The 114,114-nt window shown below is 60.1% G+C and carries 108 protein-coding genes, 2 pseudogenes and 1 riboswitch (2 of these 111 only partly in view); of the genes and pseudogenes, 55 read left to right on the top strand and 55 right to left on the bottom strand.

The window, feature by feature from the left end:
- On the bottom strand, positions 1–332 hold the 5' portion of the coding sequence (locus tag QRN48_RS12225) for an MAPEG family protein (protein ID WP_037018950.1). 55 nt of this gene lie to the left of the window's left edge; 332 of the gene's 387 nt are visible here — the first part of the coding sequence; its start codon is at positions 330–332; its stop codon lies off the left edge, out of view.
- Between the two features lie 340 nt (positions 333–672).
- On the opposite strand from QRN48_RS12225, the gene QRN48_RS12220 reads away from it, so the two are divergent.
- From QRN48_RS12220 to otnI, 6 genes are all read left to right on the top strand, one after another.
- On the top strand, positions 673–1,494 hold the full coding sequence (locus QRN48_RS12220) for a DeoR/GlpR family DNA-binding transcription regulator (protein ID WP_191944616.1): 822 nt from the start codon (positions 673–675) through the stop codon (positions 1,492–1,494).
- Positions 1,495–1,704: 210 nt separating this feature from the next.
- A complete protein-coding gene (gene ltnD / locus QRN48_RS12215; RefSeq protein WP_285350822.1) occupies positions 1,705–2,727 on the top strand; it encodes an L-threonate dehydrogenase in 1,023 nt (340 codons plus the stop codon).
- Positions 2,728–2,737: 10 nt separating this feature from the next.
- Positions 2,738–4,030: a 3-oxo-tetronate kinase gene (gene otnK, locus QRN48_RS12210; protein ID WP_285350821.1), complete on the top strand. Its 1,293-nt coding sequence runs from the start codon at positions 2,738–2,740 to the stop codon at positions 4,028–4,030.
- Positions 4,031–4,050: 20 nt separating this feature from the next.
- A complete protein-coding gene (gene otnC, locus QRN48_RS12205; protein ID WP_037019279.1) occupies positions 4,051–4,689 on the top strand; it encodes a 3-oxo-tetronate 4-phosphate decarboxylase in 639 nt (212 codons plus the stop codon).
- Between the two features lie 84 nt (positions 4,690–4,773).
- Positions 4,774–6,231 (top strand): GntT/GntP/DsdX family permease, encoded by a 1,458-nt coding sequence (locus QRN48_RS12200; RefSeq protein ID WP_191944619.1) that lies wholly within the window; start codon positions 4,774–4,776, stop codon positions 6,229–6,231.
- A gap of 21 nt (positions 6,232–6,252) precedes the next feature.
- A complete protein-coding gene (otnI, locus tag QRN48_RS12195) occupies positions 6,253–7,044 on the top strand; it encodes a 2-oxo-tetronate isomerase (protein WP_285350820.1) in 792 nt (263 codons plus the stop codon).
- Between the two features lie 217 nt (positions 7,045–7,261).
- On the opposite strand, the gene QRN48_RS12190 is transcribed toward otnI, so the two are convergent.
- A complete protein-coding gene (locus QRN48_RS12190) occupies positions 7,262–7,978 on the bottom strand; it encodes a hypothetical protein (protein WP_285350818.1) in 717 nt (238 codons plus the stop codon).
- A 189-nt stretch (positions 7,979–8,167) separates the two neighbouring features.
- Between QRN48_RS12190 and QRN48_RS12185 the strand changes: the two are divergent.
- Positions 8,168–8,350 (top strand): annotated as a pseudogene (locus QRN48_RS12185) (TIM barrel protein); the annotation flags it as partial.
- Between the two features lie 118 nt (positions 8,351–8,468).
- On the opposite strand, the gene QRN48_RS12180 reads toward QRN48_RS12185, so the two are convergent.
- Positions 8,469–8,873, bottom strand: a complete 405-nt coding sequence (locus tag QRN48_RS12180) for an acyl-CoA thioesterase (RefSeq protein ID WP_285350816.1) — start codon at positions 8,871–8,873, stop codon at positions 8,469–8,471.
- A 196-nt stretch (positions 8,874–9,069) separates the two neighbouring features.
- Positions 9,070–9,177: riboswitch (S-adenosyl-L-homocysteine riboswitch) on the top strand.
- A 22-nt stretch (positions 9,178–9,199) separates the two neighbouring features.
- On the opposite strand from QRN48_RS12180, the gene ahcY reads away from it, so the two are divergent.
- From ahcY to rhlE2, 4 genes are all read left to right on the top strand, one after another.
- Positions 9,200–10,609: an adenosylhomocysteinase gene (gene ahcY / locus QRN48_RS12175; RefSeq protein ID WP_037018935.1), complete on the top strand. Its 1,410-nt coding sequence runs from the start codon at positions 9,200–9,202 to the stop codon at positions 10,607–10,609.
- A gap of 188 nt (positions 10,610–10,797) precedes the next feature.
- Positions 10,798–11,652: a methylenetetrahydrofolate reductase [NAD(P)H] gene (metF, locus tag QRN48_RS12170; RefSeq protein ID WP_285350814.1), complete on the top strand. Its 855-nt coding sequence runs from the start codon at positions 10,798–10,800 to the stop codon at positions 11,650–11,652.
- Positions 11,653–11,793: 141 nt separating this feature from the next.
- Entirely contained in the window at positions 11,794–12,603 is an 810-nt protein-coding gene (locus QRN48_RS12165; RefSeq protein WP_037018933.1) for a substrate-binding periplasmic protein, read from the top strand.
- Positions 12,604–12,882: 279 nt separating this feature from the next.
- Entirely contained in the window at positions 12,883–14,793 is a 1,911-nt protein-coding gene (gene rhlE2, locus QRN48_RS12160) for an RNA helicase RhlE2 (protein ID WP_191944622.1), read from the top strand.
- A gap of 291 nt (positions 14,794–15,084) precedes the next feature.
- Here the strand turns inward: rhlE2 and QRN48_RS12155 are convergent, their stop codons facing one another.
- The 3 genes from QRN48_RS12155 to QRN48_RS12145 form a co-directional block, all read right to left on the bottom strand.
- Entirely contained in the window at positions 15,085–15,681 is a 597-nt protein-coding gene (locus QRN48_RS12155) for a YceI family protein (RefSeq protein WP_037018930.1), read from the bottom strand.
- A gap of 15 nt (positions 15,682–15,696) precedes the next feature.
- On the bottom strand, positions 15,697–16,263 hold the full coding sequence (locus QRN48_RS12150; protein ID WP_285350811.1) for a cytochrome b: 567 nt from the start codon (positions 16,261–16,263) through the stop codon (positions 15,697–15,699).
- Between the two features lie 202 nt (positions 16,264–16,465).
- The gene (locus tag QRN48_RS12145; protein ID WP_285350809.1) at positions 16,466–18,259 is read right to left on the bottom strand and encodes a flavin monoamine oxidase family protein; all 1,794 of its coding nucleotides are present in this window, start codon (positions 18,257–18,259) and stop codon (positions 16,466–16,468) included.
- A gap of 234 nt (positions 18,260–18,493) precedes the next feature.
- Here QRN48_RS12145 and QRN48_RS12140 point away from each other — a divergent pair, with 234 nt between their 5' ends.
- Both QRN48_RS12140 and QRN48_RS12135 read left to right on the top strand, forming a co-directional pair.
- Positions 18,494–19,900: an adenosylmethionine--8-amino-7-oxononanoate transaminase gene (locus QRN48_RS12140; protein WP_191944624.1), complete on the top strand. Its 1,407-nt coding sequence runs from the start codon at positions 18,494–18,496 to the stop codon at positions 19,898–19,900.
- A 172-nt stretch (positions 19,901–20,072) separates the two neighbouring features.
- Positions 20,073–20,795 carry a 16S rRNA (uracil(1498)-N(3))-methyltransferase gene (locus tag QRN48_RS12135; protein WP_285350806.1) on the top strand — a complete coding sequence of 241 codons (723 nt, stop codon included), beginning with the start codon at positions 20,073–20,075 and terminating at the stop codon, positions 20,793–20,795.
- A 159-nt stretch (positions 20,796–20,954) separates the two neighbouring features.
- Here the strand turns inward: QRN48_RS12135 and hydA are convergent, their stop codons facing one another.
- The 8 genes from hydA to trhA form a co-directional block, all read right to left on the bottom strand.
- Positions 20,955–22,391 carry a dihydropyrimidinase gene (gene hydA / locus QRN48_RS12130; RefSeq protein WP_285350805.1) on the bottom strand — a complete coding sequence of 479 codons (1,437 nt, stop codon included), beginning with the start codon at positions 22,389–22,391 and terminating at the stop codon, positions 20,955–20,957.
- 13 nt (positions 22,392–22,404) lie between these two features.
- Positions 22,405–23,301 (bottom strand): allantoinase PuuE, encoded by an 897-nt coding sequence (locus tag QRN48_RS12125; protein WP_191944627.1) that lies wholly within the window; start codon positions 23,299–23,301, stop codon positions 22,405–22,407.
- Between the two features lie 54 nt (positions 23,302–23,355).
- Positions 23,356–24,228 carry a MurR/RpiR family transcriptional regulator gene (locus QRN48_RS12120; protein WP_285350803.1) on the bottom strand — a complete coding sequence of 291 codons (873 nt, stop codon included), beginning with the start codon at positions 24,226–24,228 and terminating at the stop codon, positions 23,356–23,358.
- 18 nt (positions 24,229–24,246) lie between these two features.
- Entirely contained in the window at positions 24,247–25,494 is a 1,248-nt protein-coding gene (locus QRN48_RS12115; RefSeq protein WP_191944628.1) for a cysteine desulfurase-like protein, read from the bottom strand.
- A 21-nt stretch (positions 25,495–25,515) separates the two neighbouring features.
- Positions 25,516–26,250, bottom strand: coding sequence for an amino acid ABC transporter ATP-binding protein (locus QRN48_RS12110; protein WP_037018914.1), 735 nt, complete (start codon positions 26,248–26,250; stop codon positions 25,516–25,518).
- Positions 26,247–26,924, bottom strand: coding sequence for an amino acid ABC transporter permease (locus QRN48_RS12105; protein ID WP_191944630.1), 678 nt, complete (start codon positions 26,922–26,924; stop codon positions 26,247–26,249). Before QRN48_RS12105 ends, QRN48_RS12110 begins: the two co-directional genes overlap by 4 nt.
- Before the next feature lie 64 nt (positions 26,925–26,988).
- A complete protein-coding gene (locus QRN48_RS12100; protein ID WP_037018911.1) occupies positions 26,989–27,765 on the bottom strand; it encodes a transporter substrate-binding domain-containing protein in 777 nt (258 codons plus the stop codon).
- A 1,101-nt stretch (positions 27,766–28,866) separates the two neighbouring features.
- Positions 28,867–29,484 carry a PAQR family membrane homeostasis protein TrhA gene (trhA, locus tag QRN48_RS12095; RefSeq protein ID WP_285350801.1) on the bottom strand — a complete coding sequence of 206 codons (618 nt, stop codon included), beginning with the start codon at positions 29,482–29,484 and terminating at the stop codon, positions 28,867–28,869.
- A 165-nt stretch (positions 29,485–29,649) separates the two neighbouring features.
- Between trhA and QRN48_RS12090 the strand changes: the two genes are divergently transcribed.
- Positions 29,650–30,570, top strand: coding sequence for a LysR family transcriptional regulator (locus tag QRN48_RS12090; protein ID WP_037018907.1), 921 nt, complete (start codon positions 29,650–29,652; stop codon positions 30,568–30,570).
- Positions 30,571–30,743: 173 nt separating this feature from the next.
- Here QRN48_RS12090 and madM read toward each other — a convergent pair whose 3' ends face one another.
- The 10 genes from madM to QRN48_RS12040 form a co-directional block, all read right to left on the bottom strand.
- Positions 30,744–31,508, bottom strand: a complete 765-nt coding sequence (madM, locus tag QRN48_RS12085; RefSeq protein ID WP_037018905.1) for a malonate transporter subunit MadM — start codon at positions 31,506–31,508, stop codon at positions 30,744–30,746.
- A gap of 1 nt (position 31,509) precedes the next feature.
- On the bottom strand, positions 31,510–31,944 hold the full coding sequence (gene madL / locus QRN48_RS12080; protein WP_037018903.1) for a malonate transporter subunit MadL: 435 nt from the start codon (positions 31,942–31,944) through the stop codon (positions 31,510–31,512).
- A gap of 67 nt (positions 31,945–32,011) precedes the next feature.
- On the bottom strand, positions 32,012–32,947 hold the full coding sequence (mdcH, locus tag QRN48_RS12075) for a malonate decarboxylase subunit epsilon (RefSeq protein WP_285350799.1): 936 nt from the start codon (positions 32,945–32,947) through the stop codon (positions 32,012–32,014).
- Positions 32,944–33,576 carry a malonate decarboxylase holo-ACP synthase gene (locus QRN48_RS12070; RefSeq protein ID WP_285350798.1) on the bottom strand — a complete coding sequence of 211 codons (633 nt, stop codon included), beginning with the start codon at positions 33,574–33,576 and terminating at the stop codon, positions 32,944–32,946. The genes mdcH and QRN48_RS12070 overlap by 4 nt, the downstream gene beginning before the upstream one ends.
- Entirely contained in the window at positions 33,570–34,373 is an 804-nt protein-coding gene (mdcE, locus tag QRN48_RS12065; protein ID WP_285350796.1) for a biotin-independent malonate decarboxylase subunit gamma, read from the bottom strand. The genes QRN48_RS12070 and mdcE overlap by 7 nt, the downstream gene beginning before the upstream one ends.
- On the bottom strand, positions 34,370–35,221 hold the full coding sequence (locus QRN48_RS12060) for a biotin-independent malonate decarboxylase subunit beta (RefSeq protein WP_285350795.1): 852 nt from the start codon (positions 35,219–35,221) through the stop codon (positions 34,370–34,372). Before QRN48_RS12060 ends, mdcE begins: the two co-directional genes overlap by 4 nt.
- Positions 35,214–35,513 (bottom strand): malonate decarboxylase subunit delta, encoded by a 300-nt coding sequence (locus tag QRN48_RS12055; protein WP_285350793.1) that lies wholly within the window; start codon positions 35,511–35,513, stop codon positions 35,214–35,216. The genes QRN48_RS12060 and QRN48_RS12055 overlap by 8 nt, the downstream gene beginning before the upstream one ends.
- Positions 35,514–35,515: 2 nt before the next feature.
- Complete coding sequence (locus QRN48_RS12050) at positions 35,516–36,409, bottom strand: triphosphoribosyl-dephospho-CoA synthase (RefSeq protein ID WP_285350791.1); 894 nt, start codon at positions 36,407–36,409, stop codon at positions 35,516–35,518.
- Positions 36,409–38,085 carry a malonate decarboxylase subunit alpha gene (gene mdcA / locus QRN48_RS12045; RefSeq protein ID WP_285350789.1) on the bottom strand — a complete coding sequence of 559 codons (1,677 nt, stop codon included), beginning with the start codon at positions 38,083–38,085 and terminating at the stop codon, positions 36,409–36,411. Before mdcA ends, QRN48_RS12050 begins: the two co-directional genes overlap by 1 nt.
- A 98-nt stretch (positions 38,086–38,183) precedes the next feature.
- Positions 38,184–39,332, bottom strand: coding sequence for a Fic family protein (locus QRN48_RS12040; protein WP_285350788.1), 1,149 nt, complete (start codon positions 39,330–39,332; stop codon positions 38,184–38,186).
- A 185-nt stretch (positions 39,333–39,517) separates the two neighbouring features.
- On the opposite strand from QRN48_RS12040, the gene QRN48_RS12035 reads away from it, so the two are divergent.
- Both QRN48_RS12035 and QRN48_RS12030 read left to right on the top strand, forming a co-directional pair.
- Entirely contained in the window at positions 39,518–39,853 is a 336-nt protein-coding gene (locus tag QRN48_RS12035) for a CopG family ribbon-helix-helix protein (protein ID WP_502944597.1), read from the top strand.
- A complete protein-coding gene (locus QRN48_RS12030; RefSeq protein ID WP_285350786.1) occupies positions 39,831–40,109 on the top strand; it encodes a type II toxin-antitoxin system RelE/ParE family toxin in 279 nt (92 codons plus the stop codon). The genes QRN48_RS12035 and QRN48_RS12030 overlap by 23 nt, the downstream gene beginning before the upstream one ends.
- 173 nt (positions 40,110–40,282) lie before the next feature.
- Here QRN48_RS12030 and QRN48_RS12025 read toward each other — a convergent pair whose 3' ends face one another.
- From QRN48_RS12025 to pilG, 6 genes are all read right to left on the bottom strand, one after another.
- Positions 40,283–40,771, bottom strand: a complete 489-nt coding sequence (locus QRN48_RS12025; RefSeq protein ID WP_285350785.1) for a chemotaxis protein CheW — start codon at positions 40,769–40,771, stop codon at positions 40,283–40,285.
- Complete coding sequence (locus QRN48_RS12020; protein ID WP_285350783.1) at positions 40,764–46,742, bottom strand: Hpt domain-containing protein; 5,979 nt, start codon at positions 46,740–46,742, stop codon at positions 40,764–40,766. Before QRN48_RS12020 ends, QRN48_RS12025 begins: the two co-directional genes overlap by 8 nt.
- Positions 46,743–46,832: 90 nt before the next feature.
- Positions 46,833–48,869: a methyl-accepting chemotaxis protein gene (locus tag QRN48_RS12015; protein WP_191944640.1), complete on the bottom strand. Its 2,037-nt coding sequence runs from the start codon at positions 48,867–48,869 to the stop codon at positions 46,833–46,835.
- 318 nt (positions 48,870–49,187) lie between these two features.
- Positions 49,188–49,727 (bottom strand): chemotaxis protein CheW, encoded by a 540-nt coding sequence (locus QRN48_RS12010; protein WP_037018877.1) that lies wholly within the window; start codon positions 49,725–49,727, stop codon positions 49,188–49,190.
- A 16-nt stretch (positions 49,728–49,743) separates the two neighbouring features.
- On the bottom strand, positions 49,744–50,109 hold the full coding sequence (pilH, locus tag QRN48_RS12005) for a twitching motility response regulator PilH (protein WP_002551739.1): 366 nt from the start codon (positions 50,107–50,109) through the stop codon (positions 49,744–49,746).
- Positions 50,110–50,155: 46 nt separating this feature from the next.
- Positions 50,156–50,566 (bottom strand): twitching motility response regulator PilG, encoded by a 411-nt coding sequence (gene pilG / locus QRN48_RS12000; protein ID WP_037018874.1) that lies wholly within the window; start codon positions 50,564–50,566, stop codon positions 50,156–50,158.
- A 241-nt stretch (positions 50,567–50,807) separates the two neighbouring features.
- On the opposite strand from pilG, the gene gshB reads away from it, so the two are divergent.
- The 7 genes from gshB (at position 50,808) to QRN48_RS11965 (ending at position 57,020) form a co-directional block, all read left to right on the top strand.
- Positions 50,808–51,764, top strand: a complete 957-nt coding sequence (gene gshB, locus QRN48_RS11995) for a glutathione synthase (protein WP_285350779.1) — start codon at positions 50,808–50,810, stop codon at positions 51,762–51,764.
- 303 nt (positions 51,765–52,067) lie between these two features.
- A complete protein-coding gene (locus QRN48_RS11990) occupies positions 52,068–52,970 on the top strand; it encodes an energy transducer TonB (RefSeq protein ID WP_191944642.1) in 903 nt (300 codons plus the stop codon).
- Positions 52,971–53,125: 155 nt separating this feature from the next.
- Positions 53,126–53,695: a YqgE/AlgH family protein gene (locus QRN48_RS11985; RefSeq protein ID WP_037018868.1), complete on the top strand. Its 570-nt coding sequence runs from the start codon at positions 53,126–53,128 to the stop codon at positions 53,693–53,695.
- A complete protein-coding gene (gene ruvX / locus QRN48_RS11980) occupies positions 53,695–54,135 on the top strand; it encodes a Holliday junction resolvase RuvX (RefSeq protein ID WP_037018866.1) in 441 nt (146 codons plus the stop codon). Before QRN48_RS11985 ends, ruvX begins: the two co-directional genes overlap by 1 nt.
- A gap of 78 nt (positions 54,136–54,213) precedes the next feature.
- Positions 54,214–54,735, top strand: coding sequence for a bifunctional pyr operon transcriptional regulator/uracil phosphoribosyltransferase PyrR (gene pyrR, locus QRN48_RS11975; RefSeq protein ID WP_037018864.1), 522 nt, complete (start codon positions 54,214–54,216; stop codon positions 54,733–54,735).
- A gap of 12 nt (positions 54,736–54,747) precedes the next feature.
- Positions 54,748–55,752: an aspartate carbamoyltransferase catalytic subunit gene (locus QRN48_RS11970; protein ID WP_037018862.1), complete on the top strand. Its 1,005-nt coding sequence runs from the start codon at positions 54,748–54,750 to the stop codon at positions 55,750–55,752.
- Positions 55,749–57,020 carry a dihydroorotase gene (locus tag QRN48_RS11965; protein WP_191944644.1) on the top strand — a complete coding sequence of 424 codons (1,272 nt, stop codon included), beginning with the start codon at positions 55,749–55,751 and terminating at the stop codon, positions 57,018–57,020. The genes QRN48_RS11970 and QRN48_RS11965 overlap by 4 nt, the downstream gene beginning before the upstream one ends.
- Positions 57,021–57,202: 182 nt before the next feature.
- On the opposite strand, the gene QRN48_RS11960 is transcribed toward QRN48_RS11965, so the two are convergent.
- Positions 57,203–57,619, bottom strand: coding sequence for an NINE protein (locus QRN48_RS11960; RefSeq protein WP_285350773.1), 417 nt, complete (start codon positions 57,617–57,619; stop codon positions 57,203–57,205).
- Between the two features lie 250 nt (positions 57,620–57,869).
- On the opposite strand from QRN48_RS11960, the gene QRN48_RS11955 reads away from it, so the two are divergent.
- Positions 57,870–58,598, top strand: a complete 729-nt coding sequence (locus tag QRN48_RS11955) for a C40 family peptidase (RefSeq protein ID WP_037018856.1) — start codon at positions 57,870–57,872, stop codon at positions 58,596–58,598.
- A gap of 136 nt (positions 58,599–58,734) precedes the next feature.
- On the opposite strand, the gene QRN48_RS11950 is transcribed toward QRN48_RS11955, so the two are convergent.
- On the bottom strand, positions 58,735–59,769 hold the full coding sequence (locus QRN48_RS11950; protein ID WP_037018854.1) for a type IV pilus twitching motility protein PilT: 1,035 nt from the start codon (positions 59,767–59,769) through the stop codon (positions 58,735–58,737).
- Positions 59,770–59,823: 54 nt separating this feature from the next.
- On the opposite strand from QRN48_RS11950, the gene QRN48_RS11945 reads away from it, so the two are divergent.
- The 8 genes from QRN48_RS11945 to QRN48_RS11910 all read left to right on the top strand — a co-directional run bounded on the left by QRN48_RS11945 (position 59,824) and on the right by QRN48_RS11910 (position 66,250).
- The gene (locus QRN48_RS11945) at positions 59,824–60,510 is read left to right on the top strand and encodes a YggS family pyridoxal phosphate-dependent enzyme (protein ID WP_285350771.1); all 687 of its coding nucleotides are present in this window, start codon (positions 59,824–59,826) and stop codon (positions 60,508–60,510) included.
- A 24-nt stretch (positions 60,511–60,534) separates the two neighbouring features.
- Positions 60,535–61,353 carry a pyrroline-5-carboxylate reductase gene (proC, locus tag QRN48_RS11940; protein WP_191944646.1) on the top strand — a complete coding sequence of 273 codons (819 nt, stop codon included), beginning with the start codon at positions 60,535–60,537 and terminating at the stop codon, positions 61,351–61,353.
- 10 nt (positions 61,354–61,363) lie between these two features.
- The gene (locus QRN48_RS11935) at positions 61,364–61,954 is read left to right on the top strand and encodes a YggT family protein (RefSeq protein ID WP_037018848.1); all 591 of its coding nucleotides are present in this window, start codon (positions 61,364–61,366) and stop codon (positions 61,952–61,954) included.
- Between the two features lie 223 nt (positions 61,955–62,177).
- Positions 62,178–63,317: a homoserine O-succinyltransferase MetX gene (gene metX, locus QRN48_RS11930; protein ID WP_191944647.1), complete on the top strand. Its 1,140-nt coding sequence runs from the start codon at positions 62,178–62,180 to the stop codon at positions 63,315–63,317.
- Positions 63,318–63,324: 7 nt separating this feature from the next.
- On the top strand, positions 63,325–63,945 hold the full coding sequence (gene metW / locus QRN48_RS11925) for a methionine biosynthesis protein MetW (protein WP_285350767.1): 621 nt from the start codon (positions 63,325–63,327) through the stop codon (positions 63,943–63,945).
- Positions 63,946–64,085: 140 nt separating this feature from the next.
- Positions 64,086–64,694 (top strand): RdgB/HAM1 family non-canonical purine NTP pyrophosphatase, encoded by a 609-nt coding sequence (rdgB, locus tag QRN48_RS11920; RefSeq protein ID WP_037019273.1) that lies wholly within the window; start codon positions 64,086–64,088, stop codon positions 64,692–64,694.
- Positions 64,691–65,905, top strand: a complete 1,215-nt coding sequence (hemW, locus tag QRN48_RS11915; protein ID WP_285350765.1) for a radical SAM family heme chaperone HemW — start codon at positions 64,691–64,693, stop codon at positions 65,903–65,905. The genes rdgB and hemW overlap by 4 nt, the downstream gene beginning before the upstream one ends.
- Before the next feature lie 21 nt (positions 65,906–65,926).
- Entirely contained in the window at positions 65,927–66,250 is a 324-nt protein-coding gene (locus QRN48_RS11910) for a DUF3392 domain-containing protein (protein ID WP_191944649.1), read from the top strand.
- A gap of 146 nt (positions 66,251–66,396) precedes the next feature.
- Here QRN48_RS11910 and QRN48_RS11905 read toward each other — a convergent pair whose 3' ends face one another.
- The 5 genes from QRN48_RS11905 to QRN48_RS11885 all read right to left on the bottom strand — a co-directional run bounded on the left by QRN48_RS11905 (position 66,397) and on the right by QRN48_RS11885 (position 69,394).
- Positions 66,397–66,840 (bottom strand): hypothetical protein, encoded by a 444-nt coding sequence (locus tag QRN48_RS11905; RefSeq protein ID WP_285350764.1) that lies wholly within the window; start codon positions 66,838–66,840, stop codon positions 66,397–66,399.
- A gap of 207 nt (positions 66,841–67,047) precedes the next feature.
- Positions 67,048–67,761: a tRNA (guanosine(46)-N7)-methyltransferase TrmB gene (gene trmB / locus QRN48_RS11900; RefSeq protein ID WP_285350878.1), complete on the bottom strand. Its 714-nt coding sequence runs from the start codon at positions 67,759–67,761 to the stop codon at positions 67,048–67,050.
- Between the two features lie 55 nt (positions 67,762–67,816).
- Entirely contained in the window at positions 67,817–68,611 is a 795-nt protein-coding gene (locus QRN48_RS11895; RefSeq protein ID WP_191944651.1) for a thiazole synthase, read from the bottom strand.
- Between the two features lie 65 nt (positions 68,612–68,676).
- Entirely contained in the window at positions 68,677–68,892 is a 216-nt protein-coding gene (thiS, locus tag QRN48_RS11890) for a sulfur carrier protein ThiS (protein WP_338050502.1), read from the bottom strand.
- A gap of 118 nt (positions 68,893–69,010) precedes the next feature.
- The gene (locus QRN48_RS11885; RefSeq protein ID WP_037018835.1) at positions 69,011–69,394 is read right to left on the bottom strand and encodes a DUF423 domain-containing protein; all 384 of its coding nucleotides are present in this window, start codon (positions 69,392–69,394) and stop codon (positions 69,011–69,013) included.
- Between the two features lie 75 nt (positions 69,395–69,469).
- Between QRN48_RS11885 and mtgA the strand changes: the two genes are divergently transcribed.
- The gene (mtgA, locus tag QRN48_RS11880) at positions 69,470–70,180 is read left to right on the top strand and encodes a monofunctional biosynthetic peptidoglycan transglycosylase (RefSeq protein ID WP_037019261.1); all 711 of its coding nucleotides are present in this window, start codon (positions 69,470–69,472) and stop codon (positions 70,178–70,180) included.
- Positions 70,181–70,450: 270 nt separating this feature from the next.
- Here the strand turns inward: mtgA and rpoH are convergent, their stop codons facing one another.
- The 4 genes and pseudogenes from rpoH to ftsY all read right to left on the bottom strand — a co-directional run.
- On the bottom strand, positions 70,451–71,305 hold the full coding sequence (rpoH, locus tag QRN48_RS11875) for an RNA polymerase sigma factor RpoH (protein ID WP_037018833.1): 855 nt from the start codon (positions 71,303–71,305) through the stop codon (positions 70,451–70,453).
- Between the two features lie 141 nt (positions 71,306–71,446).
- Positions 71,447–72,472 carry a permease-like cell division protein FtsX gene (gene ftsX, locus QRN48_RS11870; RefSeq protein WP_037018831.1) on the bottom strand — a complete coding sequence of 342 codons (1,026 nt, stop codon included), beginning with the start codon at positions 72,470–72,472 and terminating at the stop codon, positions 71,447–71,449.
- Positions 72,469–73,140 carry a cell division ATP-binding protein FtsE gene (ftsE, locus tag QRN48_RS11865; RefSeq protein ID WP_037018829.1) on the bottom strand — a complete coding sequence of 224 codons (672 nt, stop codon included), beginning with the start codon at positions 73,138–73,140 and terminating at the stop codon, positions 72,469–72,471. The genes ftsX and ftsE overlap by 4 nt, the downstream gene beginning before the upstream one ends.
- Positions 73,137–74,426: pseudogene (ftsY, locus tag QRN48_RS11860) on the bottom strand (signal recognition particle-docking protein FtsY); the annotation flags it as partial. The pseudogene ftsY and the gene ftsE, both read right to left, overlap by 4 nt.
- Before the next feature lie 556 nt (positions 74,427–74,982).
- Here ftsY and QRN48_RS11855 point away from each other — a divergent pair.
- The 6 genes from QRN48_RS11855 (at position 74,983) to QRN48_RS11830 (ending at position 80,606) form a co-directional block, all read left to right on the top strand.
- Entirely contained in the window at positions 74,983–76,335 is a 1,353-nt protein-coding gene (locus QRN48_RS11855; protein ID WP_285350758.1) for a M16 family metallopeptidase, read from the top strand.
- Positions 76,332–77,828 carry a M16 family metallopeptidase gene (locus QRN48_RS11850; RefSeq protein WP_285350756.1) on the top strand — a complete coding sequence of 499 codons (1,497 nt, stop codon included), beginning with the start codon at positions 76,332–76,334 and terminating at the stop codon, positions 77,826–77,828. Before QRN48_RS11855 ends, QRN48_RS11850 begins: the two co-directional genes overlap by 4 nt.
- Complete coding sequence (gene rsmD / locus QRN48_RS11845; RefSeq protein WP_191944657.1) at positions 77,828–78,448, top strand: 16S rRNA (guanine(966)-N(2))-methyltransferase RsmD; 621 nt, start codon at positions 77,828–77,830, stop codon at positions 78,446–78,448. Before QRN48_RS11850 ends, rsmD begins: the two co-directional genes overlap by 1 nt.
- The gene (locus QRN48_RS11840) at positions 78,435–79,454 is read left to right on the top strand and encodes a hydrolase (protein WP_194734035.1); all 1,020 of its coding nucleotides are present in this window, start codon (positions 78,435–78,437) and stop codon (positions 79,452–79,454) included. Before rsmD ends, QRN48_RS11840 begins: the two co-directional genes overlap by 14 nt.
- A 103-nt stretch (positions 79,455–79,557) precedes the next feature.
- The gene (locus QRN48_RS11835; protein ID WP_037018817.1) at positions 79,558–80,286 is read left to right on the top strand and encodes an AzlC family ABC transporter permease; all 729 of its coding nucleotides are present in this window, start codon (positions 79,558–79,560) and stop codon (positions 80,284–80,286) included.
- Positions 80,283–80,606 (top strand): AzlD domain-containing protein, encoded by a 324-nt coding sequence (locus QRN48_RS11830; protein WP_037018814.1) that lies wholly within the window; start codon positions 80,283–80,285, stop codon positions 80,604–80,606. The genes QRN48_RS11835 and QRN48_RS11830 overlap by 4 nt, the downstream gene beginning before the upstream one ends.
- Before the next feature lie 27 nt (positions 80,607–80,633).
- Here QRN48_RS11830 and QRN48_RS11825 read toward each other — a convergent pair whose 3' ends face one another.
- From QRN48_RS11825 to QRN48_RS11815, 3 genes are all read right to left on the bottom strand, one after another.
- On the bottom strand, positions 80,634–81,488 hold the full coding sequence (locus tag QRN48_RS11825) for a sulfurtransferase (protein ID WP_285350752.1): 855 nt from the start codon (positions 81,486–81,488) through the stop codon (positions 80,634–80,636).
- Positions 81,489–81,551: 63 nt separating this feature from the next.
- Entirely contained in the window at positions 81,552–82,238 is a 687-nt protein-coding gene (locus QRN48_RS11820) for a TetR/AcrR family transcriptional regulator (protein WP_285350750.1), read from the bottom strand.
- Positions 82,239–82,310: 72 nt separating this feature from the next.
- Positions 82,311–83,507 carry an MFS transporter gene (locus QRN48_RS11815; protein WP_285350748.1) on the bottom strand — a complete coding sequence of 399 codons (1,197 nt, stop codon included), beginning with the start codon at positions 83,505–83,507 and terminating at the stop codon, positions 82,311–82,313.
- 177 nt (positions 83,508–83,684) lie between these two features.
- Here QRN48_RS11815 and coaD point away from each other — a divergent pair, with 177 nt between their 5' ends.
- The 3 genes from coaD to ggt all read left to right on the top strand — a co-directional run bounded on the left by coaD (position 83,685) and on the right by ggt (position 86,338).
- Positions 83,685–84,164, top strand: a complete 480-nt coding sequence (gene coaD, locus QRN48_RS11810; protein ID WP_037018805.1) for a pantetheine-phosphate adenylyltransferase — start codon at positions 83,685–83,687, stop codon at positions 84,162–84,164.
- 99 nt (positions 84,165–84,263) lie between these two features.
- Positions 84,264–84,515, top strand: coding sequence for a YfhL family 4Fe-4S dicluster ferredoxin (locus QRN48_RS11805; protein ID WP_191944663.1), 252 nt, complete (start codon positions 84,264–84,266; stop codon positions 84,513–84,515).
- Between the two features lie 80 nt (positions 84,516–84,595).
- Positions 84,596–86,338 carry a gamma-glutamyltransferase gene (gene ggt / locus QRN48_RS11800; protein ID WP_502944596.1) on the top strand — a complete coding sequence of 581 codons (1,743 nt, stop codon included), beginning with the start codon at positions 84,596–84,598 and terminating at the stop codon, positions 86,336–86,338.
- On the opposite strand, the gene QRN48_RS11795 is transcribed toward ggt, so the two are convergent.
- The 3 genes from QRN48_RS11795 to QRN48_RS11785 form a co-directional block, all read right to left on the bottom strand.
- Entirely contained in the window at positions 86,320–86,658 is a 339-nt protein-coding gene (locus QRN48_RS11795; protein WP_037018799.1) for a hypothetical protein, read from the bottom strand. The two genes, ggt and QRN48_RS11795, sit on opposite strands and share 19 nt — an antisense overlap.
- A 167-nt stretch (positions 86,659–86,825) precedes the next feature.
- Positions 86,826–87,638, bottom strand: coding sequence for a bifunctional DNA-formamidopyrimidine glycosylase/DNA-(apurinic or apyrimidinic site) lyase (gene mutM, locus QRN48_RS11790; RefSeq protein ID WP_285350744.1), 813 nt, complete (start codon positions 87,636–87,638; stop codon positions 86,826–86,828).
- 39 nt (positions 87,639–87,677) lie between these two features.
- A complete protein-coding gene (locus tag QRN48_RS11785; RefSeq protein WP_285350874.1) occupies positions 87,678–88,490 on the bottom strand; it encodes an HDOD domain-containing protein in 813 nt (270 codons plus the stop codon).
- Between the two features lie 221 nt (positions 88,491–88,711).
- On the opposite strand from QRN48_RS11785, the gene QRN48_RS11780 reads away from it, so the two are divergent.
- Together QRN48_RS11780 and ilvD are read left to right on the top strand one after the other, a co-directional pair.
- Positions 88,712–89,908, top strand: a complete 1,197-nt coding sequence (locus QRN48_RS11780; protein WP_037018792.1) for a class I SAM-dependent rRNA methyltransferase — start codon at positions 88,712–88,714, stop codon at positions 89,906–89,908.
- 585 nt (positions 89,909–90,493) lie between these two features.
- Positions 90,494–92,341, top strand: coding sequence for a dihydroxy-acid dehydratase (gene ilvD, locus QRN48_RS11775; RefSeq protein WP_037018789.1), 1,848 nt, complete (start codon positions 90,494–90,496; stop codon positions 92,339–92,341).
- An 85-nt stretch (positions 92,342–92,426) separates the two neighbouring features.
- Here the strand turns inward: ilvD and QRN48_RS11770 are convergent, their stop codons facing one another.
- Positions 92,427–92,891 carry a DUF3429 domain-containing protein gene (locus QRN48_RS11770; RefSeq protein WP_285350740.1) on the bottom strand — a complete coding sequence of 155 codons (465 nt, stop codon included), beginning with the start codon at positions 92,889–92,891 and terminating at the stop codon, positions 92,427–92,429.
- Between the two features lie 142 nt (positions 92,892–93,033).
- Between QRN48_RS11770 and QRN48_RS11765 the strand changes: the two genes are divergently transcribed.
- Complete coding sequence (locus QRN48_RS11765) at positions 93,034–94,302, top strand: DASH family cryptochrome (RefSeq protein ID WP_285350738.1); 1,269 nt, start codon at positions 93,034–93,036, stop codon at positions 94,300–94,302.
- Positions 94,303–94,345: 43 nt separating this feature from the next.
- On the opposite strand, the gene QRN48_RS11760 is transcribed toward QRN48_RS11765, so the two are convergent.
- Both QRN48_RS11760 and QRN48_RS11755 read right to left on the bottom strand, forming a co-directional pair.
- The gene (locus QRN48_RS11760) at positions 94,346–95,401 is read right to left on the bottom strand and encodes an HAD family hydrolase (RefSeq protein ID WP_191944669.1); all 1,056 of its coding nucleotides are present in this window, start codon (positions 95,399–95,401) and stop codon (positions 94,346–94,348) included.
- Positions 95,402–95,727: 326 nt separating this feature from the next.
- On the bottom strand, positions 95,728–96,240 hold the full coding sequence (locus tag QRN48_RS11755; RefSeq protein WP_191944670.1) for a dihydrofolate reductase: 513 nt from the start codon (positions 96,238–96,240) through the stop codon (positions 95,728–95,730).
- Positions 96,241–96,372: 132 nt separating this feature from the next.
- Here QRN48_RS11755 and QRN48_RS11750 point away from each other — a divergent pair, with 132 nt between their 5' ends.
- The 3 genes from QRN48_RS11750 to QRN48_RS11740 all read left to right on the top strand — a co-directional run bounded on the left by QRN48_RS11750 (position 96,373) and on the right by QRN48_RS11740 (position 99,707).
- Entirely contained in the window at positions 96,373–97,752 is a 1,380-nt protein-coding gene (locus QRN48_RS11750) for a DUF2868 domain-containing protein (protein ID WP_285350735.1), read from the top strand.
- A 7-nt stretch (positions 97,753–97,759) separates the two neighbouring features.
- A complete protein-coding gene (locus QRN48_RS11745) occupies positions 97,760–99,130 on the top strand; it encodes a GTPase/DUF3482 domain-containing protein (RefSeq protein WP_285350873.1) in 1,371 nt (456 codons plus the stop codon).
- A 121-nt stretch (positions 99,131–99,251) separates the two neighbouring features.
- On the top strand, positions 99,252–99,707 hold the full coding sequence (locus tag QRN48_RS11740) for a YkgJ family cysteine cluster protein (protein ID WP_037018771.1): 456 nt from the start codon (positions 99,252–99,254) through the stop codon (positions 99,705–99,707).
- 207 nt (positions 99,708–99,914) lie between these two features.
- Here QRN48_RS11740 and typA read toward each other — a convergent pair whose 3' ends face one another.
- Positions 99,915–101,735: a translational GTPase TypA gene (gene typA, locus QRN48_RS11735; protein ID WP_037018768.1), complete on the bottom strand. Its 1,821-nt coding sequence runs from the start codon at positions 101,733–101,735 to the stop codon at positions 99,915–99,917.
- A gap of 139 nt (positions 101,736–101,874) precedes the next feature.
- Entirely contained in the window at positions 101,875–103,329 is a 1,455-nt protein-coding gene (gene thiI, locus QRN48_RS11730) for a tRNA uracil 4-sulfurtransferase ThiI (protein ID WP_191944672.1), read from the bottom strand.
- 332 nt (positions 103,330–103,661) lie between these two features.
- On the opposite strand from thiI, the gene glnA reads away from it, so the two are divergent.
- On the top strand, positions 103,662–105,068 hold the full coding sequence (gene glnA / locus QRN48_RS11725; protein ID WP_037018763.1) for a glutamate--ammonia ligase: 1,407 nt from the start codon (positions 103,662–103,664) through the stop codon (positions 105,066–105,068).
- Between the two features lie 220 nt (positions 105,069–105,288).
- Here glnA and QRN48_RS11720 read toward each other — a convergent pair whose 3' ends face one another.
- Together QRN48_RS11720 and QRN48_RS11715 are read right to left on the bottom strand one after the other, a co-directional pair.
- On the bottom strand, positions 105,289–105,699 hold the full coding sequence (locus tag QRN48_RS11720; RefSeq protein ID WP_276209564.1) for a hypothetical protein: 411 nt from the start codon (positions 105,697–105,699) through the stop codon (positions 105,289–105,291).
- Positions 105,686–106,813 (bottom strand): polymorphic toxin type 44 domain-containing protein, encoded by a 1,128-nt coding sequence (locus tag QRN48_RS11715; RefSeq protein WP_285350732.1) that lies wholly within the window; start codon positions 106,811–106,813, stop codon positions 105,686–105,688. Before QRN48_RS11715 ends, QRN48_RS11720 begins: the two co-directional genes overlap by 14 nt.
- A gap of 509 nt (positions 106,814–107,322) precedes the next feature.
- Here QRN48_RS11715 and QRN48_RS11710 point away from each other — a divergent pair.
- The 5 genes from QRN48_RS11710 to ntrC all read left to right on the top strand — a co-directional run bounded on the left by QRN48_RS11710 (position 107,323) and on the right by ntrC (position 111,989).
- Positions 107,323–107,889: a chorismate mutase gene (locus QRN48_RS11710; protein ID WP_285350731.1), complete on the top strand. Its 567-nt coding sequence runs from the start codon at positions 107,323–107,325 to the stop codon at positions 107,887–107,889.
- A gap of 125 nt (positions 107,890–108,014) precedes the next feature.
- Positions 108,015–108,539, top strand: a complete 525-nt coding sequence (locus QRN48_RS11705) for a DUF4124 domain-containing protein (RefSeq protein ID WP_191944674.1) — start codon at positions 108,015–108,017, stop codon at positions 108,537–108,539.
- Positions 108,523–109,167 (top strand): DUF4124 domain-containing protein, encoded by a 645-nt coding sequence (locus QRN48_RS11700; protein ID WP_191944675.1) that lies wholly within the window; start codon positions 108,523–108,525, stop codon positions 109,165–109,167. The genes QRN48_RS11705 and QRN48_RS11700 overlap by 17 nt, the downstream gene beginning before the upstream one ends.
- A gap of 303 nt (positions 109,168–109,470) precedes the next feature.
- Positions 109,471–110,556 (top strand): nitrogen regulation protein NR(II), encoded by a 1,086-nt coding sequence (glnL, locus tag QRN48_RS11695; RefSeq protein ID WP_037018753.1) that lies wholly within the window; start codon positions 109,471–109,473, stop codon positions 110,554–110,556.
- On the top strand, positions 110,553–111,989 hold the full coding sequence (gene ntrC / locus QRN48_RS11690; protein ID WP_037018751.1) for a nitrogen regulation protein NR(I): 1,437 nt from the start codon (positions 110,553–110,555) through the stop codon (positions 111,987–111,989). Before glnL ends, ntrC begins: the two co-directional genes overlap by 4 nt.
- Positions 111,990–112,124: 135 nt before the next feature.
- On the opposite strand, the gene mgrA is transcribed toward ntrC, so the two are convergent.
- A complete protein-coding gene (gene mgrA, locus QRN48_RS11685; protein WP_037018749.1) occupies positions 112,125–113,162 on the bottom strand; it encodes an L-glyceraldehyde 3-phosphate reductase in 1,038 nt (345 codons plus the stop codon).
- A gap of 236 nt (positions 113,163–113,398) precedes the next feature.
- Between mgrA and QRN48_RS11680 the strand changes: the two genes are divergently transcribed.
- On the top strand, positions 113,399–114,114 hold the 5' portion of the coding sequence (locus QRN48_RS11680; RefSeq protein ID WP_285350728.1) for an SDR family oxidoreductase. Its footprint extends 37 nt past the window's final position; only the first 716 of its 753 coding nucleotides appear in the window; its start codon is at positions 113,399–113,401; its stop codon lies beyond the right edge, outside the window.

Below are 114,114 nucleotides of genomic sequence, written 5' to 3'. Positions count from 1 at the left end.
AGCGAGCGCAAGGCGGCAAGATCCGCCAGGTAGAAAATGATGTAAAGCAGCCGGCTCGTCACGAACAATACGGCGAGTACGTCGATGGTCACCAACTGCGCAACGCCGGCAACGTGGGCGATGATGACGCCGGCGGCGAATCCTGGAATTGCTTCGAAGCTGTTTTGCTGCGCGGCGTGGGCGCGACGGGGCAGGCCTTCAAGGTTGTCGAGGAAGTCGCGCGGGTTGTGATTCTGCCGGGCGCCAAACTGTCCGCTGCTGAATTTCGCAATCGAGGTGCAGAGCAGCGGCAACAGGATCACGACCAACACACACCAAAACGCTACGGTCATATCTGCATCCTTTCTTCAGGGTTTGAGCTTCATGAGAAGCATAGTGGCCAATTCAATGCACAGCTAAGAGCCGCAGCCAGCCGAAAGGTTCTTTCAGTCCTGCATGCCCTTTGTAGGACCGGCTTTAGCCGGGAAGGCGTTACCCATCACGCCGCAATTTCGCGGCGCACATGCGGGCCTCTTCCCGGCTAAAGCCAGTCCTACTAAACATCGCATTCAATCAGTTAAACGAGCGTAAATCCGCATCGATTGTTCGTCGTTACTGCCACGGCCGGCACGATTGGCTAAGATGCCAGCCACGCAGCCGACGACGGCTGTATGTCGTTGCCCAGGAGCCTGCATGTCCAGCGAAGATGACGCCACCCTCAGTGGCGCAGCGCCGATGATTCCCGATCAGCGCCGGGAGTTGATGCTGCGTCAGTTGCGCAAGCATCAGGTGCTCAGCGTGCATCAGCTCATGGAAATGTTCGATTGCTCACACATGACGGTCCGCCGCGATATCGCGTTGCTTGAGCAAAGTGGACGCGCCTATTCAGTGACCGGAGGCGTGCGTATCGCCAGTCAGGTGCATAGCGAACCGAGCCATCAGTCCAAGGCGGTGGTGGAGCTTCCGCACAAGCAGGCAATGGCGAAACTGGCCGCCGGCCTGCTGCACCCCGAAATGACCGTCTACCTGGACGCCGGCACCAGTACGCTGGAAATCGTGCCCTATATCGCAGCGCTGGCGGGCATGACAGTGGTGACCAACGATTTTGGCGTGGTCAATGCCCTTGCCGACGCCACCCATGTGGATGTGATTCACACCGGCGGGCTGCTCGATCACCCAAACCGGTCCTGCGTGGGGGGCCTGGCAGCGGCAACACTGCGTCAACTGGCAACCGACGTTGCATTCATGTCCACCAGCTCATGGGATTTCCAGCGCGGCACCACGACACCTTCTGCTCTCAAGGTTGAGGTCAAGCAGGCGGCCATGCAGGCTGCCTCGCGCAGCGTGCTGCTGACGACCAGTTCGAAATACGGCACGTTTGGCATGTACAAGGTTGCTGGCCTGGAGCAGTTCGACACGATCATCAGTGACGAGCACCTAGCCCAAGGTGCAGCGGACAGCATCCGGGCGCTGGGGGTCGAGTTGATGTTGGCATCGGTGGGTCAGCCACGCTAATCGGCGCTGACCTCAATCTGATGACTCAATTTGTAGTAGCCGACCTGCTGGCGAATGCGTTGGGCCAGACGCCCCTCCCCTGAACAATAAACATGGTTCGCTAGCAAGCCGGCTCCTACAGACCCGTTCTGCTCATTCCAGATGGACGTGTTGTTAAGGCCCCGGCAGTGCGCCGGGGCTTTTTATGCCCAAAAAACAGAATGTTAAATTTTGTTAACTCAAAATAGCACTTCACATTATCCGATCACAGGTTCACTATCTTTAACAGATCAGAACAAACACCGTTCGAGTGCTGATGAACGTCGGCGCTCACCCGAGGAGAGATTCATGGATAACAAGAATGTCGGCGTCATTGGTTTGGGCGCGATGGGATTGGGTATCGCACGATCGCTGCTGCGCAGTGGCTTCAACGTTCACGCCTGTGACGTCCGCGCAGCCGTTACACAGCAATTCGCCGGCGAAGGCGGCGTTGCCTGTGAATCTCCCGCCGCAATGGCTGCGGCCTGCGACGTCATCATCACCGTCGTGGTTAACGCCGAGCAAACTGAAACCGTGCTGTTCGGTGACAACGGCGCAGTCGCCGCTCTACGCCCAGGCAGCCTCGTGATCGGTTGCGCCACGGTGGCACCGACCTTTGCCATCGAACTCGGCCAGCGTCTGACTGACAAAGGCCTGCTCTACCTCGACGCCCCGATTTCCGGTGGTGCTGCTAAAGCCGCCGCGGGTGAAATGACCATGATGACGTCCGGCCCGGCTGACTCCTACGCCAAGGCAGACGCCATCCTCAACGGCATGGCCGGCAAGGTTTACCGCCTGGGCGACGTTCACGGTCTGGGTTCAAAAGTCAAAATCATCAATCAGCTGCTGGCCGGCGTGCACATTGCGGCAAGTGCCGAAGCCATGGCGCTGGGCCTGCGTGAAGGCGTGGACGCCGACGCGCTCTATGAAGTCATCACCAACAGCGCCGGCAATTCGTGGATGTTCGAAAACCGCGTGCCGCACATCCTCAAAGCGGACTACACCCCGTTGTCGGCCGTGGACATTTTCGTCAAGGACCTGGGCCTAGTGCTGGATACCGCGCGAGCCAGCAAATTCCCGCTGCCGCTGTCGTCCACTGCCCACCAGATGTTCATGCAAGCCTCCACCGCAGGCTTTGGCCGTGAGGATGACTCGGCCGTCATCAAGATTTTCCCGGGCATCGAACTGCCGACCGCCAAGCCTGAAAACAACTGAGATGACGCTGATGAGTATTACGACTCCGCGCCCTCTGCTGGGCTGCATCGCCGATGATTTCACCGGCGCGACCGATCTGGCCAACATGCTGGTGCGCGGAGGCATGCGCACCGTGCAAAGCATCGGGATTCCAGGCGCTGACAGCCTGGCTGACCTCGATGCCGACGCCATCGTCATCGCGCTGAAGTCCCGAACTACCCCGGCCAAAGAAGCCGTAGAAGAATCTCTGGCGGCGCTGCAGTGGCTGCGCGATCGCGGCTGCGAGCAGATCTTTTTCAAATACTGCTCCACGTTCGATTCCACCGCCAAAGGCAACATCGGACAGGTCAGCGAAGCGCTGCTGAAAGCACTCGACAGCGACTTCACGTTGGCCTGCCCGGCGTTCCCGGAAAACGGGCGCACGATTTTTCGCGGCCACCTGTTCGTTCAGGACCAACTGCTCAACGAATGCGGCATGCAAAACCACCCGTTGACGCCGATGACCGACGCCAATCTGGTGCGTGTGCTGCAATCGCAAACGGTGCAGAAAGTCGGCCTGTTGCGGTATGACAGCATCGCCAAGGGCGTCGATGGCGTGCGTGCGCGTATCAAGGCGTTGCGTGCTGAAGGGGTGGTCATGGCGATTGCCGACGCCTTGTCGGACGCTGACCTGTACACCCTTGGCGAAGCCTGCGCCGACCTGCCGCTGCTGACCGGTGGATCGGGTCTGGCGCTGGGCTTGCCCGGTAACTTCCGCAAGGCCGGAAAGTTGCGCGACATTAATGCCGCTCAGTTGCAGCAGGTTGAGGGCGGCGAAGTGGTTCTGGCTGGCAGCGCGTCGGTCGCCACCAATGGGCAAGTGGCCGCATGGCTTGAGGCCAATCGCCCTGCCCTGCGCATTGACCCTTTGGCGCTGGCTGATGGCAAGCCGGTGGTGGCAGACGCGTTGGCGTTTGCCCGTGACGCTGGGCAAACCGTTCTGATTTATGCCACCAGCAGCCCGGAAGAAGTCAAAGCGGTGCAGCAAAAACTTGGCGTAGAACGTGCCGGGGCGCTGGTCGAGGATGCGCTCGGACAAATAGCCCGCGGCTTGCTGAATGCTGGCGTCACGCGCTTTGTCGTCGCGGGCGGGGAAACCTCAGGTGCCGTGGTTCAGGCCCTGGGCGTGAGCCTGCTCAAGATCGGCACGCAAATCGACCCCGGTGTCCCCGCAACCATCAGCAGCGGCGACAAGCCTCTCGCGCTAGCGCTGAAATCCGGAAACTTCGGTGGCCGCGACTTTTTCGACAAAGCCCTCAAGCAACTGTCGGGAGGTGCCCGATGAGCAATGTGACGAGCAGTTCAGTGAGCGCCGAGAACGACCAGCGTGAAGAAATCTGCCACATCGGCCGCTTGCTCTTCGGGCGCGGCTACACCGTCGGCAGCGCTGGCAACATCAGTGCCCGCCTTGATGATGGCTGGCTGATCACACCGACCGACGCTTGCCTGGGCCGACTGGATCCGGCGGCCATCGCCAAGGTCAATCTGGCCGGTGAGTGGGTGTCAGGGGACAAGCCGTCCAAAACCCTGGCCCTTCATCGCCAGGTCTACGACCGCAACCCCGGTGTAGGCGGCGTGGTGCATACCCATTCCACGCATCTTGTCGCCCTGACGTTGGCAGGGGTCTGGAAGCCGGACGACATCCTCCCGCCTATCACGCCGTATCAGGTGATGAAGGTCGGGCACATTCCGTTGATCGCCTACGAGCGCCCTGGCTCCCCGAACGTGGCCGCCCAGGTCGCAAAACTGGCCAACAGCGTGCGCGGCGTGATGCTTGAGCGACTCGGCCCGGTGATATGGGAAAGCTCGGTTGCCAAGGCTTCCTATGCGCTGGAAGAACTGGAGGAGACGGCCCGCCTCTGGCTGATGAGCAACCCCAAACCCGCGCCGCTGGATGCAGCGGCGCTGGAAGAACTGCGCCAGACGTTCGGCGTGAACTGGTAACCCCAACGGCGTTTTGACCGAATACCGGATTCCCGGTATTCGGCGGACCGGCTTCGCCGGAAAACAATAACAACGGGACACAACATGACTCCTCTATTTCTGATGATGGTCGCCGGGGCCGGCATTGCGCTGCTGCTGCTATTGGTCCTGAAATACAAGTTCCAGCCGTTCGTGGCGCTGATGCTGGTCAGTATCATCGTGGCATTGGTGGCTGGCGTTAAGCCGGCCGACCTGGTCGCGACCATCGAAGGCGGCATGGGCAAAACCCTTGGCCACATTGCGATCATCATCGCGTTGGGCGCCATGATCGGCCGCATCATTGAGCTCTCTGGCGGCGCCGAAGCACTGGCCAAGACACTGATCAACCGCTTCGGCAATCGGCGCACGCCTTTGGCGCTCACCGTGGCGGGCTTCATGGTCGGCATCCCGGTGTTTTTCGAGGTCGGCGTGATCATTCTGATGCCGCTTGCCTACGGGGTTGCCCGTGCTGCACGCAAGCCGCTGCTGGTGTATGCGCTGCCCATGTGCGCCGCGTTGCTGTCGGTGCATGCCTTCCTGCCGCCGCATCCGGGCGCGGTCGCAGCAGCGGGTCAACTGGGTGCAGACCTGGGCCGCGTGCTGATGTTCGGGCTGCCGATGGTGGGCATTCTTTGCTTGATCGGCTACCTGATCGCCGGGCGCATGACCCGCAGGGTCTACCCGATGACCGACGATATCCGCAGCGAAGTGTACGGCCCGCACGTCACCAACGAAGACCTTGTGGCGTGGGCGAACAACGACTATTCGCGCGCCACTGAAGCGACACACACCAAAGAGCTGGGCGCCGAAGAAAACGCCAGCAGTCTGGCCGCACGGTTGCCCAAAGCACCTGCACCGGGCGCAGGCATCATCATCGCGCTGATCCTGCTGCCGATCATCCTCATCCTGTTGGGCACGCTGGCGACCACGCTGTTGCCGGCCGACTCAACGTTGCGCAGCGTACTGACCGTTCTCGGCGCGCCACTGGTTGCCTTGCTCATCGACACGCTGTTGTGCGCCTGGCTTCTGGGCTCGCGGCGTGGCTGGAGTCGCAGCCAGGTGTCCGATGTCGTGGGCTCCGCGTTGCCGGGAGTGGCAATGGTGATCCTGATCGCCGGCGCCGGTGGCGTGTTTGGCAAGGTGCTGGTCGATACCGGAATCGGCGCGGTGGTCTCCGAAGCGCTGCGCAACACCGGGCTGCCGGTGCTCGCTCTGGGCTTTCTGTTGACGCTGTTGTTGCGCGCAGTACAGGGCTCGACCACAGTGGCGCTGGTGACCACGGCCGGTATTCTCAGCCCGCTGATCGCGACCCTGAACCTGAGTGCCAACCACATGGCCCTGCTCTGCCTGGCCATGGGCGGTGGCGGTCTGGCGATGTCGCACATCAATGACGCCGGTTACTGGATGTTCACCAAACTGGCCGGCCTGAATGTCGCCGATGGCCTGCGCACCTGGACTTTTCTGGTGACTGTTCTGGGCACGCTGGGCTTTTTGATGACGCTGCTGCTCTGGCCATTTGTTTAACGGGATTATTGGGAGATAACCATGCCTCGCTTCGCTGCCAACCTCAGCATGATGTATCCGCAACACGACTTCCTGGCGCGTTTCTCTGCTGCGGCGAGTGACGGTTTCAAGGGCGTGGAATACCTGTTTCCGTACGATTTCAAGGCTGAGGACATCAAGCTGCGCCTGGACGACTTCGGCCTGACCCAGGCGCTGTTCAACGCCCCGCCTGGCGACTTCACCAAGGGTGAACGCGGCATCGCTTCGCTGCCCGGTCGCGAGCGCGAATTTCGCGACGGCTTCCAGAAGGCGCTGGACTACGCGGCGGTACTGGGCAACGACCGTATTCACGTGATGGCCGGGCTGCTGCCCAGTGAAGACCTTCGCCAGCAGCACCACGCCGTGTATCTGGAGAACCTGAGCTATGCCGCACAGCAAGCGGCCAAGGTCGGAATCACCGTATTGATCGAGCCGATCAATACGCGTGACATCCCGGGCTTCTTTCTCAACCGTCAGGACCAGGGCCAGGCCGTTCGCAAAGAAGTCGGCGCTGACAACCTGTTGGTGCAATTTGACTGCTATCACTGCCAGATCGTGGAAGGCGACGTGACCAGCAAACTGCGTCGCGACTTTGTCGGCATCGGTCACATCCAGATCGCCGGCGTGCCGGACCGGCATGAGCCGAGCGTCGGGGAAGTGAACTACCCGTGGCTGTTCGAAGAGATTGACCGCCTCGGCTACTCCGGCTGGGTAGGCTGCGAGTACCGGCCGAAGGGCGACACCAGTGAAGGATTGCAGTGGCTGCGGGATTGGCGCGCACACCATCCGGAGTGAGCTTAGATTCAACCTGTAGGACCCGGCTTGCTGGCGAAGACATCGGCACCGTCAGCATCGTCGGCGCTGGACCGACACGTTCGCGGGCAAGCCGGCTCCGACAGAGTGATGGCACAAGAAGACACATTCCTTCGCCGCTAGACACACGCAGCGTATGGCTGCTTTTCGTTGCGAGGAGGGAGCATCGCCAGTAAGGCTCACGATGAGCGAACGAAATTCAAAACAACTCGGGCAGCTCGCAAGTCACGACGTCTCCGTAACCATAGAGGTTAGCTACCTTACTTGTGGCTCCCACCACAAGTTGAAGTGAGTCACCCGATCGTCGGTCACCATAAATCGTTATGTCTTGACGCGGGCTACTAAAATCAAAAGTCTGATAAACCCAACTTCCACTGGAAGACTTGTAGCCAATCGTCGCATACTGCGTCGTGACCGTGTTGCCCGCCATCAAAACGTCAAGTTTGCCGTTGATGAGAAAGCGTGTAGGAGTGTCAGCACGCGCGGCTCCGTCAAAGCGTACATGATAATTAGTGAGCCCGTTATTAGCGGTAAAACTGTACATCGCCGAGACTTTCTGAGGAGGGCCACCTGCAACAGACGTTGTCTTAGCCTTGTTATGAAACTCTCCATTTAACCCTTCGTTAAAGCCCAGACGAAAATCCACTGTATCATTCGGTTCTCTCGTTCCGCTGCCTTTCACAGGAAGCTTTACCAAGTCTGAACCGAAAGTGAATTCCAGCTCCGTATACTCCCCCAACGTGCCGCCATGCCCAAGCCGGACGGTATTCTGGAAAGGTGAACTGGATCTAACCAGCGGAGTGGACGCCGAGAGCATTCCAGAAAACTCATAGCCTGAAATTCCCACCGGCTCCAGCACTCCTTCAAATGAAGCCGATGAATACATATCCTTGTAGGCCAGTTTGATCGATGGCATAAAAAACATCTCCTTATGAAACATCACCCATTCGCCACACATGCAACACATGCAACACATGCAACGCTCGCAAAATTTTCGGCATTGTAACTCCGACCAAGCCCTGTGCTTGAATCGATTAGAAATTAGAGACGGCAATATTATTTCTAATAGAAGTGTTACGCGCTGTTGGAAGACCTGAGGTTGAACCAGATCGCCGGCGTGCCGGACCGGCATGAGCCGAGCGTCGGGGAAGTGAACTACCCGTGGCTGTTCGAAGAGATTGACCGCCTCGGCTACTCCGGCTGGGTAGGCTGCGAGTACCGGCCGAAGGGCGACACCAGTGAAGGATTGCAGTGGCTGCGGGATTGGCGCGCACACCATCCGGAGTGAGCCTAGATTCAACCTGTAGGACCCGGCTTGCTGGCGAAGACATCGGCACAGTCAGCATCGTTGGCGCTGCACCGACGCGTTCGCGGGCAAGCGCGCGCCTACAGACGGCTTTACCCCATCACTCGTTGATCAATTCTTCCTTGAACTGATCTTTCACGTAGGTGATTTCTGTCTTGCCGTGGGGTGCAGGCAAGCCGTCCTCGCCCAGATTAACGAAGACCATCTTCTCAACGGTGAGGATGCTCTTGCGGGTGATCTTGTTGCGCACCTGGCAAGTCAGGGTGATGGAAGTGCGACCAAACTCGGTCGCCGTGATGCCCAGCTCGATGATGTCTCCCTGGCGCGAGGCGCTAACGAAATTGATCTCCGAGATGTACTTGGTGACGACGCGCTGGTTGCCCAGCTGAACAACCGCGTAGATCGCCGCCTCTTCGTCGATCCAGCGCAGCAGGCTGCCGCCGAACAGCGTGCCGTTGGGGTTGAGGTCTTCAGGTTTTACCCATTTGCGCGTGTGAAAGTTCATGGGGGCTCCGGGGTGTCTGGGAGACGATGGTGGGTGTGCCCCAGCTTCAAGCTTCAAGCCTGAAGCTGCAAGTTAAAAGCAGGTCCGCTGTTGTATACCGCCTGCCGCTTGCAGCTTGCCACTTGCAGCTCAAAGAAAGATAATCCCCACCGCTTCAAAAAACGGTCATCACACCTTGTTACCGTTTTCCCGCCACCTGTCCGAGGGGCGCTGCAGCAGGTCAGACCTGTCAGGCTCGGATGGGGCGTTGTTTGATCAGGCTCTCGCCGATCAAGCTTTAAACGCACAACGGCGCCCATTCGCATACTACGAATGGAGAACTCTTGATGAGTGCTGTACTGACGCCCACCGAATTCAACGACTACAAAGTTGCCGACATTTCCCTGGCTGCCTGGGGCCGTCGCGAAACCATCATTGCCGAATCCGAAATGCCTGCCCTGATGGGCCTGCGTCGCAAGTACGCCGGCGAGCAACCGCTCAAGGGCGCGAAGATTCTTGGCTGTATCCACATGACCATTCAGACAGCCGTGCTGATCGAAACCCTCGTTGCATTGGGTGCCGAAGTTCGCTGGTCGTCCTGCAACATCTTCTCGACCCAGGATCAGGCCGCTGCCGCTATCGCCGCAGCCGGTATTCCGGTATTCGCCTGGAAAGGCGAGACCGAAGCCGAGTACGAGTGGTGCCTTGAGCAGACCATCCTCAAGGACGGTCAGCCATGGGACGCCAACATGATCCTCGACGACGGCGGCGACTTGACCGAGCTGCTGCACAAGAAGTACCCGGCCATCCTCGACCGCGTCCACGGCGTCACCGAAGAAACCACCACCGGCGTTCACCGCCTGCTGGACATGCTGGCCAAGGGCGAACTGAAGATCCCTGCGATCAACGTCAACGACTCGGTCACCAAGAGCAAGAACGACAACAAGTACGGTTGCCGTCACAGCCTGAACGACGCCATCAAGCGCGGCACCGACCACCTGTTGTCCGGCAAGCAAGCGCTGGTCATCGGCTACGGTGACGTGGGCAAGGGTTCGGCTCAGTCGCTGCGTCAGGAAGGCATGATCGTCAAGGTCACCGAAGTGGACCCGATCTGCGCCATGCAGGCGTGCATGGACGGTTACGAGCTGGTTTCGCCGTTCATCAATGGCGAAAACGACGGCACCGAAGCAAGCATCGACAAGGCGCTGCTGGGCAAGATCGACCTGATCGTCACCACCACCGGTAACGTCAACGTCTGCGACGCGAACATGCTTAAAGCCCTGAAGAAGCGTGCTGTGGTCTGCAACATTGGTCACTTCGACAATGAAATCGACACCGCTTTCATGCGCAAAAACTGGGCATGGGAAGAAGTGAAGCCACAAGTGCACAAGATTCACCGCACCGGCACTGGCGCGTTCGATCCACAGAACGACGACTACCTGATCCTGCTGGCCGAAGGCCGTCTGGTGAACCTGGGCAACGCCACGGGTCACCCAAGCCGCATCATGGACGGCTCGTTCGCCAACCAGGTGTTGGCGCAGATCTTCCTCTTCGGCCAGAAGTACGCCGACCTGAGCCCTGCCCAGAAAGCCGAGCGCCTGACCGTTGAAGTGCTACCCAAGAAGCTGGACGAAGAAGTGGCCCTGGAAATGGTGCGTGGCTTCGGCGGCGTCGTGACCAAGCTGACCAAGACACAGGCCGACTACATCGGCGTGACCGTTGAAGGTCCGTTCAAGCCGCACGCTTATCGCTACTGATATGTCTGCGGAGCGTGCTCGGCATTCGGGCACGCTGCTCCCGCACGAACGGCCGTAACTTGTAGGAGCCGGCTTGCTGGCGAAAGCGTCAGGTCAGACACTTTGATGTCAACCAAGCTGCCGTTTTCGCCAGCAAGCCGGCTCCTACAGGGTTCGCGTCAGGCTTTTGAGCTTCCAAGGTTATGACCATGTCCCAAGACCGTAGCTACAGCTTCGAATTCTTCCCGACGAAGACCGACGCTGGTCATGAAAAATTGCTGGCCACGGCGCGTACGCTGGCCAGTTACAACCCTGAATTCTTCTCCTGCACCTATGGTGCCGGCGGCTCCACCCGCGACCGCACAATCAACACCGTGCTGCAGCTGGAAAAAGAAGTACACGTTCCGGCCGCTCCGCACCTCTCGTGTGTCGGGGACAGCAAAGCCGATTTGCGCAGCTTGCTTACCCAGTATCGCGAGGCGGGCATCAAGCGCATTGTGGCGCTGCGCGGTGACCTGCCTTCCGGCATGGGCATGGCCAGCGGTGAGCTGCGTTATGCCAATGACCTGGTGACCTTCATCCGTGAAGAAACCGGTGATCACTTTCATATCGAAGTCGCTGCCTACCCTGAAATGCACCCTCAGGCGCGCAACTTTGAAGACGATCTGAAAAACTTCGTCCGCAAGGCCAATGCTGGGGCCAACAGCGCCATCACCCAGTATTTCTTCAACGCCGACAGCTACTTTCACTTCGTCGAGCGCGTGCAGAAGCTGGGCGTAGAGATCCCGATCGTTCCAGGGATCATGCCGATTACCAACTACAGCAAACTGGCGCGTTTCTCTGACGCGTGCGGTGCGGAGATCCCGCGCTGGGTTCGCAAGCAGCTGGAAGCGTACGGCGATGACAGCGCGAGCATTCAGGCTTTTGGCGAACAGGTCATCACTGAAATGTGCGAGCGCCTGTTGCATGGCGGCGCGCCTGGCCTGCATTTCTACACGCTGAATCAGGCTGAACCGAGCCTGGCTGTCTGGAACAATCTGAAGCTCTCTGCCCGAACGGCATGAGCCAGATGTACTGAACGGTGATGCCGGGATGGACAGGTTCTGTCAGACCAAGCCTGTCCATCCGGTCCTTCAGCTGCACAATCGTTTCCAGTTGAGAATCATTGCTTTTATTTAGTCAGCTTGCGTCGTACCCTCGCGCGCATGTCGCCTATTTTCCACATATCCGTCGCAGCCCTTCTGGCCTGCCTCAGCTTCAGCGCTGTGGGCGAGAAACTGCGAATCGTGACCGAGCCCTGGTCGCCCTACGTCATCGTGGACAAAAATCAGGCATCCGGACTGGATTACGACACCACCGCGATCGTATTCCAACGCCTGGGCATCGACGTTGAATGGCAGTTCCTGCCGTGGAAGCGCTGCTTGATGATGTTGCACGACGGGGAAGCCGACGGGGTTCTCGACATTTTCAAGGACGAGGAACAGACGGATTTGTTGTACCCGAGCGAGCCGCTTTCAAGCATCGACTGGGTATTGTTTCAAGCCAATGCCAGGCCGCACGCGGTCACGGGCGTGCAAGACCTGCAGGGGTTGACCGTCGGCGTGTCGCCTGGGTACAGATACAGTGCGGCTTTTGACAGCTCGACCTTGTTCATCCGAGAACCGGCGCCCAGCCATGAAGCAAATTTCGGCAAGCTGGTTCGTGGTCGCATCGACTTGATGGTGACTGACCGCTTGCTGGGCCAGCAGATGATCGAGCGACTCAAGCTGGGCGATCAGGTCAGCGAACTGCCCTTCACCATTAACCATCGAGGGCAGTATCTTGCCTTGCGTCGCAACGCCGGCATGGATCTACTGGCACAGCGGTTTAGCGCCGAGTTGAAGCGATTCAAGCGCGAACCCGCTTACGCGAAGCTGGTGGCCAGGTACACGGGTGAGGCGCACGTCGGCCTTCCTGCAGACGCTGGCAAGGGAACCGATAAAACCGTTGAGCAGCAGGAAAGCAGCGCGTTGTGATTGCTCTGTTATACTCCGGCGTCCCCGCCAGGCTTTCGCCCGGATGCCCGGTCTCTCAGAAGACTTCTCGACACCGTCAGCAGCGCACTTTTAGCGCCCCTGCCTCGAGTTGAACTTACAGACCTCCACAGGACCGGACGCCGTTGCACTCTCCACGGACTGTGCAATTAACGCAGCAGGGCCAAGCGCAGTCACTGTACGTGCAGCACCTTCCAGCCTGCGCCTGGAAGATCATCCCTATTTGGGCCTCATGGGCCCCAACTTAAGACAGGATTACTCATGTCCTTTGCTTCCCTCGGTCTCTCCGAGGCTTTAGTCAGCGCCATCGAGGCTGCTGGCTACACCCAGCCTACTCCGGTGCAACAGCGGGCCATTCCCGCCGTGTTGCAAGGCCGCGATCTGATGGTCGCCGCTCAGACAGGTACTGGTAAAACCGGTGGTTTCGCCCTCCCGATTCTGGAGCGGTTGTTTCCTGACGGTCATCCGGACAAATCCCAGCGTCACGGCCCGCGCCAACCGCGTGTACTGGTCTTGACCCCAACGCGTGAACTGGCCGCTCAGGTTCACGACAGCTTCAAGCTCTACGCCAAGAACCTCAAGTTCGTCAGCACCTGCATTTTCGGCGGTGTGGGCATGAACCCGCAGGTTCAAGCCATGGCGCGCGGCGTTGACGTACTGGTTGCCTGCCCGGGTCGTCTGCTCGACCTGGCCGGCCAGGGCAGCGTCGACTTGTCCCACGTCGAAATCCTCGTACTGGACGAAGCCGACCGCATGCTCGACATGGGCTTCGTTCACGACGTGAAGAAAGTCCTCGCTCGTCTGCCGTCCAAGCGCCAGAACCTGCTGTTCTCGGCGACGTTCTCGTCCGACATCACAGCACTCGCCGGCAAGCTGCTGCATAACCCGGAACGCATCGAAGTCACGCCACCGAACACCACGGTTGAGCGTATCGAGCAACGCGTGTTCCGTCTGCCGGCCAACCACAAGCGCTCGCTGCTGGCGCACCTGATCACTCAGGGCGCGTGGGAACAAGTGCTGGTGTTTACCCGCACCAAGCATGGCGCCAACCGCCTGGCTGAATACCTGGACAAACACGGCCTGAGCGCTGTGGCCATTCACGGTAACAAGAGCCAGAACGCGCGCACCAAGGCGCTGGCTGACTTCAAGGCCGGCACCGTTCGCATCATGGTCGCCACAGACATCGCCGCCCGCGGTCTGGACATCGATCAGTTGCCTCACGTGGTCAACTTCGAGCTGCCCAACGTCGACGAAGACTATGTTCACCGCATCGGTCGTACCGGTCGCGCTGGCCGTAGCGGCGAGGCGATCTCGCTGGTCGCGCCAGACGAAGAGAAGCTGCTGAAAAGCATCGAGCGCATGACCAAGCAGAAGATTGCCGATGGCGATCTGATGGGCTTCGACATCACGGCCGTTGAAGCCGAGAAGCCGGAAGTTCGCGAGCGTCCGGATGTGCGTAACCCACGCAATGCCCGTGGCCCGCGTGGCGATGGTCCGAACGGCGGCGGCGGTGGTGGCGGTCGCAAGGACAAAGGCAAAGACAAAGGCAAGGAGAAGCCGGCAGCTGCGGCCGCATCCGGCGAACGCCCGGCGCGTCCGGCACGTCCGCAAAAGCCTCGTCAGGGCACAGCGTCGAGCGAGTCCCGTCAGGCGCAGCCGGCGACTTCCAATGCGAACCGCGCACCCGACGAGTTCCTGGATGACGAAGTGGACAACTTCGGCAACCGGGCCGACTACGTCAGCCCTTATCAGAACAAGAACCAGAGTCGCGGCCGCCGTCCGGGCGCTCCGGCCACGGGTGCAGCACCTGCACCTCGCGGTCAGGCGCCGGGCCGCAGCGCTCCGCGCAGTGGTTCGGGTACCGGCGCATCGGCCGGAACCGGTACTGCCGCAGGCGCTCCGGCAAAACGCAGCGGGCCTCGCAATGGTTCTGGCCGTGACGGCCAGGCTCGTCGCGACGAGCAGCCGCGCGCTCGTCGTCCGGCGCGTGAGGATCAGCCTGCACGCCAGGAACCAGCGGTTCGCGGCCCTCGCGACGGTCAGCCGGCGCCGAAGATCATGCACAAAGAGTCGAAGTCCGATCGCTTCCCTTCGGCTGAACAACTTGATCAGTTGCCGAGCCGCCCCCGCGGTGAAAAACCAGCCCTGCTGACCCGCAACCGCGAAGGTTAAGCAGCGACGGCAGTTCTGCAACCACTAAAAAGCCCCGACTGGTTCGGGGCTTTTTTGTGTCTGCCGGCTTATGAGTCTGTAGGAGTGAGCTTGCTCGCGATATGCGGTGGGGCAGATACAAAGCGCTGCCTGGTAGATAGCAATCGCGAGCAAGCTCACTCCTGCAGATGCGGTGAGCAGTACATTCTCAGGAGTGCCCCATTGTCATCGCAGCGCAAGCATCGCTGAAAAAGCGCTACACACAAAAACGCCGACCCAAGGGTCGGCGCTTTGTAACCACAACAACTCGTCTTACTTGGCTTTGACGCCTTCGAAAACGATGTCCAGGTCCATGGTGTCGGACTGTGGGCCCAGGTCCATCATCTTGCCGAAATCAGAACGCTTGATAGACGTGGTGCCTTCGAAGCCGGCACGGTAGCCGCCCCACGGATCCTTGCCTTCACCCAGGAAGGTGGTCTTGACGGTGACCGGCTTGGTCACGCCGTGCAGGGTCAGGTCGCCAATCACGTCAGCCGTGGTTTTGCCGTCAGCGTTCTTGCCAACGTTGGTGATCTTGGTAGAGACGAACTTGGCGTCAGGATAGGTCGCGACGTCGAGGAAGTCTTTGCTGCTGATGTGCTTGTCGCGCTCGGCGTGGTTGGTGAAGACGCTGGCGGTTTTGACATCGATGTTGATCTTGCTGTCTTCAGGCTTGGCAGCGTCGAAGCTGAACGTGCCGGTCCAGTCCTTGAAGGTGCCGTAGATGAAGCTGTAGCCCAGGTGGCTGATCTTGAAGTTGATGAAGGCGTGCTGGCCTTCCTTGTCGATGGTGTAATCAGCGGCCATTGCCTGACCGGCCGACAACAGGGCAGTACCAAGAGCCAGTGCAGCCAGTGTCTTTTTCAACATACGTCATCTTCCTTTCTAGTTGATTGGGTATCGGGCCTTGCGGCCAAGCATACGGACAAGCGTGGCATCACGATCAACGAAGTGATGCTTCAAAGCGGCCAGCCCATGAAGCCCGGCGAAAATCACCAGAGTCCAGGCCAGATACAAGTGCACAGTGCCCGCCACGTCCGCCTGGTCTGGCAGTCCGCTGATCAACGCGGGCACTTCGAACAATCCAAACACCGGAATCCCGACACCGTCTGCGGTGGAAATCAGGTAACCGGCAAACATCACCAAAAACAGGTCCAGGTACAGGAAAGCGTGCCCCAGTTTCGCGGCCGTTTTCACAAACCGGCTGTGGGCTGCAGGAGCTGCCGGCGGCGGGCTGACGAAGCGCCAGATCACCCGGATCAGCATGAACAGGAACAACGTGATACCGATGCTCTTGTGCAGGTCCGGGCCAGCTTTGCGCCACGTGTCGTAATAGCCGAGCCCAACCATCCACAACCCTAGCGCAAACATGCCAAACACGGTCAGCGCGACACCCCAGTGTAGAACGATGCTGACCCAGCCATAGCGGGAAGAAGAGTTGCGTAGCTGCATGCCAAATATCCTGTGAGGGCCGAGGCAAAGACTATCGCTTTACCTATCGAAAGAAAGCGCAAAATTTTGCTTTGGAATATCAGGAAATCCGATGGAAATTTCCCGACATATTTTCGTCCGGAAAAGATTAACCCAGCGTTACCTCCGTCCAGACGAAAAAAAGGCGCGGTATCAAGCCGCGCCTTTCTTAAACCCTCACCGATCAGTTTTTGCTGTCGGCTGCGGGTGCTGATGCTGCCGGTGTTGCCGCTTTGTCAGCCGGAGGCTTGGCTGGCGCTTTTTTCGCGGCATCGGTTTTTGCCGGGGCCTTGTGAGTGGCGGCCGGTTTGGCCGGAGCCTTTTTAACGGGCTCCTTCTTCGCCGGTTCTTTCTTGGCCGGTGCCTTCTTGGCAGGCTCCGTCACCGCGGGTTTGGCCGGTTCAACCACTGGTGCCGGCGGTGGAGTCACTGGCGCAGGGGCCGGCGCTGGAGCAGGTGCGACTTCCGGGGCTTTCTCCGCAGGTTTTGGCTCAGGCTTGGAGCCACCGAACAGGTTGGAGAAGAAGCCGCCGATGCCGCCGCTGCTTTCCTTAACGGGTTCAGGCGCTTTCGGCGGCGGCGCTTTGACCGGCTCGTAGGACTTGCCTTCGGAAAGGCCCTGCACCTGAGTGGCCGCGCGCTGACCAGAGCGCAATGCGCCTTCCAGTGTGCCCGGGTACAAGGTGTCGGTGTGCTCGCCGGCAAAGGCTACACGCTGCAGCGGTCTTTCCCACAAACGCCAGTACTTGCTGATCTGGCCCGGGCCGAACGCCAGGTACGCGCCGCCACTTGATGGGTCGATGCTGGAGCGACGCAGCTCATAGCCGGTAAACGCGCCGCGTGCCTGTGGATAAAACGCCTGCATACGGATCAACACTTGGTCGACGAGTTGCTTGTCGCCGAACGCCTGCATGATGCGAGCGTTGTCGCCCGCCAGGTTGATCACCACGTTGGCACCGCCCTTGAGGGCTGGCTCGATCCACAGCATGCCCAGACCGGTGTTGCTATAGATTTCGCCAGACATCCGCGCCTTGCTGTCCCAGACCGGAGTCTTGAACTTGAGCATAATCTGGTCATGCCAGCCGTAGTTGGTGCTCTTGATCGCGCCCAGACGCTGGGCGTCCAGTGCAGGCGTCATCTGGATCTTGCTCAGCGCGCGCAGAGGGACAGCCATCACCACGTACTCGGCCTCGTAACCCACCGAACCCACTTTGACGGTCACACCGTCTTTGTCCTGGTTGATGGCCGACACTGGCGAGTTGGTCTTGATGACTTTCAGTTGTTTGACGAACTCCTCGGCCAATACGGCGCTGCCGCCCGGCAGGCGTGCGGCACGACGGTCGCGGTCATCGACGTCGCGGTTGACTCGTGATTGCTGTGCGAGATACAGCAGCGACAAACGCGAAGGCTCGTCATAGCGCGTACGAATCTGCTGGTTGATCAGCTGGCGCGCGGTCGGCGGCAAGCTCAGACGGTCGAGCCAGTTGGAGACGGTGATCTGGTCCAGCGCGAACAGCGTGCTGTTGGCCGCCGGGTTGTTCGGGTCGGTAATCGAGCGGGCCATGTCGTCCAGCGCCGCTTCGTAACGCTTGATGGCGTCGGCCGTTGCTGGCTGTTTGGTCGCAAGGTCCGCGCCGGTGAAGTATTCACCTTCGATCAGGTAACTGGGGGTACGCACGAATTCCGGCGCGGGCACCGCTTTGATCTTGAAGCGATCAATGTACTGATTGAGCAGCGGCTGAGCCTTGGCATTGCCGATCCACTCGCTGCCGGCCAACCCGGAACGGCCGCCGACGGCGGGTTTGGCTTCCAGCAGGGTCACTTGCCAGCCCTTGCTCTGCAGCTCGTAGGCTGCGGTAAGCCCCGCCAGACCACCGCCCACGACAATCGCCGTATGCGGTTTATCCACGGCGAGCGCTGACGCACTGACCATCCCAACCATCACCAGCGCACAGGCGCGCAGCCAACCAGAAAGCATTCAGCGAACTCCGGAGAAAAACGGGGGGAATTGTCGGATTTTATTGTCCGATTTTTCGAAGAGCGCGAAGGATACGCCAGCCGCGAAACGCCCGCCAGCACTGTCGCTGGCCATGATTTACGCGTACACAATGACCGAAACAACGCGCCAAAGGTTGTCCCGCCAGCATGCATTGCATAGGCTTGCGCGATTGTTTGCCCTCGCGTCACGCGAGCCGCTATGTGGAGAAGAGTAATGGGCCTTAACGACCAGTGGATGCAACGCGACCTGAAGGTCCTTTGGCACCCCTGCACTCAGATGAAAGACCACGAGACATTGCCGCTGATACCGATCAAGCGCGGCGAAGGGGTCTGGCTGGAGGACTTTGAAGGCAAGCGTTACCTGGATGCGGTGAGCTCGTGGTGGGTCAACGTATTCGGCCATGCCAACCCGCGCATCAATCAGCGCATCAAGGACCAGGTGGATCAGCTGGAACATGTGATTCTGGCCGGTTTCAGCCATCAGCCGGTCATTGAGCTGTCGGAACGGCTGGTGGCGATGACGCCTGAAGGCCTGACCCGTTGCTTCTATGCCGACAACGGATCTTCCTGCATCGAAGTCGCGCTGAAAATGAGCTTTCATTACTGGCTCAACCGGGGCAAGCCGGACAAAAAACGCTTTGTCACCCTGACCAACAGCTACCACGGCGAGACCATGGCGGCGATGGCGGTAGGCGATGTGCCGCTGTTCACCGAGACTTATAAAGCACTGCTGCTGGACACCATCAAGGTGCCGAGCCCGGATTGCTATCACCGGCCCGAAGGGGTGAGCTGGGAAGACCACACCCGCACGATGTTCGCAGTGATGGAGCAGACCCTGGCCGAGCATCACGACAGCGTTGCGGCAGTCATCATCGAGCCGCTGATCCAGGGCGCAGGCGGCATGCGCATGTATGACCCGATCTACCTCAAGCTGCTGCGCGAAGCCTGTGATCGGTATGGCGTGCACCTCATTCACGATGAGATCGCGGTCGGTTTCGGCCGGACCGGCACTATGTTTGCCTGTGAGCAAGCCGGCATTCGCCCGGATTTCCTTTGCCTGTCCAAAGCGCTGACGGGCGGCTACCTGCCGCTGGCGGCGTGCATCACAACCGATGACGTTTACGACGCTTTTTACGACGATTACCCGACGCTACGCGCGTTCCTGCATTCCCACAGCTACACCGGCAACCCGCTGGCGTGTGCGGCGGCGTTGGCGACGCTCGACATCTTCGAGCAGGACAATGTCATCGAAAACAACAAGGCGCTCGCCCAGCGCATGAAGACTGCAACGGCGCATCTGGTCGATCACCCGAACGTCGCCGAAGTGCGGCAGACCGGAATGGCGATCGCCATCGAAATGGTCCAGGACAAGGCCAGCAAGACACCGTACCCATGGCAGGAACGGCGCGGGCTCAAGGTGTTCGAGCACGCACTGACCCGAGGCGCATTGCTGCGTCCGCTGGGCAGCGTGGTGTATTTCCTGCCGCCGTACGTGATCACGCCGGAGCAGATCGACTTCCTGGCGCAGGTGGCGACCGAGGGCATCGACATCGCCACGCGCAGTAGCGTGAGCGTGGCCGTGCGGGAGAACTTTCATCCGGATTTCCGTGATCCGGGGTAGCCCTTTACGACCTGCCGTGACTTCCGCACGATGATGGTGATTACACTGTAGGAGCCGGCTTGCTGGCGAACGCGGTGTGTCATTCAACAGAAATGAACATGACCCAACGCGTTCGCCAGCAAGCCGGCTCCTACAAAGTGAGTTCGCGATACCTCTTCAAAGAGAAACAACCATGAGACTGTCCCGCTTTTTCGTTGATGCCACCCTCAGCATCGGGGAGCATGAACTGCCTGAGGCCCAGGCCCATTACATCAGCCGCGTGTTGCGCATGTCTGAAGGTGATGCCGTGCAGCTGTTCGATGGCTCGGGCCTTGAGTTTCGCGCCACGTTGGCAGAGGTCGGGAAAAAACAGGTCCGTGTGCAGGTGACCGAAAGCTTTGCCGGACAACCGGAATCGCCGCTGCAGATCCATCTCGGCCAAGGCCTTTCTCGTGGCGAGAGGATGGATTGGGCCATTCAGAAAGCCACCGAACTGGGCGTGACGCAGCTGACCCCGATCATCAGCGAGCGCTGCGAAGTGCGCCTTAAGGATGAGCGAGCAGAAAAGCGCCAGGCGCACTGGCAGCAGATCGCGATCAGCGCGTGCGAACAGTGCGGTCGCTCGGTGGTGCCGGTCATCAATGCGCCCGTGACGCTGGCCGATTGGCTCAAGCAAACCGACGCGGACCTCAAGCTGGTGCTACACCCGGTGGCTGCGCCACTGAGCAGCCATGAAAAGCCCGGCAGTCTGGCCTTTTTGATCGGCCCGGAAGGTGGGCTGAATGACGCAGAAGTGACACAGGCGCAGGAAGCTGGCTTTCACGCGGCCCGCCTCGGCCCGCGCGTGCTGCGCACTGAAACCGCGCCGGTGGTTGCGCTGAGTATCGCGCAGCAGCTGTGGGGGGATTTCCAGTAAGGGAAAACGTAGACCGAACGGTAGGAGCCGGCTGGCGAATGCGACGTGTCATCCAACAGTGTCCGACCACCTGCCGGGTTCGCCAGCAAGCCGGCTCCTACAGGTTTGTGTCGCGCGTAATCCCGGCGCGGAATCAGTGTTTTGGCACGCTCCGGGAATCTACTCCGGCAACTCCGTCGCCCGCCGCCGTGCCTTCGCAGGTTCCGGGCGGGCGCAGGGCAGAAACTCTCCGCGCCCCGGTTCGCCCAGCGCATTGCCATCCCACACCCGTTCCCCTCTAGCGAAGGTCATCGCAGGCCAAGCATTCAAGCGCATCCCCTCATAAGGCGTGTAATCGACGTTGTGATGAAGATTGTCGTTGGTCAGTTCTAGATCCAGATTCTCATCCCAAATGACCAGATCCGCATCCGACCCAATGGCGATGCTGCCTTTGCGTGGGTACAAGCCATAGAGACGCGCTGCATTGGTGGCAGTCAGCGCGACAAACGCCTGCGGACTGATCCGTCCTTTGCGCACGCCCTCTGACCAAAGCAGCGCCATGCGCGTCTCGATGCCCGGAATGCCATTGGCCACTTCGGAAAACGGTGCAGCGTCGCCATGCGCGCGCTTGCCGTCGGTACCGGCGTAGCGAAAAGGCGCGTGATCCGATGAGAACACTTCAAAGGAGCCATTCTGCAGGCCATCCCAGACCACTTGATGGTTGCCGGCGTCTCTTGGCGGCGGGCTGCAGATGCACTTGGCGCCCTCGAAACTGTCGTCGCAGCCCAGCGAATCCGCCGTCAGAAACAGATACTGCGGACAGGTTTCACCATAGACCTTCAGCCCGTGGCTTTGCGCCCAGCGGATTTGCTCGATCGCCTCGCGCCCGGACACATGGACGATGAGAATCGGCACATCCACCAACTCGGCCAGTGCAATGGCGCGGTGTGTGGCCTCGCGCTCGACGAGCATGGGACGTGACGTGGCGTGATAACGCGGCGCACTGTGGCCGGCAGCCAGCAACCGCTCGGTCAGCCAGGCGATGCAGTCGCTGTTTTCAGCATGCAGCATCACCATCGCGCCTTCGGCTCTGGCCACTGACAGGGTTTCCAGAATCTCCCGGTCATTGAGTTTCAATGCGTCGTAGGTCATGTAGATCTTGAAGGAGGTATAACCCTCGGCAATCAGCTCGGGAAGCTCTCGGCGCAGGACGTCCTCGGTAGGGTCGGTGACGATGAGGTGAAAGGCGTAGTCAATCAGTGCCCGACCGTCCGCGCGCCGATGGTAATCCTCCACCGCCGCCCGCAGGGTTTGGCCTTTCTGCTGGCAGGCAAAGGGAATCACCGTTGTGGTCCCGCCGCATGCCGCCGAGCGGGTGCCGCTTTCGAAGTCATCGGCCATGATTGACCCGTCACCTGTCGGCTGGTCCAGGTGCACATGGCTGTCGATGCCACCCGGGGTGACGGTCCGCCCCTGTGCATCGACCTCCTGCGCCGCACCTTGCAGGCCAAGGCCCAGCGCAACGATACGACCGTCGCGGATGCCGATGTCGCACAGGAAGCCGTCCGCAGCCGTGACCACGTTGGCATTGCGGATGATCAGATCGAAAGCCTGCATGTCGTTTACTCCGTCAGCCGCGGGCGAGCCAGGCCTTGGCGATTTCTTCGCGCGTGGTAAACCAGACGCCTTCACGTGCCTGGGCGTACTCGATGAAATGCTTGATTGCGCGGACCCGGCCCGGACGGCCGACCATGCGCGGGTGCAGCCCGATGGACATCATTCGCAGGCCATCAGCAGACTCTTCGTACAGCACATCGAAGCTTTCCTTCATGTATTCGAGGAAATCGGATGCCTGGGACAAGCCCGGGGAGTTCCAGTAGCGGAAATCGTTGACGTCGCTGGTGTAGGGCACCACCAGATGCTGCTTGCCTTCGACGTCGACGAAGTACGGCACGTCATCGTTGTAGGCGTCAGAGTCGTAAAGGAAACCACCCTCCTCTGCCACCAGTCGGCGCGTATGAACACTGGCGCCATAACGGCAGTACCAGCCCACCGGCCGTTTCCCACAGGTGCGCTCGAACGACTCGATCGCGAGCCGAATGTGCTCGCGCTCCTCGGCCTCGGTCAGGCGAAATACCTCTTCCCAGCGGTAACCGTGGCTGCAGATCTCATGACCCAGTTCGACCGCCGCTCTGGCAACGTCCGGGTTCTGCTCGAAGGCCACCGCGCACGCATGAAAGGTGGCGGGGACATTGGCGTGTTGCAGGATGTCGAGGATGCGCCAGATGCCGACGCGTGCGCCGTATTCGTACATCGACTCCATCGCCAGATTGCGCACACCGTCAGGAAACTGATAGCTGCCCCATTCGGTCATGCTCTCCTGATCAGGATCACCCATGGCCAGCGAACGCTCGGAGCCTTCCTCGTAGTTGATGACAAAGTTGATGGCCAGCCGCGCACCGTTGGGCCAGGTGCCTTGGGGACGCTGCCGGCCGTAGCCGACCAGATCTCGAATGGGTAACGCCATAAAAGCCTACTCCTGCAAACGTTCGAACAGTCGGCAAACCGCCAAGCCAGAGCCTCAGCAGTCGATGGTTTTCAATGCATCGTGGTCAGGCCCGTCAAGAGTCTGGCCAGTTCGGAAAGCAAGGCCCATGGCCAGGGTTTGAGCAATGCAAAACGCTGCGGTGAGCGAGCGAAAGCCCAGCAGCTCGGCGTCGTTGACCTCGATCATCACCGACGCGGTCTGTCCGATGGGGCTGAGGATGCTGTCAGTAATCGCCACAATGGGCGTTCCTGCAGCCACCGCCTGCTCGCAGGCCTCGATGGTTTCCTGTGCGTACGGTGGAAAACTCACCGCCACCAGCACGTCGTCGCTGTGCAGCGCCCCCACTTGTTCCCGCAGGCTGCCGCCCAGACCGCTGATATGCACGGCACGACGACCGACACGGCTGAGCGCGTAGCTCAAATAAGAGGCCATAGGGAAGGAGCGACGCATACCGATCACAAACGTGGTCCGGGCTTGCTCCAGCAGTTCGATGGCCTGCTCGATGGCCTGGACCTGCTCGCCCTCAGCCAGATGCTCAAGGGACACGATGTTGGCGCGGCTGAAGGCAGAGAGCATGGCACCCACATCGGTGGGGTCGTCCAGCAACTGCTCACCCCGGTAATGCCGGATGCGTTCTTTGAAACTGCCCTGCCCCGCCTGCTGCAAGGGCTGCTTGAACAAGCGCTGCAGATCGCTGAACCCACCAAAGCCCAGCGCCTGCGCCAGCCGAATGAATGCCGAAGACGGGATCCCGGAGATCTTCGCCAGCGCGGCGACGGTATTCAGTGCGACGTCGTGCGGATGCTCGTTCAGGTAATGCGCCGCGTCACGTTGCCGTGCGGTGAGGCGTTCCTGATATTCGACGATGGCTGAACGCAGCTCGGCCAGGGTTTGGGGTACAGGCATAGAAAGGCTCGATAAAAGTCAGGATGGACGCAGTTCTTTGATCGCCTGGGCCAGGTGCTCCACCAGACGATTCAATTCATCGACGGTGTTGTAGTGCGCGATCGACACACGAACCACGCCGCCATAAGGGGTCAGGCCCAGTTGTTCGATCAGGCGTCGGGCGTAGAAGTCACCAAAGCGAATACCCATGCGGTGGTTATCGACGCGGCGCACGATGGCTTCCGACTGAATCCCCTCGACCACGAAGCTGATGGTCGGCACGCGATCACCCTCCGTCACTCGGGACTTTCCGATGATCCGTACGCCGGGGGTCTCACGCAGAAATGCCAGCAGGGTTTCGGCCAACAGGTCTTCCTGCGCTTCAAAGGCATCGAACGCAGCCTGCATCAGTTGGCGTTCGCTGCCACTGGCGCCAAGGCGTTTGCCGATGTCGATCAGGTAATCGTTGATGCCGATACAGCCGTAGGAAAGCTCGTAATTGAGATTGCCCGGCTGAAGCTTGTAGGGGATGACCTCCTTGCCGATGAAAAAATGATTGAGGCTTGGCAGCTCCAGCAACGCCTCGCGTTTGCCCCACATCACCGCGAAATGCGGGCCGAATGTCTTGTAGAAACTGAACACGTAGTAGTCGGCGCCACTGGCTTGCACATCGACCAGCCGGTGCGGCGCGTAGGCCACGGCGTCGACGCACAACTGGCCGCCGACTGCGTGCACCCGACGCGCGACTTCGGCCACCGGGTTGACGCTGCCCAGGATGTTCGACGCGTGAGTCATGGCCACAAAGCGCGTCTTCTCGTTCAGCAGCGCATCCAGGTCGCCAAGCTCCAGCTCCAGGCTCTGCGCATCGACTGGCCAGACACGTAACGTCGCGCCGCGCTCTTCGCACAGACGCACCCAAGGCCCGATATTGGCTTCATGATCGCAGTTGGTGACGATGATTTCGTCGCCGATCTGGATCGACGGGGCGATGGCGCGGCAGAGGATTTGCAGCAGGTGGGTGGTCGAGCCGCCCATCACGCACTCTTCCGGATACCGCGCGTTGATGAACTGCGCGACCGATTTGCGCGCCTCCATGACCCGCTCGCCGGCGGCTACCGACTCGCTGTAGGACGCGCCCAGTTGCACGGCGCTGTTGAGCAGGTAATCGGTGATGCGCTCGGCGACCGGTTTGAGCACCGCCGAGCCGCCGGCGTTGTCCAGGTAGGCGTAGCCGCTGCTGAGGGCGGGAAACTGGCTGCGTACGTAATCGATGTCCAAGGCATTCAAGGCATGAGCTCCTGAGTCTGATCAGTGGTGCAGGATGGCCTGCAAAAACGCACGGGTTCTCGGCTCTTGAGGGGCCGTGAAGAAATCGTGCGGGTTGTTCTGTTCGATGATTCGGCCGTTTTCCATAAAGATCACCCGGTCGGCGACCTTGCGCGCAAAGCCCATCTCGTGGGTGACAACGACCATGGTGACGCCGGAGCGGGCAAGGTTCTGCATGACGTCCAGTACTTCGCCGACCATCTCCGGGTCGAGCGCCGAGGTGGGTTCGTCGAAAAGGATGACTCGCGGTTCCATCGCCATGGTCCGGGCAATGGCGACGCGCTGCTGCTGACCGCCGGACAACTGGCTAGGGTATTTCGCCGCGTGGGCGCCCATGCCGACTTTCTCCAGCAGCAGGCGGGCGCGCTCGTTGGCGTCACGGCGCGACATGCCGCGCACCCGCACTGGCGCCAACGCAACATTGGCGAGCACGGTGAGGTGCGGGTACAGGTTGAAATTCTGAAAGACCATGCCGACTTCGCAACGGATGCCCGCCAGTTTCGGCCCGGTTTCAACACGCTGACTGCCCACGCGAATGTCGCCCTGCTGGTATTCCTCAAGCAGGTTGATGCAGCGAATCAACGTGGATTTGCCGGAGCCCGACGGCCCGAGAATCACCACCACTTCGCCTTGATCGACGGTCAGATTGATATCGGTCAGCGCCTGGAACGGCCCGTAGAACTTGGCCACGCCTTCCATCTCGATGACGGTGCTCATGCGCTTTTCCTCCCGGCGCCGTTACGACGTTCGATCCAGCTCACCAGTTGCACCAAGGGCAGGAGCAGCAACAGGTACATGACCGCCGCGCCCACCAACGGTGTCGGGTTGGCGGCCAGCGCCTGTGCCTGAGTGGCCTGTTTGAGCAGATCGGGCATTGCCACTACGGACGCCAGTGCGGTGTCTTTCATGACGTTGATGCAGTTGCTGGTCATGGGCGGCATGACGATGCGCATGGCCTGCGGCAGGATGATGTCGCGCATGGTGTTGAAGAAACTCATGCCTTGGGAGGCCGAGGCTTCAAATTGCCCGCGCGGAATCGCCTCGATGCCGGAGCGGAAAATCTCGGCTGAGTACGCGCAGGACACCAGCGACAGCGCCGCCGTGGCCGCTGCGAACGACGACAGGCGAATGCCCACGAATGGCAGCGCGTAATAGATCAGCACCAGCAGCACCAGCAGCGGAATAGAGCGCAGTACGTCGATGTAGACCCGCGCCAGGAAGCGCACCGGCGCATAGCCATACAACCTCAGCATTGCCAGCACCAGCCCGCCCACCAGGCCGAGAATGATGCTGACCACGCCGAGCATCACCGTCACGCCCAGACCGCGGAGCATCAGTGGCAGCGCATCAACAAACACGCTCCAGTTGAAGAACGTTTCTAACAACTCCATTGCGATTCCTTGGTGGCGAACAGCGGCGGGTGCGGGGTGGCTGAGCCGGTTGGGTGATCAGCTATTACTTGAGGACGTCGACCACCTTGACGGTGCTGGACTGCGGATCAGCGTCGGCACCGAACCACTTCTTGTGCAGGTCGGCGATCACGCCTTCCTTCTTCATGGTGCTGATGATGTCGTTGACCTGACCGGCTGATGCCCAGCCCTTGGCGTGCATCAACGAGTACTTCTCACCGGTAGGAATTGTCGCGACGACTTTGTACTGAGGTTTGTCCTTGATGTAGTACAGGACCGCCGGAATGTCGCTGATATAACCGTCCATACGGCCGGACGCGAGATCAAGCATCGCGGGTGACAGCCCTTCGTAGCGCGAGACTTCCTTGAATTTGTATTCAGCCTGGTGAGTGTTCACCCACATGTCGCCGGTCGAGCCGGTGTCAACGCCGACGACCTTGCCATCCATGTCTTTCAGCCCGGTGATGCCGGATTTCGCCAATACGGAAAGGGACTGGTCGCTGTCGTAATACGGCTGGGCGAAGCCGACGGATTCAAGGCGCTTGGGCGTGATGGTGATCGAGGAGATGGCGATGTCGGCGCGCTTGGACTGCACGGCACTGAACAGGCCGTTGAAAGGAATATTGATGAATTCCACTGTCTTGCCAGCGCGTTTGGCGACTTCCTTCACTACATCGACTTCAAAGCCGACAATGTCGCCCTTGGCGTCTTGAAACTCCCACGGCACGTTGCCCACATTGGCGCCGACGGTCCAGTCTGCGGCCCAAGTGGAAGCGGAAAAGGCGGTTGCCACGGCCATGCTCAAGAGTACTTTCACATTCATGTCTTGCTCCCCGATTGATCAGTCAGTTCAAGAAGGCCGCCTTACCACGAGAGGGGGCGTTTCGAGGATCAGACTAGGATGACGAATCAAATAATTCAACAAATAAAATAAATGAATTAAATGCTTCAATCGGGTGCGAGTGTTTCCCGCATTGGTGCAGGTGGGAAAGCACGGAAGGTTGTGGGGTGAACAGAAAATGATCAGCGCGTTGGGTGATGCAACGCACCGAAGCGGAGCATGGTCAGCCCAGCCTTTCGGCAGTCGGCCTGGGTTAAATGGGCTAGCTGCGTCAGACCTGAATCCGTTGGAGCCGGCTTGCTGGCGAACCGGTTTCAACATCCCCCATCACCGTGGCTGGGCTGCCGTACCGCTTTCTTCATCCACCATCACCGTGGCTGGGCTGACGCATTCGCCAGCGAGCCGGCTCCTACAGGTGATCTTGCGCCAAATGCACGATCGGCGTGATGCCACGATATTGCGCTCATGTCAGACGCATTACCTGCCCCATACCCCGACCCGTAGGAGCCGGCTTGCTGGCGAACCAGTTTCAACATCCACCATCACCGTTGCTGGGCTGACGCATTCGCCAGCAAGCCGGCTCCTACAGGTAATCATCTTGCGTCAAATGCACGAACTGCGTGACGCCACGATATTTGGCTCATGCCAGACGCATCTCCTGCGCCATACCCCGACCCGTAGGAGCCGGCTTGCTGGCGAACCATTTTCAACATCCACCATCACCCTGGCTGGGCTGGCGCGTTCGCCAGCAAGCCGGCTCAGGTGATCTTGCGTCAAATGCACGAGCTGCGTGACGCCACGATATTTGGCTCATGCCAGACGCATCACCTGCGCCATACCCCGATCCGTAGGAGCCGGCTTGCTGGCGAACCGCGCAGGGATTGCGCGCGCGCCGTCGGTGTCTGGCGCAATCGGAGTGAAGGAGCGCGCTTGCCCGCGAATGCAATTTTCTCTGCACCATCGATGATGGCTGACCGGCCGCCTTCGCGGGCAAGCGCGCTCCTACACGTTCTCCGTCGAATCAAGACGCCATGGCTGGCGCGGAATCCGTAGCGGCGCCCTTGGCAGCCTGACCTTCTAGTCTCACAGCACGTAGCGCGTGATCGCGACGAAATGCAGCAGGCTGCCTGCGATGACGAACAGGTGCCAGATGCCATGGAAATGCCGGACGCGGGTGTCGAACGCGAAGAAGATAATGCCCACGGTGTAGAACACGCCGCCCAACGCCAGCCACACGAACCCGGCCATGCCCAGCGCAGCCATCAGGGGTTTTACCGCAACCAACACGATCCAGCCCATGACGGCGTAAATGACGATGGACATCACCCGTGCTTCGGAACGGGGTTTGATTTCCTGCAATATCCCAATGATCGCCAGTGCCCAGACGATGCCGAACAAGGTCCAGCCCCAGGGGCCATGCAGCGTTACGAGGCAAAATGGTGTGTAGCTGCCGGCGATGAGCAGATAGATCGAAAAATGATCAACCTTCTGCATGAGCACTTTGGCGCGGCCGCGCACGCTGTGGTAGACCGTCGAGGCGCTGTACAACAGCACCAGCGCCACGCCGTACACCGCAACGCTGATGATCTTCCAGATATCACCCGTCATCGTCGCGACGACGAGCATCCAGATCGCACCGATCGTCGCCAGAATCGCCCCGACCAGATGGGTCCAGGCGTTGAATTTTTCTCCGTAATACATCCGAGAACTGCCTCTCTGTATGGCCCAACACGCACCTAGGGTCATGCTTATGGCCTGAGATGACAACGCATTGTGTCGGCGTTGAGCGAATTTAATGCAGTCACTCGCCCATCACTTCGGCACAATCGGGCGCTCGTAAAACAAGAACCGCCGCAGGCCAACACCATGCAGATCGACGAAGAGCTCACACTCAAAAAGCTGGAAATCTTTCTGGCGTTCATGCGAACCGGCAATCTGGCACGGGCGGCGGCGGAATTGCAGACGAGTACGGTCAGCGTGCACCGAGCGATTCATTCACTGGAAAGCGCCCTGCGTTGTCCGCTGTTCAAGCATGAGGGCCGCAACCTCACGCCGCTCGAAGGCGCTTATGTGCTGGAGGAAAGGGCGCAGAAACTGGTGCAGGACGTGCTCAGCACCATCGAGCAGACCCGGCAGGCGGCCGGTTTTTCAGCGGCGCGTTTCAAGCTCGGTGCGCTGTATTCACTGACCGTGAAAACCGTGCCGCAGTTGATCATGGGCCTGAAAATCCGGCGCAGCGAGCTCAACATCGATCTGATTCTGGGCTCCAACATCGACCTCTTCTACAAACTGAAAAACATGGAGGTGGACGCCGCGCTGGTGTCGCTCAACGAAAGCGTGAGCGACCCCGACTGTGATCAGCTGCCGTTGTTTTCCGATGACATCTTTCTTGCCACGCCGGCCGACTCACCGTTCGCCCAACAGAGCGAGGTGGACCTGAGCGACCTCCGCGAGATGACCTTCATCACGTTGACCCAAGGCTTCGCCACCCATCGTGACGGCGCGCAGGTGTTTCAGCAGGCGGGGTTCGAACCGAAGATAGCGATGCAGGTAAACGACATCTTTACGCTGCTGAGCATGGTCAGCTCAGGCGTGGGTTACGCCCTGTTGCCGGGGCGTATCGCAGCCGTGTATGAAAACCGCGTCCGCCTGGTGCCGCTGCAGCCGAGGTACCGGATGCAACAGCACATTGGCCTGGTCTTCCTGAAGGCGCGAGAGCGAGACCCCAACCTGCTGGCGTTGCTCGCGGAGTGCCGGATGTACTCGAACCGGCTGGCCCAGGCCTGAGCCGCCTCCACCTGTAGAGGCGCGCTGGCCCGCGAGGAGGCCAGTGCAACCGACGCATCTCCCTCGTCCGAACTCAAGCATTCGCGGGCAAGCGCGCCTCTACAGGTTTTGCGGCGGACAATCGTCCGGGCTGGCCTTGAGGAATTGCGCTGACAACATGCTGCCACTGGGCCTCAGCCCAAAATACCGCGCACGATGAAGTACAGCAGTGACGGCCCCAGCAGGCAGCCCAGTCCGGTATGGAATGTTGCGGTGAGCGCGCCGTACGGCACCAGTCGACGATCCGTCGCGGCCAGACCTGCCGTCACGCCGCTGACAGTCCCGGCCAGACCACCGAAAACCATCGCCGAGCGTGGGTTATCCAGCCCCATCCAGCGGGCCGCCATCGGGGTTCCGACCATCACCAGGATGGCCTTGATCAAACCTGTCGCGATGGACAGCGCCATCACGTCCGACGTAGCCCCCAACGCCGCGCCCGTGACCGGCCCGACGATGTAAGTCACCGCACCCGCGCCTATGGTGGTGATGCTGACGGCATCGCGGTAGCCAAACGCATAAGCCACGCAGCAACCGACGATAAACGGCAGCAACGTGCCGAGCAGCAGCGAGAACGCGCCAACCCAGCCGGCCTTTTTCGCTTCGGTCGCCTGCACTTCGAAGGCCGTGGCGACGATGGCGAAATCACGCAGCATCGACCCGCCCATCAAGCCAATCCCGGAGAACAGCGCCAAGTCCGCCAGCCCTTTCTGCCCGCCGGTCATCGTGCCGCCCACCCACGCCAGGACAAGGCCAATGACGATCGCGATGGCCGAACCATGAATGCGCCCAAAAGTCAGTCGCTTTGACAGAACAACCGAAATCCACATCACCACACCGACCACCGCAAACGCGGTCACAAGGCCCTGGCTGATCAAGTCTTTCTGAATGAGCTCCCACATCTCAGCGGCCTCCTGCTGGCGAAACAGTTGGCGCGATCACCGGCAGCGGATGTGCGAGTTCGTCCTCTTTGGGCAATGGCTCGCCTTTATTGATGCGGCTAATGACCGCGATCGTGCAGCCACAAACCACCACCGACACCACCGCCGCGATGACCGCGATCGGCCCGCCTTTAAGCGCCGTGACAACGTTTTGCTGCGCAGCCATGGCCACGACGACCGGGATGTACATGGCACCCCAGAAGCCGACGCCCATTTCGCAGCCCTCGCTCATGCCGCCGCGCTTTTGCATGAACAGGCGCGCACAGATCAGCAGGATCATCGCGATCCCGACGCCGCCCACGTTGGATTTGACGCCCAGCAGAGCACCGAGCAAGTCACCAAGAATCACCCCGGCGAGGGTGCAGATTGCGAGTAACGCAACGCCGTAAATCACCATTGTTTTTATCCTCAAATTGCATCGTCGAAGTTGTTGTTTTTGTGTTCCTTCGAAAGCAGCTGTCGGTTTATGGGTGGCGGCGTTCCTCCTCTCGCGACAGTGCGCTGAGCGTGTCCAGACGGGCGCCCTGATAGGCAACGGCCGTGCCCTGTTCAAAAACGCGGCGCGCCAGGCCGGTGAGTACGGTGCCCGGCGGCAGCTCGATTTGAAGCCGCGCGCCGCGCTCGTACGCGGTTTGCACCGTGCTGCGCCAGTCGACGACTCGGCACATGTTGAACGCCAGATCGTCGCGCACCTTGTCGGCGCTGAGCATCGGCCGCGCCGTGCTGCCGCTGAGGTACTTCAGTGTCGGTGCGCTCAGAGAAACACTGGCAAACGCATCGGCAAGCGTGCGAGCAGGTTCTGCCAGCAAATCGCAATGGGACGGTACGCTGACCGCCAGTCGCTTGGCCGCTGCGGCACCCTGCTCTTTCGCGAGCGCAGCGACAGCCGCCATGGCTTCGTCGCGTCCGGCAACCACAAACTGGTTATCAGCGTTGATGTTGGCCAGATAGACCGGGCTCTCATCGCTGTGAATTCGAGCGATCAGCGACTCGACCGCGGGTTGGTCGAGCCCGATCAGCGCAGTCATGCCGTAGCCCTGTGGATAAGCGCGTTGCATCAGCTCGCCCCGCAGCGCGACCAGCCGTACGGCATCGGAGAAACCCAGCGCCCCTGCGATGACCGCTGCGGGATAAGCGCCAATCGACAAACCCGCGACCATGTCAGGGGTGCTTCCATCGGCCAGCAACACCCGCGCGCACACCACGCCGGCGATCAACAGACACAACTGAACGGCGCGGGTAGATTGCAGGGCAGCAGCGGTGTCGAGGGTCAAGGCATCTTCATTCAACACAGCGCTCGCCTCTGCCAGGCACTGCGCAACCAAGGGATGATCCGGCAACCCGTGGAGCATGCCCGGCTGTTGCGCGCCCTGACCGGGAAACGCCCAGAAGCTGCTCATGCCGCGCATACCTGCACAAGCCAAGGGTTATCCACAAGCCGTGCGCCGTCTTCGGTTTTGAGCAGCACCTGGCGTGACGGTCCTGCCCACTCGCGCAGCGCCACTGCACCCAACGGAGTCTGCAGCTGAAGGTCGATGCGGCACACCGCGCCAGCCAACTGCTCGACCAAACGCGCGGCGTGCTGGCGGTCAATAAAATTCGGGGTGCGCAGGATGAGATCGAGGTCGCTGCCTGCATGCAACACTGGGACGCCACTGGCCAGTTCAAAGCCGGCACTGCCCGCCACGCCCCATGGAAGGCCGAGCGCTTCCATCAGTGGACGGACTTGCTGCAAGGCGCGCAAGGCCGGCCAGTCGGCGTCAGGCGTCATGGCGTTCAACGCTTCAGGCCGCACGCGCCGTTGCACCTCGTCGAGTTTCATATGCGTGGCGTAGCGCTGATCCCGCGACCGACCCCGCACGCCCACCGCCACCAAGCCTGCCGCGACACGGGCGCGGCGCACCACCACCGGATGACCCAGGCCAACGACCTCGAACACCCACGCTGGTGCGTTGACCGGCAACGCAGACGCCGGCAGACCCCACAACAAATCGTGAGGCAGCAGCGACTCGACAGTGCTCATTACCACTGCGCCCGCAGCAGTTCGCGGACTTTCGACGACGCCGCACGGTTCGGCGCACCAAGGCGTGAGCTCAGATCATTGGCGCCGGCCAGCGTGTCTTTGACCGCTGCAATCAGGCAGTCCTGAACGCGATTGAGATCCGACGCTGTGGGTTGTTCAATTTGCTCGACGGACAAGGTTTCCCAAAGCAGGCCGAGGCTGGCGTAGCTATCAATGTCGTAAGCCATTGGCGGCACGCTGGCGGCGAGCTTTTCCAGTTCTTCGACGCTGCGCAGAGTCACCCGCGCCGCTGACGCCTTGCCCATTGCATGAACCATCACGCCCGGATCGCGCAGGGCAATCAACCGATTGGCCTGATAGCCATGGGCGAGGAAAGCCCCGGACATTGCTTTGCCGACTAACAGACCGATCACCGGATGCCCGGCCAGGCGCGCCCGAGCATAAGCGTCAACGGCGCCGGCCAGTGCTTGATGAATGCCCAGCGCTTCTTCCCTGCGGCCATAGGCCTGACTGGGCACGTCGATGATCGCGACGAGCGTGCGTTTGCTGCCACTGTCCCGATCCAGCTCGATGGCGCCGTCCACAGCCTGTGCCAGCCCCCATCCTTCGAACAGGCCCACCTCGCCGCTCTGCGCGCGTGAAAAGCGGTTCGCAGGGTCGGCAACCACTGCAACGAAACGTGCCGGACGATCACCGAGCGTGCCGTCGGCGACTTTGACCGACGCCGGGAGCCCAGTGGCTTCAGAGGCATTGGCGGCCAGCGCATTGAACCAGTTCAAGCCACGAAGTGAATAAGTGCTCATGAGCGATCTCCCTGGTACACGCTGCGCACGGTCGCGGGTTCTATCTGGCGAGCAGTGTCCACTTGCGACAGACGTTCGAGAAACCAGGCGTATCGACTGCTGCGCTCCAACTCGGGTTTACCCTTGTGCAGCAAGGTCCGCACCTGTTGCTGAATGGCGCTGATGTCATCAGCGACAAAAGCATCCACCAGGCCGCTGGCGAAACGTTGCTCACCTCCGGTCAGGCTCCAGATAAACGGCCGGTCACGTGAGTCGTACTCTTCAATGCCGGCTTCCTGCTCGATGACCTGCGGGCCGTTCAAGCCCAGACGCGCTTCCTGAGTGACCACCAGATAGCTGCACAACCCCGCCGCGATCGACATCCCGCCGAAACAACCCACGCTGCCGGCCACGACGCCGATCACCGGTTGATAACGACGCAGATCAACAATGGCGGCGTGAATGTCGGCAATCGCGGCCAGACCGAGATTGGCTTCCTGCAAGCGGACGCCGCCGGTTTCCAGCAGCAGAACCGCTGCGGTCGAAATGCCCTTGCGATTGTCTTCAGCAGCCAGTTCAAGTGCGCCGGCCATTTTTGCGCCGCCAACCTCACCCATGCTGCCGCCTTGAAAGCCTCCTTCGATGGCGCAAATCACGACTGGCTTTCCATCAACCGTGCCTTTGGCGATGACCACCCCATCGTCGGCTTGTGGCACCACACCTTGCTTGGCCAGCCAAGGGGAGACCAGACGCTCGAAGGGGTCGATCAGCTCACGAAAACTGCCGGCATCCAGCAGTGCACGAGCGCGTTGCCGGGCGCCGAGTTCGACGAAACTGTGTTTCTTCAGAAGCAGTGCGCTGTCAGTCATGACCGACCTCCTCGAACCCTTGCTCCAGGCGCAGTCGGACCACCCCTGGTGTGGCGCCGAAGTCGTGAATGTCGATGCTCAGTGCGGGAGGCGTTTGCTCCTCGAACATGCGCTGAAACAGGTTTTCCCAGCGCGCCGAACTGCCGTTGACCGACGTCACCACCTGAATCGTCAGCTTGCCCGGCAGGCCCGGTTCAAGGAGCACCTCCAGATCGCCGGAGCCCACGCAACCCACCAGCGCACGGTTCAAAGGCGGCTGCCCGGCGGGAAATTCAAAAGACAGGGTTTCCATGATCAGATATTCCTCATCACATCGCCGAGCGCAGGCTCAAGGCTATCGATAAACAGGCAAGCGGCCAGCAAATCGGCCGCGCCACCGGGTGAGGCATTCAGGCTCAACAAGCGTTGATCGAGCTGGTTCAGCGCGCGTCGCCCGCCCAGGGTCGCGCTGCCGCCTGCGGCCAGCACCTGCTGCGCGCCGTTGTGCATGGCCTGCAGGCCTTCTTCCCCCGCCCGATGCAACACACAGGTGTCGGTCAGCGTGCTCATGATCGCCAGCAGGGCATCCAGTCGTGCGTTCTGTTCGCCATGCCCGGCGGCGCGACTGCGTGCGAGCTGCGGCAACCCGGCCTGGGTCACGGCAGGAAAACCCATCTGCGCTTGCTCCCGCGCACCTTTCGCGCCGTACTTTTGCGTAGCGGCTCGGCCATGACTGACGGTGACGGGCTGATGACGATCGCTGATCGACGCCAGATGCGCTGCACGCTGGCACAGCCCGGCAGACGAAAAATCATCAGGATTCAGCGCCGCCGCGGTGACCAGCAAACCCAGCGCCCAGATTGCCCCGCGATGGGTGTTGACCCCGTGAGTGGTGCGCAGCATCGCCGCTTCGCCTTCGCGACCAAAGCGCCCAATGGTTTCACGCAGCTGCGGGTTGACCTCGCCGATGGAGGTGGCAGCATCGGCCATCTCCTTGAACACAGGCCACAACGACAACGCTGAGGCGTGCATCAGGCCCAAATGAAGATCGGTGTGGGCGCCGCTGCTGCGGCGATCCACCAGCGCCGGTTTCGGCGAAAGATCGGCTTCATCAATCAGTGCGTCGACTGCCAGATCAGCCAGTCGGTCCGACAGCAACGCCGATCCGGCGGGGGCGCTGAGTGCGACATCGAATTTATGCGCGCGCATCACCAGCTCCTGAATTTTGGCGGAGGGCTGTAGAGGCCACCGGACCACTCCACCAGCTCGGCGACGCTCTTGGCTGCGAGCAGTTCACGACTGGCGTCGGTCCTGCGAATGCCCAGATCTTCGGGCAGTGCGATCAGGCCTTCGCGGCGCATGCGAGCGGTGTCTTTCGGGTTATGCCGCATGCCGATGGAGGTCACTCCCGCGACCGCAGCGATCATCGCCTGACGCTCCTCCAAGCTGCGCGCCTTGTACAAATACGCGATGCCTTCTTCGGTCAGTAAATGGGTCACGTCGTCGCCGTAGATCATGATCGGCGCCAGCGGCATGCCGCTCTTTTTCGCTACCTCCACGGCGTCGAGGGTTTCGACGAAGGTGGGTTTACCGCCCTCCTGAAAGGTCTCGACCATCTGCACGACAAGCTTTTTACCGCGTTCAAGATAAGCATCAGGTCCGTCGCCGCTTTGCTGGCGCATGTCCAGCCAGGCCGGGGTGGCATGACGTCGGCCGCGCGGGTCGTGGCCCATGTTTGGCGCACCACCGAAGCCGGCAAGTCGCCCGCGCGTGACTGTAGAGGAATGGCCATCGCCGTCGACTTGCAGCGTGGCACCGATGAACAGATCCACGGCGTACTGCCCGGCCAACTGGCACATCATCCGGTTGGAGCGCATCGAGCCGTCGTGCCCAGTGAAGAACACGTCAGGCCTCGCGGCAATGTAATTCTCCATGCCCAACTCAGTGCCGAAGCAGTGCACGCTTTCGACCCAGCCGCTTTCGATGGCAGGAATGAGCGTTGGGTGCGGATTCAGCGTCCAGTTTCGGCAGATTTTGCCCTTGAGGCCCAGCGACTCGCCGTAGGTCGGCAGGATCAGCTCGATGGCCGCGGTATTGAAGCCGATGCCGTGATTGAGCGACTGAACGTTGTGTTTCTCGTAGATCCCGCGAATCGCCATCATCGCCATCAACACGTGCACCGGCTTGATGTGGCGCGGGTCGCGAGTGAACAGCGGCTCGATGTAAAACGGCTTGTCCGCCACGACCACGAAGTCGACCCACGACGCCGGGATGTCCACGCGTGGCAGGTCGCTCACGTCGTCCACCAACTGGTTGACCTGGACAATGACGATGCCATCGCTGAACGCAGCGGGTTCGATCAACGCGGGTGTGTCTTCGGTACTGGCGCCGGTGTAGATGTTGCCGGCTCGGTCGGCCATGAAGCCGGCCGAGAGCACCACATTGGGAATAAGGTCGACCAGCAACCGGGAGTAAAGCTCGATGTAGGTATGAATCGCGCCGATTTCCAGCAGCCCGTCTTCCAGCAACTGACTGATGCGCAGGCTCTGGGTGCCGGCGAAAGAAAAGTCCAGCTTGCGGGCGATGCCGCGCTCGAACAGGTCCAGATGCTCGGCACGGCCGACGCTGGGCATGATCATGTGCAGATCGTGGAGCTTGGCGGGATCTGCCTTGACCAGCGAACGTGAGAGAAAGTCAGCCTGCTTCTGGTTGTTGCCTTCAAGCACCACGCGATCACCCGGGGCGATCAACGCCTCAAGCGCGGCAACAATTTTGTCGCTTGGCAGTACAACGCCATCGGCGAAGGAACGCACCAGGTCGAGCCGCCGCAGCTTTTCAGTGCGACGACGCGACCAGCGCGGGTCAAGTTTGGTTGTTGTGGTCATGCTGACTCCACGAGTTCGCTGTCGTGGGTCAGATTAGGAGGGCTTCCGGTGAAGCATCAATCAAGCAGACGGGGCAATCGTTACGCTGAGAGTAACGATCACGCAGGCCAGTTGATTTGATAGCGCGTGCTGCGCCCTCCGCCCGGAAGCTTCAGGAGGCAGCTTTTTTCCACAAGGTCATGAAGATGCCGGGTGGCGGTGGCTTTACTGACTTTGGCGACTGCCTGGTATTGAGCGGCGCTGATGCCACCGGTAAAACCCGCGTCGGGCTTCTCCGACAACAGGTCGCCATTCAATAACCGATTGAGCACCTTGGTCTGTTCGGGAGATAGCCCGTCATCCCGATGGGCTTGCCAGAATCTAGCCTTCGCCAGCACTCGCTCGATACGCTGTATGGCCAGCTCAAGCGTGTGGAGCAAGGTCTGTAAGAACCAGACGAGCCACTCGGTGATGTTCAGGTCACCACGCTGGGTCCGTTCCAGAATTCGGTAGTAGTCCTGACGGCGGACGAGGATGCTCGCGGACATGGCGTAAAAGCGTATGGCCTGATGTTCGCCTTGGGCCATGGCCAGATCCGTGATTGCACGGGCCAAGCGTCCGTTGCCGTCGTCGAAGGGGTGCAGCGTCACGAACCACAAATGCGCGATGCCCGCGCGGATCAGCGGGTCGAGGGTGGGATCGGCGCGACTGCTGTTGAACCAGTAAAAAAAGCCATCAAGCTTTTGCTCCAGGCCTTCGCGAGCAGGGGCCTCGAAATGCACCACGGGCCGGTCGATACGACCCGACACGACCTGCATGGGCTCAGGCCCTCTGAGCATCCCGACCCGGATGGGGTATGTCGTCAGGGCGCTCGGCTCAGGGAGTAACAACCGATGCCAGTGCATCAGCCGTTCAAACGTCAGCGGCGCGTCGTGTTGCTGGATGGCATCCAACATCAGCTCCGCCAGACCTTCACTGCGCGCAGTGACCCGTTCATCGCAGGTGAGCCCGAGCCGCTTTGCCAGAGAAGAACGCACCGACCCCACGTTCAGCTGTTCACCTTCGATGGCCGATGAGGTAATGACGTTCTGCAGCAACGCATCCAGCTCGCGCTCGACATTCGCGTCAGTCCCTGACGCCCCAATCATCCCCAGCAATTGGCCCTGAGCGCGCGTACAGGCGCGCAAGAGAGGTGAAATGGCATCTACATCCCAGGAAAATGACGGCCATTTGGGGTGCTGCCAAATCCAGATTTTTGATTGTTTCACGGGACGCCTCGAAAGGTTGTGAGCCGATTAGCAATGTTATTCGGCTCACTGAATGAGCCGAATATGCAGTTTACTCGGCTCATCGTCCAGAAGGGATTGGGGAGCAAAGCGATATACATGTACCGCAATCAACATGAGTCAACTGATTAAACTGCCTGCTTCACAAAACGGAAGTGCGAACCCCAATGTCGCAAGTACCTGAATTGCCTTTTTCGACCCAGACTCCTACCTTGGAAAGCGATATTTACGCTTTTCGAGCCCACGGAGATCACATGTCATCGACGGCCCTGTCATTCCAAGCCGATCAAGAAACGTTGCAAACACTGGATCAGTTGGCCAGCGCCACTGGGCGTGATCGGCAATACCACCTCCAGCAGGCGTTGAGCCGTTACCTGGAATCCGAGATGCGCCAGATAAGGGATATTTCTGACGGCATTGCGGATGCCGAAGCAGGAAACCTTACTGACATCGAATCTGTGCGAGCTGGATGGGTGAAGCGTGCTGACAATAGCCCTGACTGACAAGGCTCAGAGTGATCTAGAGGGCATACATGAATATTACGCGACGATATGCGGCTCGGTAGTCGCCAACCGAATCGTGATTGACGTGCTTGGTGAGTTGGAGTCATTGAGGACGTTTAGTGGGCTGGGCCGGCCATCGGAATTCCCGGGCGTCAGGGAGCTGGTGTTAGGTCGATACCCGTATGTGGCGCCGTATCGGGTAAAGGGGGATCAGGTGCAGGTCTTGAGGGTTCTGCATCACCGGATGGATCGATGACAGCGCGCCGCTCATGTGGGAGCGAGCTTGCTCGCGAATAGGCCGGGACGGCCGCCAACTTTCCAGCGGCTGAAATGCGGTCTTCACGAGCAAGGAAAGCGCCACCCCTGCGACTCCCACGGGGGGCTGTATCGGACGTAAGCCGGTGCGACCGTTGAGCGACGGAAAATCGCTTAAAGATTCGGCGTCACCTGCACCAGCTCCGCATCCACCAACCACTCCTCCAGCGCCACAAGGTCCGGGATGTTTGCAACAGTGTCGCCTACCTGCACCGCAGCCAGTTCCAGCTCGGTCAGCGGCACGTCGACGTAGCTGAGTTGGCTGTCGAGTTTGCAGGAGCGTGGAATGCCTTGTGTCAGCAAGGCAATGAATTTCAGGTCCGGCCGGCCGCCAAGGGCATTGAGGACGACGATGCGTGCACGTCCACCCACGCGGGCGCGGCTGCCACAGGCGGCTTCGAAGCTGAGCAGCGGCAAGCTGCGATGCCGCCAATTGATTGGTCCCAGGTACCACTTGGGTGCCGAGGGATCAGCAACGCTGTCCTGGTAGTCAATCAGTTCGGCGACCGCGACGTTGGGCAACAACAGATGCCGGTCGCTGAGCGGGATGAGTAACCCGGTCAGGCTGGTCAGGCGTGCGGTCTGCGTGTTGGTATCAGACATGCGCGTGGCTCCAGCGGGCAATGCTTTCAAGCAAAGCGGCTTCCTGATAAGGCTTGCTCATGTACTCGTTCACGCCCAGGGCCATGGCATGGTCACGGTGCTTCTGACCTGATCGCGAGGTAATCATGATGATCGGCAAATGCTTCAGCGCCTCATCGCTGCGCAGTTTAGTGACGACCTCGAAGCCGTCCATGCGCGGCATCTCGATGTCCAGCAGCATCACGTCAGGGGTGTGCTCCTGCAGAAGGGCCAGGGCATCAATTCCATCCTTGGCCGTCAACACGCTCATGCCGTTGCGCTCCAGCAAGCGCCCGGTCACCTTGCGTACCGTCACGGAGTCATCCACTACCATGACCAGCAGTGGCCGCGCCTGTTCGGGTTCGACGTAACGCACCGGTACCTGACCGGCAAACTGCAATGCAAGCAGATTGGCGTGGAAGCGGCGGATATGCGCAAACAGGTCGAGAATGAGCACCACGCGGCCATCACCCAGAATGGTCGCGCCCGCGATCCCCGGAATAGCAGAAAACTGCGGACCGAGGTTTTTGACTACGATTTCCCGCGAGCCGGCGAGCGCGTCTACCTGCACCGCGATCCATTGATCATGGACGTGAACGAGCAGAACCGGCAGCGGCTGGGTCTGGGCCTGACCACTCAGTTTCGGTGGCTGACCATTGTTAAGCAGCTCCCCCAGATAGCGCAGTTCGTAGGTTCGCCCGCTGTACTCGTAACGCGGCGGCGTGGATCGGTAGCAGGCTTCCAGCTCGACGGGCATCACGCGCACGATGCCTTCGATACTGTTCAACGGCACGGCGTATTGCTCCTCGCCACACTGCACCATCAACGCACGGTTGACCGACACCGAGAACGGCAAGCGGATACGGAAACGCGCGCCCTCTCCCGCCGTTGAATCGATCACCATCGAACCACCCAGATCTTTGACCTCGGCATGCACGACGTCCATACCGACACCGCGCCCGGATATTTGCGTGATGTTCTCGGCGGTGGAAAACCCTGCCCGCAGGATGAATTGAAGAATGTCGTGTTCGCTCAGCTCGGCGTCCGGACTGATCATGCCGCGCTTGATCGCCTTGCGTCGCACGGCCTCGAAGTCAACACCCGCGCCGTCGTCGCGCATCTCGATGACGATATCGCCACCTTCATGGGCCAGGCTCAGTGTGATATGCCCCCACTCGGGCTTACCGGCGGCCAAGCGTTCCTCGACACTTTCCAGGCCGTGATCAATGGCGTTGCGCAGCATATGCTCCAGCGGCGCGACCATGCGTTCGAGCACGTTGCGGTCCATCTCGCCTTCAGCATTGACGACGTCAAACTTGACCTTTTTGTCCAACTCGCCTGACACCTGGCGGACGATTCGACGCAGCCGCGGCACCATGCGCTCGAACGGCACCATGCGCGTGCGCATCAGGCTTTCCTGGAGGTCGGTGTTCACGCGCGCCTGTTGCAGCAACAGGGTCTCGGCCTCGTGGGCACGGGTGTCGAGGGTTTCCTTGAGGTCCATCAGGTCGGATGCGGATTCAAACAGCGCACGCGAAAGCTGTTGCAGTTGTGAATGGCGGTCCATTTCCAGCGGATCGAAAGTTTCGTAACCATGCCGGTCAACGTGATGATCGCGGCTGAGGATGCGGCCCTGGGTTTCGATGTCGAGCCGGCGCAGTTGGTCGCGCATCCGCTCGATGGTCGTCTCCATCTCGGCCAGCGTGGTCTGAGCGTCACTGACCTGCTGCTCGACGCGGCCTCGGAATATCGACGTCTCGCCCGCCAGGTTCGCCAGATCTTCCAGCTGCTCGGCGGGCACCTTGATCATCTCCGGACCGGTGCGCTCGCCTTCCGCCTCGGTCAGGATGCCCGACGGATCGGCCGCAGGGGCTTGCACCGGTGTCGGCGGCTGGGGTTTTTCGACGGTTTCACGGGCCGCGCCGAATGAGGTGTAGTGACCGATGCTCTCGATCAACAGCGCCGGATTGGGCAGTGGCTCGTAGCCGCGAACGGCATCCACCATGTCGGCCAGCATGTCATGGCCGCTCTGCAGCAGACCGTTCAGCAGCGCGCTGTTTCTTAGCGCGCCCGCCGAAAACCCCTCGTACAAGGCTTCCAGCTCGTGGGCGAGATCGCCAATGGGGGCAATCTCCACCATGCGCGCGCCGCCCTTGAGCGTGTGCAAGTCGCGCAGCAGGTTTTGGACTTCCAGCATGTTCTGCGGGTCAGCCTGCCAGCGCACCAGCGCTGCGCTGCTGCTCTCGATAATGTCGTCGGCTTCTTCGAGAAAGATTTCCAGCAGCTGCGGATCACGCTCGTCCAGCGAGTGAATCATCGAACTGACATTGCGCGTGGCGCCGTCATTGGGCAGCAAGTAGCAGTTGCGCTGGCGGAATTCGCGGATTTTTTCGATCAACGAGGCAGGGCTGCTCAACACCGAATGATGCTGCAACTGCTCAAGCATCAGCGACAGATGATCGTGACTGTGCACCAGCAGATCGGCCAGTTGGGGCGAGTAACCACAGCGCCGGTCAAGCAGCCCTTCGTAGAGCGATTCCAGCTCGTGGCCGAGGTCGCCCACCGGCCCGATTTCGGCCATGCGCGCGCCGCCTTTGAGGGTGTGCAGGTCACGCTGCAACGATGACAAAGGCAAGGAGTTGTCTGGATCGTCGAGCCAGCGCTGCAGGGCAGGGCCAGCGATGTCGAGAATGTCCACCGCCTCTTCCAGAAAGATGTCGACGATCTCCTGATCAAAATCATCGCTGGTCGGCTGAACAGGCTGAGCGTTGTGCTCCGTGACTTCTTCCAGCTCAGTGATGCTGATCGCGCGCCCGCCTTCGCTTTTGATCAAACCCAGAGCGCCGGGGTCAAGCGCCTCGGCGAGCAACGCGCGCAGGGCCCTCACCCGCTCGGGACAAGACTGCACATCCTGCCCGGCCGCGACCTGATCAAGCATGCTGATCAGCGCCTCATGGGCGCTCTCGGCTTCATCGAAAAACCGCTCGCTGACCACAAGGCTGCTTTCCTCGACTGCGCCATACAGGTCAAGCAGCGCTTCACAGAGCTCGTCGACCTGGGGCAGCCCGGCCATATGCGCGCCGTGCCCGAGCGTGGTCAGCTCGTCGAGCAGCGCGTTCAGTTCCTGACGCTGGCCAGGGTGCTGGCGCCAGTCTTTGAGCAACGTATCGGCATCCAGCAGGATGTCCATGCCTTCAGTCAGAAAGCTGGCGATCAACTGCGGATCACGGCGCGTACGCAGGCCATTGCTGTCGGCACTCAACGCATCGGCCATGCCCTGGTCGATCAGTTGATGCGCCTGTTCGATCAGCGCGGCGGCGCCTTCGATCGGCATCAGCGGGTCGACAGCGAGCTGGGTCAGCCCTTTTATGAACAGGGGCTCGGCAGCACGCAAAAGATCGATTTCAGGCTGGCCGACCGCAATCAGGTTGGCCTTGTACTCGCGCACCAATTGATCCAGCGGGCTGGCCAACTCGGCAATAGGCAGGACGCCCGCCATGTATGCGCTGCCTTTGAGCGTATGCAGCGCACGCAACAAGTCGTCGCTGAAGATCGGCGCAGCGGCATCCTGCGCCGCGTCCAGATAACGGCCTACGGTATTCAGATGAGTCCGGGCTTCCTGACGGAATATCTCAAGCAGCTGAGGATCGAACCCTGCTTCGTCATCGGGCCGGCGCGCTGACTCGATTTCGCCTGCCTGACCCTGCGCCAGGGCATGAGCCTGTGCCGCGAGCTGGTCAACATCGTCACGCTGACGTTGATTGTCTTCGGCAAAATCGCGAATCACCTCCGGCAGCAACGCCCGTACGTCCGCGAGCAGCTGTTGAACCCGTGCATCAGACTCGACGCTGCCCTCCAGCACCCGGTTCAGCAGGTTTTCGACAGACCATGCCAGTTCGCCGAGAATCAGTGCGCGGACCATCCGGCCGCTGCCCTTGAGTGTATGAAACGCACGGCGGATCTCGCTCAGCGCCGAGAGATTGCCGGGGTCGGCGTGCCAGCGCGGGACATACTCGCCCAATGCTTCGAGCATCTCGTCAGTCTCTTCAAGGAAGACCTCCCGCAGCTCCTCGTCTATCGCCTGCTCGCCCTTGGGCGGCGGCAGCAAGCTCGTCGGCATATTCCGCGCCGGCGGGTTTACTGCCGACAACGGGCTGGCCAACACCTGCGCGATGGTCTGGCTCGGACTTACCAGCGCCTGGCGCTCGTGCAGCGCCTGAAGCTCTTGCTCACTGATGACTTCTTCGAGCACCGGCACGTCCAGCGCCTCGGGTGCCGGAGAGTAACCCAGCCTGGCGAGGCTTTCCTGGGCCAGATCCAGCACGTGCTCGCCGGGCGCTTCGGGGTCTTCGCCCATGCGCTCAAGGTAGTACTCGACACCAATGATCACGTCGGCCAGATGATCGAGATGCGAAGTCGCCGGTCTCGCATCGTCAACCAGCAAGTGCTCGATGATGTACTCGTTACAGCCCGCCAGCAGCCCGGAAGCCCGGGTCAGCGGGATCATCGCAAGGGCGCCACGCACTTGCACCAACTGCTCGGACAGCGGCTGCAGGCGGGTACGGTCCAGTTCACCGTCGACATAATCATCGATCACGTCCTTGGCCTGTTGCAGGACGATGCGCGCTTCCTTGATAACCAGCTGATGAATCTGGCTAAGGTCGGTAGTCGGCAGACGGCTTTCTTCAGGGCTGCTTTGGTTGACGGTTCCGGCCATGCCGGCGAGGGTCGACTCGACGTAAAGCAGCGCACCCGCGACGTCCATCAACGTGGCGTCGTCGGGCGCGCGCTGCCCCTGGGCCATGCCCTGCACTACGCTCATTTGATCGATGATGACTTTGCGCGGCTGACCAAACCCCAGTACCGCCAGGGTGTCGGCTATCTGCCGCAACGGAGGCAAGAGTGCTGTCAGCTCGCTGACATGCTGGCGATTTCCTCGCACGAACACATCGAGCCGCTCCTTGGTGCGCACCAGCTCATCGCACAAGGCGACGATGACAGAGCGCATGGCATCGCGATCGGGCCCGGCCATGCGTGCGCGCTCTTCAGCGACCATAGCGCTGTGGGGCAAGGCATCGCCCAGCGCGTATTGGTTCTTCAACGCTGTCATTTTTTGCGCTTCGCTGTCGGACTTGGCGATGTAAAACAGCAGGCTTTTCAGAAGCTCGTCGGGTGCCGGCTGGTTGATCCCTTCAATGCCTTGCTCCAGCAGACGCTTGAGCTCCTTGTCGGCATCCTTGAACAGACTGCGCAGCGCCGGGCTGTTGGCGAAGTTCCCTGCGGCCATGGTCTCGACCAGCGCCGAAGCAATGCGCCAGAGCGGCTCAAGCGGCGCGTCCTCGCATACCGTCTCAAGCCGGGCGAAAACCTTGCTCATGTAGCCCAACTGGGTCTGCACGTCCTGATCACGAAGCAACCCGACCAGCGCAGTTTGCAATGTCTGTCGCAGCTTGCGCAGCTTTGCAGGCAGCTCCGGGCTGTCACGCTCCGCCAATGCTTCAGCATCAAGGGGGGCAACGCTGAGCAATTGCGGTGAAAACAGGCTGGTTTCCGAGAGCAGGCTTTCGCCCCGGGCGCTGCGCAAATCGTTGAGCAGCGGCAGCACTACCAGCGGCAGATCCCGGCGGGCCGAATGCACACGCTCCAGATAGACCGGCAACTGGATCATGGCCTGACCCAACAGTTTGATCGCTTCGTTTTCCTGGGCGACATGGCCCTGCTTGAGAGCCAGCGCCAGCTGTTCGATTTCCTCGGCAAACAGCGCAGCCCCGTAGAATTCAATCATCTGCAGGCTGCCATGAACCTGGTGAATGAGGTCCAGGCACGCGTCCATCGCCGCCATGTCATCAGGCCTGGCGGCGAACGTGTCCAGCGCCTCGCGCGCGCCGGTGAGGGTTCCGGCTATTTCGCCCTTGACCCACTCCAGGGCCACGTAATCGTGACGGTCAGCCATGGTGACTCCGATTGCCTGTGCCTTGATGCTGCATCGCTTGCATTAACCGGGTTATCAATTGGGTTATCAATGGGGCCATCGAAGCGACAATCAACGCCGCGAGGTCGGCAGCGTGAACCCGGATACGGAGCGCCGCATCTCGCTCGCCATCTTGGCCAGATTGCCCATGCTTCGGGCAGTGGCCGCAGTGCCGGACGTGGTCTGCGTGGTCGTCTGCTGGATCACCAGCATGGTCGATGATATTTGCTGACCCAATGCGGCCTGCTGCTGCGCCGCATTGGTGATGCTTTCGACCAACGCTGCAAGGACCCTGGAAACACCTTCGATCTCCTCCAGGGCGACACCGGCATCCTGCGCCAGTCGCGCACCCCGCACCACTTCGGCGGTGGTCTGCTCCATGGAAATCACGGCTTCGTTGGTGTCGTTCTGAATCGCGCGTACCAGCGTCTCGATCTGCTTGGTCGCCGAAGACGAGCGCTCGGCCAGCCGCTGCACTTCATCGGCCACCACCGCGAAACCGCGCCCGGCATCGCCCGCCATCGAGGCCTGAATGGCGGCGTTGAGGGCAAGGATATTGGTTTGATCGGCAATGTCATCGATCAGGCTGACAATGTCGCCGATCTCTTGGGAGGACTCGCCCAGACGCTTGATACGCTTTGACGTGTCCTGAATCTGCTCACGGATGTTGTCCATACCAGTGATCGTGTTATGCACCACCTCGTTGCCCTTATTGGCAATCGTCACGGAGCGCTCGGCGACCGCTACCGACTCGGAGGCATTGGCCGACACTTGCTCGACGGACGTCGCCATCTCATTGATGGCATTGGAGGCCGCAGCAATCTGTAACGCCTGATGCTCGGACGCGGCCGCCAGCTGGGTGGCCGTGGTCTGCGTGTCTTTCACGGCGCCAAACACCTGCTCGGCGGTGAGGTTGATGGTCGAAACCAATTCCCGCAGTTGATCGATCGAGTAATTGATCGAGTCGGCAATGGCGCCGGTGAAGTCCTCGGTGACCGAAGCGGCAACAGTGAGATCGCCGTCCGCCAGGTCTTCGATTTCGTCAAGCAAGCGCATGATCGCGTTCTGATTACGCTCGTTCTTTTCGGCGGTCTCGCGTAATTGGCGATTGGTCTCGCGCACCATGACCAGACCAATGAGGATGATCGACGCCAACGCCAGCAGGCCGAGGATATAGCCACCGTAACTGTAGGCCGTGCGCCCGCCAGCCATGTGCTCGAAACTGTTGGCCAGCACCGAAGCTTCATCGAGAAGCGTTTGCGAGAGGCTGAAGATGCTGCCCGCTGCTTCACGGACTTCCAGCAGCTCAGGCGACGTTTCAAGGATTTCGTCGACGGAGCCCGACACGAACTGGAACAACTCGGAAATTTCGCCCAGCCGTGCGCGGGCATCGCGGTCCTCGACCTGAGCGATTTTCAGCGCTGCGTTGCCTTCCAGCATGCCGTTGAGCACACGGCCGAACTGGCTGGCATCGCGGCCGAACGCATCGGCCGCCTGAACCGCCGTTTCGTCCCCGGACAAGACCGTGTTCACCGCGCCCAGTATCCGCTCGGCCAATAGCGACTGACGCTGGGCAAGCGCCACCTGGCTGGCTGGCGCACGGGTTTGCAGCAGAATATCAACGACCTTTTCGGACTCGACCTGCAACTGCGGGATGGTCTGCGCGAGTGTCGCCGCGACTTGGTGCAGCGAAAGCACCGTCTGCTCCCGCGCGAGAATGACGTCAGTGCTTTTGCGCAGGTTTTCCCAATCGGTCTGCACCGCTTTCAGTTCGTCGCCTACGGCAGCAGGTGCGGCAGGCAGGCCGGTGCTCTTGTCGCCCTTCTTTAAATATTGCCAGCGCGTGTCGAAGTCGTTTCGCGCCTCACCCAGCAATTTGAACGCCGCCGCTTTGCCGGCTGCCGCTTCGGTGGCATTTTTGGCGATGCGTTGCGACAGCACGCGCAACTCACCGGCATGGCCTATGTATTGTTTGTCGTAGTTGGACTGTGTGCTGAGGTACGCGAAATTGACGAACAACAGCATGATGAAAACGATGAGGCAGATGAACAGCACAACGATCTGTGATCGGCTGCGCGCGCCTTCCAGTGACTTGCCGCGATTACTCATTGCTCAGGGCTCCGCCTGATGTTCGATTTAGGGGGAGCCGTCGGGAACATGATGGTTGGGACATGCACCCTCCATTGTATGAGCCGGCTTGATGGGGAACCCGCCGTGTCAGGCAACGCATCTGCAATTGACCCACCGCATTCGCCAGCAAGCCGGCTCCTACAGGGCTCGGGCAGTGGTAAGTGCCACACGTGTGAGCGGGCGTGCTCGTGCAGTCGTAAGTGCCAAGCGTGTGTGCGGGCGCGCTCGGGCAGTCGCAACTGCCAAGCCTGCGCGTGCGAGAGCTACGGCTCGCTGGCTTAGCAATACCGCGCCGCATCACAGCGCCACGTCCATAAAGTCAGGTGACTGTACCAGCGCTCTGGGGCTGAACACTTGCCAGGCTTGTTCGCGCACGAATCGGCCCTGAACATAAGGCGCGACGTCAGGCTCGCTGTCGTGACCCGTCTCAGGCATCAGGCTTCGCTCGCTGAAATGCTGCATGCCGAGCACTTCATCCACCAACAAGCCGACGAACGTGCCCTGAAAGTCGATGACCAGCACACGGCGTTGTTTGCGCGTGAGAGAGGCTTCGTGGCCAAAAAAGGCGCCCAAATCCATCACCGGCAGCAAGCGTCCACGCAGATTGGCAATGCCCCGGACCCAGGCTTTGGCGCCCGGCAATGCTGCACAGCGCGGCTCGTGAAGAATTTCGTCGACTTCGCCCATGGGCGCTACGTAATAGCGCTCACCCATGCGAAAGCCGATGCCGCTCCAGCCTTGTTGCCGGGTTTCCTGTAACGGCAGGCCGGCAGCCAGTGAGCGGCAGCGCTGGTCGATATCAAGCAGCAACTGGAAGGCGGTTTGTGAACGGGACATGAGCGTTAGCCGGGGGTCAGCCCGCGAGCACCGCGTTCAGGGTTTTCATGAGCGTTTCTTCGTCCACCGGCTTGGTCAGGTAATCCCGCGCGCCCTGGCGCTTGCCCCAGACCTTGTCGGTTTCCTGATCTTTGGTGGTGATCATGATCACCGGGATCATGTTGGTATCAGCGTCTTTGGTCAGCTGACGGGTCGCCTGAAAGCCGTTCAGGCCAGGCATGACGATGTCCATCAACACCGCATCGGGCTTTTCCTGGCGGGCCAGCGCAACGCCGTCCGCACCGTTCTCCGCCTTGAGAACCTCGTGGCCGTGTTTCTCCAGCATGCCCGTCAGCTTGTACATTTCGGTCGGCGAATCATCGACGATCAGAATTCGAGCCATGGTGCTTCCCCATAGAAACAGCCGTCCCGCCAACTGGGGGCCGGCATCAAGATAGTTGTTGTTCTACTGCAACGAACCCGGGCACATGGGCCTTGATTGCACTGAGCAGCTCTTCCTTGCTAAACGGTTTGGTCAAAAACTGATCGGAACCGACGATGCGCCCTTTGGCTTTATCGAACAGTCCATCCCTTGAGGACAACATGATCACGGGCGTGGATTTGAAAGCCCGATTGTTTTTGATCAACGCGCAGGTCTGATACCCGTCGAGCCTGGGCATCATGATGTCGACGAAAATGATTCTGGGATGATGGTCGGCAATCTTCGCCAGCGCGTCGAAACCGTCGATGGCGGTGATCACTTCACAGCCGACGTTTTTCAGCAATGTCTCGGCGGTACGACGAATCGTGCGGGAGTCGTCGATGACCATTACTTTCAATGGGGCTGAATGCTGTTCCATATCTGCTCTACCATCGCCGCGGCGAATCAGATGGGTTGCCTTCTGCCGGGCATCTGGTTTGGGATCGGGGTCATCGGACGTGCCAAGGCAGCGCTGGCGCAACGCCGGATGCCGAGCCTTTTTAGCACACTCTCCACGGTCAATCCATAAAGCCTTGCCCCTTGACCCGAAGCCGGCGCAGCGCCACCCTGACGCCTATTTTCGGCCTGTCGTGGCCATCACCGAGCAGAGGATATTACCCATGAGCATTCGCCTGGGAATCGTCATGGACCCCATCGAGCGCATTTCCTATAAAAAGGACAGCTCGCTGGCCATGCTCTTGGCGGCCCAAGCCCGCGGCTGGTCGTTGTTCTATATGGAACAGCACGATCTGTATCAGGACGCTGGCCAGGCCCGCGCCCGCATGAAACCGCTGAAAGTCTTCGCCGACCCTGCCCACTGGTTTGAACTTGAAGCTGAAGTCGACAGCACCCTGGACGACCTCGACGTAATCCTGATGCGCAAGGATCCGCCGTTCGACATGGAGTTCGTGTACGCCACCTACTTGCTCGAGCAAGCCGAGCGCGCCGGCGTGCTGGTGGTCAACAAGCCGCAGAGCCTGCGTGACTGCAACGAGAAGCTGTTCGCGACGCTGTTCCCGCAGTGCACGCCGCCCACGCTGGTCAGTCGTCGCGCGGACATCCTGCGCGAGTTCGCGGCCAAGCACGGCGATGTCATTCTCAAACCTCTGGACGGCATGGGCGGCGCATCGATTTTCCGTCACCGCGTCGGCGACCCGAACCTTTCGGTCATCCTGGAAACCCTGACCAAGCACGGCCACGAGCAGATCATGGCGCAAGCGTATCTGCCGGCCATCAAAGATGGCGACAAGCGCATCCTGATGGTTGACGGCGAGCCTGTGCCCTATTGCCTGGCGCGCATTCCGGCCGCCGGTGAAACACGAGGCAACCTGGCCGCTGGCGGGCGAGGCGAGGCGCGCCCCTTGAGCGACCGCGACCGCTGGATCGCTGCCGAGATCGGCCCGACGCTGCGTGAAAAGGGCTTGTTGTTTGTGGGACTGGACGTCATCGGTGAGCACCTGACCGAAATCAACGTCACCAGCCCGACGTGCATCCGTGAAATCGACAACGCGTTCGGGACGGACATAGGCGGGATGTTGATGGACGTGATCGAGAAGAAGCTGCAGGCCCGCGCGTGAGCATCATCCGGCACCGGCACCGGCGCCACGCTCCGTTGCCGGCCGCTTATTCTGTAGGAGCGCGCTTGCCCGCGAAGGCGGTCGGTCAGCCCTGTAGTCGGTAGCTGACACACCGCAATCGCGGGCAAGCGCGCTCCTGCAAGCGGGTTGTGTCGTCCTGCAATAGAGCAGGATCGGCACTCCCACTAATCGGCCCGCCCACATCAAACGCCAAGCAAGTGACGACATTGCGTTATCATGCGCGGCCTGAATTTCTGCGTTAGGTGGGTCTGTAATGCTGGCACGTGTGCTGCCGGAGCGTGGATGAACGCTGCGGTCGACGATGATCTCCCCATGTCCCTGACCCGCACCGGCGTGCGCCCGGCCGATCGCCTCGGTTTTACTCTGATGATCGCCGCGCTCGTGCATCTGGCGGTCATCCTCGGCGTGGGCTTCACCTACGTCAAACCCGAGAAAATCAGCCAGACCCTCGAAATCACACTTGCGCCATTCAAGAGCGACACAAAGCCCAAGGATGCTGATTTTCTGGCCCAGCAAAACCAGGAAGGCAGCGGCTCCCTCGACAAGAAAGCGGTGCCCAAAATCACCGAAATCGCACCGTACCAAGACAACCAGATCAACAAAGTCACTCCACCGCCTGCTGCTAAACCCGTGGTGAAGCAGGAGGCGCCCAAGACCGCTGTGGCCACCAAAGCCCCTTCTACGCAAAAGACCGTCGCCAAGCGCGAAGAGGTCAAACCTGAAGAACAGAAGAAAGTCGCGCCGACCATCGACAGCACCCAGTTGAACAGCGAAATCGCCAGCCTTGAAGCCGAGCTCGCCGATGAACAGCAGGCCTACGCCAAGCGACCGAAAATCCACCGTCTGAGCGCCGCTTCGACCATGCGCGACAAGGGCGCCTGGTACAAGGAGGACTGGCGCAAGAAAATCGAGCGCATCGGCAACCTCAATTACCCGGATGAAGCCCGACGCAAACAGGTTTACGGCAGCTTGCGCATGATGGTGTCCATCAATCGGGACGGTTCGCTGTACGAAGTACTGATTCTCGAATCATCCGGTCAACCGTTGCTGGATCAGGCAGCACAGAAAATTGTTCGGCTGGCGGCGCCTTTTGCGCCATTTACCGGTGACCTGGCAGACATCGACCGCCTCGAGATCATCCGCACGTGGAAGTTTGCGCGCGGGGACAAACTGTCGAGTAACTGATCCGGTACCTCAGTCCCGGGCGCCCTGCTCGCCGGGCGATTTGCGTCTGAGCCGACGCAACAACAATATGAAACCTGACCTGCGTCGTGATTTATCCGCCCGCTTGTAGGTTCTGCCAGTTGTCACAACAGCCCCGCGACGCCACACTAGGGCTCATGAAAAACGTCTCTGCGTCTTACCTCAAACACCAGTTTCTGATCGCCATGCCGCACATGCACGATGAGAACTTCGCTCAGACCTTGACCTACATCGTCGAGCACAATGCCAATGGCGCCATGGGGCTGGTCATCAATCGACCGCAAAGCCTGTCGCTGGCAGACATCCTTGAACAGCTTCGCCCCGAATTGCCGCCGCCCGAGCGGTGCAAGCACATCGCTGTGCACCTCGGTGGCCCGGTGCAAACCGATCGCGGCTTTGTCCTGCACCCTTCCGGTCAGGTGTTCCAGGCCACTGTGGACCTCGGGGGCATTTCGCTGTCGACGTCCCAGGACGTTCTGTTTTCCATCGCAGACGGGTACGGCCCTGATCAAAACCTGATCACCCTTGGCTATGCCGGTTGGGACGCGGGCCAGCTTGAAGCCGAATTTGCCGCCAATGCCTGGCTCAACTGCGCCTTTGATCCGGCGATTCTCTTTGAAGTCGAGAGTGAACAGCGTCTCGACGCTGCAGCGGCCAAATTGGGGATCAACCTCAACTTGCTCACCAGCCAGGCGGGACACGCCTGATGGCCGCACTGCGCCTCTTGCTGGGATTCGATTACGGCACTAAACAGATCGGCGTGGCCGTCGGCCAGGTCATCACCGGCCAGGCCCGCGAGCTGTGCACGCTCAAAGCCCAGAACGGCGTCCCGGACTGGGACAAGGTTCAGGCGCTGATCACTGAATGGAAACCCGACGCCATCGTCGTCGGGCTGCCGCTGAACATGGACGGTACGCCCAGCGAGATGAGCGCACGCGCCGAGAAGTTTTCGCGCAAGCTCAACGGCCGCTTCAACCTGCCGGTGTATACCCACGACGAACGATTGACCACATTCGAAGCGAAAGGCGAACGTGCCTCCCGCGGCGGCCAGAACGGCAGCTATCGGGATAACCCGGTGGACGCTATTGCCGCAGCGCTTCTGCTGCAAAGCTGGCTTGAAGCCAATACCGCGCTGTTCAATAGCTGATCGACCCAGACTGCAACACATTCGAGTTCTACCCCGCACGCTCGCGCAGCGCACGTCGGGGCACCTGAAGGAGCAACCATGAGCCTGCCAAATCCCGCCGAACTGATCCGCCAGATGGCGACTGATCTCACTGCGCACCTGAACAAACGCGGTATCCAGGAGCCTCGCTTCATTGGTATTCGTACGGGCGGCGTGTGGGTGGCGCAGGCGCTGCTTGAGACCCTGAACAGTCAATCGCCGCTGGGAACACTGGACGTCTCTTTTTACCGAGACGATTTCAGCCAGAACGGCCTGCACCCGCAAGTGCGCCCTTCAGAACTGCCCTTCGAAATTGAAGGCCAGCACCTGGTGCTGATCGATGACGTGCTCATGAGCGGACGCACCATTCGCGCCGCGCTCAACGAACTGTTCGACTATGGCCGTCCGGCCAGCGTAACGCTGGTGTCACTGCTGGATCTGGACGCCGCAGACCTGCCGATTCGGCCGAACGTGACCGGTGCGACCCTGTCACTGGCGCCGAACCAGCGGGTCAAGCTGTCCGGCCCCGCGCCACTGACGCTTGAGCTGCAAGACCTCTCCACCGATTCCGCCGCCCTCTAAGAGTCCTTTGCGATGACGCCTCTCGACGCCAAGCGCCCGCTGCAACTGAATCATCAGGGCCAGCTGCAACACTTCCTATCGCTCGACGGTTTGCCCCGCGAGCTGCTCACTGAAATCCTCGACACCGCCGACTCGTTTCTTGAAGTCGGCGCGCGAGCGGTGAAAAAAGTCCCGTTGCTGCGTGGCAAAACCGTGTGCAACGTGTTCTTTGAAAACTCGACACGCACCCGCACCACGTTCGAGCTGGCTGCGCAAAGGCTGTCGGCGGACGTCATTACCCTGAACGTCTCGACCTCCTCGACCAGCAAGGGCGAGACGCTGTTCGATACGCTGCGCAACCTTGAAGCCATGGCCGCCGACATGTTCGTCGTGCGCCATGGCGACTCCGGAGCCGCGCACTTTATCGCTGAACACGTCAGCCCCCAGGTCGCGATCATCAACGGTGGTGACGGCCGCCACGCGCACCCGACCCAGGGCATGCTGGACATGCTGACCATCCGCCGCCACAAGGGGAATTTTGAAAACCTCTCGGTAGCGATCGTGGGCGACATCCTGCACTCCCGAGTAGCACGCTCCAACATGATTGCGCTCAAAGCGCTGGGCTGCCCCGACATCCGCGTGGTGGCGCCGAAAACCCTTCTGCCGGTCGGCGTCGAGCAATATGGGGTCAAGGTTTACACCGACTTGAACGAAGGCCTGAAGGACGTCGACGTGGTCATCATGCTGCGCCTGCAGCGCGAGCGCATGTCGGGCGGCCTGCTGCCGAGCGAGGGGGAGTTTTACCGGCTGTTCGGCCTGACCACCGCACGACTGGCCGGTGCCAAGCCCGACGCGATCGTGATGCACCCGGGTCCCATCAACCGGGGCGTGGAGATCGAATCGGCAGTGGCCGACGGGGCCCATTCGGTGATTCTCAACCAGGTGACTTACGGCATTGCGGTGCGCATGGCCGTCCTGTCCATGGCCATGAGTGGCCAAACCGCACAACGTCAGTTCGAGCAGGAGATCGCCCAGTGAAGTTCAGTATCCTCGGCGCGCGCGTCATCGACCCTGCCAGCGGTCTGGATCAAGTAATCGACGTCCATCTTGAAGCAGGCAAGGTGCTAGCCCTCGGCGCGGCACCTGCCGGATTCAGCCCGACGGAAACTATCGATGCCACCGGATTGATCGCCGCGCCTGGCCTGGTCGATCTCAATGTGTCCCTGCGCGAGCCGGGGTACAGCCGCAAAGGCAATATCGCCAGCGAAACCCGCGCCGCAGCGGCAGGCGGCGTCACCAGCCTCTGCTGCCCGCCACGTACCAAGCCGGTGCTCGACACGTCTGCTGTGGCTGAGCTGATTCTGGACCGTGCCCGCGAGGCAGGCCACAGCAAGGTGTTCCCGATTGGGGCGCTGAGCAAGGGCCTGGAAGGCGAGCAATTGGCCGAGCTTATCGCCCTGCGCGATGCTGGCTGCGTAGCATTCACCAATGGTCTGGTAAATTTTCGCAGCAACCGCACGCTGTGCCGTGCCCTTGAATACGCGGCAACATTCGACCTGACCGTGATTTTCAGTTCGCAGGATCACGACCTCGCCGAAGGCGGGTTGGCCCATGACGGTCCCACTGCTGCCTTCCTCGGTCTGCCAGGTATTCCGGAAACCGCCGAGACGGTGGCCTTGGCGCGTGACCTGTTGCTGGTTGAGCAAAGCGGTGTGCGCGCGCACTTCACTCAATTGACCAGCGCGCGCGGTGTGACGCTGATCGCTCAGGCTCAGGCACGCGGTCTGCCAGTGACAGCGGATGTCGCGCTGTATCAGCTGATCCTGACCGACGAGGCGCTGACAGGCTTCTCCAGCCTGTATCACGTGCAGCCGCCGCTGCGAACCCGCGCCGACCGCGACGCGCTGCGTGAAGCGGTGAAATCAGGCGTGGTACAAGCGATCTCCAGCCACCATCAGCCGCACGAGCGCGACGCGAAGCTGGCACCATTTGGCGCCACCGAGCCAGGCATCAGCAGCGTGGAGTTGTTGCTGCCACTGGCAATGACGCTGGTCGAAGACGGCCTGCTGGACCTGCCGACGCTGCTGGCGCGCCTCAGTGCAGGTCCCGCCGCTGCGCTGCGCCTGCCCGCCGGCACGCTGACTGCGGGTTCGCCTGCAGACCTGGTGCTGTTTGATCCGGCGGCTTCCACCGTCGCTGGGGAGAAATGGCTGTCCAGAGGCGAGAACTGCCCTTTCCTGGGCCATTGCCTGCCGAGCGCTGTGCGGTACACGTTTGTGGATGGCCGGGTCAGCTACAACGGTTGAGCGGGATTCAGCTTTTGCAGCGTCTGACCCAACGCATTCGCCAGCAAGCCGGCTCCTACAGGGTGTTGCGTAGCGCATATATGTAGGAGCGCGCTTGCCCGCGAAAAATCTACACCCCGCAAAGATGGCGCTGACACCCTGCGTGCTGCGTGCGATGCCGATCACATGACCGGCACGCTCATTCACCGACGGCCGTTCTTTACCGATATCTGATCGTTGAGGGTCCAGAAGTCGTACAGCACGCCAATCAGCGCCAAGCCGCCTGTCAGCAGGTAAATGATCCCGGTGATCCATTTGCCCTGATACATCCGGTGCACACCGAACACACCCAGAAAGGTCAGCAGGATCCAGGCAATACTGTAATCGGTCGAGCCGGCGTTGAATCGCAGGTCAGCCTCTCGATCCATCGCTGGAATCAGAAACAGGTCGATCAGCCAGCCAATGCCCAACAGGCCGAGCGTGAAAAACCAAATCGTCCCCGTGACCGGCTTGCCGTAATAGAAACGGTGAGCACCGGTAAATCCCACAATCCAGAGCAAATACCCCATCACCTTGCTGTGGGTATCGGGGCGTTGAACATCGTGTTGATAGGTGTTCATGAAGGACCTCATCTGCGGCAATAGAAAAAAATATGCGTAAGTTTTGTGACTTTGGTGATGCCGTCCGACGTATGGCTTGAACCTCCTTTCAATCCTGCAACCCCTTGTTCTGCAAGGTCATCAGCATGGTCAAATGACAGTTTGATGGGCGCAACTGACCTCAGGGACAGTAAATTGTTCGACAAGTGGCCTCGGGATTTCGCAAAAAGCTGTTATAAAGTTGCGCGCTGACCAACAAGAGCCCTGCCTAATGCGTCCATTTTTCAAGACATGGCTAACTATTTGCCTATTTATGCCACTGGCCGCCCACGCCACCAATCGTGAGCAAACGCTACCACCGAGCTTCACAGGTTTCACCGCCAGGTCCGAGTCGCCGGAATCCGTTTCACGGAATATCGCTGCCCAACGTGCTGCCATGGCTGCACTGGAACAGACGGCTACTCCACTCGCGACCTCCGGCAAACGAGCGAAAGTCGCTCAGGGAAAATCACGCGGCTCCCGCAAGATTTCGCAGAACACCGTCGCCCTGGCCAATCCGGCACAGATGGGTACCAAGCAGAGCAGCACGGTCGTCAATCGGGCTGTCAATGTCATCGGTACACCTTATCGTTGGGGCGGCACCAGCCCGACAAAAGGGTTCGACTGCAGCGGACTGGTTAAATATGCCTTCAACGACGTGAGCGAAGTCGATTTGCCGCGTACGTCCAACGCCATGGCCGAAGGTCACGGGCAAAAGGTCGACCGCAAGGATTTGAAGCCAGGCGATTTGTTGTTCTTCAACATCAAGAGCCGCCAGGTGAATCACGTAGCGATTTATCTGGGTAACGATCGATTCGTTCACGCACCACGCCGTGGCAAATCGGTGACCATCGATACGCTGAAGAAACCGTACTGGGACAGCCATTACGTGGTTGCCAAGCGCGTGCTGCCAAAACAGCCGCCGAGCCAGAAAGGCACCGTGCGCATCGCCCAGCGTTAAACCCGTTGCGGCTACTGCAGGAAAGCGCTTGCCCGCGATTGCAATCTGTCAGCTGAACCTGCTTGGCTGACCCACCGCAATCGCGAGCAAGCGCGCTCCTGCAGTGCTTTGCTCGTTGACCGTCGTGAGTTGCCCTTTAGAAGTTGTCGGGTGTCTTCGCCTTTTCCCGCGCGCTCTCGCGTGTGATCAGCCCCTTGCTGATCAAGTCCTTCAGGCACATGTCCAGTGTCTGCATCCCCAGCGCTCCCCCGGTCTGAATCGACGAGTACATCTGCGCCACCTTGTCCTCGCGGATAAGGTTTCGGATGGCCGACGTGCCGATCATGATCTCGTGGGCCGCAACCCGCCCTCCGCCGACCTTTTTCAATAGCGCCTGAGAGACGATGGCGTGAAGCGATTCGGAGAGCATCGAGCGGATCATCGACTTCTCCTGGGCCGGGAACACATCCACGATACGGTCGATGCTTTTGGCAGCGGACGTCGTGTGCAACGTGCCAAACACCAGGTGACCGGTTTCGGCCGCGGTGAGGGCCAGGCGAATGGTCTCCAGGTCCCGCAGCTCACCCACCAGAATGACATCCGGGTCTTCACGCAGCGCGGATCGCAATGCTTCGGCAAAGCCGTGGGTGTCCCGGTGAACTTCACGCTGGTTGATCAGGCTTTTCTTGGACTCGTGAACGAATTCGATCGGGTCTTCGATGGTGAGAATGTGGTGATGCTTGTTGCTGTTCAGGTAATCGACCATGGCGGCAAGGGTGGTGGACTTGCCCGAACCCGTCGGGCCCGTGACCAGAACCAGACCACGGGGCACATCGGTAATCTTGCGAAACACTTCGCCCATGCCCAGCTCTTCCATGCTCAGGACCTTCGACGGAATGGTCCGGAACACGGCACCTGCACCGCGATTCTGATTGAAAGCGTTGACCCTGAAACGCGCAACACCCGGCACCTCGAAGGAAAAGTCTGTCTCCAGGTCTTCCTCAAAGTCCTTGCGCTGCTTGTCGTTCATGATGTCGTAGATCAGCGCCTGAACTTCTTTCTGGTCCAGTGCCGGCAGGTTAATCCGCCGCACATCACCGTCGACCCGAATCATCGGTGGCAGGCCGGCAGAGAGATGCAAGTCCGACGCGCCTTGCTTGGCACTGAAGGCCAGCAGCTCGGTAATATCCATACAGCTCCTCATCACATAGAATGCCGCAGACCTTAGCCCTGCTGGCGCAAATCAATGTCCACGATAGCAGAGAACATTTCAACGCTCGGCGAGCGAATTCGCGACGCAGCGCAGGCCGTTCAGCGCGATCCGGCGTCCATTGGCCTGTTGGCGGTGAGCAAGACCAAGCCGGCGAGCGATCTGCGTGAAGCCTACGACGCAGGCCTGCGCGATTTTGGTGAAAACTACCTTCAGGAGGCCCTCGGCAAACAGGCCGAGCTGGCTGACCTGCCTCTGATCTGGCATTTCATCGGCCCCATCCAGTCCAATAAAACTCGCCCCATCGCCGAGAACTTTGATTGGGTGCATTCGGTGGATCGTCTGAAAATCGCACAACGACTGTCTGAACAGCGTCCGCCCGCATTACCGCCGCTGAACATCTGCATTCAGGTCAACGTCAGTGGCGAAGCCAGCAAATCCGGCTGCAGCCCTGAAGACCTGCCAGCACTCGCCCAAGCCATCAACGCGCTGCCCAACCTTACGTTGCGCGGCTTGATGGCCATTCCAGAACCCACAGATGACCGAGACGAACAGAATGCCTCGTTCGCCGCGGTCAGCACACTGCAGGTGCAACTGGGCCTGCCGCTCGACACGCTCTCCATGGGCATGAGCCACGACCTGGAGGCCGCGATCGCACAGGGCGCGACCTGGGTGCGGATCGGCACTGCCCTCTTTGGCGCCCGCAACTATGGGCAGCCCTAACCTTTGCCCCACAGGAAACCGTTCATGAGCAAAACCCGTATCGCGTTCATCGGCGCCGGCAACATGGCAGCCAGCCTGATTGGCGGCATGCGCGCCCAAGGCGTCGAGGCTGACCTGATTCGCGCCAGTGACCCCGGCGCAGAAACCCGCGAGCGCGTGGCGCTGGAGCATGGCATCAAGGTGGTCGCCGACAACGCAGAGGCGATTGAGGGCGCCGATGTGGTGCTGCTCGCGGTCAAGCCGCAAATGATGAAAACCGTGTGCGAAGCACTGAAGCCGGCACTCAAGCCTCATCAATTGATCGTCTCCATCGCTGCCGGTATCACCTGCGCCAGCATGCGTGCATGGCTGGGCGAGCAACCTTTGGTGCGCTGCATGCCGAACACGCCCGCGCTGCTGCGCCAGGGTGTCAGTGGGCTGTATGCCACAGCCGAGGTAACCCAGGCACAGCGCGAACAGGCCGAGACGTTGCTGTCCGCCGTCGGCATTGCGCTGTGGGTTGAACAGGAAGCCCATATCGATGCGGTGACAGCCGTGTCGGGCAGCGGCCCGGCGTATTTCTTTCTGCTCATTGAAGCCATGACAGCCGCAGGCGTGAAGCTTGGGCTGCCGGCGGAGGTGGCCAGCAAACTCACGCTGCAAACCGCCTTGGGCGCGGCCCTCATGGCGACTGGCAGCGACGTCGATGCTGCCGAACTGCGTCGTCGTGTGACCTCGCCTGCAGGCACCACCGAAGCAGCCATAAAATCATTTCAGGCTGACGGGTTTGAAGCCATCGTGGAGAAAGCGCTGGGCGCCGCCGCGCATCGCTCCGCCGAACTCGCCGAACAGCTGGGCAAATAAGGAGCCATTCATGCATGCACTCACCGGCGCTACGATCTTCGTCATCCAGACGCTCATTAGCCTGTACCTGACCATCGTCCTGTTGCGCTTTGTGCTGCAACTGGTCAAAGCCAACTTCTACAACCCGCTTTGCCAGTTTGCAGTGCGTGCGACCCAGCCGTTGCTCAAGCCGATCCGTCGGATCGTCCCGAGCGTGTTCGGTCTGGACACGTCCTCGCTGCTGCTGGCCATCATCATCCAGGCGCTGTTGATGGCCTTCGTGCTGATGATGACCTACGGCACCATTGGGGATGTGCCGCACTTGTTGATGTGGTCAATCATCGGCATCACGTCGCTGCTGCTGAAGATTTTCTGGGTGGCAATGATCATCATGGTCATCGTGTCGTGGATTGCACCCGGCAGCCACAACCCGGCGGCCGAGCTTGCCTATCAGATCAGCGAGCCGATTCTGGCGCCATTCCGCCGCATCATCCCGAACCTGGGAGGCCTGGATATCTCGCCGATCTTCGCGTTCCTGGCCATTCAGGTGCTGCAGTCTTACGTCATGCCTGAGCTGGCCGCCTATGCCGGCATGCCGCAGGAGCTGTGGCGGCTTATCTGATTACCGCCAAGTTAAAGCCTGGCGCGATCCACTGTAGGAGCGCGCTTGCCCGCGAAAGCGTCGGAACATCCCACACGGTCATGTCCGATCTACCGCAATCGCGGGCAAGCGCGCCTCTATACAGAAGCGGTCCGGACCCGATCGCCAAGTAATGGCGGGACTTTGTTGCCGCACCCCACCGCGATCTTTAGACTTACGCCTCATTTCAGCGAGAGCAGGGTCGATGTCCACGGTCTTTCCCAAAGATTCTGTCGGTCTAGTCACGCCGCAAACGGCTCACTTCAGTGACCCGCTGGCCCTGGCCTGCGGACGTTCGCTGCCTGCCTACGACCTCGTTTACGAAACCTATGGTCAACTGAACGCCGCGAAAAGCAATGCGGTGCTGATCTGCCATGCGCTTTCGGGTCACCACCATGCCGCCGGCTACCACAGCGAAGAAGACCGCAAGCCAGGGTGGTGGGACAGTTGCATCGGCCCCGGCAAGCCCATCGACACGAACACGTTCTACGTCGTGAGCCTGAATAATTTAGGCGGCTGTAATGGCTCCACCGGCCCCAGCAGCATCAACCCGGAAACCGGCAGGCCGTTCGGCGCAGACTTTCCGGTGCTGACTGTCGAAGACTGGGTCCACAGCCAGGCGCGTCTGGCCGACCGGCTGGGTGTCGATCAGTGGGCCGCCATTGTCGGCGGCAGCCTGGGCGGCATGCAGGCGCTGCAATGGACGATTACCTATCCCGAGCGCGTGCGTCATTGCCTGGCGATTGCCTCGGCGCCCAAGCTGTCGGCGCAGAACATCGCCTTTAACGAAGTCGCACGTCAGGCGATCCTCACCGATCCGGAATTCCACGGCGGCTCGTTTCAGGAACACGGGGTAATTCCCAAGCGCGGCCTGATGCTGGCCCGCATGGTCGGGCACATCACTTACCTCTCGGATGACTCGATGGGTGAGAAATTCGGCCGCGGCCTGAAGAATGAAAACCTCAACTACGACTTTCACAGCGTCGAGTTTCAAGTCGAGAGCTACCTGCGTTATCAAGGCGAGGAATTCTCGGGGCGTTTCGACGCCAATACCTACCTGCTGATGACAAAGGCGCTGGACTACTTCGACCCGGCAGCCAACTTCAACGACGATCTTGCCGCCACGTTCGCCAACGTCAGCGCGAGGTTCTGTGTGATGTCGTTTACCACCGATTGGCGCTTCTCCCCCGCCCGTTCACGCGAGCTGGTCGACGCGCTGATGGCTGCCAAAAAAGACGTCTGTTATCTGGAGATCGATGCGCCTCAGGGCCACGATGCGTTCCTGATGCCAATTCCGCGCTATCTGCAGGCGTTCTCCAGCTACATGAACCGAATTGCACTCTGAGGACACCATGAGAGCCGACCTGGAAATCATCCAAGACTGGATACCGGCTGGCAGCCGTGTGCTCGACCTCGGCTGTGGCGACGGCGAATTGCTCGCCTGGCTGCAGCAGCACAAGCAAGTCACCGGTTACGGGCTGGAAAACGACGCAGATAACATTGCGCGTTGCGTCGCGCGTGGCGTCAACGTCATCGAGCAGGATCTGGATAAAGGCCTGGGCAACTTCGCCAGCAACAGCTTCGACGTGGTGGTCATGACCCAGGCCCTGCAGGCCGTGCATTACCCCGACCGAATTCTTGACGAAATGCTGCGCGTGGGCCGCCAGTGCATTATCACGTTCCCGAACTTCGGGCACTGGCGTTGCCGCTGGTACCTGGCTAGCAAGGGACGCATGCCGGTTTCCGAATTTTTGCCTTACACGTGGTACAACACGCCCAACATCCACTTCTGCACCTTCGAGGATTTCGAAGAACTGTGTGGCGGTCGCTCGGCGAAGGTCATTGATCGTCTCGCGGTGGACCAACAGCATCGGCACGGTTGGGCCAGCAAGTTGTGGCCTAATCTGTTGGGAGAAATCGGCATTTACCGAGTCAGCAGCCCAGGTTTGCAGGACCATCAGATCGCCGTCTGAGTGCATGCCGCAAGAAGGCCTCAGCAAGAATGATCATCGCCCGTCCCGCGTCAACGGCCCCGTTCCAGAACTGACGGGCACCTGCGATGCCACGGGCTCAGCTTCCATCAGCAGATTCACGCAGCGACTTTCACGGACTTATCATGAACCTCACCCAGCTCGTACTGGCCAGCCATAACGCCGGCAAACTCAAAGAACTTCAGGCCATGCTCGGCGCCAATGTTCAGCTGCGCTCCATCGGTGAATTCAGCAGCGTTGAGCCCGAGGAAACCGGGCTGTCGTTCGTCGAGAACGCTATTCTCAAGGCGCGTAATGCTGCGCGCATTTCAGGTCTGCCGGCGCTGGCGGACGACTCGGGGCTGGCCGTGGATTACCTCGGCGGCGCGCCCGGCATCTATTCGGCGCGTTACGCCGATGGCCAGGGCGATGCGGCGAACAATGCCAAATTGCTGGACGCCCTCAAGGACGTTCCCGCTGACGAACGCAGCGCCCAGTTCGTGTGCGTTCTGGCACTGGTGCGTCACGCCGACGACCCGCTGCCGATTCTCTGCGAAGGCCTGTGGCATGGGCGCATCCTCACCGCCGCCAGCGGCGAGCACGGCTTCGGTTACGATCCGCTGTTCTGGGTGCCAGAGCGCGACTGCTCCAGCGCCGAACTCACTCCCGCCGACAAGAACCAGATCAGTCACCGCGCTCGCGCCATGGCCCTCCTGCTTCAGCGTCTGGGGTTGAGCGCGGATCAACAATGACTCAGGACGCCACCACCCGGCCGCTGATTCTCGGCGCGGCCGGTTTCTCCTCGGAGCAACCGCGTGCGCCACTTGCCGAGCTTGCGCCGCTGTCGCTGTACATCCACATTCCGTGGTGCGTACGCAAATGCCCGTATTGCGATTTCAATTCCCATACGGCAAGCCCGGTATTGCCCGAGCAGGAATACATTGACGCGCTGCTGACCGATCTCGATCAGGATCTGCCCCACGTTTATGGACGAGAACTCAGCACGATTTTCTTCGGTGGCGGCACGCCCAGCCTGTTCAGCGCCAACGCGCTAGGTCGCCTGTTGCGTGGGGTGGAGCAACGCATCCGCTTTGCCCCGGACATCGAGATAACGCTGGAGGCCAACCCGGGCACCTTCGAGCAGGAGAAATTCAGCGCCTACCGAAGCCTGGGCATCAATCGGCTGTCCATCGGCATTCAGAGTTTCCAGGAAGCCAAACTCAAGGCGCTGGGGCGTATTCATAATGGCGATGAGGCTGTGCGCGCTGCGGGCATGGCGCGTCAGGCGGGGTTCGATAACTTCAATCTGGACCTGATGCATGGCCTGCCGGACCAGTCGCAGGACGATGCGCTGAGCGACCTGCGTCAGGCGATCGCCCTCGCACCCACGCACCTGTCCTGGTATCAGCTGACACTTGAGCCAAATACAGTGTTCTGGAATCAGCCGCCCGTGCTGCCGGAAGACGACATTCTTTGGGATATCCAAGAGGCCGGTCAGACACTGCTTCGGGAAAACGGCTACGCCCAGTACGAAGTGTCCGCTTATGCACAGGCGGGACGCGAAGCCCGGCACAACCTGAATTACTGGAGCTTTGGCGATTTCATCGGGATTGGCGCCGGCGCCCATGGCAAGCTCAGCCACCCGGATGGGCGCATCATTCGCACCTGGAAAACCCGGCTACCGAAGGACTACCTCAATCCTGCGAAGGCATTCCAGGCAGGGGAAAAACTGTTGCCTCTGGATGAAATGCCCTTCGAATTCCTGATGAACGCGTTGCGCCTGACAAAAGGCGTGGACGCTGCGTTATTTCAACGTCGCACCGGTCTAAGCCTCGATTCGCTGGCCAGCGCCCGTCTTGAGGCGGAACAACGCGGCTTGCTGGAGACCGATTCGTCAAGGCTGGTGGCGACCGCTCGCGGCCAGTTATTCCTCAACGACCTGCTGCAGCACTTTCTCCTGTAACGCTCACACTAAGGACACTCAATGGATTTTGTACTCGACCTGCTGGCCACCGTCTCGCGCTGGAGTCGCAGCAATTTGTCGGAAATTGCCCTGGCGTTGGTGGGCTGCCTGCTGATTCTGTTCGGAACCGACATCAAGGGGTGGATCGAGGGCCGTATCGGCAGCTTCGCCGGCGCACTGCGCATTCCCATCATGGCGCTGCTATGCACCATCGGCAGTGGCGCTGCGTTGATCTATGCGACGCCGTGGGTAGTCCGCGGGCTGAGCCAGTTCAACAACTACAGCCTGGCGCCCGTCCTGGTGGTAGTGCTGGTGTTGATTGGGGTTGTGGCAGACCGCAAGTAGTAGATCGAGGCATCTGAACCGCACCTGCTAGTGAGGGCCTGGCGGCGCAGGGGCGGCCCGCAATTACGCAAAAACGCCCTGCTCGCGATGCGAGAAGGGCGCTCTTCAAGAATCACACTTCGCTGTAGCCAAGTGCGATCAATCCATCAGCGAATGCTCTGGATGCTGCCTTTGTTGCCGGTCACTTTCACGTTCACCTTTTTGAAGATGAAGTAGTCGTTGACGGTCACTTCGTAACGCGGCGCAACGATCAAATCCGATCCGGACGACTTCACGGCTTTGAATGCTGCAGCCGCTTTGGTGGACGAGACAGGGTCCGGCAGAGGAAGGCCGATGCCGCCACCGCCGCTCGCGCCGCCATAGGTCACGCCGTCGGCAAACTGCGTGTCGCCACCGATGTTCAGCCAGCCAAACAGGACATTGGTAGAGGACTCGCCGCTGATGGCTTCACCGACCTTCACGTCAGCCTTCAGATCAGTCTTCACGTCGCCGGACAGCGAAGCGCTTGGCTGGCTGACGTTGTAGCTGACGCAGCCGCTGGTGGTCGCAATCAGCGTGGCGATCGCAGCCATTTGCCAAAACTTGTTCATCTTCATTCCTCGTCATCAATATTGATATATGCAACGGCGGGGACTATGAAGATCGATATTGAAATTGGATGTCGGACGATTCCGAAGACTTTGTAGCCTTGGTAGGAAGAACTGGAAAGGTGGGTCAGACAAGAGGAGTAGCAGCTGCATTTTGCTGCAAAAGCTTAGGAGCAGCCGCAATTCGGGCTGCTCCTGATCAGAAAGTGATCAGGCGAGCTTCTCGAACTTCAGATCCCAGACCCCGTGACCGAGGCGCTCGCCACGTCGCTCGAACTTGGTGATCGGACGTTCCGCAGGACGCGGAACGCACTTGCCGTCTTCGGCCTGATTGCGATAACCCGGCGCGACATTCATCACTTCCAGCATGTACTCGGCATAGGGTTCCCAGTCGGTTGCCATGTGCAGCACGCCGCCCGGCTTGAGCTTGGTGCGCACCAGTTCGGCGAATTCGGCCTGAACGATCCGACGCTTGTGATGACGCGCCTTGTGCCACGGGTCCGGGAAGAACAGCATCAAGCGGTCGAGGCTGTTGTTTGCGACGCAACGGTTAAGCACTTCGATGGCATCGCAGTCGTAGACGCGCAGGTTGGTGAGACCCTGCGTGATAACGCCGTTGAGCAAGGCGCCGACGCCAGGACGATGCACTTCGACGCCGATGAAATCGTGCTCTGGCGAGGCGGCTGCCATCTCCAGCAAGGAGTGGCCCATGCCGAACCCGATCTCAAGGGTGCGCGGAGCCGAGCGTCCGAATACCTGATCGAAGTCCACAGGGGCGTCAGCCAGCGGCAGCACGAAAAGGGGCTTGCCCTGATCCAGACCGCGCTGCTGGCCTTCGGTCATGCGACCAGCGCGCATCACGAAGCTCTTGATACGCCGGTGATGGCTGTCATCGCCTGTGGCTTCGGCGTTTTCGTCATTCATCACTTCGTCGTCGGGAAGCGGGTCGGGCGTGTGCGAATCAGTCATCAACGGGCTCTTACTTGATCAGACCATCCAGCGGCGAGGACGCGCTGGCATAGAGTTTCTTGGGCATACGGCCGGCCAGATACGCCATGCGGCCGGCCAGAATCGCGTGTTTCATGGCCTCGGCCATCAAAACCGGTTGTTGGGCGTGGGCGATGGCCGAGTTCATCAGCACCGCTTCGCAGCCCAGTTCCATGGCGATGGTGGCGTCGGAAGCAGTGCCGACGCCGGCATCCACCAGGACGGGGACTTTCGACTCCTCAAGGATGATCTGCAGGTTGTACGGATTGCAGATCCCCAGCCCGGTGCCAATCAGCCCTGCGAGCGGCATGACCGCGCAGCAGCCGATTTCGGCGAGCTGGCGGGCAATGATCGGGTCGTCGCTGGTGTACACCATGACGTCGAAGCCGTCCTTGACCAGCGTTTCGGCTGCTTTGAGGGTTTCGATGACATTGGGGAACAGAGTTTTCTGGTCCGCGAGGACTTCAAGCTTGACCAGGTTGTGGCCGTCGAGCAGTTCACGGGCCAGGCGGCATGTGCGCACGGCTTCGATGGCGTCGTAACACCCGGCGGTGTTCGGCAGGATGGTGTAACGGTCAGGTGGCAGTACGTCGAGCAGGTTCGGTTCGCCCGGGTTCTGGCCCAGATTGGTCCGGCGCACAGCAACGGTGACGATCTCTGCGCCCGAGGCTTCGATAGCGAGGCGAGTCTGTTCCATGTCTCTGTACTTGCCAGTGCCGACCAGCAGGCGCGACTGGAAAGTACGACCGGCCACGGTGAACGGCTTGTCGCTGCGAACATTGCTCATCGGGAATCCTCTTTACGGTTGAGGGGCTTGCGGTGTGTGCGTGTCAGGCCGTTGGCGGTTGCGATCTAGCCGCCGCCGATGGCGTGCACCACTTCGACCTGGTCGCCCTCGGTCAGCGTCGTGGAGACATGCTGGCTGCGCGGGACGATGTCCATATTGAGCTCGACGGCGACCCGGCGCCCGGTCAGATCCAGACGTGTCAGCAATGCCGAGACGGTCTCGCCGTCGGGCACCTCAAAGGATTCACCGTTCAACTGAATGCGCATGCGATTGGCAGCCATCATTTTAGGGGGGAGCATTCTAGCCCGATCAGCCGGTATGACCAAGGCAAAGCCACGCCATTCGTCTCAGGCGCGGCCGATGCCCAGGCCGTGATGCCTGGACGTTGCACGGGGGCTATCAGAGCGTGTCGAGGCCCAGCCGCCAGGCTGTCCAGCCGAGAATGGCCCAGCCGATCAGGAAAAACAGGCCGCCAAAAGGAGTGATGATTCCCAGCTTGCTCGCACCGGTCAGCGTCATGAGATAGAGGCTGCCGGAAAACAGGATGATGCCCAGCGTGAACGCTATGCCTGCGTAGGTAACGAGACGGCCCTGAATCTGCATCGCCAGCAGCGCAACCCCGAATATCGCCAGGGCATGAATGAGCTGATAAAGCACGCCCGTGTGGAAGACTGCCAGATACTCGGGAGTCAGACGGTTTTTCAACCCATGGGCCGCGAAGGCGCCCAGGGCGACCCCGGTAAAGCCAAAGAACGCAGACAGCATCAGAAAGGTTCGTAACATGTACAACTCCAGGCAGGTTCGATGACGCGTGGTCTGTATAATGGCCCGCTCAACCGGTTCGGCAAAGCCATCTCTATGCTGCAGTTATTACTTCGACGTGTCGCCAAAGGCCTGCTCTGGTTCGCAGCGACGAGTGTCGTGCTGGTTCTGATTTTTCGCTGGGTCCCTCCTCCGTTTACCGCACTGATGGTCGAGCGCAAGATTGAATCCTGGTTCAACGGCCAGCCGATCGACCTGCAGCGCGACTGGCAATCGTGGGACAACCTCTCCGACGATCTAAAGCTCGCCGTCATTGCCGGCGAAGACCAAAAGTTCGCCGAGCATTGGGGCTTCGATATTGACGCCATACAGGCAGCACTGGTTCACAACGAGCAGGGAGGCTCGCTGCGCGGGGCCAGTACGTTGAGCCAGCAGGTGTCCAAGAACCTCTTTTTATGGTCAGGCCGCAGCTACTTCCGAAAGGGTCTTGAAGCCTGGTTCACCGCACTGATTGAAGTGTTCTGGTCCAAGCAGCGCATCCTTGAGGTGTACCTCAACAGCGTGGAATGGGACGACGGCGTCTTCGGCGCACAGGCCGCCGCGCAGCATCACTTTCACGTTAACGCCTCGCAGCTTTCGAACCAGCAGGCCAGCTACCTGGCCGCCGTTCTGCCCAACCCCCGTGAGTGGAGTGCCAGCCACCCGAGCAGCTACGTGTCACGTCGGGCGGGCTGGATCCGTCAGCAGATGCGGCAGTTGGGCGGGGATGAGTATTTGACGGGGCTGAACCACAGTCGCAGGTGGTAGCTGAGAGTCCGGTCGTGCCGTCTTACTGTAGGAGCGCGCTTGCCTGGAACGCTTCATACACCCCGTCGCCCACTCAACTGACACACCCAATCTTGTAGCAGCCGGCTTGCTGGCGAACACATTGGCTCATGCACCCGCAGGTCAATGCCAGATCAGGTTCGCCAGCAAGCCGGCTCCTACAGATAGCATCTGGTGCTGCCAGGTTTAGCGCCGTACCACAAACAAAAACGCCCCGATCATCTCGGGGCGTTTTGCGTTTCGTCGCAGCAATCAGGCAGCGATTGAGAGCTTCAGCTTGTTCATCGCGCTCTTTTCGAGTTGGCGAATCCGCTCTGCGGATACGTTGTACTTCTCGGCGAGATCGTGCAGCGTCGCTTTTTCCTCGGCCAGCCAGCGCTGGTAAAGAATGTCGCGACTACGGTCGTCGAGCACGTTCAACGCTTCGTGCAGGTTAGCCGTCGAGCTATCGGTCCAGTCGGAATCTTCCAGCTGACGCGCCGGATCGTAACGATGGTCTTCCAGATAATTGGCTGGCGACTGGAACGCGCTGTCGTCGTCGGCTTCGGCCGCCGGGTCAAACGCCATGTCGTGGCCAGTCAAGCGGCTTTCCATCTCACGCACTTCGCGAGGTTCGACGCCAAGGCTTTCCGCGACGCGATGCACTTCCTCGTTGTTCAGCCACGCGAGGCGCTTTTTCTGGCTGCGCAGGTTGAAGAACAGCTTGCGCTGGGCCTTGGTGGTCGCGACCTTCACGATGCGCCAGTTGCGCAGAATAAACTCGTGAATTTCAGCCTTGATCCAGTGCACTGCAAAGGACACCAGACGAACACCCATTTCAGGGTTGAAGCGTTTAACGGCCTTCATGAGGCCGACGTTACCTTCCTGGATCAGGTCAGCCTGAGCCAGTCCATAACCGGAATAACTGCGTGCGATATGCACGACAAATCGCAGGTGGGCGAGCACCATCTGCCGAGCCGCCCCTAAATCCTGCTCGTAATAGAGACTCTCGGCCAGTTCACGCTCCTGCTCAGGCGTCAGCAATGGAATGCTGTTTACCGTGTGCACATAGGCTTCCAGGTTTGCACCCGGAACCAAGGCATACGCAGGTTGCAAAGAAGTGGTCATACGAAAAAACCTCCGACACATGACTCGTGCAGTTCAGCACTGCGAAATTGACCGGGAACCGCTAGACAAGTTCCCTTAGCTGAAAAGTCAATAGGTGAAACAAAATTTACCCAGACACATGACAATTAAAACAACTCAACGTTAACGAGGTGCCAACTCTCTCAAATGGCGAGCGACCGCAATCCACGCACCGATATACCCCAAGAGCACCGCGCCTAGCAAGAGCGACAGACCATCGGATACCGGCACCCCGGCCAAGGCAAAATTACTGCCGTACAACCCGGCCAGCCTGACAACCGCTTCGTTAAGCCAGTCCAGCCCAAACGCCAATACGCCCCACGACAGCACGCCTGCGCCCAAGCCATAAAGCGCACCCATATAAAGGAAAGGCCGGCGCACGTAGCTGTCTGTGCCGCCTACCAACTTGATGACCTCGATCTCGGTGCGACGGTTCTCAATGTGCAGACGAATGGTGTTGCCGATGACCAACAGCAGAGCCGCGACCAGCAACACGGTCAACCCAAACACAAAGCGATCGCCAAGCTTGAGGATGGCAGCCAGGCGTTCGACCCAGACCAGATCGAGCTGGGCCTGCTGGACCTTGGGCAATTCGGCCAGACGCGTACGTAATGCTTCCAGCGCAGCTTTGTCAACTTCCAGCGGTGTCACCAATACGACGCCGGGCAACGGATTTTCAGGCAGCTCTTTAAGCGCCTCACCCAGCCCTGACTGTTTCTGGAACTCGTTCAGTGCCTCGTCGCGGCTGATGTACTCGGCATCAGCCACGCCTGGCATTTCCTTGATCTGGCGGACCAGACCTTCGCCTTCACCGGGCGACGCTTCCAGCTGCAAATAAAGGGAAATCTGTGCCGCGCGCTGCCACGACCCGCCGAGACGTTCGACATTGCTCAGCAGCAACGACAAGCCCATGGGCAAGCTCAAGGCAATGGCCATGACCAGACAAGTGAAGAAGCTGCCGATGGGTTGCTTGCCCAAGCGTCGCAGGCTATCCAGCAGACTGGAGCGATGGGCCTCTACCCAAGCGTTGAACAACGCGCCGAAACTCGGGCCGTCGTCGTCATCGTGCTTCTTTTTCTTCTGCGGTGCGGGGTCCGAAGCCTTCGGTGCAACGCGCTCGGAAACCTTTGGGCTGCGAGTGGCACTCATACGCCAGCCTCCCCGTCGCCGATCAGGCGGCCACGTTGTAGCGTCAGCATGCGATGGCGCATCCGTGCGATCAGCGCCAGGTCGTGACTCGCGATCAGCACACTGGTGCCCAATCGGTTGATATCTTCGAACACGCCCATGATCTCCGCCGCCAAACGTGGGTCGAGGTTGCCCGTAGGTTCGTCTGCCAGCAGCAAGGCCGGACGGTGAACGATGGCGCGCGCGATGCCGACGCGTTGTTGCTGGCCGGTGGACAAGTCGCCCGGGTACAGCTCGGCTTTGTCAGACAGGGCAACACGCTCAAGCGCCGAATCGACGCGCTTGACCACCTCGGTCTTGGACAAGCCAAGAATCTGCAGCGGCAACGCGACGTTGTTAAACACTGTGCGATCAAAGAGCAACTGGTGGTTCTGGAAGACGACACCAATCTGCCGGCGCAAAAACGGGATCTGCGCGGTGCTGATCTGCCCCAGGTCCTGGCCCGCCAGCAACAGCTTGCCGGTGGTCGGGCGCTCCATGGCCAGCAGCAGGCGCAGCAAGGTGCTTTTGCCTGCGCCGGAGTGACCGGTCACGAACAGAAATTCGCCACGACGTACTCGAAAGCTCAGCTCGTGCAGCCCGACGTGTCCGTTCGGATAGCGTTTACCGACCTGTTCGAAACGAATCATGGGCGCTCCCGCTCGGCAAATAGGGCTTGAACGAAGGGTTCAGCTTCGAAGGTTCGCAAATCGTCGATGCCTTCACCCACGCCGATGTAGCGAATCGGCAGACCAAACTGCTTGGCCAGAGCGAAGATAACGCCGCCCTTGGCCGTACCGTCGAGCTTGGTCAGTGCAAGGCCGGTCAGCTGGACGGTCTGGTTAAATTGCTTGGCCTGATTGATCGCGTTCTGGCCCGTACCGGCGTCCAGCACCAGGAGGACTTCATGGGGCGCGTCGGCGTCAAGCTTGCCGATCACACGCCGTACCTTCTTCAGCTCTTCCATCAGGTTATCTTTGGTGTGCAGACGACCTGCGGTGTCAGCGATCAGCACATCGATGCCTCGCGCTTTCGCCGCCTGAACGGCGTCGAAAATCACGGAAGCGGAGTCTGCACCGGTGTGCTGCGCGATGACCGGGATCTTGTTGCGCTCGCCCCACACTTGCAGCTGTTCAACGGCGGCGGCGCGGAAGGTGTCGCCTGCAGCCAGCATGACTTTCTTGCCTTCAAGCTGCAGTTTTTTCGCGAGTTTGCCGATGGTGGTGGTCTTGCCGGCACCATTCACGCCGACGACCAGAATCACGAACGGGCTGTGCGCTGAGTCGATGACCAGCGGCGCCTCGACCGGCTTCAGCATTTCAGTCAGCTCGTTTTGCAGCGATGCGTACAGCGCATCGCTGTCAGTGAGCTGCTTGCGCGCGACCTTTTGGGTCAAGTTGCGCACGATCGCCGAGGTAGCCTCTACACCCACATCGGCAGTCAGTAGCCGGGTTTCCAGCTCATCGAGCATATCGTCGTCGATAGCTTTTTTGCCGAGGAACAGGCTCGCCATCCCTTCGCCAAGGCTGGCGCTGGTCTTGGACAGACCCTGCTTGAGCCGCGCGAAAAAGCCCGGCTGCTTGGGTTCAGCGGCTGCAGGCACTGCCGGCACCGGCGCTATCTGGGTTTCCTGGGCTGGAAACGCCGGTGCGACTACGGCTGCAGGCGTTACCGGCAAGGGCGGTATCACCGATCGCAAGTCGTTGCCGGAGACCGGGTCAGGCAATGCGACCGGCGTCGGTTCAATGGACGGGGGAACGTCAAAGGAGGTGGTGTCAACCACGGCAGGTTGCGCCGGCGCCGGACTCATCACACCAACGCCGGATTCCACGTTGGATTGGGTGTGTGCCGGGATTGCCGGTGTTACATGGGGCTCGCGCTCGTCGGTGAAGGCAACCGGCTCTTCGGCGACGGGCAGTTGAAGCCATGGCGCTTCAGTGGCCGCAGGTGCCTCACTTGCGGCAGGCACTGGTGAGGGCTGCGATACGGGCTGTGGCGCAGGTTGCGGCGCGCGCTCTACCGGGATGACCGGGGCGTCATGCTGCTCGGCAACTGCCGGAACCTCCTGCTCGGGCTCGGCTTGCGGCGCTGGCGCGGGGGCATTCTGAGGCGGCTCGGGCGTGGCTTCCTGCGGCTTTTTGCGCAGCCATCCGAACAGGCCTTTCTTCTCGCCAGCCGGGGCTGGGGTCTTCTTGTCGTCGTTGGAACCAAACATGGAGGACGGCTATCTCACGGTAACGACGCGCCAGAGCGGCGCCTCTGATAAATTCTGTATGCGAAACAGACTGCTTTTATGTCCGCTTGTTCATAGGTCGCACTGCTTCATGGCTCGTTCATTACAGAGCCGTTGTAACGACAGTCACGGCCACGTCCTACAGGGCCCGTTTACGGATCGGACGTCTTAGCCGTAGTCGCGGAACAAACTGGCCGCTATCCTAACACCCCCGCGCCCGCTGACGCTAAGCAGGCCGTCTCCAAGGTTCAAATCACGAATGAATGCTCTTGCCCGCCGTGCCGCAGGCCTGCTGCTCGGCACAATCTGTTTGCCTTTAGCCGCCCTGGCTGCCGACCCACAACCCACCACCGAATTCACGCTGGATAACGGCCTGAAAGTGGTCGTGCGTGAAGATCACCGCGCCCCCGTTGTGGTGTCGCAGGTCTGGTACAAGGTCGGCTCCAGCTACGAGACGCCCGGCCAGACGGGGCTGTCCCATGCCCTGGAGCACATGATGTTCAAGGGCAGCTCCAAGGCCGGGCCGGGTGAAGCGTCGCTGATCCTGCGTGACCTGGGCGCTGAGGAGAACGCCTTCACCAGCGATGACTACACCGCGTACTACCAGGTTTTGGCACGTGACCGTCTGGCAGTAGCCTTTGAGCTGGAAGCCGACCGCATGGCCACCCTGCGCCTGCCGCCTGAGGAGTTCGCGCGGGAAATCGAGGTCATCAAAGAAGAGCGCCGCCTGCGCACCGACGACAAGCCAAACGCCAAAGCCTACGAGCGTTTCAAGGCCATCGCCTATCCTGCCAGCGGTTACCACACCCCTACCATCGGCTGGATGGCCGACCTTGACCGCATGAAGGTCGAAGAGCTTCGCCACTGGTACGAATCCTGGTACGTGCCAAACAACGCCACGCTGGTAGTGGTCGGCGACGTCAAGCCCGACGAAGTGAAAGCGCTGGCCGAACGATTCTTCGGTCCTGTGCCGCGTCGCGCTGTGCCACCCTCCAAAAAGCCGCTGGAGCTCGTCGAGCCGGGCCTTCGCCAGATCACCGTGCATGTCGCCACGCAGATGCCGAGCCTCATGTACGGTTTCAACGTGCCGAGCCTGGCCACCGCCACTGACCCTCAATCGGTCAATGCCCTGCGCCTGATTTCCGCCTTGCTCGACGGCGGCTACAGCGCGCGCATCCCGACGCGGCTAGAGCGCGGCGAGGAGCTGGTCACCGGCGCCTCCTCCGATTACGACGCCTACACGCGCGGCGACAGCCTGTTCACCATCAGCGCCACACCCAATCAGCAAAAAAAGAAAGCCCTGGCCGACGCAGAAGCCGGTATCTGGCGTCTGCTCGACGAATTGAAAAACAAGCCGCCCACCAAAGAAGAACTTGAGCGCGTTCGGGCTCAGGTAATTGCCGCATTGGTGTACGAGCGCGATTCGATCACCAGCCAGGCGAGCACCATCGGCGAACTGGAAACGGTCGGTCTGTCCTGGAAGCTCATCGATCAGGAGCTGGCGGCGCTGCAAAGCGTGACCCCGGAAGACATCCAGAAAGCCGCACGTACCTATTTCACTCGCGAGCGCCTCGCCGTTGCGCATGTGTTGCCTGAGGAGAAAGCCCAATGACCCGGCGCAACGAGTTCAGCATTGCCCGAACGCGGGCTCGCACTCTGGTAATCGCGATTGCTTTCGGCCTGTCTGGCGCTGCGCACGTCATGGCAGACACGCCCGTCGAAGCGCCGAAAGCCATCGACAAAGCCGCCAATACCCTTGAATCGCTCAAAGAGCTGGACAGCAAGGCGCCCGCCCGGCGCTCGCTGAATATTCAGTCGTGGAACACGGCCGAGGGCGCACGGGTACTGTTTGTCGAGGCCCATGAGCTGCCGATGTTCGACATGCGTCTGTTGTTTGCTGCAGGCAGCAGCCAGGACGGCGCCACGCCGGGCATCGCTCTCGTCACCAACGCGATGCTCAACGAAGGGGTCAAAGGCAAAAATGTCAGCGCGATTGCTGAAGGTTTTGAAGGATTGGGCGCTGACTTTGGCAACGGCTCCTATCGCGACATGGCGATCGCCTCCCTACGCAGCCTGAGCGCAGCAGACAAACGCGAGCCGGCTTTGAAACTGTTCGCGGACGTCGTCGGCAAACCGACCTTTCCGGCGGACTCGCTCGCACGAATCAAAAACCAGTTATTGGCCAGCTTCGAATATCAAAAGCAAAACCCGGGCAAACTCGCGGGCGATGAGCTGTTCAAGCGGTTGTACGGCGATCATCCCTACGCACACCCGAGCATGGGGACTGCCAAGAGCATTGCGCCTTTGACGCTGGCTCAGCTGAAAGCCTTTCATGCCAGGGCTTACGCGGCCGGCAATGCCGTCATTGCATTGGTGGGTGACCTGAACCGCACAGAAGCCGAAGCGGTCGCAGCTCAGGTGTCTGCAGCGCTGCCGAAAGGTCCGGCGCTGGCTAAAACCGTTGCGCCGACCGAACCCAAGGCTGGTGAAACGCATATCGAGTTTCCGTCCAAGCAGACGCACTTGATGCTGGCTGAACTGGGGATCACCCGAGCCGATCCCGATTACGCAGCGTTGTCGCTGGGCAACTCGATCCTCGGCGGTGGTGGCTTCGGCAGCCGCCTGATGACCGAAGTGCGGGAGAAGCGTGGCCTGACATACGGCGTATCGTCAGGCTTCACGCCGATGCAGGCGCAGGGTCCGTTCATGATCAGCCTGCAGACCCGCGCCGAACTGAGCGAAAACACCCTCAAGCTGGTCAAGGACATTACCCGTGACTTCCTTGCCAACGGCCCGACGCAAAAAGAACTGGACGACGCCAAGCGCGAACTGGCGGGCAGTTTTCCGTTGGCGACTGCAAGCAATGCGGCCATCGTGGGCCAACTGGGCGCCGTGGGTTTCTATAACTTGCCGCTGACCTACCTCGAAGATTTCATGACGCAGTCCCAGGACATCACGGTCGAACAGATCAAGACCGTAATGAACAAGCATCTGGACGCTGACAAGCTGGTGATCGTGACCGCAGGGCCGACTGTCCCGCAGAAGCCGCTGCCGCCCCCTACTGACAAACCTGCCGAGCAACCGCTTGGCGTTCCGGAGCACTGATGACCTCGACTTCCAAGCCGCCGCGTATTCACAAAGGGCACAAAATCCACACGGGCCTGGGCCAACTGCGAATCATCGGCGGTGAATGGCGCAGTCGGCGTCTGAGTTTCCCCGACGCGCCCGGTTTGCGCCCAACCCCGGATCGCGTGCGTGAAACCCTGTTCAACTGGCTGGCGCCGTACATCGAGGGCGCACGCGTCCTCGATCCGTTCGCCGGCAGCGGCGCGCTGTACCTTGAAGCCTTGTCGCGCGGCGCCAGCATGGGCCTGGCGCTGGACACCAACTCGATGGCGATCTCAAGTCTTCGCGAGCACCTCGGCACGCTGCGCTGCACGGTTGGCAAAACCGCGACCGGCGATGCCCTGCGCCATCTGGAAACGCAGCCCGCCGAGCAATTCGACGTGGTCTTTCTTGACCCTCCTTTCCACCAGGACCTGCTGATGCCAGCGTGTACGCTGCTGGAAGATCGCAATTGGCTGGCCGACAACGCGTGGATCTACACCGAAAGCGAAACCGCGCCCTCCGGCCTGGGAATGCCGGCCAACTGGCGGCTGCACCGCGAGAAGAAAGCCGGGCAGGTGCATTACGCGCTGTGGGAGCGAAGTGTTGCCGCAAGCTGATCCAGCCAGGTTTGTACCGGCTTTCGGGCTGGGCAATCCGCATTTGCAAACCCTGTGGGGACCGCTCTGGCGCAAGACCACCCACCTTGACCGCAGGCGCGAGCGTATGTGGCTGCAAGACGGGGATTTTCTGGACATGGACTGGCACGGTCCCCACGACGCCACTGTGCCGGTTGTACTGGTGTTGCACGGCCTGACCGGCTCATCCAACTCCCCGTATGTCGCCGGGCTGCAGCACGCCATGCAAAAACAGGGTTGGGCAAGCGTGGCGCTTAACTGGCGCGGCTGCTCCGGGGAGCCGAACCTTCTACCTCGCAGTTATCACTCCGGCGCCAGCGAAGACCTCGCTGCCGTGATTGACCATTTACGTACGGCCAGACCGCTGGCACCGCTCTACGCCGTCGGTTACTCCCTGGGTGGCAATATCTTGCTAAAACACCTCGGAGAGACCGGGCTCGACAGCCATTTGCAAGGCGCCGTCGCGGTCTCTGTGCCATTTCGTCTGGACGAGTGCGCAGACCGGATCGGGCTGGGGTTCTCCAGGGTGTACCAGCGTCATTTCATGCGCGAAATGGTCGGGTACATCAAGGACAAGCAACGACGCTTCCAGCACGAAGGGCTACGCGACGGCCTGGCGGAGCTGGCGGCTTTGGGTTCCCTGAAAGACATGCGCACCTTCTGGGATTTCGACGGACGAGTGACTGCGCCGCTCAATGGGTTTCTGGATGCGCAGGACTACTACAAGCGCGCCTCCAGCCGCTACTTCCTCGGCGCTATCCGGACACCCACTCTGTTGATCCAGTCGCTGGATGATCCGTTTGTGTTCAAGCACAGCTTGCCGGAGCTTTCGGAGTTGTCCCACTGCACCGAGTTCGACCTGCAGAAAAAGGGCGGCCATGTTGGCTTCGTCGGCGGCACGATCAAAACGCCCACTTATTACCTGGAACAGCGCATCCCTGCATGGCTAACCGCCGCACACGGCGCGCAACCGGCGCCGCAGCTCTGAGTCATTGAGCTACTGCGAATAGTGTTGCCGAGCGCAGACCTGCACGATCGTTCAAGACACCCAAGCGCCACGCACTTAACATCGGGGCATAAGGAGAACAATCATGTCCCGACATCACCTGTTCATGCGCGGCGTACGTGACAGCGTACCCATGCTCGTTGGCATCGCGCCATTTGGCGTTATCTTCGGCACCCTGGCCGGCGTGGGCGGGTTGTCGCTGTGGCAAGCGGTCGGGATGTCGATGTTCGTCTACGCCGGATCGGCACAGTTCGTCGTCATCAGCCTGATGGGCGCCGGGGCCGGTGCAGTGGTGATTCTGCTGACGACGCTGGTGGTCAACCTGCGGCATGTGTTGTACAGCGCCACCTTGCAGCCCCATGTCCAGGCTTTACCACAGCGTTGGCGGTTGCTGCTGGCGTTCTGGCTGACCGATGAAACCTTCGCCATCGTGCAACGCCATTATCTGGTCCACGGCCGTACGCCATTGGCGCATTGGTACTGGTTGGGTGTGGCGAGCCCGCTGTATGCCTGCTGGGTGGGCAGCTCGTTGGTGGGCGTGCTATTCGGTCAAGCCTTCCCGAACATGGCGAGCTGGGGCCTTGAGTTCGCCATGCTCGCAACTTTCATCGGCATCGTGGTGCCCCTGCTGCGCAACCAACCTCAGATTGCCGCTGCTCTGGCTGCCGGCGTGGTTGCGCTACTGACGTGGTCCTGGCCGTACAAATTGGGGCTCATGGCCGCGGCATTCAGCGGCATCGCAGCGGGGGTATTCATGGAGAAACGAACAAAGCCGATGCTGGGTGACGCGGCGTCGAAAGAGGCACGCCCATGACGTACTGGTGGCTGATTCTGGGCATGGCGGCCATTACTTTTCTGATGCGCTACAGCCTGTTCGCCTGGCCAAACCTGCGCTTCCCTCCACTCGTGCGCCAAGGGCTGCACTACGTCCCCACTGCGGTGCTGACAGCCATCGTGATCCCCGGCATGTTGCTGCCGGATGGCGAGCACTGGCAGCTTTCCCTGACCAACGCTTATTTGCTGGCGGGGGTGGTCGCGATCGGGATCGCAGCGCTGAGCCGCAACCTTCTGGCCACCATCGGTGGCGGCTTGCTTGTGTTCTTTTTGCTGCGCTGGGCGATGGGGCAGACTTAGCCAGTGTTCGCCTGCCCGACCGCGAGCTCAGTCACCCGTGGCGATCTCGCGCTGCGGGTCATTGATCCACTCGCTCCAGGACCCCGCATAAAGCGCGCCCAGCGGGTACCCGGCGAGGCATAGCGCAAACAGGTTGTGGCACGCTGTTACGCCGGAACCGCAATAAGCGACCAGTTGCTCTGCCGACCGACTTTCAAGCAGTTCGGCGAACCGCTCCTTGAGTTGGTCTGCCGACAGAAAGCGGCCATCCGGCCCAAGGTTATCGGTGAAGGCCGCACATTGAGCGCCAGGAATATGCCCGGCTACCGGGTCAATCGGCTCCACCTCACCCCGAAAGCGCGTACGTGCACGGGCATCGATCAACGTCATGGCAGGGTCGCCCAGGCGGCCGTGTACCTCCTCCGCCGTCAACACCATTGAGTCATCCGGCGCGCCTTCGAATGTGCCCTGAAGATGCTGTGGCGGGTCGAGGCTGAGCGGCAAGCCCGCCGCATGCCAGGCCTTGAGTCCGCCGTCGAGTACGTACACGCCTTCGCGCTTGCCCAGCCATGCCAGCAGCCACCATGCCCGTGCGGCGTAAGCCCCCGGACCATCGTCGTACAGCACGATGTCGCTCTGATTGTTCACGCCCCAGAACCGCAAGCGCTCGATCAACGTCTGCGGGTCCGGCAGCGGGTGGCGACCGGTGATGCCTTTGCTGACTGCCCCGCTAAGGTCATTGAGCAGGTCAGCGAAAGACGATCCCTCAATGTGGCCCTCTGCGTAGCTGCGCTGGCCGTAGTCCAAATCATCCAGTGACGAACGACAATCCAGGATCACAAGCCCGGGTTGCGTCAGGCGTTCCGCCAACTGTTGAGGGCTGATAAGTTGCGCGATGGACATAACGGGCTCCTGCAGGCAGTAAAAGGTGCGATATGACAGTCGATTCCGAGACGGTGGCCGGGTTCAGCCGGGATTCTCCAGCGCCTTGGCCAAGGGCACGTAAAACTCCGCGCACAGGGCATGCACGGCTTCCCGGGCCTGAGGCGTGACGTACGCCAATTCCAGCATCAACACCTGGTAGACACCGCGACGATTGGCGTCCTCGTTCAGGTGAGTGGGGTTTTCCCGCGTCGTGCTCAAAAAACGCACCCATGATGTCAGGATAATCCACGCATTGAGCGTGAGAGATTCGATCTGGACCTTGTCCATGTCGAGAATACGGGCGTCGACAAAGCCGCTGTAAATGGACATCGCCTTGATCAGGCAGTGCTGGGAAAAGCGCCGGTAACGCACCGCCAGCTCTGCATCGGCTTCGAGCAAATGCTCAAGATCTCGGTGTAGAAAACGGTAGCGCCACATGCTGTCCAGAATCGCCATGAGGTAATGACGCTTGTCTTCGACGTTTGGTAAACGGCCCTTGGGCGGGTGCAGAAAGCTGTCGACCAGTGTTGCGTATTCGGTGAACAACTCGGCGATGATCGCTTGCTTGTTGGGGAAGTGGTAATAAAGATTCCCGGAAGAAATCTCCATGTGCGCGGCAATGTGATTGGTGCTGACACTGCGCTCGCCCTGCTGATTGAACAGCTCAAGGCTGCTGTGGACGATGCGTTCTCGGGTCTTGATGCGTACGGTTTTGATGCGCGGCGCCATGTTCAACTCGAACGTCGAAGCGTAACAGGATTGTGCCGGATCTTAACGCAAGCGTCGGATCGGTTGCAGACTTCATCGCTCCACGGCAGTCGCGAGCCTGAATTTGACCACCGTCGCAACCCCCACGCCGAGCAAGCCAGCCGCCAGTGTATTGACCAGTATCACCCCGCGCAGCCCGATGGGCGCCGTAAAAGTCCCGACCAGCAGCCCGGCCAGTGGCTGCGAAAGGTTATTCAACAGCGTGATGACGCCAACCGTCTTGCCGAAGTCGCGGGCCGGGATAATCCGCTGGCGGATGCTGCGCATGTACACGTTGAACATCTTGTCGAAGCCCACGATCAGCAGGAACCCCACAACGTAAACCTCGGAACATGCGCTGGTGGCGGTGATAAATGCGCCCAGCAACAAGGCGATGTAGGACATCGAACCGAGTAGTTTCAGCGACAGGCTGACCCGGGCGAGGAGGTACAAAATTGCGATCGTCAACAGCGCACCGGCCGCTTGCAGGCCTGCGTAGAAGTCCTTGGTTTCGCCGAATGAGCCAATCACCATCGCTGCCGAACTGGCCAGAGTGACCCCCACGATCAGGTTGACACCGATGGCCAGCAAAATGATCTTCTTTAGTTCTGCCAATCGGAGAATGTGCCCAATCGCGATTTTCAGCGGCTGCGTCCAAGTGCCTGGATGCTGCTCGAAGCGTTGGAGGGTGACCTCGCTTTTGTATTGCCAGACTCGCATCGTCAGATCCGCTGCGACGAAAACCAGCGCGACACCTAGAACCACGCCCCACCATGGGATCACTTCCAGCGCCAGCGCCGCCAACACGGGGCCGAGCACTAGCCCGGTCTGGTCGGCGATCTGGGAGTACGAGAGCGTCTTGCCATAGTGATAATCCGGGAAAATATGAGGCATCACCACCTCCCTGGCCATGATGCCCTGGGTAGTCAGAATGCCGCAGACCGCCGACAGCAGGATCAACCAGTAAATCCCGCCGAATGCTCCATACAGAGCCATCGCAACCAGGCAAATCAAAGCCCGGTAGAGCTGGCTGATCTGCAGCAACCGAATGGGTGGGTACTTATCGCAAAGCACCCCGCATACAGGGAATGCAAGAAAGCGCGGCAGGGTTTCGGCAAAGAACGCCAGACCCGCCAGGGACGCGCTTTGCGTGGTCTGAAAAACGACCAGCGGCACCAGAAACAGCAGAACCTGATCCGCGAGACGGGAGAGAAAAAGGGATAGGAAAAACGCCAGATAATCCGTGCGCATTGAGACTCCGTGTCAGGTGCCGTGGGGCGGCGACGATGCTTGTCCGGGCAGTCTGCCGCGCAGCTGTGCGCCAGCGCAAGGAGGCGAAATGCATCAAGGCGCTTGCTCCCCGTCTTGGCCGTCTCAGCCCGCTGCGATACCATCCAGTCCCCAACGAACTCCGACCAGGACGACGCGATGAACCGAGTGTTGTACCCAGGCACCTTTGACCCGATCACCAAGGGTCACGGCGATCTGGTCGAGCGCGCCTCGCGCCTGTTCGATCAAGTAGTGATCGCCGTTGCCGCAAGCCCCAAGAAAAACCCGCTGTTTCCGCTGGAGCAACGTGTGGCTCTCGCCCGTGAAGCGACCAAACACTTGCCCAATGTCGAGGTGGTCGGCTTCTCGACGCTGCTGGCGCACTTCGCCCAGGAGCAAAACGCCAACATTCTGCTGCGTGGCTTGAGGGCGGTTTCGGATTTCGAGTACGAATTCCAGCTGGCCAACATGAACAAGCAATTGGCCCCGGACGTCGAAAGTCTTTTTCTCACGCCGTCCGAACGCTACTCGTTCATTTCATCTACGCTGGTCAGGGAAATCGCAGCACTGGGCGGGGATATCACCAAGTTCGTACATCCTGCCGTGGCCCAGGCGCTGAGCGAACGCTTCAAAGGCTGAGGCCTTGCGTCGAGTCATGGTGCATACCGAGCGCTAATGCGGCACAATTCGCCGCATTCGTTTTGATATGCCCCGGTGTCGACCGAGGCAGGAGTATCCATGTCCCTGATCATCACCGACGATTGCATCAATTGCGACGTCTGCGAACCCGAGTGCCCGAACGAAGCGATTTCACAGGGCGAAGAGATCTACGTGATCAACCCCAACCTGTGCACCGAGTGCGTGGGTCACTATGACGAACCACAGTGCCAGCAAGTCTGCCCCGTCGATTGCATCCCGCTGGATGAAAACCACGTGGAAAGCAAAGACCAGCTCATGGCCAAGTACAACTTGATTACCAGCAAGGCATAACCCGGACGCATTCCCTGTCGGCATACGTGCTTTCGCCGAAGACACTGGCCTAAACCGCCTGTTGATTGAGCGAGAGACGCATGATTTCAATGCTGGAACGGATACCTGCTTTGTCAGGCGCAGCGGTTTTGCTGTGCGTTTTTTCGGCTTACGCCAGCCCTGATCGTCCAGATCAGGCCGCCATCGCCAGCCCGCACCCTATCGCAACGGCCGCTGGCCAGGAAATCCTGGTCGACGGCGGCAATGCGTTCGATGCGGCTATCGCCATCAGCGCCACACTGGCTGTCGTCGAGCCTTATGGTTCAGGGCTCGGCGGTGGCGGGTTTTTCTTGCTGCGTCAATCGGGTGAGCCCGTCCAGTATCAATTTCTGGATGCTCGCGAAAAAGCCCCGCTCAAATCCAAACCAAAGATGTTTCATCGCAAGGGCATCGTGCAGCCAGACCTTTCCCTGAATGGCCCTCTGGCGGCCGCCATTCCAGGCCTGCCCGCCGCGCTGGTCGAGCTTGCCGAACGCTACGGCCGCTTACCGCTTTCGATTTCACTGGCCCCGGCGATCCGTGTGGCTTACCGCGGCTTCAAGGTGGACAGCGTTTATCGAGAGCGCGCCAATTGGCGATTGTTTGCACTGCGCAATAACAAGGAGAGCGCGCGCCTGTTCCTGCGTAACAACGAGGTGCCGAATCTGGGCGAGGTCATCACCCAACCGGAGCTGGCGCAGACCCTTGAGCGCCTCGGTGATAAAGGCCGGGCAGGATTTTACAGCGGGTTGGTGGCTCAGGCGCTGGTCAGCGGGGTGCGACGCGCCGGCGGCATCTGGAACTACCACGACTTCGAAGAATACGAGGTTGTCACTCGTGCGCCCCTGCGATTCCAGATGGCCGATCAGCGCGAACTGATCAGCGCGCCTCCGCCCTCCGCGGGTGGAATTGCACTGGCACAAAGCCTGTCCATGCTGCAGCAACTGCCGTGGCGAGAGTCGGAAAACATCCAGCGCGCTCACTATGTGATCGAAGCTCTGCGCCGCGCGTACCGTGACCGCGTGCTCCTGGGTGACCCGGACTTCGTGCCCAACCCGGTGGCTCAGGTCCTCGCCACCGATTATCTACTGCAATTGACCACCAGTATCGACCCGCACCGTGCCACGCCCAATAACATACTGCCGCCAGCGCCCCGCTGGCGTGAAGGCGAGAACACCAGCCATTTCGCCGTCCTTGATACGGAGGGCAATGCGGTGACCGCAACGCTTTCGCTCAACCTGCCGTTCGGATCGGCCTTCACCGTGCCCGGCACGGGGGTCATTCTGAACGATGAAATGGACGATTTCGCCATTGATCCCAAAGGCCAGGGCGGCGCAGCGTTCACCAGTATTCACCCCAATGCCGTCGAGCCCGGCAAACGGCCTCTGTCGAGCATGAGCCCAAGCTTCATCGAAAGTCCTCGCAGCCTTGCGGCATTCGGCACGCCCGGCGGCAGTCGTATTCCCAGCATGGTTTTGCTGTCGATGCTGAAATATCTCGACGATCAACCGATCAGCAGCTGGACCTCAACGCCGCGATATCACCATCAGTACACGCCGGATGTGGTGGAGTACGAGCCGGGAACATTTACCGAGCAAGAGCTGATCGACCTGCGTGAGCGCGGCTATGCCCTCAAGGAAACAGCTCGGGATTTCGGCAATCAGCAGGTGCTGATGTGGCACAAAAACAACGCCCGGGTCGAAGCGGCCAGTGACCCTCGCGGCATCGGCGTCTCAACCACTTTCAAACCCGATGCTGCGCTGAAGATGATGCGCAGCTGCGCTGATCAGTCCTGTTTGCCGTAGCCATCGCCCGTGCAGCCAAGGCAGCGGACGAAGGCTGCTTTGCCGGGGTCAACGACCAGCGCCTTGCCGGTGCGACCGATGTTGCCTCCAGCGGCAGTAAAGGGCAGTGCAACCACGAACAGACCGGCGCCGATCACGGTTGCAACGATCAGGATCGGACGAGCAATGAGAAGGTCACCGATCATTGCGTAAGCGGGTGGATTCTGGATTTCGTAGACAGGATCGCCACTGCCGGCCCCGTCGATCTGGGCCAGCGCGGGCGTCATTTGCAGGCCGAAAAGCAGCGCCAGCGTGGCAGCAAGAATGCGAAACGGGCTCATGGCGTGGTCCTTCAGGCTAAAGCGAAATGGTGCTGTTCACTATAAACAGGGCTTGGGCTTACGCAAGGGGGTGCGTGCCCCGATCACGGCACGCACTCCGTAGGAGGCCTCGTAAAAGCCGCGGTGAAACCGCTACGATCAGCCACAACCTCCGCAAAGGCCGGCGCTTACTTCTGGCACTTGGGGCAGTAAACACTGGCCCGCTGGCCCAACTTTGCCTCGCGTAGCGTGGTCCCGCAGACTTTGCACGGCTGTCCACCACGCCCATAGGCGAACAGCTCCTGCTGAAAGTATCCGGGCTGACCGTCACCGCCGATGAAATCGCGCAGCGTCGTGCCGCCACGTTCGATGGCCGCTGCCAGGATTCGCTTGATTTCGATCGCCAGCTTTATATAGCGCACCTTTGCGACGCTTCCGGCGGCGCGACGCGGATCAATGCCCGCGGCGAACAGCGCCTCGGTCGCATAGATATTGCCGACACCGACAACGATTGCGTTGTCCATGATGAATGGCTTGACCGCCATGGCCCTGCCCCGCGACAGCTCGAACAGGCGCAGGCCGTCAAAGACTTCCGCCAGTGGTTCCGGGCCCAACCGCGCCAGCAGCTCGTGATTGAGCGGATCGAGACTCCACAGCATCGCACCGAACCGGCGAGGGTCGGTATAGCGCAGGGCCATGCCGGACTCCAGCTCGATGTCTACGTGCTCATGCTTGAGTGGCGGCAGGCCTGCATCGACCAGCCGCAAGTTGCCGGACATGCCCAAGTGAGCGATCAAGGTGCCCACTTCAGCCTGGATCAGTAGGTATTTGGCGCGCCTTTCGACAGCCACGATCTTTTGCCCTGACAGGCGCACGTCGAGGTCTTCAGGGATCGGCCAGCGCAGACGGCGATCACGCACGATCACTCGGCTCACGCGCTGGCCTACCAAATGGGGCGCAATGCCCCGACGGGTTGTTTCGACTTCAGGTAATTCAGGCATGCGGCAGCTCGATGTAGGGTCAGGCGCAGACGCGCGGCGTCAGTGTGCGCTCAGCTCGCGGATACTTTCCTTGAGGTATTCGAAGTCATAATCGGACAAGCCGACGTAGTCCAGAATCAGATGCCCGATGCTGTCCCACTCATGGTCGACAGGATGGTTGCCGAGCACCTGGTGGGACTGGCACACGTGTTCGGCCATCTTGAGAACCGCCAGCAGGTTCTTCAGTGGCGCGTTTCGACCCGAGTCGTCCTGAAAAATCGCCAGCGCATTATGGTGGTTCGCGATCGCGTTACTGACATGTTCCGGCAATCGCCAGGATTTGGCAGTGAAGTACCCGACGACGGCATGATTGGTATTGAGCAAACGGTTTTCGGTGTCGACCACGCGGCATTCGGGCGTTGCGTTGGCATAGGCTTCTTCCAGCACGCTCATGTAGTCAGGAAAGCGCTTGATCATCAGCGGCACGCCGCAGTCATGAAACAGCCCCAACGCGTAGGACTCATCGACCGTTTGCGAACCGATGCGTTTGGCCAGCGTCAGGCTGGTCATCGCGACGTCCTGGGCCGTGTCCCAGAAGCGGTTGAGCACGACGATGGTTTCGTCGCTCATCTCGCCCTTGATTGACTGGGCGTTGATCAGGTTGATGACCGAGCGACTGCCAAGCAGGTTCACTGCGCGCTGGATGGAGGCGATCTTGTTGCTCAGGCCGTAATGGGGGGAGTTGACGAGTTTCAGCAGCGCGCCGGATAGCCCGGGATCCTGGGAGATCAGTCGTGCGATTTCACCCAGGTCGGGGTCGGGCATGTACTGCTCCATCTGCAAATCCACCATGATTTGCGGCTGGGGCGGCACGCTGATGCCTTGTAACGCCTGCTGGATCTGCTCGGACGTAAGCTCTTGGGACATAAGTTCACACTCAGGGTCAGGGCACGATTCTAACCCCTTGCGCCCATGCTTCGACAACCGGGCAAGGATTCAGCGGATCCGACGGACAGCCAGACGGTCATTGAGCCGAGTGCGCCCGGCAGCAGCTTCACGCGCTATACTCCCGCTCTTTTTTCCGGAGCGACGTCATGTCCCTGCCTAGCTTGCGCCTCAAGCCCAACGCCGATCGCCGCCTGCGTGCCGGTCATTTGTGGGTCTACAGCAACGAAATCGACGTAGCTGCCACTCCACTCAACGGCTTCGCTCCGGGCACCCAAGCCATTCTGGAAACCGCCGGTGGCAAGCCTTTGGGCATCGTCGCCATGAGCCCGCAGAACCTGATCTGCGCACGCTTGCTGTCCCGCGACATCAAGTTGCCACTCGACAAGTCGTTGCTCGTTCATCGCCTGAATGTGTGCCTGTCGTTGCGCGAGCGTCTGTTCGACAAGCCGTTCTACCGCCTGGTTTACGGCGACTCGGACCTGCTGCCGGGTCTGGTGGTTGATCGTTTCGGCGACATACTGGTCGTGCAACTGGCGTCAGCGACCATGGAGCAGCACAAGGACGACGTGCTCGCCGCGCTGATTCAGGTGACCAAGCCGAGCGGCATCCTGCTCAAGAACGACTCCGCTGCACGGGACGCTGAAGGCCTGAACCGTTACGTTGAAACCGCGTTTGGCGTGGTGCCGGAATGGGTTGCGCTGGAAGAGAATGGCGTGAAGTTCGAAGCACCTGTGATGGAAGGTCAGAAGACTGGCTGGTTCTACGATCACCGCATGAACCGTGCGCGTCTGGCGCCGTATGCCAAGGGCAAGCGGGTGCTGGACCTGTTCAGTTACATTGGCGGCTGGGGCATCCAGGCCGGTGCGTTCGGCGCCAGCGAAGTCTTCTGCGTCGACGCCTCGGCGTTCGCACTGGACGGTGTGGAGCGCAATGCGGCACTCAACGGCTTCGCAGAGAAAGTCACCTGCATCGAAGGTGATGTCTTTGAAGCGCTGAAAGAGCTGAAAGCAGCTGAAGAGCGGTTCGACGTGATCATCGCCGACCCGCCTGCGTTCATCAAACGCAAGAAGGACATGAAGAATGGCGAGGGCGCCTACCGCCGTTTGAATGAGCAAGCCATGCGCCTGCTCAGCAAAGACGGCATTCTGGTCAGCGCATCCTGCTCAATGCACCTGCCGGAAGACGACCTGCAGAACATCCTCCTCACCAGCGCCCGTCATCTGGACCGCAACATCCAGCTGCTCGAGCGCGGCGGCCAAGGCCCGGACCACCCGGTGCATCCTGCTATCCCTGAGACGCGCTACATCAAAAGCATCACCTGCCGGTTGCTGCCTAACAGTTGATGTATTGCCTGGCCTGACGCCTTCGCGGGCAAGCGCGCTCCTACACCGGACCGCGCAAGCCCGTCCGGGTTGTAGGCGATCTCGCTATTGCAACCGGCGTAATGCCGCGACGTCAGGCGCACCCGGGGGTTGCTTTGGCCTGTGTTGGTCCGCTAGACCCGTCGGCTGCGTCGACCTACATTGGCCAGTTGAACCCATTGGCCGCGTCGGCCACGTTGGGGCGTTGAACGGTTGAGCGTTAAGCGTTGGCGTTGGCGTTGGCGTTGGCGTTGACGATGATATTGGCACGTCACGCGGTCCACTGTAGGAGCGCGCTTGCCCGCGAAAATTCTCGAAAGCCACCGCTGCCCCCAACCAGACCGAGAGCCGACCGCTGCCACTTCTCACCATTCCCTCCCGCCCTCACAGGTGTAGAATCAGCGCTATTCATCGCCAGTCATCCCCGGCGGGTTTATGAGCTCAGGCTGGGCGTACGGTGATCCCGTGTCGTTCGGTTTCTTCGCTGCATCCGGTCACTGCCTCTTGCACACGACGTCACTAGAAGCTCACTCCCTTCCTTACTAGCCGATTAGCCGGAGTGCTCCAATGCCTGATTACCGTTCGAAAACGTCCACCCACGGCCGCAATATGGCCGGCGCGCGCGCCTTGTGGCGTGCCACGGGCATGAAGGACGAAGATTTCAAAAAACCGATCATCGCCATCGCCAACTCGTTTACCCAGTTCGTGCCAGGCCACGTCCACCTCAAGGACCTCGGCCAACTGGTCGCGCGCGAGATCGAACGAGCTGGCGGCGTGGCCAAGGAATTCAACACCATTGCCGTGGATGACGGCATCGCCATGGGCCATGACGGCATGCTGTATTCGCTGCCCAGCCGCGAGATCATTGCCGACTCGGTCGAGTACATGGTCAATGCCCACTGTGCCGACGCCATTGTCTGCATCTCCAACTGCGACAAGATCACCCCCGGCATGCTGATGGCTGCGTTGCGCCTGAACATCCCGGTGATCTTCGTTTCCGGCGGCCCGATGGAAGCCGGCAAGACCAAGCTCGCCAGCCATGGTCTGGACTTGGTCGACGCCATGGTCATCGCTGCGGACTCCACTGCCTCTGACGAGAAAGTCGCCGAATACGAGCGCAGTGCATGCCCGACATGTGGCTCGTGCTCGGGGATGTTTACCGCCAACTCGATGAACTGCCTCACCGAAGCCCTGGGCCTTGCGTTGCCCGGCAACGGCTCCACGCTGGCGACCCACTCTGACCGCGAGCAGCTGTTCCTGCAGGCCGGCCGCACCATCGTAGACCTGTGCAAAACCTACTACCGCGACAACGACGACTCGGTTCTGCCGCGCAATATCGCCAACTTCAAGGCGTTCGAAAACGCGATGACCCTCGACATCGCCATGGGCGGTTCGACCAACACCATCCTGCACTTGCTGGCTGCCGCCCAGGAAGCCGAGATCCCGTTCGACCTGCGCGACATCGATCGCCTGTCGCGCCGCGTACCGCAACTGTGCAAAGTCGCGCCGAACATCCAGAAGTACCACATGGAAGACGTTCACCGCGCCGGCGGTATCTTCAGCATTCTGGGCTCGCTGGCCCGTGGCGGTTTGCTGCACACGGATTTGCCGACCGTGCACAGCAAGTCGATGGAAGAAGCCATCGCCAAGTGGGACATCACCCAGACGGACGACGAAGCGGTTCACCACTTCTTCAAGGCTGGCCCTGCAGGTATCCCGACGCAAACGGCCTTTAGTCAGTCGACCCGTTGGGAGACGCTGGACGACGATCGCGAGAACGGCTGCATCCGCAGTGTCGAGCACGCTTACTCACAGGAAGGCGGCCTGGCCGTGTTGTACGGCAACATCGCACTCGACGGCTGCGTGGTGAAAACCGCCGGCGTCGACGAGTCGATTCACGTGTTCGAAGGCAACGCCAAGATTTTCGAAAGTCAGGACAGCGCCGTGCGCGGCATTCTGGCTGACGAAGTGAAGGCCGGCGACATCGTGATCATTCGTTACGAAGGCCCGAAAGGCGGCCCGGGGATGCAGGAAATGCTGTACCCGACGTCTTACCTGAAGTCCAAAGGCCTGGGCAAAGCGTGCGCGCTGCTGACCGATGGGCGCTTCTCGGGCGGGACCTCTGGCCTTTCCATCGGCCACGCCTCTCCTGAAGCAGCGGCGGGCGGTGCAATCGGTCTGGTTCGTGACGGCGACAAGGTGCTGATCGACATTCCCAATCGCTCGATCAATCTGATGATCGACGACGCGGAAATGGCTGAACGTCGCGCCGAGCAGGAAAAGAAAGGCTGGAAGCCGGTTGAGTCACGCCCTCGCAAAGTGACCACCGCCCTGAAGGCCTATGCCCTGTTGGCCACCAGCGCCGACAAGGGAGCGGTGCGTGACAAGGCGATGCTCGACAAGCTGATGCCGTAAGCATCCTTGCGTAGCTGAAAACACCCCGCATGCCGGGGTGTTTTTTTGTCCCGATTTCGTCGGGCTGCGCTCCAGATGAGCGTATTTATGAGCCGATGGCTACCGTGATCGCACTCAGCAGAAGGCAGAGACTGGCGACCAACGTCAAACGCAAACGCATGGGTAAATACCAGGCGGGCAACGTCGCGGCTTTCACCAGGCGCCGATCCTGCCAGTAGTGCGCGACGAAACCGAAAATCAACAGCAGAAGCCCCAAAGGCGCCGGCAAGAGCAAAGCGGGCCAGGCGATCAGGGCCGGTATCACGCTCCAGATAAACCGCTCGCGACACTGATCCGCATGCAGGTCCTGAAGGGTCATGGCGAACCCCCAATGCAGTGCGCCCACAAAGCTCAGGATCACGGCGCCGTAAGCGACCAGCGCTTGCGTCAGGAAAGGCCGATATTGGGCTGAAAACAGGATCAGCAACAGCAGGCCAACGAACGGCAGCAGACCACCGTAGCCCAGCAGGGCGACGTACCTTGGCGGCGAAGACAGCGACGACGCTTTCATTTGAGTCCCTTTCAGTCATTTACGTGAAAGACTATGGCTCAAAAGTGCGTTCCTGTTTAGCTTCTCTTCGCTCGGCCGGAAAAGGCTCACATCCTGTAACCCACTGATCAAGGCCTGATCCATAGCCGCTGAGACCGCCCTCATGAATACGTTGATCTACTGGTTCCGTCAGGACCTCAGGCTTGCCGACAATCCTGCCTTCAGCCATGCATGTGAGCTTGCCACCACGCTCCTGCCGGTTTACTGCACACCCGTGGCAACTACAACGCCATGGGGATTCGAGCGTATCGGTGCCCACCGCCAATATTTCGAGCAGACCGCGGTCAGCGCATTGGCCGGGCAGTTGAGCGCACGGGGCAGCGCGCTGATGCAGATCAAGGGCGAGTCCGTCGCACGCCTTGTCGCGCTCGCCCACGACTTGGGTATCGATACGATTATTTGCGAACACATCGCAGCGCCGGAAGAGGATGCACAGGTGCAAGCCCTCCGCGCGGCAGGACTGACCGTGGAAGATCACTGGCAGTCGACACTGTTTACGCTGGATGAACTCCCGATGGCGGTCGAGGAGCTGCCTGACGTATTCAGCAGCTTTCGACGTCTTGTGGAAAAAGCTCACGCCTCGCCGCGCACTGTCATACCGGCCCCGACCACTATTCCAGCGCTGCCCAATGGCGTGAGCATTGACTCGACCACGCTGCAACCGCCTGCGCCTCTGGACTCACGCTCGGCATTTCCTTATCAGAACCAGGCGTTTCACGGCGGCGAGCACGCGGCCATCGAGCACCTGCAGCAGTATTTCAGCCGGGGGCTGGCGAACAGCTACAAAGCCACGCGCAACACCTTGAGCGCTGTGGACGACTCCACCAAGTTTTCGCCCTGGCTTGCGCGTGGTTCGCTTTCAGCGCCGCAGATTGCTCAGGCATTGAAGGCTTTCGAGGCCGAACACGGCGCCAACGACAGCACGTACTGGATTTATTTCGAGTTGCTGTGGCGTGACTACTTTCGCTTGCTGCACCTGAAATACGGTCGCCTGCTGTACCGCGCCAGCGGCCTGAAGGGCAGCAGCGAACCGGGCCACAACCCACAGGGGTTTGCGCGCTGGTGTCGGGGCGAGACCGGAGAGCCGTTGATTGACGCCGGTATGCGGGAATTAGCGGCAACCGGTTACCTGTCCAACCGAATGCGCCAGATCGTCGCCAGTTACCTGATTTTCGACCTGAAGGGCGACTGGCGCGCCGGGGCCGCGTGGTTCGAAGCACAGCTGGTCGATTACGACGTCTACAGCAATCAGGGCAACTGGCTGTACATCGCTGGCTACGGAACCGACCCCAGGGGCGGTCGCCGCTTCAACACCGCGAAACAGGCCGCCGAACATGATGCCGACGGTGCGTATCGCACGTTATGGGCCTGACCATGCGCGGCACGGCAACCGCCGTGCCGCGCGATGAGACGGCTTACTGAATTTCTTCCGGTTTGACGATCACCCAGTTTTTGTCTGCCGTTACCGGCAAGCCCTCTTTGGCCTGAGCCTCGGCGTTGGTCTTCATCATGCCGTTGAGCTGGGTCATGTACTTGTCCTTGCGATTGACCCACAGGTGAACGCCGCCTTTGCTGACGTCGACACTGTGAAAAAGCATATAGCCATCGCTGGAAGGTGTATCGCCTCCCACCAGAACCGGTTTTTTCCACTGATCGATATAGGTGAGAATCGCGGCCTGCTTGCCTGCCATCCAGGTCGCCGGCGTCCACAGGTAAGGCGTCAGCTCAAGCCCGAGGTTGGCTTTCTCATCGTATTTGCCCGCAGTGATCTGCTTGCGTGCAGTGGTCAGCTCACCCGTCTGACGGTTCTTCAGCAGCGTGGTCACACCGATGACGTTCTGCGGCTTCACGTTGTAGCCGTACTTGGGATCGGCGGCGACCATGCGCACCAGCTCCTCCGACGCCGCCGTCATCACATACACCTCGATGCCGTTTTCCATCAGCTTGTTGTACAGCTCGGCCTGGCCGGTGAAAACCTTCGGCGGCTGCACTTCGATGGTCTTGACCACGTCGCCTTCGTAATACGTGCTCGGCACCGGTTTGCCCGATGCCATCAGCTCGTCGACATAACCTTTGAGCTCCTGGAGGGTAAAGCCGGAGAACACCTGCGCGACCCATGGGTAACAGACCATGTCGTCGATTTCGCAGAGCCGGTAGTAGTAGCTGAACAGGCTTTCCTTATGGTCAGCGGTGTCCTTGAACGGGATGAGCTTGAGAGAGGGATCGAGCGAATCGCGGGTGATCAGCCCTTTGTTTTCCATGAACGGCAGCAGAGACTCTTCCAGGTCGTAGCGGTAGCTGGTGTTGTCCATGTCGAAAACGGCGAAGTTACCTTTGTTGGCATTGGCCGCAATCATCGCGTTGAGCTGCTTGGCCGCAGGGGCGGGCCAGTGGGTCAGCTCGGTGGCAGACACTTGAGTGGCACAGCACAGATAAATCGCAGCGGCCAGCAATGTTGGCGCAAGTTTCATAGTAGGTCCGCTCCCCGGTTGTTGGTTCGAAGAAGGACCGTAGCAAAAAGCCGTTACAAGTTTGATGCGTCAGCGACCGTGTCCGTTCCGAGGGCGTCACTGGAATCGCCATTCGCGCCAGATGACGAGAAAACGACATTTGTGTGACAGGGCTTGGCTGCTCAAAATTGTAGGAGTGAGCTTGCTCGCGAATAGGCCGGTACATCCCCTAAATCTTCACCGGCTGAAATACCATCTTCGCGAGCAAGCCCACTCCTACAGTTGACGGCATTCCTCCTGTAGGAGCGAGCTTGCTCGCGATAGCGATCGCGATAGCGATCGCGATATCAGATTCGCTCCCAAACCTCGAAACTGTACGCAGGCTTATCGTCGAGCGCCGGGTTCTCTGTGTTCGACACCAGCGTCCACTGACCCTCGTCAAACTCCGGGAACCACGCATCGCCTTCGGGACTCAGCGCCACGCGGGTGAGGTACAGGCGGTCAGCGCGCTCGAGGGCTTGGCCATAAAGTTGTGCGCCGCCGATCAGCATCACTTCGCTGACCCCTTGCTGGCGCGCCCACTCCTCAGCGCGATGCACTGCCGCGTCCAGAGAGGTAAAGACTTCGGCGCCTTCAAGCTGCAAATCCTGCTGGCGTGTGACCACCAGATTCAACCGGCCCGGCAACGGACGGCCCAGGGAATCCCAGGTCTTGCGACCCATGATGATCGGCTTGCCGAGGGTGGTCGCTTTGAAATACTTGAAGTCCCCTGGCAAGTGCCAAGGCATGGAATTGTCGATGCCGATGACCCGGTTTTCAGCGAGTGCGGCGATCAGGCTCAGGGGGAGATGTTTTTTCATGCCGGCGAGGATATCAGACCGCCCGGCCCCAGCACATTCGCTTGCCGCGCGGTCCAAGGACCAAACCCGCTCGCTGCCCGACGGCAGCCACACCGGTTATGCTGACCTACGATTTTACCGACGAGACGCCGCGTGACTGCACTGACTCCCCTTGACGAACTCTGGCTGACCGAAGCCGTACGCCTGCGCGAAGAACACGCGGGCCTGCTCGACGATGAAGAAGCCAACCGCCGTGCGCGTGCAAGCGGCGGCGACCTGCAAACCCGGATCAAACACCGCGCCCTGTGGCTCGCCGAACGGGACGGCATGCGCAAGGCACTGCATCACTGGAAACAAGGCGCGCGCCTGGCGTTGATCGGGCTGGCGGTGTTCGCGGTGGTCAGCGGCGCCGGACTGGCTTTCGCCGCATTGGGCGACGGACAGGCGCCCGTCAATGTGTTCTGGGCCTTGGGCAGTTTGCTCGGCTTCAATCTGATCTTGCTGATGAGCTGGATAAGCGGCGTGCTTTTCGCCGGGAAAAGCACGGCCGGCCTTGGTCGACTCTGGCTGTGGCTCAGCGAGAAGCTGGCGCGCGATGCACAGGCGGCACAACTGGCCCCCGCGCTGATTCTGCTGTTGCAGCGCAAGCGCCTGAATCGCTGGTTGTTGGGCACGTGCGTCAATGGTCTCTGGCTGCTGGCCTTGCTCAGCGCCCTGACAATCATGGTTTTACTGATGGCCACCCGGCGCTACGGCTTCGTCTGGGAAACCACCATTCTGGGCAGTGACACTTTTGTCAGCCTGACCCGAGGCCTGGGAGCGATTCCTTCGTTGGTGGGCTTCAGCGTGCCGACCGAGGCCATGATTCGCGCCAGCGGCGACAGTGCGCTGTCTATCGAAAACGCGCGTCAGGCATGGGCAGGATGGTTGGTCGGCGTGCTCATGGTTTTCGGCATCCTGCCGCGCCTGATCCTGACCGTGCTGTGCTATGTGCGTTGGCATGTCGGCCGCCGTGCATTGGCCCTTGATCTGAACCACCCCGGCTATGTCGAGTTACGCGAGCGTCTGATGCCAAGCAGCGAACGGCTGGGCATCAATGATGCTGCCCCGGCGCAGCTTCACGCCGTGCAGACCGGTCCAGCGGCAAGCCAGAGTCAGGGTGCGCTGCTGCTCGCCATCGAGCTGGATAATCAACATCCCTGGCCGCCCGCGCTTCCTGAAAACGTGACTGACGCTGGCGTTCTCGACTCACGCGAATCGCGGCGCACGCTGCTCGACCAACTGACACGCTTTCCCCCTGCCCGCCTCGTCATCGCGTGTGACCCGCGTCGCTCCCCTGATCGTGGCAGCCTGGCATTGATCGCAGAGCTGGCGCGTTGCGCGACAGCGACGCGTATCTGGCTACTGCCCGCGCCCGACGGACAAATACTGGACGCCGACCGAGTGGATGACTGGCACAGCGGGTTGCAGCAGCTCGAACTGAACTGGACCGACAGCGCGCCATTGACCTGGCTGGAGAGCGGACATGACTGACAAGGACATTGTTCGACCACTGAAACTGGCCGTGGTCGGCCATACCAACGTCGGCAAGACTTCACTGCTGCGCACGCTGACACGCGATGTCGGCTTTGGTGAAGTCTCCCACCGCCCGAGCACCACGCGACACGTTGAAGGCGCACGCTTGTCGGTTGACGGCGAGGCACTGCTGGAGCTGTACGATACGCCAGGGCTTGAGGACGCCATCGCTCTGCTCGATTACCTTGAACGCCTGGACAGGCCCGGCGAACGGCTCGACGGTCCGGCGCGGCTTGGGCGCTTTCTTGAGGGGAGCGAAGCGCGCCAGCGTTTTGAGCAGGAAGCAAAAGTGCTTCGCCAGTTGCTCGCGTCGGACGCTGGGTTGTACGTCATCGACGCGCGCGAGCCGGTGCTGGCCAAGTATCGCGACGAACTGGCCGTACTCGCCAGCTGCGGCAAACCTCTGCTGCCGGTGCTCAACTTCGTCACCAGCCCGCAACAGCGCGAACCTGACTGGCGGGAAGCCTTGGCGCGCTTGGGCCTGCACGCACTGGTGCGGTTCGACAGCGTTGCGCCACCTGAAGACGGCGAGCGCCGTTTGTATGAAAGCCTCGCTCTATTGCTGGAAACCTCACGGGGACGGCTTGAGCGTCTTATTGCCGATCAGCAGGCCCAGCGTGAAGCTCGTCGGCTGAGCGCGGCAAGGCTGATCGCCGAGCTGTTGCTGGACTGCGCAGCCTGTCGCAGAAGCGTCGCCACCGAAAACGGACTGGTGGAGGCCGCCATTGCTGATCTGCGCAAAGCCGTGCGGCAGCGGGAGCAGCGTTGCGTCGAGTCGCTGCTCAAGCTTTACGGGTTTCGTCGCGAAGACGCCTCAGCCAGTGACCTGCCATTGCTGGATGGGCGCTGGGGCGACGATCTGTTCAACCCTGAAACCCTTAAGCTGCTCGGCGTTCGAGTGGGCGGCGGCATTGCTGCGGGGGCGGCGGCTGGCGCGGGCGTTGACCTGCTGGTCGGCGGCGTCACACTGGGGGCGGCGGCATTGGTCGGCGCAATTGCCGGCGGCGCCCTGCAAACGGCGCGCAGCTATGGCGGCCGGCTGATGGGCAAACTCAAGGGCCAACGCGAACTGACCGTTGACGACGCAGTGCTGAGATTACTGGCTCTGCGCCAGCGGCTGCTGCTGCAAGCGCTCGAAGTGCGTGGGCATGCCGCCATGGAGAGCATCAAGCTGACCGCTCCACAGGACAAGACCTGGCGCGAAGGCAAACTGCCGGAGGCGCTGCATAAAGCCAGGGCACACCCGCAATGGTCATCCTTGAACCCGGGCGCAAAGCTCAACCAGACGGAGCGTCAGGAGCAAATCGAGGCGCTGGCAAACACCGTGCTCATCTGAACAAACGTCATCACAGATCGCCCAAGTAACAGCCGACAGTCGCATCGCTTGTTTTTGCCGTAGGGGAAACGCGCGCGGACCGGTATGATCGCGCGCCCGATACACCCGGAAGCACAGACCCATGAAACCCACCTTGATCGCCGCTGCAGAACTCGACCGCATCGAGACCTGGCAGAAATACTCCAGCTACATGTGCGGAGGCTGCATTTCCAGTTGCTGCACGCTGCCGGTTGAAGTGAAGATCAAGGACCTGATCCGCATTGGCATCGTTGACGAGTTCGAGCAGGGGGACAATCCCAAGAACATCGCCAAGCGCCTGCAGAAGGAAGGGGTCGTCGAGCGCTTCAATCAGAAGTCCGGGATTTTCACCTTGCAGCGCATGAGCAACAACGACTGCCTGTATCTGGACCGTAAAAGCCGGCTGTGCACCATCTACGACAAGCGCCCTGACACTTGCCGCAACCACCCGAAAATCGGCCCACGCCCTGGTTACTGCGCGTACAAGCCGAAGGAAGTTGTGCGCGAAAGCACAGGTACTCTGAACTCAAACTCCGGCCGGGTGCCGTTGAAGTTCTAAGACCCCTGCAGAGTTCGCGTACGCCTTCCCGGCTGAAGCCGGTCCTACCAAAGGCGCGTGGACCTCAGTGGGACCGGCTTTAGCCGGGAAGGGGCCGCATTGAGCGACATCGCCCTCACAGCATCGACACCGGCCGAACCAAAACTCAGACAAACAAAAACGCCCCCGGCCTTTCGACCGGGGGCGTTTTCGTTCAGCCGGGGCTAGTTACGCCTTGGCTTTCTTGGCAGCGCGGGTACGCTCGCCTTCGTCCAGAATCTTCTTGCGAAGACGGATCGACTTAGGCGTCACTTCACACAGCTCGTCGTCCTGGATGAATTCCAGAGCCTGTTCCAGGGTGAAGCGAACAGGTGGAACCAGAGCGATGGTCTCGTCTTTACCCGAAGCACGCATGTTGTCGAGCTTCTTGCCTTTGGTTGGGTTCACGCCCATGTCGTTGTCGCGGCTGTTGAGGCCGACGATCTGACCGTTGTAGATCTCCTGACCGTGCTCGACGAACAGCTTGCCGCGCGCCTGCAGGGTTTCCAGGGAGTAGGTCAGTGCCTTGCCGGTTTCAACCGAAACCAGAACGCCGTTCTGACGGCCAGACATGTCACCGGACTTCATGGTGTCGTAACGATCGAAGATCGAAGTCAGGATGCCAGCACCGTTGGTCAGGGTCAGGAACTGGTTACGGAAACCGATCAGACCGCGAGCAGGGATGTTGTACTCCAAACGAACACGGCCTTTGCCATCCGGCACCATGTTGGTCAGGTCGCCCTTACGCAGGCCCATCTCTTCCATGACCTTGCCCTGGGATTCTTCAGGGGTGTCGATGGTTACGTTTTCAAACGGTTCCTGCTTCACGCCGTCAACCTGACGGATGATGACCTCAGGACGGCCGACGCCCATTTCGAAGCCTTCGCGACGCATGGTTTCGATCAGTACCGACAAGTGCAGCTCACCACGGCCCGAGACCTTGAACTTGTCAGCCGAGTCGCCTTCTTCAACGCGCAGAGCAACGTTGTACAGCAGCTCTTTGTCCAGACGCTCCTTGATGTTACGGGAGGTCACGAACTTGCCTTCTTTACCGCAGAATGGCGAATCGTTGACCTGGAAGGTCATCGAAACGGTTGGCTCGTCAACGGTCAGCGGCTTCATCGCTTCGACCGCGTCCGGGTGGCACAGGGTGTCGGAGATGAACAGCGAATCCATACCGCTGATGCAAACGATGTCGCCAGCGGCTGCTTCTTCGACGTCGATGCGGTGCAGACCGTGGTGACCCATCAGCTTCAGGATACGGCCGTTGCGCTTCTTGCCATCAGCACCGATCGCGACAACCGGGGTGTTCGGCTTGACGCGACCACGGGCGATACGACCAACACCAATGACGCCCAGGAAGCTGTTGTAGTCCAGTGCCGAGATTTGCATCTGGAACGGACCGTCACGGTCAACCTTTGGCGCAGGGACGTTGTCGACGATCGACTGGTACAGCGGCGTCATGTCTTCAGCCATGTCGGTGTGATCCAGACCGGCAATGCCGTTCAGGGCCGAGGCGTAGACGACTTTGAAATCCAGCTGTTCTTCGGTAGCACCCAGGTTGTCGAACAGGTCGAAGATCTGGTCCAGAACCCAGTCTGGACGAGCGCCTGGACGGTCAACCTTGTTGATGCAGACGATTGGACGCAGGCCGGCTTCAAAAGCCTTCTTGGTCACGAAGCGGGTTTGCGGCATAGGGCCGTCTTGAGCGTCAACCAGCAGCAGAACGGAGTCAACCATCGACATCACGCGCTCTACTTCACCACCGAAGTCGGCGTGGCCAGGGGTGTCAACGATGTTGATGTGGTAGCCATTCCAGTTGATCGCGGTGTTCTTGGCGAGAATGGTAATACCGCGTTCTTTCTCCTGGTCGTTGGAGTCCATCACGCGTTCGTCGTTGAGCTCGTTGCGCTCAAGGGTGCCGGACTGGCGCAGAAGCTTGTCGACGAGGGTAGTTTTACCGTGGTCAACGTGAGCAATGATGGCGATGTTGCGTAGATTTTCGATCACTTGTGTATCTCGATCAGAGGATTCGGTCAGCTGACTAGTGTAGGCAGCTATGAACGGTGGAGCCGGCGAAAGCCGTTACGGCTGACGACTGGTGTCGGGGGGCCGGTGACGCAAGCCACAGGCAAACAGCCCCGGGCACTTAGCTCGGTCGATAAACGCGCACATTGGCATGCCCCTCACTGAGCAGATGATGAGCATGCAGGCGACTCATGACGCCTTTGTCGCAATAGAGCAGGTACTGGCGCGTGTCATCCAGTTCCTTGAAACGGCTGTTCAATGCAAAGAACGGCAGCGTTTGTACTTCGATACCAGCCAGGTCCAGCGGGTGGTCGTCAGCGTCATCCGGGTGGCGGATGTCGATAACCACTTGCCCTGCCAGCGCCTGGCCGACTTCTTCAACCTGAACGTCCTCGCCCAGTTCTTCGATCACACGATCGATCGGCACCAGACGAGCGTTTTCAAGCGCACGCTCAAGCACAGCCATGTCGAACGCTTTTTCTTCGTGTTCAACCCGGTTGCGCTTGGCTGCAGTCTTGGGGTTAACCGAGATCACGCCGCAGTATTCGGGCATATGCCGGGCAAAATCGCCTGTGCCGATCTGGTCGGCCAGGTCAATGATGTCCTGCTTGTGACTGGCAATCAGCGGTCGCAAGACCAGCTTCTCCGTTACGCAGTCGATGACCGACAGGTTGGGCAGCGTCTGGCTGGAAACCTGGGAGATCGCCTCACCCGTCACCAGTGCATCGATCTCCAGCCTGTCGGCAATGTTGGTCGCGGCGCGCAACATCATACGCTTCAATACTACGCCCATATGACTGTTATCGACTTTTCCGAGAATTTCTCCCAGAACTTCCTCGAACGGTACGCTGACGAACAGCACGCGCTGGGAGCTGCCGTACTTCTTCCAGATGAAGTGCGCGACTTCCATCACGCCCAGTTCATGGGCACGGCCGCCCAGATTGAAGAAGCAGAAATGGCTCATCAAGCCGCGGCGCATGATCTGATAAGCCGCGACGGTGGAGTCGAAACCGCCTGACATGAGGATCAGGGTCTGTTCAAGCGATCCCAGCGGATAACCGCCGATACCGTTGTGCTGGCTGTGGATCACGAACAGGCGCTGGTCACGGATTTCGATCCGGACTTCGACTTCCGGCGCCTTGAGCGAAATGCCTGCCGCATTGCATTCCCGACGCAGCTTGCTGCCGACGTATTTCTCGACGTCCATGGAACTGAAGTCATGGTGACCAGCCCGCTTGCAGCGCACCCCGAATATTTTGCCGGGGATCGCGTCACCGAAGTGCAGCTTGCACTTCTCGTAGATGTCCTCCATGTCGCCCAGCGGATACTGGTCGACTTGCAGGAAATGCGTGATGCCGGGCATGCAGCTCAGACGCTCGGTCATCTCGCGCAGGACTTTGGCATCCTCGACCCTGGTTTCGACCTCAAGGTTGTCCCACACGCCATCCACCACCAACGCCGGGTCCAGATCTCGGAGCACCGTACGGATGTTCTTGGCCAGCTGTTTGATGAAACGCTTACGCACAGGCCGGCTTTTGATAGTGATTTCTGGGAAGACTTTGACGATTAATTTCATGAAAACAGCGCGCTAGGTCCCGGTCGAAAAAGGGGGGCGCGGATTATAGCGGAAATTGCTCAAGGTTTAACCAGTTATCGTATAGCCGGTCATCAGCGCACCAAAACGGAACTGTATACAATCTTTCAGCACCATAACGGTGCGTACTTTTTCATTTATGCGACGCTTAGCGCCCGATATGACGCCAATTTGAGCCTGAAACCCAACACAGGGCACTGGCATGCAAATTGCTCCCTTGTGAGGCAGGTTGCCTTGGTCGAGTATCGCGGCCGGCATCACCAAAATTAAGGGGCCAACCACTACCCAGGCCCTAATCCACCCCGGAGGACAGCATGTCGAAGTCGGTTCAACTCATCAAAGATCATGACGTTAAGTGGATTGATCTGCGCTTCACGGACACCAAAGGCACTCAGCACCACGTGACCATGCCGGCCCGCGATGCGCTGGAAGACGACTTCTTCGAAGTCGGCAAAATGTTCGACGGCTCCTCCATCTCGGGCTGGAAAGGCATCGAAGCCTCCGACATGATCCTGCTGCCGGACGACGAAACAGCCGTTCTCGATCCGTTCACCGAAGAGCCTACGCTGATTCTGGTTTGCGACATCATCGAACCTTCGACCATGCAGGGTTACGATCGCGACCCACGCGCCATCGCTCACCGCGCCGAGGAATACCTGAAGTCGACCGGTATCGGTGACACTGTATTCGCAGGCCCTGAGCCGGAATTCTTCATCTTCGACGAAGTGAAATTCAAATCCGACATCTCCGGCTCCATGTTCAAGATCTACTCCGAACAGGGTTCCTGGATGTCCGACGCGGACATCGAAGGCGGTAACAAGGGCCACCGTCCAGGCATCAAAGGCGGCTACTTCCCGGTTCCACCGTTCGACCACGACCACGAAATCCGCACCGCAATGTGCAACGCGCTGGAAGAAATGGGCCAGGTCGTCGAAGTTCACCACCACGAAGTGGCAACCGCTGGCCAGAACGAAATCGGCGTGAAATTCAACACGCTGGTCAAGAAGGCTGACGAAGTTCAAACCCTGAAGTACGTCGTGCACAACGTTGCAGACGCTTACGGCCGCACCGCTACCTTCATGCCGAAGCCTCTGTACGGCGATAACGGTTCGGGTATGCACGTTCACATGTCCATCTCCAAAGATGGCAAGAACACCTTTGCTGGCGAAGGCTATGCCGGCCTGTCCGATACCGCTCTGTACTTCATCGGCGGCATCATCAAGCACGGCAAGGCGCTGAACGGCTTCACCAACCCGGCGACCAACTCCTACAAGCGTCTGGTTCCAGGTTTCGAAGCGCCGGTCATGCTGGCCTACTCGGCCCGTAACCGTTCTGCTTCAATCCGTATTCCTTACGTCAACAGCCCTAAAGGCCGTCGTATCGAAGCACGCTTCCCGGACCCGGCTGCCAACCCGTACCTGGCGTTCGCTGCACTGTTGATGGCTGGCCTGGACGGCATCCAGAACAAGATCCACCCTGGCGATGCTGCTGACAAAAACCTGTATGACCTGCCGCCCGAAGAGGCGAAAGAGATTCCACAAGTGTGCGGCAGCCTGAAAGAAGCCCTGGAAGAGCTGGATAAAGGTCGTGCGTTCCTGACCAAAGGCGGCGTGTTCAGCGACGATTTCATCGACGCTTACATCGCTCTGAAATCTGAAGAAGAGATCAAAGTGCGCACCTTCGTACACCCACTGGAATACGAGCTGTACTACAGCTGCTGATCCAGCCGCGCCGGCGAGAGCCACGCGAACAAGAGGCCTCCTTCGGGAGGCCTTTTTGCAAAATGTGGAAAACTAATTCGGATCAGATAGCCTGAACCTCGTCGGTACTCAAATGGGACGTTGATCCATCTTCGAAATAAGAGCCATGGCATTCATCACTGGATTCCGCCTCCACATGAACCATGTGGCTATCGAGGGGGGAGACAACCTCTACCAAACCTTACATTTTTGCGGAATCCCATTCGCAAGCCTTTAACCGTGCCACAGTGGTGCCGCTGCTTTCATGCCTATCAATTTCCCCGTTCAAGTCCAGTTGAATATGAACCTCAAACCAGCCGGGCGTGATACTCACACAGTGCCTTCGTCCTCCTGTATTTTTCCACCAGTTAAACTCCATAAAATAATCATCGCCCGGGAACAAGTGTCCCACATCATACGCTACACCCCCAGGTTTCATCCCACCCTTATAAATCTCGTCCTGAACATTCCATATATACCTAATCTCTCCTTCACCTTCGGCAGGATACCTAACCGTAACCGATGGCCAAATAGCCTTAAAAATCAGATTGCCAAAAAATAAAATCAGCAACGCGTAAAAAAATAGTCTGAATTTCTTTTTAGGTTTGCTCACATTTATGCACCTGTGCTCCATCCCCCCAAAGAGTTGGCTCAAAGGCCAAAACTTCATCCACAATCAAACCGGCCGTTACTCCACCTTCCCAATACTCTCCAGCCAGCTTAATTCCAATGCTGATGGAGACTCTGTCAGCGACATCATCCCACGACCGCAACGAAGTCCGAGGGGTGGCTGTAGCATGAGGCCCAGGAAGCTCCCATTCGTTCCTAGGCTTGTTCCACACCTCTTTTACTTTCCTTAGAGTGTCTGAGGCAATCTGCTCAAGGCCGGCACCGTCCAACAATGCACTTTCGGAAATCCCACCGATAGTCCCTACATACCCATAATGGATGTTCGACCATATATCGTAGTAATAGTCGTACTCACCGTGCTTATGCCAAAAACCTCCGTAATTTTTACGGATTATCGGCTTATGATCCCAAGGCCGGTTTTGCCCCACCCGCTCTGTCCATAACGCAAGCGCCTCAGCTTTTTTCGCTAGCTCGATGGTATTGAAGTTAGGTACATGCCCCATCGTTAAGTAAAACGGCTGTGCAAAATATTTTCTGGTTTCCTCTACCGAATCATAACCGTTCAATTCCCTCATTTTCAAAACTGAAGGGTGGTGGATATTGCGATTCATCTCATCGGCGATGTAATCGGCGAGTTCCTTCATACGATCAGGATGAGTACATGCGGCCGTCACTGGCGCCGATGCGATTGGTAAGGCCGCAGCTTGCTGGGGCGCAAATGGAGGGACTGACGGGAACGTCGTGGACGCTGATGATGATGATGTAGAAAGCACCTGCGACGTACGCGACGTAACGGCTCCCGGAGAGAGCTTTGGTCGCGTAGCGCTTTCATAGGTGGCACTGTCTATCGAGTTCAGCAGCCCGGACCTGCATGGACACCCACTGAAACTGTCGAGCGTGCCGGCAACTCGTCGTCCGTGATAGGTAAAATTATCAATACCGCCAGTAACTTCGTATGTGTTGCCGTCCTTGCCGCAGCTTACGGGGTCACCTTCACAGATGCGCTCGTGTCCGTTGAGCGTAAAGATAGTTGAACCCGCCAGAATTTGTCCGCCGCACGAGGTTTTGTCACCTCGCACAAGATAATACCCTTTCATATCCACTTTTCTCCACTGGTGGCTTATACGTTCTTCCGATCTGGGGGCGCTGGGTTAAAAAGCGTCAGCTCGCCCACGGTAGATCTCGCATCTCTGCACCACGAGAAGTGAATGCAGCCTGACCCGATTGATTGTCATCCTTAATGAACGGCCGAAGCGTCCAACTATCTGACCAACCCCGTCAGATAACGCTGATATGGAGCGAGGGTTTTTCTGGCAGATGCAGTTAGCATCCGAGTAGGTGAATGGAGGCCAAATTAGCGGATGGCGACTGGTTGGTCTGTAGGACGAATCTGATTTTTGGTTGACTGGGCAGGCGTCTTTCGGGATGCTTTTTTCCGAGCGCGCATTGTTCAGTCGCTATCAACATGTACCGAACCCATGAACGCCGCTCCCGGCAATCTTGCGTCAGGGCTCGGCGTTTTTTGATGCGCGGACACCCGTAACACCACGCTCTGCAAGCCGAAGTGTTAAACAGCGGGTACTCGATCGCACGTGAGGACGTAACCATGCTTAAAAAGCTCCAACTCGCTGTTCTGGCCTGCGGCGTGGTGTCCGCCGGCCTTCAGGCTGCTCCTGCGCAGCAGACTCCGGTGCAACTTCAGCCGCTCATTGCGGCCATGGAGCAAAGGCTGGAAATCGCCAATGACGTCGCGCGCAGCAAATGGCACAGCGGCAAGCCGGTGCAGGACAGTGAGCGCGAGCGTCAGGTGATCCAGAATGCGGAATCACGGGCGGGTGAATTCAAGCTGGGTGCCGACGATGTGCGGGAGTTCATGACCGCACAGATGGAAGCCAACAAGATGGTGCAATACGCGCGCATCAAGCAGTGGCGCGAAAGCGACCACTCCCCCGAGAAGCCCGAATCCAGTCTCACCGATGGCATCCGGGGTCGGCTGGATACGCTGCTGCCGGTGTTGATGCACAGTTACTCGGCGTTTCAGCCTTACCGCAGCGACACCAGGTGCCCGGATTGGGTGCAGTCGGAAATTCAGCGACAGGCCAACGATCCGGTCATCGTGACCGCGCTGCAGCGAGCAGCAGTCGACCTCTGCCGGACGACGCCAAACCAGTAAGCAGACGCGTAGCTCCGCTTCTCAACTGACACCGTCGCTCAGTATTCCTCTATGCTGATCCGGTGCCGCGCCATGCATTGAGCGCAGCACCATTGTTGTTGTCCTGATCGCTGCCTGGAGTGTTCATGCGTCAATGTCTCGCCCTTATGCTGCTGGTATTCGCACTGCCTGCTGCCGCGCAGATCTACAAATACACGGATGCCTCCGGGAACACGGCGTACAGCAACCAGCCGCCGAACGGCACCAAAGCCGAAACAGTCGAGCTGCCGCCACTAAACAGCGTAGAGACTGTCGTGCCCGCTCCGGCCCCGCCCCTGCCGGCGGCGCAGAACCAGAACCAGCAAAGCGCTACGGCTTATCAAGTGCTTGCGCTGAAAGACCTGCCTGAGGAAGAAGCCCTTCGCGCCAACAACGGCTCGTTTACCGTGGGCGTGGCGATCGAACCGCGCTTGCAGCCCGGACACCTGCTGCAATTGGTCGTGGATGGCGCGCCCTACGGACAGCCGACCAATGTTCCGCGGCTGCAGGTCCTGGAGCTTGACCGGGGAGAACACAGTTTTGCGGTGCAGGTACTGGAAAACCAGCGCTCCATCCAGCAAAGCGAGACGGTGAATCTGACAGTGCAGCGGGTCCATGCCGGACGACCTTAAACGCTTTTGCCGGTCCGTCGTTGCCCTGTGCGCGTTGATCAGCCTGAGCCAGACGGCCGTCGCAGAGGTTTATACCTACGTTGATGCAAACGGCAATCGAGTATTCACCGATCAGCCCCACCGCAACGCAAAGAAGGTCGACATTGCGCCGACCAACAGGGTTGAGCAGCCTGCGAATAAGCCGAATCGGGTCTCACGAGTCAAGGCGGCGCCGAGCCCGATCTTCCGCTATCAGCTTCTGCGCATACTGGCACCCGAGCCCGATAGCACTGTCCGTGACATCCAGGGCAACCTGAATGTCACCGTCACCAATGAACCCGAGCTTCAACCCGGCCATGTCTACCGGTTGCTGCTCGATGGCCAACTCTACGCAGCGCCAACGCGCAGCCCGGTTTTTCCGCTCACCAATATTGATCGCGGCACCCATCAACTTTCGGTCGAGATCGTTGACCAGACAGGGCGAGTACTTGAGCGCACACCCAACCAGCCCTTTCATCTGGTGCGCATCTCGCTGTCGCAGAAACGCCTCGCCCAACCCTGCAAGAACGATGATTACGGCGTGCGACCCGAGTGCCCCATCAAAGACAAGCCAGAAGAAGAATCGAGCTTCTTTCCTTTTTTCCGATGATGGGGCCAGCCTAGCCAAGCCCCATAATGGTGCATAAGCTGAACGAACTTTCGTTTAATCAGCCCATTTTGGTTCGGGGCCAAGCCATTCATGCACTGTCGCCGCGCCTGCCGTTCAAAAAACGCCCGCATTTCCCCGGACAACGCTTCTTTTCGGAGCCTTGGTTTGGTTTTTGCATTTTGTAATCAATACGCGGACACATCATACGTTTCAGCGGCTTCATAACGCTGGCAAAAGACCAATCAGAGCCTGCACCGGCGGCGCCGCCGACGTGCATTGAGCCATAAGAGGTCACCGGGATTCATGACTATCAGCGATGCGTTGCATCGGTTGTTACTCGACAACCTGACCACTGCCACGATTCTGCTCAACTCGGACCTGCGTCTGGAGTACATGAATCCTGCTGCTGAAATGCTGCTGGCCATCAGTGGTCAGCGCAGCCACGGGCAATTCATCAGCGAGTTGTTCACTGAGTCGGCTGAAGCGCTCAGTTCGTTGCGCCAGGCAGTGGAGCAGGCTCATCCCTTCACAAAGCGAGAGGCGATGCTGACGGCGCTGACCGGCCAGACGCTGACGGTCGACTACGCCGTCACGCCGATTCTCTCCCAGGCTGAAACCATGCTCCTGCTGGAGGTTCATCCCCGTGATCGTTTGCTGCGCATCACCAAGGAGGAGGCGCAACTGTCCAAGCAGGAAACCACCAAAATGCTGGTGCGCGGCCTGGCTCACGAAATAAAGAATCCCCTCGGCGGGATTCGCGGCGCCGCGCAGTTGCTTGCGCGGGAACTGCCGGAGGAAAGTCTCAAGGATTACACCAACGTCATCATCGAAGAGGCAGACCGGCTGCGCAATCTGGTTGATCGCATGCTGGGCTCCAACAAGCTGCCACTGCTGGCAATGACCAACGTCCATGAGGTGCTCGAGCGTGTATGCAGCCTGGTAGAAGCCGAGAGTCAGGGATGCATTACCATCGTGCGCGACTACGACCCGAGCATTCCCGACGTGTTGATCGACCGCGAACAGATGATTCAGGCGGTGCTCAACATCGTACGCAACGCGATGCAGGCCATCAGTAGCCAGAATGAGCTGCGCCTGGGCCGGATCAGTCTGCGCACCCGCGCCATGCGTCAGTTCACGATCGGCCATGTGCGCCATCGGCTGGTCAGCAAAATCGAGATCATCGACAACGGCCCTGGCATTCCGCCAGAGCTGCAGGAAACCATCTTTTATCCCATGGTCAGCGGCCGCCCGGATGGCACCGGGCTGGGCCTCGCCATTACCCAGAACATCATCAGTCAGCACCAGGGGCTGATCGAGTGTGATAGCCATCCTGGCCATACAACATTCTCGATCTTCCTGCCGCTGGAACAAGGAGCAGCGTCGACATGAGCCGTAGTGAAACTGTCTGGATCGTCGATGACGACCGTTCCATCCGCTGGGTACTGGAGAAAGCCCTGCAGCAAGAGGGCATGACCACTCAGAGTTTCGACAGCGCCGATGGCGTGATGAGCCGACTGGCGCGCCAGCAGCCGGACGTGATCATTTCGGACATCCGCATGCCCGGCGCGAGCGGCCTGGACTTGCTCGCGCGTATCCGCGAACAGCATCCGCGCCTGCCAGTCATCATCATGACGGCGCACTCGGACCTGGACAGCGCAGTGGCGTCCTATCAGGGCGGCGCGTTCGAATATCTGCCCAAGCCGTTTGATGTCGACGAAGCCGTCTCACTGGTCAAACGCGCCAATCAGCATGCGCAGGAACAGCAAGGCCTTGATATCCCGCCAACGCTGACCCGCACGCCTGAAATCATCGGCGAAGCGCCGGCCATGCAGGAGGTGTTCCGCGCTATTGGCCGATTGAGCCACTCCAACATTACCGTGTTGATCAATGGTGAATCAGGGACCGGTAAAGAGCTGGTTGCCCACGCCCTGCACCGCCACAGCCCGCGCTCCGCGTCTCCGTTCATCGCGCTGAACATGGCGGCGATTCCGAAGGACCTGATGGAGTCCGAGCTGTTCGGTCACGAAAAAGGTGCATTTACCGGTGCTGCAAACCTGCGTCGTGGCCGCTTCGAGCAAGCAGACGGCGGCACCCTGTTCCTTGATGAAATCGGTGACATGCCCGCCGATACCCAGACCCGGCTGCTTCGCGTGCTGGCCGACGGCGAGTTCTACCGGGTAGGCGGGCATATCCCCGTCAAAGTCGACGTGCGGATCATTGCCGCTACTCACCAGAACCTCGAAACACTGGTGCAGGCCGGCAAGTTTCGCGAGGACTTGTTCCACCGCTTGAACGTCATCCGCATTCATATCCCGCGCATGTCCGACAGGCGCGAAGACATCCCGACGCTGGCACGACATTTCCTCAGCCGCGCTGCGCAGGAACTGGCCGTTGAACCCAAGCTGCTGAAGTCGGAAACCGAGGAATACCTCAAGCACCTGCCTTGGCCCGGCAACGTGCGTCAGTTGGAAAACACCTGCCGCTGGATCACCGTGATGGCGTCGGGTCGCGAGGTTCACGTCAGCGACCTGCCCCCAGAACTGCTGAGCCTGCCGCAGGACGCGGCGCCGGTGACGAACTGGGAACAAGCGCTACGACAGTGGGCCGATCAGGCGCTGGCCCGCGGGCAGTCGAGCCTGCTGGACAGCGCAGTGCCGACGTTCGAGCGGATCATGATCGAAACTGCCCTGAAACACACCGCTGGTCGCCGTCGCGACGCCGCCGTGCTACTGGGCTGGGGCCGCAACACCTTGACCCGCAAGATCAAGGAACTGGGGATGAAGATCGACGGGGGCGATGACGACGAGGGTGAAGAAGCCTGAACGGGCTCAGCCCCTCATACTGACGGGTTAGGCGCAATGTAGGAGCCGGCTTGCTGGCGAACACGACATGTCAGGCGATGCTTCCATCACTGAGCCGTATGTTCGCCAGCAAACCTGCCCCCACAGCACTCACTGTTACTCAGCCGAAGACGGCTTCTCCCACAGGTTGATCCCGCCTTCCACCGCGAACCGATCAATCTCAGCCAGTTCTTCCTGACTGAATTCCAGATTGTCGAGCGCGCCGACGTTCTCGATGATCTGCTCCGGGCGGCTTGCACCGATCAACGCGGACGTGACGCGCGGATCGCGCAGCGTCCACGCCAGCGCCATCTGCGCCAGGCTCTGGCCACGGCGCTTGGCAATTTCGTTCAGGGCTCGCACGTGCTCGATGTTCTGCTCCGACAAATGCGCAGCCTGTAGCGAGCCGCCGCCTGGGCGGTTAACCCGCGCATCCTTTGGAATGCCGTTCAGGTATTTGTCCGAGAGCAGACCCTGGGCCAGGGCGGTAAACGCGATAACGCCTGAGCCCAACTCGTCGGTAGTGTCCAGCAGGTCTTTTTCTACCCAGCGATTGAGCAGGTTGTAGGCCGGCTGATGGATCAGCAGCGGCACTTTCCACTCCTTCAACAGGGCTGCCATTTCCCGGGTCTTGGCGCCCGAATAGGAAGAGATCCCAATGTACAGCGCCTTGCCTTGCTGCACGGCGGTGGCCAGAGCGCTCGCGGTTTCTTCCAGCGGGGTGTCCGGGTCAAAACGGTGGGAATAGAAAATATCCACGTATTCCAGACCCATGCGCTGCAAGCTCTGGTCGAGGCTGGCGAGCACATATTTGCGCGAACCTCCGCCCTGACCATAAGGCCCCGGCCACATGTCCCAGCCTGCTTTGCTGGAGATGATCAACTCGTCGCGATACTGCTTGAAGTCTTCCTTCAAGAGACGCCCGAAGTTGATTTCGGCACTGCCGTAGGGCGGGCCGTAATTGTTGGCGAGGTCGAAGTGGTTGATGCCCAGGTCGAACGCCGTGCGCAACATGGCGCGTTGAGTGTCGATCGGCGTGCTGTCGCCAAAGTTGTGCCACAACCCCATGGAAAGCGCTGGCAACACCAGGCCGCTTCGGCCCACGCGGCGATAGGGAATGCGTTCATAACGATTTTCGGCGGCGATGTAAGTCATCCAGTCCTCTCTTTCTTGTATGAGTGTCAGGGAACACAGCGAACCTGCGAGATTACTCGGATTTCCCGATGGCGCGGGGGTTCAAGATAAAGGACGGTTGCCCGGTCTGCGAACTCCCACGGCCAGGCATCGTGAGGTATTGGTGGCTGTGGTCAAACAACGAAATCCGTTGCGGGTTGTTTATGCGCTCGCCCGGGCATGTGAAGCTGGTCCCACTTCAACATTGGAGGCTCACCATGACGCAATCAGATAATCAAGTCGCTCGTCCTGTTGCCATCATCACCGGCGCCTCGCGTGGCATCGGTGCGCAAATCGCCCGGCGCCTGAGCGGCGACGGCTTTGCGGTAGTGATTAATTTCGCCAGCAGTGCGGGCGAGGCTGATGCGCTTGCCGCAGAGCTGAATGCTGCCGGCGGGCATGCCATCGCCATCAAAGCTGATATCGCCAGGAGCGACGAGGTCCGTTATCTCTTTGAGCAAACCGAAGCGCAGTTGGGAAACGTCGACGTGCTGGTCAATAACGCAGGCGTCATGAAGGCCCTGCCACTGGCAGAGACGAGCGATGAGCAGTTCGATCTGGCATTCAACATCAACGCACGCGGCACCTTCAACACGCTGCGCGAGGCCGGTGCCCGGATGAAGGATGGCGGACGCATCATCAACTTTTCCACCACTGCGTTGGCGCTGAACTTGCCGGGGTACGCGATCTATAACGCGACGAAAGCGGCCGTCGAGGCCTTTACCCACGTGTTTGCCAAGGAGCTGCGTGGCCGCAATATCACGGTGAACGCCGTTGCACCGGGGCCCGTCGCCACGGAGCTGTTCCTGCACGGCAAAAGCGAAGAGCAAATCCAGCACTTCGCCAACATGCCCCCGTTGCAGCGCCTCGGGCAACCGGAAGACATTGCCAGTGTGGTGTCCTTTCTGGCCGGCCCGGATTCAGGCTGGGTGAA

The sequence above is a fragment of the Pseudomonas sp. ME-P-057 genome, assembly GCF_030208975.1.
In the GTDB taxonomy this organism is placed as follows: Bacteria; Pseudomonadota; Gammaproteobacteria; order Pseudomonadales; family Pseudomonadaceae; genus Aquipseudomonas; species Aquipseudomonas lutea.
The sequence above is the reverse complement of the archived record's forward strand: the minus strand, read 5'-3'. Positions and strand labels throughout refer to the sequence as shown.

Coding starts and splice junctions, on each gene's coding strand:
- QRN48_RS12135 (WP_285350806.1), top strand. CDS start 20,073: ATGAGACTGTCCCGCTTTTTCGTTGATGCCACCCTCAGCATCGGGGAG.
- ahcY (WP_037018935.1), top strand. CDS start 9,200: ATGAGTGCTGTACTGACGCCCACCGAATTCAACGACTACAAAGTTGCC.
- ilvD (WP_037018789.1), top strand. CDS start 90,494: ATGCCTGATTACCGTTCGAAAACGTCCACCCACGGCCGCAATATGGCC.
- QRN48_RS12120 (WP_285350803.1), bottom strand. CDS start 24,228: ATGCCTGTACCCCAAACCCTGGCCGAGCTGCGTTCAGCCATCGTCGAA.
- mdcH (WP_285350799.1), bottom strand. CDS start 32,947: ATGAGCAGCTTCTGGGCGTTTCCCGGTCAGGGCGCGCAACAGCCGGGC.
- QRN48_RS12165 (WP_037018933.1), top strand. CDS start 11,794: ATGTCGCCTATTTTCCACATATCCGTCGCAGCCCTTCTGGCCTGCCTC.
- QRN48_RS12220 (WP_191944616.1), top strand. CDS start 673: ATGTCCAGCGAAGATGACGCCACCCTCAGTGGCGCAGCGCCGATGATT.
- QRN48_RS12180 (WP_285350816.1), bottom strand. CDS start 8,873: ATGAACTTTCACACGCGCAAATGGGTAAAACCTGAAGACCTCAACCCC.
- QRN48_RS12025 (WP_285350785.1), bottom strand. CDS start 40,771: ATGTCTGATACCAACACGCAGACCGCACGCCTGACCAGCCTGACCGGG.
- QRN48_RS12150 (WP_285350811.1), bottom strand. CDS start 16,263: ATGCAGCTACGCAACTCTTCTTCCCGCTATGGCTGGGTCAGCATCGTT.
- QRN48_RS12140 (WP_191944624.1), top strand. CDS start 18,494: ATGGGCCTTAACGACCAGTGGATGCAACGCGACCTGAAGGTCCTTTGG.
- QRN48_RS11755 (WP_191944670.1), bottom strand. CDS start 96,240: ATGAAAAAACATCTCCCCCTGAGCCTGATCGCCGCACTCGCTGAAAAC.
- ftsX (WP_037018831.1), bottom strand. CDS start 72,472: ATGAGTGCCACTCGCAGCCCAAAGGTTTCCGAGCGCGTTGCACCGAAG.
- glnA (WP_037018763.1), top strand. CDS start 103,662: ATGTCGAAGTCGGTTCAACTCATCAAAGATCATGACGTTAAGTGGATT.
- rhlE2 (WP_191944622.1), top strand. CDS start 12,883: ATGTCCTTTGCTTCCCTCGGTCTCTCCGAGGCTTTAGTCAGCGCCATC.
- QRN48_RS11835 (WP_037018817.1), top strand. CDS start 79,558: ATGTCCCGACATCACCTGTTCATGCGCGGCGTACGTGACAGCGTACCC.
- QRN48_RS11770 (WP_285350740.1), bottom strand. CDS start 92,891: ATGAAAGCGTCGTCGCTGTCTTCGCCGCCAAGGTACGTCGCCCTGCTG.
- mutM (WP_285350744.1), bottom strand. CDS start 87,638: ATGCCTGAATTACCTGAAGTCGAAACAACCCGTCGGGGCATTGCGCCC.
- QRN48_RS11830 (WP_037018814.1), top strand. CDS start 80,283: ATGACGTACTGGTGGCTGATTCTGGGCATGGCGGCCATTACTTTTCTG.
- QRN48_RS11740 (WP_037018771.1), top strand. CDS start 99,252: ATGAAACCCACCTTGATCGCCGCTGCAGAACTCGACCGCATCGAGACC.
- QRN48_RS11700 (WP_191944675.1), top strand. CDS start 108,523: ATGCCGGACGACCTTAAACGCTTTTGCCGGTCCGTCGTTGCCCTGTGC.
- hemW (WP_285350765.1), top strand. CDS start 64,691: ATGACTCAGGACGCCACCACCCGGCCGCTGATTCTCGGCGCGGCCGGT.
- QRN48_RS11780 (WP_037018792.1), top strand. CDS start 88,712: ATGTCCCTGCCTAGCTTGCGCCTCAAGCCCAACGCCGATCGCCGCCTG.
- QRN48_RS11960 (WP_285350773.1), bottom strand. CDS start 57,619: ATGAACACCTATCAACACGATGTTCAACGCCCCGATACCCACAGCAAG.
- QRN48_RS12110 (WP_037018914.1), bottom strand. CDS start 26,250: ATGAGCACCGTCATCGAGATGGAAGGCGTGGCCAAGTTCTACGGGCCG.
- QRN48_RS11945 (WP_285350771.1), top strand. CDS start 59,824: ATGTCCACGATAGCAGAGAACATTTCAACGCTCGGCGAGCGAATTCGC.
- QRN48_RS12035 (WP_502944597.1), top strand. CDS start 39,518: ATGTCGCAAGTACCTGAATTGCCTTTTTCGACCCAGACTCCTACCTTG.
- QRN48_RS11895 (WP_191944651.1), bottom strand. CDS start 68,611: ATGAGCAATGTTCGCAGCGACAAGCCGTTCACCGTGGCCGGTCGTACT.
- mdcA (WP_285350789.1), bottom strand. CDS start 38,085: ATGACCACAACAACCAAACTTGACCCGCGCTGGTCGCGTCGTCGCACT.
- QRN48_RS12200 (WP_191944619.1), top strand. CDS start 4,774: ATGACTCCTCTATTTCTGATGATGGTCGCCGGGGCCGGCATTGCGCTG.
- trhA (WP_285350801.1), bottom strand. CDS start 29,484: ATGTATTACGGAGAAAAATTCAACGCCTGGACCCATCTGGTCGGGGCG.
- pyrR (WP_037018864.1), top strand. CDS start 54,214: ATGAGCCTGCCAAATCCCGCCGAACTGATCCGCCAGATGGCGACTGAT.
- thiS (WP_338050502.1), bottom strand. CDS start 68,892: ATGGCTGCCAATCGCATGCGCATTCAGTTGAACGGTGAATCCTTTGAG.
- QRN48_RS12010 (WP_037018877.1), bottom strand. CDS start 49,727: ATGTCCCGTTCACAAACCGCCTTCCAGTTGCTGCTTGATATCGACCAG.
- proC (WP_191944646.1), top strand. CDS start 60,535: ATGAGCAAAACCCGTATCGCGTTCATCGGCGCCGGCAACATGGCAGCC.
- QRN48_RS11825 (WP_285350752.1), bottom strand. CDS start 81,488: ATGTCCATCGCGCAACTTATCAGCCCTCAACAGTTGGCGGAACGCCTG.
- QRN48_RS12155 (WP_037018930.1), bottom strand. CDS start 15,681: ATGTTGAAAAAGACACTGGCTGCACTGGCTCTTGGTACTGCCCTGTTG.
- QRN48_RS11990 (WP_191944642.1), top strand. CDS start 52,068: ATGAACGCTGCGGTCGACGATGATCTCCCCATGTCCCTGACCCGCACC.
- rpoH (WP_037018833.1), bottom strand. CDS start 71,305: ATGACCACTTCTTTGCAACCTGCGTATGCCTTGGTTCCGGGTGCAAAC.
- QRN48_RS11710 (WP_285350731.1), top strand. CDS start 107,323: ATGCTTAAAAAGCTCCAACTCGCTGTTCTGGCCTGCGGCGTGGTGTCC.
- mdcE (WP_285350796.1), bottom strand. CDS start 34,373: ATGAGCACTTATTCACTTCGTGGCTTGAACTGGTTCAATGCGCTGGCC.
- mtgA (WP_037019261.1), top strand. CDS start 69,470: ATGCTGCAGTTATTACTTCGACGTGTCGCCAAAGGCCTGCTCTGGTTC.
- ntrC (WP_037018751.1), top strand. CDS start 110,553: ATGAGCCGTAGTGAAACTGTCTGGATCGTCGATGACGACCGTTCCATC.
- pilG (WP_037018874.1), bottom strand. CDS start 50,566: ATGGAACAGCATTCAGCCCCATTGAAAGTAATGGTCATCGACGACTCC.
- rsmD (WP_191944657.1), top strand. CDS start 77,828: ATGACCTCGACTTCCAAGCCGCCGCGTATTCACAAAGGGCACAAAATC.
- QRN48_RS12050 (WP_285350791.1), bottom strand. CDS start 36,409: ATGCGCGCGCATAAATTCGATGTCGCACTCAGCGCCCCCGCCGGATCG.
- QRN48_RS12015 (WP_191944640.1), bottom strand. CDS start 48,869: ATGAGTAATCGCGGCAAGTCACTGGAAGGCGCGCGCAGCCGATCACAG.
- QRN48_RS11850 (WP_285350756.1), top strand. CDS start 76,332: ATGACCCGGCGCAACGAGTTCAGCATTGCCCGAACGCGGGCTCGCACT.
- QRN48_RS11765 (WP_285350738.1), top strand. CDS start 93,034: ATGAATACGTTGATCTACTGGTTCCGTCAGGACCTCAGGCTTGCCGAC.
- QRN48_RS11795 (WP_037018799.1), bottom strand. CDS start 86,658: ATGAGCCCGTTTCGCATTCTTGCTGCCACGCTGGCGCTGCTTTTCGGC.
- pilH (WP_002551739.1), bottom strand. CDS start 50,109: ATGGCTCGAATTCTGATCGTCGATGATTCGCCGACCGAAATGTACAAG.
- QRN48_RS11905 (WP_285350764.1), bottom strand. CDS start 66,840: ATGAACAAGTTTTGGCAAATGGCTGCGATCGCCACGCTGATTGCGACC.
- QRN48_RS11935 (WP_037018848.1), top strand. CDS start 61,364: ATGCATGCACTCACCGGCGCTACGATCTTCGTCATCCAGACGCTCATT.
- otnI (WP_285350820.1), top strand. CDS start 6,253: ATGCCTCGCTTCGCTGCCAACCTCAGCATGATGTATCCGCAACACGAC.
- QRN48_RS12105 (WP_191944630.1), bottom strand. CDS start 26,924: ATGGAGTTGTTAGAAACGTTCTTCAACTGGAGCGTGTTTGTTGATGCG.
- QRN48_RS12145 (WP_285350809.1), bottom strand. CDS start 18,259: ATGCTTTCTGGTTGGCTGCGCGCCTGTGCGCTGGTGATGGTTGGGATG.
- QRN48_RS11885 (WP_037018835.1), bottom strand. CDS start 69,394: ATGTTACGAACCTTTCTGATGCTGTCTGCGTTCTTTGGCTTTACCGGG.
- QRN48_RS11820 (WP_285350750.1), bottom strand. CDS start 82,238: ATGGCGCCGCGCATCAAAACCGTACGCATCAAGACCCGAGAACGCATC.
- madL (WP_037018903.1), bottom strand. CDS start 31,944: ATGGTGATTTACGGCGTTGCGTTACTCGCAATCTGCACCCTCGCCGGG.
- glnL (WP_037018753.1), top strand. CDS start 109,471: ATGACTATCAGCGATGCGTTGCATCGGTTGTTACTCGACAACCTGACC.
- ggt (WP_502944596.1), top strand. CDS start 84,596: ATGATTTCAATGCTGGAACGGATACCTGCTTTGTCAGGCGCAGCGGTT.
- QRN48_RS12055 (WP_285350793.1), bottom strand. CDS start 35,513: ATGGAAACCCTGTCTTTTGAATTTCCCGCCGGGCAGCCGCCTTTGAAC.
- QRN48_RS11805 (WP_191944663.1), top strand. CDS start 84,264: ATGTCCCTGATCATCACCGACGATTGCATCAATTGCGACGTCTGCGAA.
- coaD (WP_037018805.1), top strand. CDS start 83,685: ATGAACCGAGTGTTGTACCCAGGCACCTTTGACCCGATCACCAAGGGT.
- QRN48_RS11715 (WP_285350732.1), bottom strand. CDS start 106,813: ATGAAAGGGTATTATCTTGTGCGAGGTGACAAAACCTCGTGCGGCGGA.
- QRN48_RS12100 (WP_037018911.1), bottom strand. CDS start 27,765: ATGAATGTGAAAGTACTCTTGAGCATGGCCGTGGCAACCGCCTTTTCC.
- ftsE (WP_037018829.1), bottom strand. CDS start 73,140: ATGATTCGTTTCGAACAGGTCGGTAAACGCTATCCGAACGGACACGTC.
- metF (WP_285350814.1), top strand. CDS start 10,798: ATGTCCCAAGACCGTAGCTACAGCTTCGAATTCTTCCCGACGAAGACC.
- otnK (WP_285350821.1), top strand. CDS start 2,738: ATGAGTATTACGACTCCGCGCCCTCTGCTGGGCTGCATCGCCGATGAT.
- QRN48_RS12020 (WP_285350783.1), bottom strand. CDS start 46,742: ATGGCTGACCGTCACGATTACGTGGCCCTGGAGTGGGTCAAGGGCGAA.
- QRN48_RS11705 (WP_191944674.1), top strand. CDS start 108,015: ATGCGTCAATGTCTCGCCCTTATGCTGCTGGTATTCGCACTGCCTGCT.
- metW (WP_285350767.1), top strand. CDS start 63,325: ATGAGAGCCGACCTGGAAATCATCCAAGACTGGATACCGGCTGGCAGC.
- QRN48_RS12090 (WP_037018907.1), top strand. CDS start 29,650: ATGCAGATCGACGAAGAGCTCACACTCAAAAAGCTGGAAATCTTTCTG.
- hydA (WP_285350805.1), bottom strand. CDS start 22,391: ATGCAGGCTTTCGATCTGATCATCCGCAATGCCAACGTGGTCACGGCT.
- mgrA (WP_037018749.1), bottom strand. CDS start 113,162: ATGACTTACATCGCCGCCGAAAATCGTTATGAACGCATTCCCTATCGC.
- QRN48_RS11985 (WP_037018868.1), top strand. CDS start 53,126: ATGAAAAACGTCTCTGCGTCTTACCTCAAACACCAGTTTCTGATCGCC.
- trmB (WP_285350878.1), bottom strand. CDS start 67,761: ATGAATGACGAAAACGCCGAAGCCACAGGCGATGACAGCCATCACCGG.
- QRN48_RS11815 (WP_285350748.1), bottom strand. CDS start 83,507: ATGCGCACGGATTATCTGGCGTTTTTCCTATCCCTTTTTCTCTCCCGT.
- QRN48_RS11950 (WP_037018854.1), bottom strand. CDS start 59,769: ATGGATATTACCGAGCTGCTGGCCTTCAGTGCCAAGCAAGGCGCGTCG.
- gshB (WP_285350779.1), top strand. CDS start 50,808: ATGAGCATTCGCCTGGGAATCGTCATGGACCCCATCGAGCGCATTTCC.
- QRN48_RS12060 (WP_285350795.1), bottom strand. CDS start 35,221: ATGACTGACAGCGCACTGCTTCTGAAGAAACACAGTTTCGTCGAACTC.
- QRN48_RS11910 (WP_191944649.1), top strand. CDS start 65,927: ATGGATTTTGTACTCGACCTGCTGGCCACCGTCTCGCGCTGGAGTCGC.
- ruvX (WP_037018866.1), top strand. CDS start 53,695: ATGGCCGCACTGCGCCTCTTGCTGGGATTCGATTACGGCACTAAACAG.
- QRN48_RS12190 (WP_285350818.1), bottom strand. CDS start 7,978: ATGCCATCGATCAAACTGGCCTACAAGGATATGTATTCATCGGCTTCA.
- metX (WP_191944647.1), top strand. CDS start 62,178: ATGTCCACGGTCTTTCCCAAAGATTCTGTCGGTCTAGTCACGCCGCAA.
- QRN48_RS11855 (WP_285350758.1), top strand. CDS start 74,983: ATGAATGCTCTTGCCCGCCGTGCCGCAGGCCTGCTGCTCGGCACAATC.
- thiI (WP_191944672.1), bottom strand. CDS start 103,329: ATGAAATTAATCGTCAAAGTCTTCCCAGAAATCACTATCAAAAGCCGG.
- QRN48_RS11760 (WP_191944669.1), bottom strand. CDS start 95,401: ATGAAACTTGCGCCAACATTGCTGGCCGCTGCGATTTATCTGTGCTGT.
- madM (WP_037018905.1), bottom strand. CDS start 31,508: ATGTGGGAGCTCATTCAGAAAGACTTGATCAGCCAGGGCCTTGTGACC.
- QRN48_RS12125 (WP_191944627.1), bottom strand. CDS start 23,301: ATGGCGTTACCCATTCGAGATCTGGTCGGCTACGGCCGGCAGCGTCCC.
- QRN48_RS11970 (WP_037018862.1), top strand. CDS start 54,748: ATGACGCCTCTCGACGCCAAGCGCCCGCTGCAACTGAATCATCAGGGC.
- QRN48_RS11955 (WP_037018856.1), top strand. CDS start 57,870: ATGCGTCCATTTTTCAAGACATGGCTAACTATTTGCCTATTTATGCCA.